The 115,343-nt window shown below is 38.8% G+C and carries 116 protein-coding genes (2 of these 116 running past the window's edge); 42 read left to right on the top strand and 74 right to left on the bottom strand.

Features of this window, described 5'->3' with window-relative positions; translation table 11 throughout:
• From EJ994_RS15735 to EJ994_RS15680, 12 genes are all read right to left on the bottom strand, one after another.
• On the bottom strand, positions 1-1,878 hold the 5' portion of the coding sequence (locus tag EJ994_RS15735) for an ABC transporter permease (RefSeq protein ID WP_126593355.1). Its footprint begins 483 nt before the window's first position; 1,878 of the gene's 2,361 nt are visible here — the first part of the coding sequence; it begins with the start codon at positions 1,876-1,878; its stop codon lies beyond the left edge, outside the window.
• Positions 1,879-1,927: 49 nt separating this feature from the next.
• Complete coding sequence (locus EJ994_RS15730; protein WP_126593354.1) at positions 1,928-4,309, bottom strand: ABC transporter permease; 2,382 nt, start codon at positions 4,307-4,309, stop codon at positions 1,928-1,930.
• Positions 4,310-4,319: 10 nt separating this feature from the next.
• Complete coding sequence (locus EJ994_RS15725) at positions 4,320-5,330, bottom strand: ABC transporter permease (protein ID WP_126593353.1); 1,011 nt, start codon at positions 5,328-5,330, stop codon at positions 4,320-4,322.
• On the bottom strand, positions 5,258-6,721 hold the full coding sequence (locus tag EJ994_RS15720; protein ID WP_126593352.1) for an ABC transporter permease: 1,464 nt from the start codon (positions 6,719-6,721) through the stop codon (positions 5,258-5,260). Before EJ994_RS15720 ends, EJ994_RS15725 begins: the two co-directional genes overlap by 73 nt.
• Before the next feature lie 10 nt (positions 6,722-6,731).
• The gene (locus EJ994_RS15715) at positions 6,732-9,131 is read right to left on the bottom strand and encodes an ABC transporter permease (protein WP_126593351.1); all 2,400 of its coding nucleotides are present in this window, start codon (positions 9,129-9,131) and stop codon (positions 6,732-6,734) included.
• Between the two features lie 235 nt (positions 9,132-9,366).
• The gene (locus tag EJ994_RS15710) at positions 9,367-11,796 is read right to left on the bottom strand and encodes an FtsX-like permease family protein (RefSeq protein ID WP_126593350.1); all 2,430 of its coding nucleotides are present in this window, start codon (positions 11,794-11,796) and stop codon (positions 9,367-9,369) included.
• 49 nt (positions 11,797-11,845) lie between these two features.
• Positions 11,846-14,245 (bottom strand): ABC transporter permease, encoded by a 2,400-nt coding sequence (locus EJ994_RS15705; protein WP_126593349.1) that lies wholly within the window; start codon positions 14,243-14,245, stop codon positions 11,846-11,848.
• Positions 14,246-14,269: 24 nt separating this feature from the next.
• Positions 14,270-16,702 (bottom strand): ABC transporter permease, encoded by a 2,433-nt coding sequence (locus EJ994_RS15700; RefSeq protein WP_126593348.1) that lies wholly within the window; start codon positions 16,700-16,702, stop codon positions 14,270-14,272.
• A 23-nt stretch (positions 16,703-16,725) separates the two neighbouring features.
• Complete coding sequence (locus EJ994_RS15695) at positions 16,726-19,104, bottom strand: ABC transporter permease (RefSeq protein ID WP_126593347.1); 2,379 nt, start codon at positions 19,102-19,104, stop codon at positions 16,726-16,728.
• Positions 19,105-19,235: 131 nt separating this feature from the next.
• The gene (locus EJ994_RS15690) at positions 19,236-19,931 is read right to left on the bottom strand and encodes an ABC transporter ATP-binding protein (RefSeq protein ID WP_126593346.1); all 696 of its coding nucleotides are present in this window, start codon (positions 19,929-19,931) and stop codon (positions 19,236-19,238) included.
• A 141-nt stretch (positions 19,932-20,072) separates the two neighbouring features.
• Complete coding sequence (locus EJ994_RS15685) at positions 20,073-21,323, bottom strand: efflux RND transporter periplasmic adaptor subunit (protein ID WP_126593345.1); 1,251 nt, start codon at positions 21,321-21,323, stop codon at positions 20,073-20,075.
• 56 nt (positions 21,324-21,379) lie between these two features.
• A complete protein-coding gene (locus EJ994_RS15680; RefSeq protein WP_126593344.1) occupies positions 21,380-22,726 on the bottom strand; it encodes a TolC family protein in 1,347 nt (448 codons plus the stop codon).
• 203 nt (positions 22,727-22,929) lie between these two features.
• On the opposite strand from EJ994_RS15680, the gene EJ994_RS15675 reads away from it, so the two are divergent.
• Positions 22,930-24,294, top strand: a complete 1,365-nt coding sequence (locus tag EJ994_RS15675; RefSeq protein ID WP_126593343.1) for a sigma-54-dependent transcriptional regulator — start codon at positions 22,930-22,932, stop codon at positions 24,292-24,294.
• Positions 24,294-25,643: a sensor histidine kinase gene (locus EJ994_RS15670; RefSeq protein WP_126593342.1), complete on the top strand. Its 1,350-nt coding sequence runs from the start codon at positions 24,294-24,296 to the stop codon at positions 25,641-25,643. The genes EJ994_RS15675 and EJ994_RS15670 overlap by 1 nt, the downstream gene beginning before the upstream one ends.
• A gap of 15 nt (positions 25,644-25,658) precedes the next feature.
• On the opposite strand, the gene EJ994_RS15665 is transcribed toward EJ994_RS15670, so the two are convergent.
• The 5 genes from EJ994_RS15665 to EJ994_RS15645 are packed head-to-tail and all read right to left on the bottom strand — an operon-like array spanning position 25,659 to position 29,108.
• Positions 25,659-25,994: an MGMT family protein gene (locus EJ994_RS15665; RefSeq protein WP_126593341.1), complete on the bottom strand. Its 336-nt coding sequence runs from the start codon at positions 25,992-25,994 to the stop codon at positions 25,659-25,661.
• A 7-nt stretch (positions 25,995-26,001) separates the two neighbouring features.
• Complete coding sequence (locus EJ994_RS15660; RefSeq protein WP_126593340.1) at positions 26,002-26,634, bottom strand: LysE family transporter; 633 nt, start codon at positions 26,632-26,634, stop codon at positions 26,002-26,004.
• A gap of 4 nt (positions 26,635-26,638) precedes the next feature.
• Entirely contained in the window at positions 26,639-27,307 is a 669-nt protein-coding gene (gene trmB / locus EJ994_RS15655; RefSeq protein ID WP_126593339.1) for a tRNA (guanosine(46)-N7)-methyltransferase TrmB, read from the bottom strand.
• Between the two features lie 50 nt (positions 27,308-27,357).
• A complete protein-coding gene (locus EJ994_RS15650) occupies positions 27,358-28,422 on the bottom strand; it encodes a sensor histidine kinase (RefSeq protein WP_126593338.1) in 1,065 nt (354 codons plus the stop codon).
• Positions 28,422-29,108: a response regulator transcription factor gene (locus EJ994_RS15645; RefSeq protein ID WP_099572357.1), complete on the bottom strand. Its 687-nt coding sequence runs from the start codon at positions 29,106-29,108 to the stop codon at positions 28,422-28,424. The genes EJ994_RS15650 and EJ994_RS15645 overlap by 1 nt, the downstream gene beginning before the upstream one ends.
• A 182-nt stretch (positions 29,109-29,290) precedes the next feature.
• Here EJ994_RS15645 and EJ994_RS15640 point away from each other — a divergent pair, with 182 nt between their 5' ends.
• The 5 genes from EJ994_RS15640 (at position 29,291) to EJ994_RS15620 (ending at position 35,474) form a co-directional block, all read left to right on the top strand.
• Entirely contained in the window at positions 29,291-32,113 is a 2,823-nt protein-coding gene (locus EJ994_RS15640; protein WP_126593337.1) for a TonB-dependent receptor, read from the top strand.
• A gap of 31 nt (positions 32,114-32,144) precedes the next feature.
• Positions 32,145-33,347 (top strand): multidrug transporter, encoded by a 1,203-nt coding sequence (locus tag EJ994_RS15635; RefSeq protein ID WP_126593336.1) that lies wholly within the window; start codon positions 32,145-32,147, stop codon positions 33,345-33,347.
• 147 nt (positions 33,348-33,494) lie between these two features.
• The gene (locus EJ994_RS15630) at positions 33,495-33,803 is read left to right on the top strand and encodes a T9SS type A sorting domain-containing protein (RefSeq protein ID WP_099572360.1); all 309 of its coding nucleotides are present in this window, start codon (positions 33,495-33,497) and stop codon (positions 33,801-33,803) included.
• A gap of 271 nt (positions 33,804-34,074) precedes the next feature.
• Positions 34,075-34,398, top strand: coding sequence for a T9SS type A sorting domain-containing protein (locus EJ994_RS15625; protein WP_099572361.1), 324 nt, complete (start codon positions 34,075-34,077; stop codon positions 34,396-34,398).
• A gap of 98 nt (positions 34,399-34,496) precedes the next feature.
• Positions 34,497-35,474 carry an acyl transferase gene (locus EJ994_RS15620; protein ID WP_126593335.1) on the top strand — a complete coding sequence of 326 codons (978 nt, stop codon included), beginning with the start codon at positions 34,497-34,499 and terminating at the stop codon, positions 35,472-35,474.
• Here EJ994_RS15620 and EJ994_RS15615 read toward each other — a convergent pair.
• The 4 genes from EJ994_RS15615 to tyrS all read right to left on the bottom strand — a co-directional run bounded on the left by EJ994_RS15615 (position 35,471) and on the right by tyrS (position 38,313).
• Positions 35,471-35,920, bottom strand: coding sequence for a hypothetical protein (locus EJ994_RS15615; protein ID WP_126593334.1), 450 nt, complete (start codon positions 35,918-35,920; stop codon positions 35,471-35,473). The genes EJ994_RS15620 and EJ994_RS15615 overlap by 4 nt on opposite strands.
• Before the next feature lie 72 nt (positions 35,921-35,992).
• Positions 35,993-36,526 carry a hypothetical protein gene (locus tag EJ994_RS15610; protein ID WP_126593333.1) on the bottom strand — a complete coding sequence of 178 codons (534 nt, stop codon included), beginning with the start codon at positions 36,524-36,526 and terminating at the stop codon, positions 35,993-35,995.
• A 74-nt stretch (positions 36,527-36,600) separates the two neighbouring features.
• Positions 36,601-36,996: a hypothetical protein gene (locus tag EJ994_RS15605; RefSeq protein ID WP_126593332.1), complete on the bottom strand. Its 396-nt coding sequence runs from the start codon at positions 36,994-36,996 to the stop codon at positions 36,601-36,603.
• An 18-nt stretch (positions 36,997-37,014) separates the two neighbouring features.
• The gene (gene tyrS / locus EJ994_RS15600; protein ID WP_126593331.1) at positions 37,015-38,313 is read right to left on the bottom strand and encodes a tyrosine--tRNA ligase; all 1,299 of its coding nucleotides are present in this window, start codon (positions 38,311-38,313) and stop codon (positions 37,015-37,017) included.
• Positions 38,314-38,415: 102 nt separating this feature from the next.
• On the opposite strand from tyrS, the gene EJ994_RS15595 reads away from it, so the two are divergent.
• Positions 38,416-39,423, top strand: coding sequence for an SDR family oxidoreductase (locus EJ994_RS15595; protein ID WP_126593330.1), 1,008 nt, complete (start codon positions 38,416-38,418; stop codon positions 39,421-39,423).
• Positions 39,424-39,531: 108 nt separating this feature from the next.
• Here EJ994_RS15595 and EJ994_RS15590 read toward each other — a convergent pair whose 3' ends face one another.
• Genes EJ994_RS15590 through EJ994_RS15580 form a run of 3 tightly spaced genes read right to left on the bottom strand, consistent with a single transcriptional unit; the run spans position 39,532 to position 42,004 of the window.
• Positions 39,532-39,939: a DUF4296 domain-containing protein gene (locus tag EJ994_RS15590; RefSeq protein WP_126593329.1), complete on the bottom strand. Its 408-nt coding sequence runs from the start codon at positions 39,937-39,939 to the stop codon at positions 39,532-39,534.
• Positions 39,936-41,273, bottom strand: coding sequence for a dihydroorotase (locus tag EJ994_RS15585; protein WP_126593328.1), 1,338 nt, complete (start codon positions 41,271-41,273; stop codon positions 39,936-39,938). The genes EJ994_RS15590 and EJ994_RS15585 overlap by 4 nt, the downstream gene beginning before the upstream one ends.
• A gap of 2 nt (positions 41,274-41,275) precedes the next feature.
• A complete protein-coding gene (locus EJ994_RS15580) occupies positions 41,276-42,004 on the bottom strand; it encodes a polyprenol monophosphomannose synthase (protein ID WP_126593327.1) in 729 nt (242 codons plus the stop codon).
• A 119-nt stretch (positions 42,005-42,123) separates the two neighbouring features.
• Here EJ994_RS15580 and EJ994_RS15575 point away from each other — a divergent pair, with 119 nt between their 5' ends.
• From EJ994_RS15575 to EJ994_RS15565, 3 genes are read left to right on the top strand one after another with little or no spacing between them, the layout of a single operon-like run.
• Complete coding sequence (locus tag EJ994_RS15575; protein ID WP_126593326.1) at positions 42,124-43,797, top strand: ArnT family glycosyltransferase; 1,674 nt, start codon at positions 42,124-42,126, stop codon at positions 43,795-43,797.
• Positions 43,797-44,450, top strand: coding sequence for a DUF4271 domain-containing protein (locus EJ994_RS15570; RefSeq protein ID WP_126593325.1), 654 nt, complete (start codon positions 43,797-43,799; stop codon positions 44,448-44,450). The genes EJ994_RS15575 and EJ994_RS15570 overlap by 1 nt, the downstream gene beginning before the upstream one ends.
• An 8-nt stretch (positions 44,451-44,458) precedes the next feature.
• Entirely contained in the window at positions 44,459-45,202 is a 744-nt protein-coding gene (locus EJ994_RS15565; protein WP_099572373.1) for a uroporphyrinogen-III synthase, read from the top strand.
• Between the two features lie 56 nt (positions 45,203-45,258).
• Here EJ994_RS15565 and pckA read toward each other — a convergent pair whose 3' ends face one another.
• The 3 genes from pckA to EJ994_RS15550 form a co-directional block, all read right to left on the bottom strand.
• Entirely contained in the window at positions 45,259-46,875 is a 1,617-nt protein-coding gene (pckA, locus tag EJ994_RS15560; protein ID WP_126593324.1) for a phosphoenolpyruvate carboxykinase (ATP), read from the bottom strand.
• Positions 46,876-47,143: 268 nt separating this feature from the next.
• Entirely contained in the window at positions 47,144-48,613 is a 1,470-nt protein-coding gene (locus tag EJ994_RS15555) for an SLC13 family permease (RefSeq protein WP_126593323.1), read from the bottom strand.
• The gene (locus EJ994_RS15550; RefSeq protein WP_126593322.1) at positions 48,606-49,010 is read right to left on the bottom strand and encodes a DUF423 domain-containing protein; all 405 of its coding nucleotides are present in this window, start codon (positions 49,008-49,010) and stop codon (positions 48,606-48,608) included. Before EJ994_RS15550 ends, EJ994_RS15555 begins: the two co-directional genes overlap by 8 nt.
• 82 nt (positions 49,011-49,092) lie before the next feature.
• On the opposite strand from EJ994_RS15550, the gene EJ994_RS15545 reads away from it, so the two are divergent.
• The 3 genes from EJ994_RS15545 (at position 49,093) to EJ994_RS15535 (ending at position 51,968) form a co-directional block, all read left to right on the top strand.
• Positions 49,093-50,466, top strand: a complete 1,374-nt coding sequence (locus EJ994_RS15545; RefSeq protein ID WP_126593321.1) for a saccharopine dehydrogenase family protein — start codon at positions 49,093-49,095, stop codon at positions 50,464-50,466.
• Positions 50,467-50,544: 78 nt separating this feature from the next.
• Complete coding sequence (locus EJ994_RS15540) at positions 50,545-51,015, top strand: Lrp/AsnC ligand binding domain-containing protein (RefSeq protein WP_099572378.1); 471 nt, start codon at positions 50,545-50,547, stop codon at positions 51,013-51,015.
• A 14-nt stretch (positions 51,016-51,029) separates the two neighbouring features.
• Positions 51,030-51,968 carry a lipid A-modifier LpxR family protein gene (locus EJ994_RS15535; protein ID WP_126593320.1) on the top strand — a complete coding sequence of 313 codons (939 nt, stop codon included), beginning with the start codon at positions 51,030-51,032 and terminating at the stop codon, positions 51,966-51,968.
• Between the two features lie 56 nt (positions 51,969-52,024).
• Here EJ994_RS15535 and EJ994_RS15530 read toward each other — a convergent pair whose 3' ends face one another.
• The 4 genes from EJ994_RS15530 to leuS all read right to left on the bottom strand — a co-directional run bounded on the left by EJ994_RS15530 (position 52,025) and on the right by leuS (position 57,265).
• Positions 52,025-52,720, bottom strand: coding sequence for a zinc metallopeptidase (locus EJ994_RS15530; RefSeq protein ID WP_126593319.1), 696 nt, complete (start codon positions 52,718-52,720; stop codon positions 52,025-52,027).
• A gap of 145 nt (positions 52,721-52,865) precedes the next feature.
• Positions 52,866-53,966, bottom strand: a complete 1,101-nt coding sequence (gene ald / locus EJ994_RS15525; protein WP_099572383.1) for an alanine dehydrogenase — start codon at positions 53,964-53,966, stop codon at positions 52,866-52,868.
• Between the two features lie 141 nt (positions 53,967-54,107).
• Complete coding sequence (locus EJ994_RS15520) at positions 54,108-54,362, bottom strand: SemiSWEET family sugar transporter (protein ID WP_099572384.1); 255 nt, start codon at positions 54,360-54,362, stop codon at positions 54,108-54,110.
• Positions 54,363-54,382: 20 nt separating this feature from the next.
• Positions 54,383-57,265: a leucine--tRNA ligase gene (gene leuS / locus EJ994_RS15515; RefSeq protein WP_126593318.1), complete on the bottom strand. Its 2,883-nt coding sequence runs from the start codon at positions 57,263-57,265 to the stop codon at positions 54,383-54,385.
• Between the two features lie 191 nt (positions 57,266-57,456).
• Here leuS and EJ994_RS15510 point away from each other — a divergent pair, with 191 nt between their 5' ends.
• The 7 genes from EJ994_RS15510 to EJ994_RS15485 all read left to right on the top strand — a co-directional run bounded on the left by EJ994_RS15510 (position 57,457) and on the right by EJ994_RS15485 (position 63,022).
• The gene (locus EJ994_RS15510; protein ID WP_126593317.1) at positions 57,457-59,334 is read left to right on the top strand and encodes a T9SS type B sorting domain-containing protein; all 1,878 of its coding nucleotides are present in this window, start codon (positions 57,457-57,459) and stop codon (positions 59,332-59,334) included.
• Positions 59,335-59,401: 67 nt separating this feature from the next.
• Positions 59,402-60,280 carry a cell division protein FtsX gene (locus tag EJ994_RS15505; protein ID WP_126593316.1) on the top strand — a complete coding sequence of 293 codons (879 nt, stop codon included), beginning with the start codon at positions 59,402-59,404 and terminating at the stop codon, positions 60,278-60,280.
• Positions 60,281-60,289: 9 nt separating this feature from the next.
• On the top strand, positions 60,290-60,553 hold the full coding sequence (locus tag EJ994_RS15500; protein WP_126593315.1) for a DUF3098 domain-containing protein: 264 nt from the start codon (positions 60,290-60,292) through the stop codon (positions 60,551-60,553).
• Positions 60,554-61,351 carry an undecaprenyl-diphosphate phosphatase gene (locus EJ994_RS15495; protein ID WP_126593314.1) on the top strand — a complete coding sequence of 266 codons (798 nt, stop codon included), beginning with the start codon at positions 60,554-60,556 and terminating at the stop codon, positions 61,349-61,351. It abuts the gene before it with no gap.
• Between the two features lie 12 nt (positions 61,352-61,363).
• Positions 61,364-61,522, top strand: coding sequence for a hypothetical protein (locus EJ994_RS17490; protein WP_164721487.1), 159 nt, complete (start codon positions 61,364-61,366; stop codon positions 61,520-61,522).
• Complete coding sequence (gene truB / locus EJ994_RS15490) at positions 61,519-62,217, top strand: tRNA pseudouridine(55) synthase TruB (protein ID WP_126593313.1); 699 nt, start codon at positions 61,519-61,521, stop codon at positions 62,215-62,217. Before EJ994_RS17490 ends, truB begins: the two co-directional genes overlap by 4 nt.
• Before the next feature lie 73 nt (positions 62,218-62,290).
• Positions 62,291-63,022, top strand: coding sequence for a hypothetical protein (locus tag EJ994_RS15485; protein ID WP_126593312.1), 732 nt, complete (start codon positions 62,291-62,293; stop codon positions 63,020-63,022).
• Here EJ994_RS15485 and EJ994_RS15480 read toward each other — a convergent pair.
• The 9 genes from EJ994_RS15480 to EJ994_RS15440 form a co-directional block, all read right to left on the bottom strand.
• The gene (locus EJ994_RS15480) at positions 63,005-63,628 is read right to left on the bottom strand and encodes a thioredoxin family protein (protein WP_241240804.1); all 624 of its coding nucleotides are present in this window, start codon (positions 63,626-63,628) and stop codon (positions 63,005-63,007) included. The genes EJ994_RS15485 and EJ994_RS15480 overlap by 18 nt on opposite strands.
• A 167-nt stretch (positions 63,629-63,795) precedes the next feature.
• Positions 63,796-64,161: a hypothetical protein gene (locus EJ994_RS15475; protein ID WP_126593311.1), complete on the bottom strand. Its 366-nt coding sequence runs from the start codon at positions 64,159-64,161 to the stop codon at positions 63,796-63,798.
• Positions 64,162-64,191: 30 nt separating this feature from the next.
• Complete coding sequence (locus EJ994_RS15470) at positions 64,192-64,551, bottom strand: hypothetical protein (RefSeq protein ID WP_126593310.1); 360 nt, start codon at positions 64,549-64,551, stop codon at positions 64,192-64,194.
• 256 nt (positions 64,552-64,807) lie between these two features.
• The gene (locus EJ994_RS15465) at positions 64,808-65,974 is read right to left on the bottom strand and encodes an esterase-like activity of phytase family protein (RefSeq protein ID WP_164721486.1); all 1,167 of its coding nucleotides are present in this window, start codon (positions 65,972-65,974) and stop codon (positions 64,808-64,810) included.
• Positions 65,975-66,036: 62 nt separating this feature from the next.
• The gene (locus EJ994_RS15460; protein WP_126593308.1) at positions 66,037-66,921 is read right to left on the bottom strand and encodes a YitT family protein; all 885 of its coding nucleotides are present in this window, start codon (positions 66,919-66,921) and stop codon (positions 66,037-66,039) included.
• 12 nt (positions 66,922-66,933) lie between these two features.
• Entirely contained in the window at positions 66,934-68,337 is a 1,404-nt protein-coding gene (locus tag EJ994_RS15455) for a TolC family protein (protein WP_126593307.1), read from the bottom strand.
• Positions 68,338-68,339: 2 nt separating this feature from the next.
• On the bottom strand, positions 68,340-69,692 hold the full coding sequence (locus tag EJ994_RS15450) for an HlyD family secretion protein (protein WP_126593306.1): 1,353 nt from the start codon (positions 69,690-69,692) through the stop codon (positions 68,340-68,342).
• A gap of 5 nt (positions 69,693-69,697) precedes the next feature.
• Complete coding sequence (locus EJ994_RS15445; protein ID WP_126593305.1) at positions 69,698-71,365, bottom strand: peptidase domain-containing ABC transporter; 1,668 nt, start codon at positions 71,363-71,365, stop codon at positions 69,698-69,700.
• 6 nt (positions 71,366-71,371) lie between these two features.
• A complete protein-coding gene (locus EJ994_RS15440; protein WP_126593304.1) occupies positions 71,372-72,046 on the bottom strand; it encodes a TetR/AcrR family transcriptional regulator in 675 nt (224 codons plus the stop codon).
• Positions 72,047-72,175: 129 nt separating this feature from the next.
• On the opposite strand from EJ994_RS15440, the gene EJ994_RS15435 reads away from it, so the two are divergent.
• Both EJ994_RS15435 and cutA read left to right on the top strand, forming a co-directional pair.
• A complete protein-coding gene (locus EJ994_RS15435) occupies positions 72,176-72,541 on the top strand; it encodes a hypothetical protein (RefSeq protein WP_126593303.1) in 366 nt (121 codons plus the stop codon).
• Between the two features lie 105 nt (positions 72,542-72,646).
• Positions 72,647-72,964 carry a divalent cation tolerance protein CutA gene (gene cutA / locus EJ994_RS15430; protein WP_126593302.1) on the top strand — a complete coding sequence of 106 codons (318 nt, stop codon included), beginning with the start codon at positions 72,647-72,649 and terminating at the stop codon, positions 72,962-72,964.
• Between the two features lie 15 nt (positions 72,965-72,979).
• Here cutA and EJ994_RS15425 read toward each other — a convergent pair whose 3' ends face one another.
• Positions 72,980-73,900 (bottom strand): LysR family transcriptional regulator, encoded by a 921-nt coding sequence (locus EJ994_RS15425; protein ID WP_126593301.1) that lies wholly within the window; start codon positions 73,898-73,900, stop codon positions 72,980-72,982.
• Between the two features lie 105 nt (positions 73,901-74,005).
• Here EJ994_RS15425 and EJ994_RS15420 point away from each other — a divergent pair, with 105 nt between their 5' ends.
• The 7 genes from EJ994_RS15420 (at position 74,006) to EJ994_RS15395 (ending at position 77,676) form a co-directional block, all read left to right on the top strand.
• A complete protein-coding gene (locus EJ994_RS15420; RefSeq protein WP_126593300.1) occupies positions 74,006-74,314 on the top strand; it encodes a hypothetical protein in 309 nt (102 codons plus the stop codon).
• A gap of 28 nt (positions 74,315-74,342) precedes the next feature.
• Positions 74,343-74,507 carry a hypothetical protein gene (locus tag EJ994_RS17485; RefSeq protein ID WP_164721485.1) on the top strand — a complete coding sequence of 55 codons (165 nt, stop codon included), beginning with the start codon at positions 74,343-74,345 and terminating at the stop codon, positions 74,505-74,507.
• 10 nt (positions 74,508-74,517) lie between these two features.
• Positions 74,518-74,811, top strand: a complete 294-nt coding sequence (locus EJ994_RS15415) for a hypothetical protein (protein ID WP_126593299.1) — start codon at positions 74,518-74,520, stop codon at positions 74,809-74,811.
• A gap of 29 nt (positions 74,812-74,840) precedes the next feature.
• Entirely contained in the window at positions 74,841-75,803 is a 963-nt protein-coding gene (locus tag EJ994_RS15410; RefSeq protein ID WP_126593298.1) for a sodium-dependent bicarbonate transport family permease, read from the top strand.
• 36 nt (positions 75,804-75,839) lie between these two features.
• Positions 75,840-76,403: a DNA-3-methyladenine glycosylase I gene (locus tag EJ994_RS15405; RefSeq protein ID WP_126593297.1), complete on the top strand. Its 564-nt coding sequence runs from the start codon at positions 75,840-75,842 to the stop codon at positions 76,401-76,403.
• 69 nt (positions 76,404-76,472) lie between these two features.
• Positions 76,473-77,000, top strand: coding sequence for a hypothetical protein (locus EJ994_RS15400; protein WP_241240803.1), 528 nt, complete (start codon positions 76,473-76,475; stop codon positions 76,998-77,000).
• Positions 76,987-77,676, top strand: coding sequence for a DUF2490 domain-containing protein (locus tag EJ994_RS15395; RefSeq protein ID WP_126593295.1), 690 nt, complete (start codon positions 76,987-76,989; stop codon positions 77,674-77,676). Before EJ994_RS15400 ends, EJ994_RS15395 begins: the two co-directional genes overlap by 14 nt.
• On the opposite strand, the gene aat is transcribed toward EJ994_RS15395, so the two are convergent.
• On the bottom strand, positions 77,659-78,330 hold the full coding sequence (aat, locus tag EJ994_RS15390; RefSeq protein WP_126593749.1) for a leucyl/phenylalanyl-tRNA--protein transferase: 672 nt from the start codon (positions 78,328-78,330) through the stop codon (positions 77,659-77,661). The genes EJ994_RS15395 and aat overlap by 18 nt on opposite strands.
• A 133-nt stretch (positions 78,331-78,463) precedes the next feature.
• On the bottom strand, positions 78,464-78,841 hold the full coding sequence (locus EJ994_RS15385; protein WP_126593294.1) for a DUF3127 domain-containing protein: 378 nt from the start codon (positions 78,839-78,841) through the stop codon (positions 78,464-78,466).
• Positions 78,842-78,969: 128 nt separating this feature from the next.
• On the opposite strand from EJ994_RS15385, the gene EJ994_RS15380 reads away from it, so the two are divergent.
• Together EJ994_RS15380 and EJ994_RS15375 are read left to right on the top strand one after the other, a co-directional pair.
• Positions 78,970-80,118, top strand: a complete 1,149-nt coding sequence (locus EJ994_RS15380) for a sensor histidine kinase (protein WP_126593293.1) — start codon at positions 78,970-78,972, stop codon at positions 80,116-80,118.
• Between the two features lie 2 nt (positions 80,119-80,120).
• Positions 80,121-80,477: a hypothetical protein gene (locus tag EJ994_RS15375; protein ID WP_126593292.1), complete on the top strand. Its 357-nt coding sequence runs from the start codon at positions 80,121-80,123 to the stop codon at positions 80,475-80,477.
• On the opposite strand, the gene EJ994_RS15370 is transcribed toward EJ994_RS15375, so the two are convergent.
• Both EJ994_RS15370 and greA read right to left on the bottom strand, forming a co-directional pair.
• A complete protein-coding gene (locus tag EJ994_RS15370; RefSeq protein WP_126593291.1) occupies positions 80,464-80,856 on the bottom strand; it encodes an HIT family protein in 393 nt (130 codons plus the stop codon). The genes EJ994_RS15375 and EJ994_RS15370 overlap by 14 nt on opposite strands.
• A gap of 74 nt (positions 80,857-80,930) precedes the next feature.
• Positions 80,931-81,407: a transcription elongation factor GreA gene (gene greA / locus EJ994_RS15365; protein ID WP_126593290.1), complete on the bottom strand. Its 477-nt coding sequence runs from the start codon at positions 81,405-81,407 to the stop codon at positions 80,931-80,933.
• 133 nt (positions 81,408-81,540) lie between these two features.
• Between greA and EJ994_RS15360 the strand changes: the two genes are divergently transcribed.
• Positions 81,541-81,978, top strand: a complete 438-nt coding sequence (locus tag EJ994_RS15360) for a hypothetical protein (RefSeq protein WP_164721484.1) — start codon at positions 81,541-81,543, stop codon at positions 81,976-81,978.
• Between the two features lie 16 nt (positions 81,979-81,994).
• Here the strand turns inward: EJ994_RS15360 and EJ994_RS15355 are convergent, their stop codons facing one another.
• From EJ994_RS15355 to EJ994_RS15335, 5 genes are all read right to left on the bottom strand, one after another.
• Complete coding sequence (locus EJ994_RS15355; protein WP_126593289.1) at positions 81,995-83,101, bottom strand: PAS domain-containing protein; 1,107 nt, start codon at positions 83,099-83,101, stop codon at positions 81,995-81,997.
• An 87-nt stretch (positions 83,102-83,188) separates the two neighbouring features.
• On the bottom strand, positions 83,189-84,082 hold the full coding sequence (locus tag EJ994_RS15350) for an ABC transporter substrate-binding protein (protein ID WP_126593288.1): 894 nt from the start codon (positions 84,080-84,082) through the stop codon (positions 83,189-83,191).
• Between the two features lie 26 nt (positions 84,083-84,108).
• Positions 84,109-84,699 (bottom strand): nicotinamide riboside transporter PnuC, encoded by a 591-nt coding sequence (gene pnuC, locus EJ994_RS15345; RefSeq protein ID WP_126593287.1) that lies wholly within the window; start codon positions 84,697-84,699, stop codon positions 84,109-84,111.
• Positions 84,700-85,485: a 2OG-Fe(II) oxygenase family protein gene (locus tag EJ994_RS15340; RefSeq protein WP_126593286.1), complete on the bottom strand. Its 786-nt coding sequence runs from the start codon at positions 85,483-85,485 to the stop codon at positions 84,700-84,702.
• 8 nt (positions 85,486-85,493) lie between these two features.
• Positions 85,494-87,668, bottom strand: coding sequence for a TonB-dependent receptor (locus EJ994_RS15335; RefSeq protein ID WP_126593285.1), 2,175 nt, complete (start codon positions 87,666-87,668; stop codon positions 85,494-85,496).
• A gap of 343 nt (positions 87,669-88,011) precedes the next feature.
• Here EJ994_RS15335 and EJ994_RS15330 point away from each other — a divergent pair, with 343 nt between their 5' ends.
• Positions 88,012-90,477, top strand: a complete 2,466-nt coding sequence (locus EJ994_RS15330; RefSeq protein ID WP_126593284.1) for an ATP-binding protein — start codon at positions 88,012-88,014, stop codon at positions 90,475-90,477.
• On the opposite strand, the gene EJ994_RS15325 is transcribed toward EJ994_RS15330, so the two are convergent.
• From EJ994_RS15325 to EJ994_RS15265, 14 genes are all read right to left on the bottom strand, one after another.
• Positions 90,452-91,813: a sigma-54-dependent transcriptional regulator gene (locus EJ994_RS15325; RefSeq protein WP_126593283.1), complete on the bottom strand. Its 1,362-nt coding sequence runs from the start codon at positions 91,811-91,813 to the stop codon at positions 90,452-90,454. The genes EJ994_RS15330 and EJ994_RS15325 overlap by 26 nt on opposite strands.
• A gap of 113 nt (positions 91,814-91,926) precedes the next feature.
• Positions 91,927-92,322 carry a hypothetical protein gene (locus EJ994_RS15320; protein WP_126593282.1) on the bottom strand — a complete coding sequence of 132 codons (396 nt, stop codon included), beginning with the start codon at positions 92,320-92,322 and terminating at the stop codon, positions 91,927-91,929.
• A 136-nt stretch (positions 92,323-92,458) separates the two neighbouring features.
• A complete protein-coding gene (locus tag EJ994_RS15315) occupies positions 92,459-92,959 on the bottom strand; it encodes a hypothetical protein (protein WP_126593281.1) in 501 nt (166 codons plus the stop codon).
• Positions 92,960-93,082: 123 nt separating this feature from the next.
• The gene (locus EJ994_RS17760) at positions 93,083-93,286 is read right to left on the bottom strand and encodes an Hsp20/alpha crystallin family protein (RefSeq protein WP_317128090.1); all 204 of its coding nucleotides are present in this window, start codon (positions 93,284-93,286) and stop codon (positions 93,083-93,085) included.
• Between the two features lie 46 nt (positions 93,287-93,332).
• Positions 93,333-93,560, bottom strand: coding sequence for a hypothetical protein (locus tag EJ994_RS17755; RefSeq protein WP_317128089.1), 228 nt, complete (start codon positions 93,558-93,560; stop codon positions 93,333-93,335).
• A 330-nt stretch (positions 93,561-93,890) separates the two neighbouring features.
• The gene (locus EJ994_RS15305; protein ID WP_126593280.1) at positions 93,891-94,199 is read right to left on the bottom strand and encodes a hypothetical protein; all 309 of its coding nucleotides are present in this window, start codon (positions 94,197-94,199) and stop codon (positions 93,891-93,893) included.
• A 309-nt stretch (positions 94,200-94,508) separates the two neighbouring features.
• Complete coding sequence (locus EJ994_RS15300; protein ID WP_126593279.1) at positions 94,509-94,700, bottom strand: hypothetical protein; 192 nt, start codon at positions 94,698-94,700, stop codon at positions 94,509-94,511.
• Positions 94,701-94,913: 213 nt separating this feature from the next.
• Positions 94,914-95,219, bottom strand: coding sequence for a hypothetical protein (locus EJ994_RS15295; protein ID WP_126593278.1), 306 nt, complete (start codon positions 95,217-95,219; stop codon positions 94,914-94,916).
• Positions 95,220-95,377: 158 nt separating this feature from the next.
• Positions 95,378-95,677, bottom strand: coding sequence for a hypothetical protein (locus EJ994_RS15290; RefSeq protein ID WP_126593277.1), 300 nt, complete (start codon positions 95,675-95,677; stop codon positions 95,378-95,380).
• A gap of 195 nt (positions 95,678-95,872) precedes the next feature.
• On the bottom strand, positions 95,873-97,411 hold the full coding sequence (locus EJ994_RS15285; RefSeq protein ID WP_126593276.1) for a DUF4301 family protein: 1,539 nt from the start codon (positions 97,409-97,411) through the stop codon (positions 95,873-95,875).
• Positions 97,408-97,971, bottom strand: a complete 564-nt coding sequence (locus tag EJ994_RS15280; RefSeq protein ID WP_126593275.1) for an AAA family ATPase — start codon at positions 97,969-97,971, stop codon at positions 97,408-97,410. Before EJ994_RS15280 ends, EJ994_RS15285 begins: the two co-directional genes overlap by 4 nt.
• Entirely contained in the window at positions 97,932-98,564 is a 633-nt protein-coding gene (gene pnuC, locus EJ994_RS15275; RefSeq protein WP_126593274.1) for a nicotinamide riboside transporter PnuC, read from the bottom strand. Before pnuC (EJ994_RS15275) ends, EJ994_RS15280 begins: the two co-directional genes overlap by 40 nt.
• The gene (locus EJ994_RS15270) at positions 98,548-98,808 is read right to left on the bottom strand and encodes a thiamine-binding protein (RefSeq protein WP_126593273.1); all 261 of its coding nucleotides are present in this window, start codon (positions 98,806-98,808) and stop codon (positions 98,548-98,550) included. The genes pnuC (EJ994_RS15275) and EJ994_RS15270 overlap by 17 nt, the downstream gene beginning before the upstream one ends.
• A gap of 52 nt (positions 98,809-98,860) precedes the next feature.
• Positions 98,861-99,496: a 4'-phosphopantetheinyl transferase family protein gene (locus tag EJ994_RS15265; RefSeq protein ID WP_126593272.1), complete on the bottom strand. Its 636-nt coding sequence runs from the start codon at positions 99,494-99,496 to the stop codon at positions 98,861-98,863.
• Between the two features lie 82 nt (positions 99,497-99,578).
• Here EJ994_RS15265 and ahcY point away from each other — a divergent pair, with 82 nt between their 5' ends.
• From ahcY to EJ994_RS15250, 3 genes are all read left to right on the top strand, one after another.
• Complete coding sequence (ahcY, locus tag EJ994_RS15260; RefSeq protein WP_099572468.1) at positions 99,579-100,895, top strand: adenosylhomocysteinase; 1,317 nt, start codon at positions 99,579-99,581, stop codon at positions 100,893-100,895.
• A 116-nt stretch (positions 100,896-101,011) separates the two neighbouring features.
• Positions 101,012-102,115 carry an SDR family oxidoreductase gene (locus EJ994_RS15255; protein WP_126593271.1) on the top strand — a complete coding sequence of 368 codons (1,104 nt, stop codon included), beginning with the start codon at positions 101,012-101,014 and terminating at the stop codon, positions 102,113-102,115.
• 98 nt (positions 102,116-102,213) lie between these two features.
• Positions 102,214-102,735, top strand: a complete 522-nt coding sequence (locus EJ994_RS15250) for a 5' nucleotidase, NT5C type (RefSeq protein WP_126593270.1) — start codon at positions 102,214-102,216, stop codon at positions 102,733-102,735.
• Between the two features lie 62 nt (positions 102,736-102,797).
• On the opposite strand, the gene rpmA is transcribed toward EJ994_RS15250, so the two are convergent.
• From rpmA to EJ994_RS15235, 3 genes are all read right to left on the bottom strand, one after another.
• The gene (rpmA, locus tag EJ994_RS15245) at positions 102,798-103,058 is read right to left on the bottom strand and encodes a 50S ribosomal protein L27 (RefSeq protein ID WP_099572434.1); all 261 of its coding nucleotides are present in this window, start codon (positions 103,056-103,058) and stop codon (positions 102,798-102,800) included.
• A 63-nt stretch (positions 103,059-103,121) separates the two neighbouring features.
• Positions 103,122-103,805: a 50S ribosomal protein L21 gene (rplU, locus tag EJ994_RS15240; protein ID WP_126593269.1), complete on the bottom strand. Its 684-nt coding sequence runs from the start codon at positions 103,803-103,805 to the stop codon at positions 103,122-103,124.
• Between the two features lie 98 nt (positions 103,806-103,903).
• Complete coding sequence (locus EJ994_RS15235) at positions 103,904-104,359, bottom strand: DUF4199 domain-containing protein (protein WP_126593268.1); 456 nt, start codon at positions 104,357-104,359, stop codon at positions 103,904-103,906.
• A gap of 181 nt (positions 104,360-104,540) precedes the next feature.
• Here EJ994_RS15235 and EJ994_RS15230 point away from each other — a divergent pair, with 181 nt between their 5' ends.
• A complete protein-coding gene (locus EJ994_RS15230; RefSeq protein WP_126593267.1) occupies positions 104,541-105,863 on the top strand; it encodes a M16 family metallopeptidase in 1,323 nt (440 codons plus the stop codon).
• A 7-nt stretch (positions 105,864-105,870) separates the two neighbouring features.
• Complete coding sequence (locus EJ994_RS15225) at positions 105,871-107,943, top strand: M16 family metallopeptidase (RefSeq protein ID WP_126593266.1); 2,073 nt, start codon at positions 105,871-105,873, stop codon at positions 107,941-107,943.
• Between the two features lie 166 nt (positions 107,944-108,109).
• Here EJ994_RS15225 and EJ994_RS15220 read toward each other — a convergent pair whose 3' ends face one another.
• Positions 108,110-108,853, bottom strand: coding sequence for a head GIN domain-containing protein (locus EJ994_RS15220; RefSeq protein WP_126593265.1), 744 nt, complete (start codon positions 108,851-108,853; stop codon positions 108,110-108,112).
• Between the two features lie 95 nt (positions 108,854-108,948).
• Entirely contained in the window at positions 108,949-109,836 is an 888-nt protein-coding gene (locus EJ994_RS15215) for a DMT family transporter (protein ID WP_126593264.1), read from the bottom strand.
• Positions 109,837-110,047: 211 nt separating this feature from the next.
• On the opposite strand from EJ994_RS15215, the gene EJ994_RS15210 reads away from it, so the two are divergent.
• Both EJ994_RS15210 and EJ994_RS15205 read left to right on the top strand, forming a co-directional pair.
• The gene (locus EJ994_RS15210; protein ID WP_164721483.1) at positions 110,048-110,356 is read left to right on the top strand and encodes a heavy-metal-associated domain-containing protein; all 309 of its coding nucleotides are present in this window, start codon (positions 110,048-110,050) and stop codon (positions 110,354-110,356) included.
• A 5-nt stretch (positions 110,357-110,361) separates the two neighbouring features.
• Positions 110,362-110,781: a hypothetical protein gene (locus tag EJ994_RS15205; protein WP_126593262.1), complete on the top strand. Its 420-nt coding sequence runs from the start codon at positions 110,362-110,364 to the stop codon at positions 110,779-110,781.
• Between the two features lie 12 nt (positions 110,782-110,793).
• Here the strand turns inward: EJ994_RS15205 and EJ994_RS15200 are convergent, their stop codons facing one another.
• From EJ994_RS15200 to mutY, 5 genes are read right to left on the bottom strand one after another with little or no spacing between them, the layout of a single operon-like run.
• Positions 110,794-111,741, bottom strand: coding sequence for a pyridoxal-phosphate dependent enzyme (locus tag EJ994_RS15200; RefSeq protein ID WP_126593261.1), 948 nt, complete (start codon positions 111,739-111,741; stop codon positions 110,794-110,796).
• A gap of 11 nt (positions 111,742-111,752) precedes the next feature.
• A complete protein-coding gene (gene gldD / locus EJ994_RS15195; protein ID WP_126593260.1) occupies positions 111,753-112,310 on the bottom strand; it encodes a gliding motility lipoprotein GldD in 558 nt (185 codons plus the stop codon).
• Positions 112,300-113,628 (bottom strand): gliding motility-associated protein GldE, encoded by a 1,329-nt coding sequence (locus EJ994_RS15190; RefSeq protein WP_410504159.1) that lies wholly within the window; start codon positions 113,626-113,628, stop codon positions 112,300-112,302. The genes gldD and EJ994_RS15190 overlap by 11 nt, the downstream gene beginning before the upstream one ends.
• A 21-nt stretch (positions 113,629-113,649) precedes the next feature.
• Positions 113,650-114,126, bottom strand: coding sequence for a single-stranded DNA-binding protein (locus EJ994_RS15185; RefSeq protein ID WP_126593259.1), 477 nt, complete (start codon positions 114,124-114,126; stop codon positions 113,650-113,652).
• Between the two features lie 25 nt (positions 114,127-114,151).
• A complete protein-coding gene (gene mutY, locus EJ994_RS15180; RefSeq protein WP_126593258.1) occupies positions 114,152-115,201 on the bottom strand; it encodes an A/G-specific adenine glycosylase in 1,050 nt (349 codons plus the stop codon).
• 127 nt (positions 115,202-115,328) lie between these two features.
• On the opposite strand from mutY, the gene EJ994_RS15175 reads away from it, so the two are divergent.
• Positions 115,329-115,343, top strand: the beginning of a protein-coding gene (locus tag EJ994_RS15175; RefSeq protein WP_099572450.1) for an HU family DNA-binding protein. 276 nt of this gene lie beyond the right edge of the window; 15 of the gene's 291 nt are visible here — the first part of the coding sequence; its start codon is at positions 115,329-115,331; the stop codon falls past the right edge of the window.

Below are 115,343 nucleotides of genomic sequence, written 5' to 3'. Positions count from 1 at the left end.
CCCAAGATTTTGACTAGTATTATGCCGTGCGTTTAGTTTTAAATGGATAAAGTTGGTCCATTCTCCGTTACCATGAATAATTACAGGTTCTATGTCTTGAAACGGAGAGGTAAACACAAAATCCTTAACTACGCCTATGATGCGCCAATCCATTCCCATATCCTTCACTATGTGACCTATGGGGTCCTCAAAACCCATATGTATGGCAGCGGTCTCATTAATTATCATCGCCGTGCTATCGGATGGGTAAAGGGTATGGTTCAAATCTCTCCCCGCAAGCACTTCCAATCCTAAGGTCTTCGCAATAGCCTCACCGGCCGTAAACCGTAGAATTAATGTTTTATCCTCTAAATCCTTGCCCTGCCACTCCATATCCCAAGAATTGCTCCAGTTTTCGGTAACCGGCGAAACGGTGCGTGTAACCGAGGTAACGGCACCTGAAGCAAGTAATTCATTCTTAATCCCCTGATATTTTTGTTTTACATCACCCTCCATATAGGTATAGATAAGATTATCCTTGCTATATCCCATTTGTCTATTCTGAACTTTGTTCAGTTGTTGCTTAACAATCAGCGTAGCGGTAATAAAGACAATGGCTGCAGCAAATTGTACTACGACCAATACTTTTCTAGCACTAAATTTAGAATTCAACTTTTGAAAAGTTCCTTTTAAAACCGAAATAGGTTTAAAGGCGGATAAATATAAAGCAGGATAACTACCCGCCAAGATACCCGTAAAGAGAATAATGGCAAGAGCCGAGCCCCAGAACAAAGGGTCTGCATAATCTATACGCGCCTCTATATGCAGTAACTCGTTAAATTTAGGCAACACTAGTAATAAAAGCACAAATGCCAATAGTGCACTTACCGTGGAAAGTAATACGGACTCACCGATGAACTGACTTATAAGCCCTCCTCTTTGGGCACCTATAACCTTGCGTATGCCTACTTCCTTAGCACGTTTTTCGCTTCGTGCCGTACTTAAATTCATAAAATTTATACAGGCAATCAGAAGAATGATGATAGCGATTATACTAAATACCCTGATGACTCCTATCCTACCGCCCTTTTCTTCTCCATTCTCGAATTCGCCGTAGAGATAGTTCCTAAAGAAAGGATATGGGTAGGTTACCATATCTGCGGCATCCTTGTCATGAATTTTTCGCAGGTTACTAATTTTCTGAGAAAAAGAGGCAAAGTTCGCATTTTCCTTAAGCATAATATAGGTAGCAATAGAGTTATTACCCCAGTGCTTGTCATCATGGCCAATCTGTTTCAAATAGGACCAAGGAATCAAAAACTTAAAATGGAATTCACTGTTCTCGGGTAAGTCTTTCAATACCCCTGTAACCTTAAATACATTGTCATTATCAATTTTAACGACCTGGCCCATTGGGTCTTTATCCCCAAAAAGTTCTTTGGCAAAAGTTTCCGTTACCACAACAACATTTACATCTTCAAATACCGTCTCATTGGTTCCATTTACCAATGGGAAACTAAACATATACAAAAAGTCCTTATCTACAATTGTACCTGTTGCCTTTAAACGCTTATCTCCGACCGAAAACAAATAAGTATCATCATAATTATATCTGGAAACGCGCTCTACCTCAGGAAAGTCTTTTTTAATGGTAGGTCCCATAATTTTTGGCGTAGAATTCCAGGTCCATATTTCACCATCAACGGGGTATTTGTTATAGACTTGATAAATACGGTCACCACGTTCGTGAAATTTATCAAAACTTAACTCATAATCTATCCATAATACAATTAATGCGGTAGCAGCAAGACCTATAGAGAGTCCTGCAATATTCAATGCCGAAAACCCTCGATTTCTAAGAAGATTTCTCCAGGCAATTTTTAGATAGTTTTTTAACATGATTGGTCGTTTTTTGATGCTTCGACATCGCTCAGCACAGGTTGATGACTTACTCGGTTCGTAAACTTGTCACAGGATTAACTCTCGCCGCTTTATAACTATGCCAACTAACAGTAAATATGGTTATAGCCATAACTGTTCCTCCTGCAAGCAAGAACATTCCTATCTCTATATCTATTTTATATGCGAATACCTCTAGCCATTTGCTTGCCGCGAAATAAGCAATCGGAGTAGCCAACACAAAGGCAAGGAGCAACCATTTTAGAAAATCGGTATTTAGCATCACCAGTATTTCAGAAATCGTGGCCCCGTTCACCTTTCTAATCCCAATTTCCTTAACCCTTCTTTGTGCTACCATTAACGAGAGTCCCAATACGCCCATAGCACAAATAAAAACAGCTGTTAACGCAAATATTAAAATCAGATTTTTCTGTAGCCGTTCTGTCTTGTACACCTCTTTGTAGAGACTACTTACCTGATAATAGGTCAAGGGATATTTTGGAAACAACTCGTTCCACGTAGTTTTAATCGATGCTACGGCCTCTGCACGAGCGGTTGGTTCATAGGATATCACTATATTCTCTAACCAACTGTTCTCCCTTTTGAATAATACTAAAGGCTCTACCTTGGTCTGAAGTCCGGAAAGGTGAAAATCTTCAACAACTCCTATAATTTTTCCTTTTGGCATGGTTACACCCTCCACAGGGGATATCAAAGCGAAATCCTCCCCGATTATGGCATTCGCATCTTGATAGCCCAAATAGCTTAGGGCGGTCTTATTAATCAAGTACTCCCCGTTACCGTCTTGATCAACACTATTTTGGTTGAAATTCTTACCGCCTAGAAATGAAAGTCCGAATACATCGGCAAAAGAATTATCGCATGAAAATACGCCTATGTATTCCGCTTCCTTATTGGGGACGTTTTGCATCTCAAAAGAGAACATATCGTTTGTTTCCCCTCCCGGAGGTGCCATCATTGCAGAAACGGATGCCACTGCACTTTGCTTTAAAAGTTGATTTTTAAAGAGACCAAAATCTTTTTGCACTTCAGAATGCACGTACGGAATACATACCACATTATCCTCTTTGGCCGCCATGGAATTGTCCAGAGCGTAGTTCGTTTGGCGAGAAATAACGATTACCCCGACCAATAAAAACATGGCTAGGCCAAATTGAGCGATTAAAAGTACTTTATGCGTGCCTAGCGCGCCATCTGCTTTGATACGGGTACCTAAGGAAGCATTTTGAAAACGTTGCTTGAAAGCAGGTTGCATTCCTGCGATAATACCTAAGAGCGAAAAAACCACTACAACTCCCAGAACAAACCACTCGTTGCCTTGAAAAAGGTCAATTTGGTAGCGCTCTAGTACCATACTATTTAACCGAAAGGAAATCACAGAAACAATAAGGAGCGAAAGAAAAATAATGAGCGCACTTTCCAATAAAAAGTAACGCGACATTACTCTTTTGGAAGATCCCAATATTTTTTGCAATGCTAGAAATTTAGTAAGATAACCAGCCATACCTATATTTAGACTGGTAAAATTACTTAGGGATATAAAGAGCAAGATCAAAGCGGCAATACTTAACAACCAAATATTAGTCATATTACCGTTGGGTTCTATTTCCCGTAATAAATTAGATTTTAGATGAATTTCCTTGATATTGGTAATGTGCGCCTTATATTTTTCCGCCTCAGTTTCCGCTATACCATAGATTTCGTTTAATTTGGTAGATAGCTTACCATCAAGTCCAACAGCACTCGCTTTGTCCTTCAGTAACAAATAAACATAGGTCCAACCGTTCATGGCATCTTCGCCGGGCATCACCAACAAATCGGGATGAAGGTGACTTTCCTTTACAAAATCTTCCATAACACCCGTTACGGTAAAAGTTGTCTTAATGGAATTATAATGACCTGGTGGCAAGGAGATAATTTTTCCCATTGGATTTTCATCACCGAATACTTTTTGGGCCAGTGATCGGGATATGACGGCCCCGCCGATTTCCTTTAGCGCAGTTTCTTTGTTACCTTCTTTGAAATCAATATTAAAAATTCTAAAAAAAGTATCGTCTACCGCAAAAGCCTGATCAATAGCGTAGTGCTGCTCATCCTTTAGAATGAGTCTATCCCTTAAGGGCATTAATCTCACGTGATCCTCAATCTCCGGAAGCTGTTCCATAAGTTGGGGAACGCTTTTGGCATCAGTGAACCTTGCAAAGTGATTACCTTTTAGAATGCCAGGATTCGTAGTAGTGAACCTGTAGGTACGTTCCGTACGGGTATGCGCTAAATCATAGCTTAATTCGCTCTTAATGAATAGTACAATGAATAGTACACCACACGATCCTAGTGAGAGTCCAACAATTTTAATACTGTTAAGAACAGGTCTCTTTCTAATATTCCTTAGCGCATATTTTATCAGCATTCTATACGTTTTATTCTGTTCTCAAACTTTTTACGGGATTCTTCTTCGCTGCATTAAGTGCTACAGTACCTACCAAAATAGACGTTCCTAAGAATGCTGCCAGACCAACTATTAAGAATGCTAGATGCTGAATCTCTATCCTATACGCAAAATTAGAAAGCCATTGCTTACTTCCATAGTAGGCAATGGGCCAACTAATGAGTAGAGCTATTGTTATATAGAGTACATACTCTCTTACCGATGATTTAATGATATGAAATTCAGAAGCACCGAGCACTTTTCGTATCCCTATCTCTTTGGTTCTGGCTATTACCAAAAATACCGTAATACCTATAATACCTATTGCAGCAAGCACTATCGCTAAAATATTCATCCAAAAAATAAGGTTTACCGTTTGCTTGTCCTGTGTATAGAGACTTGAAATATTTTGACTCAAAAATTCAATCTCTAGAGGCAATACATCTCCAATACTTTCATAAACAGAAGCTATCTTATCAGTGACTAAATCCGTTTTCTCAGAATCGAAAGAAATTATACTCACCCCAGCCATACGAACGTTTGGAGAAAGTGTTATGAAGTAAGGTTCTACTTGCTCTCGTAAAGAAAAAATATTTACATCTTCAAATATTCCATCAATTACAAAGGGGAATCCCACCTGTCCCTCCTCCGAGGTATATTCAGGTTCTGTGATTACGGTGGTGCCTATAAGTTCTTCAACGGAAACATTTTTAACATTAGCGAATTTTTCTGCTGCAGTTCTATTAATAATTGTTTTTCTACCAGTTACTTCAACACTACCTATACTGGTTTCTATTCCGTATGCCTTTAAAGCTTCATAGTCTAGATAGAGTTGATTGGCATCGTCAAAAACTTCTTCTATTCCTTTTAGTTTGTACGTTGTCTGGTTGAAAGTGCCTATTCCAAAAGAGGAACCATTGCCCACGTGGTCTATCCAAGGAACTTGTCTAAGACGTTCTTGAAAAATATTCTGTTTTTCGGATGACGTATACGCATATAGCACCCCTTCTTTTTATAGCCTACATCCTTATTCTCAATAAAATCCATTTGCTGGATAACAAAATAAGATACCGAGGTAATAGAAATCAATATTACAAACTGACTTACTACCAGATACTTGCGAATGGAAAAATGCTCAAAGCGATTGTCCTTTAATTTTTGATTGAATAAACTTAAAGCATTCTTGGTAGAGAGAAATAGCGCCGGGGCTATACTCGCCAATACTCCCAGAACAATTGCCAGGCCAACTATTAAAAAAAACGTTTGAGGGTTCTGCCAGAGACTAGCACTTAAATTTACACCCATTAAGGAGTTGAACGAAGGCACTATCAATGCAAGCAATAGAGCCAAAATAGGTACGGCCAATAGCGCTAATAACACTCCTTCCAATATAAATTGTCTCGCTACGGCGAAGCTCTTTGCTCCCATGGCCTTTTTGATTCCTATTGACTTCCCTTGTTTGGATTTAATGGCCAAAGTAAAATTGGCATAATTGAACAGCGTAATTATAAGTATAAAGACCGCAAAGCCCCCGATTAGATATATGAACGAATAATTTCCGGGCGTTTTCAGTTCATACAAAATATTGGACTTTAGATGAATATCCTCCAAGGGTTGTAAAAAATGTTCTTTATAAAGAGGATCCTTAACCACGGATGGGTTTATCTTAGCCATCGCCTGATTCATTCTTAGTTCCACCTCGTCATACGAAATGTTGTCGGCAACGCCCATATATACCCTACTGCCCCAATAATCAATTCTTGGATTACTTAAGGCCAAGGTGAAGTCGAAATGAGAATTCATAGGCACGTCCTCGATAACCGCGGCCACTTTGTAATTTTCTTGCCCTATATTGATAACCTGACCTATAATTTCGGACGAGTTATTCATTACACCACCAAATATTTTAAAGGCGGTAGATTTGGTCAATAGTACTTTATTAAAATCCTTGCCGAAATCGGTAAAACTCCCCATTAGTGGTGACCACGTAAAAAGTGAAGCGAATTCCAGCGGCGTGTTAGTTGTTAAAAATCCTTTTTCCTGCACCCTTTTATCTCCCCATTCTATAAATTCAAGATTGTCCGAGGTTATGAACTGTGCTACATTTTCTACACCGGGAATTTTTTTTAAACCGGTTACCACATTGAGTTGTTTATCATCGGCTCCGTTTTCAAAACCTAAAATACTATAATCCTGAGAGCGGTAGGTCCAACCCACGCGGTAAATATTTTCGGAATTTTCATGAAATTCATCATAACTATTTTCAAAACCGATGTATCCAATTGCCACGAAAGCGACAAAAAGTCCGCCTACGAGACTTAATAAATTAAAAGTTGTGAAAAACCGATTTCTCAAAAATCCTCTGAATGCTATCTTTAACCCTGTACTTATCATAATCTATGTCTTATTCCGTTCTTAGGCTTTTTACAGGGTTTTGTTTGGCAGCCTTAATGGCTTGAAAGCTAACCGTTAATACCGTTACTCCCATAGCACCCACCATGGCCAATGCGAATATCCACCATTTTAAAATTACCCGATATGGATACTCTTGTAGCCAACCGTTCATGATGTAATAAGCTACGGGAACCGCAATGAAACAAGAGATAATAACTAGCTTTAAAAAGTCTTTTGAAAGCATATTCCATACATTGAAGACCGATGCTCCAAGGACTTTTCTAACTCCTATCTCTTTGGTGCGCTGTTCGGCAACAAAAGAAGTAAGTCCAAATAGTCCAAGACAACTAATGAGTATGGCCAGCGCAGTAAAAATTCCTGACAAACGACCAATACGTTCCTCCGATGCAAACTTTTCGCCATACTGATCATCTATAAAATCATATTCAAAAGGTATATCAGGAAAATGCTCTTTAAATACTCGCTCAACCGTAGCTATATTCTCCGAGGCACTTGATGTAGGATTCAATCTAAGGTTATAGTAGCTTGAATTATCATAACGGTCATATACGTAAACTCCTTGTTTTACTGGTTCATAGGGAGACTGTGTAATCATATCTTGGACCACACCAATTATTTTTAATGGAGGATTAGGGTCTTCTATATCATCATCCTTTAAAAACTTACCTACCGGGTTTTCCATTCCTAAATATTTTTTGGCCGTTTCATTGATTAGTACGCCCAAGGAATCCGAAGCAAAATCACGAGAAAAATCTCTTCCCTCTACAATCTTTAGTCCTAAAGATTTAGCATATTCCGGGGATACTTCGGTCCAGGCCAAATCCTCTTGAAAACCTTCTGGCTTACCTTCCCAGGTAAAGCCACCTCTATTAGACCAAATTTGCGTCGTAGGACTGCTTGAAGATGACATAGCCACAACTGCATTGGAATTAAGGAATTCACTTTGCATTAAATCATACTTCCCATTAAAATCCTGACTAAAAGTAGGTACCTGTATGATACCTTCCTTGTCATAACCAACTGGTCTATTTTTCGCATGATTTATTTGTTGCATTACAATGACCGTACCTATTATGAAGGCAACGGAAACGGTAAATTGCACGACCACTAAAATCTTTCTTGGTAAACCAGCATACCTGCCTACCTTAAAAGTTCCTTTTAATACATCTACCGGTCTAAATGATGATAAATAAAGTGCCGGGTAGCTCCCTGCCAATAAAGCTGTGAACAGAATGAAGAGTATAGAAATTATCCAAAAAGTTGGGTTCAACCACGGAAATATAATTTCCTTACGCGCTAATTCGTTAAACCCGTTAAGAGATATCAACACGATTACCAACGCTAAAAAGTAGGCAAAAACAACTACCAAAAACGATTCGCTTAAAAACTGATAAATTAGTTGTCCACGTTGTGATCCAATAGATTTTCGAATACCTACTTCTTTACTTCTCTTCTCTGAACGTGCAGTACTCAAATTCATAAAATTGATACAAGCCAAAAGCAATACAAATGCACCGATTATCCCGAAAAGCCATACGTACTTTATTCTACCTCCGGTCTGTTTCCCATTCTCAAAGTTGCTACGTAAGTGCCAATCTTTCATAGGAAAAAGAAAAATTTGAGGATTAAACTCGGCAGTATCCTCATTCAAGTCTTTTTTCACATTTCGAATAGCCATACTTACGTTCTCCATATTGGCGTTATCCGCTAACTGACCAAACATTTGAAACGAGTTATTACCCCAGTTATCCTCTGCATTTCTCACCCATTCCGTAGTAGCTAAATATTGTTCCCAAGGAATAACATAGTCTGTATCATTAAAGGAATTATTTACAGGTATATCCTTATAAACACTACTTACCATCAAATCATATTGATTACTTACCTTAAGCACTTTTCCTATTGGCTCTTCTTCACCGAATAAAGCTTTAGCCGTTGATTCAGAAAGCATAATAGAGTTTATCTCTCTCAAACCATCCTTTTCCCCTTTGATAATTTGCAAATCAAATAATTCTGGAAATTCTCTCTGGGCATAATTTCCGGCTCGGGAAAGATTGGTTTCTTTATATTTTAAATAGCGATCATTGGTCCAAGTGACCATTATTAAATGCTTAAAGTTATCTGCATATCCTTCACGTAAAGCTTTTTCTAAAGGTCTTGGAATGGCAGGTCCGGTTCCCGTAGTGCCGTTGAAGGTCTGCGACTGAAAAACCTGTGCTATTTTGTCTTTATCCTGAAAATAACTATTGTAAGTGAGCTCATCTTGCACCCACAACCCTATAATAAGTGTTACGGCCATTCCTAAAGCCAGACCACCGACATTTATCGCGGAATACGCTTTGTTCTTGATTAGATTTCTCCAAGCAATTTTTAGATAGTTCTTAAACATGATTGTTCGTTTTTTGATTGGTTATCAAACGATAACATATCATTAAATTCTATTTTCATGCCAAACATTCAACATGTTGAAAATCATTTAATTACATAAAATCAATTTTTTTAACTGTAAAATATTTGGACATTATATGTACAATATATTTACAAAGACTATTCTTGTAGGAAACTGTTACAAGTTCGTTTAATGGTAAAAACAAGACTATTAGCATGTGTATAACCAATAATTGTTATTCTGTTCGCAAGCTCTTTACCGGGTTGGCCAAGGCAGATTTAAGTGATTGGAAACCTACCGTACAGAAGGTAATCACCAAAGCGAAACCACCTGCTAAAAGGAATACCCACCATTGTATTTCTATACGATAGGTGAAATCTTCCAACCAATGTTGCATCCCGTAATAAGCCAATGGAGATGCTATTAAGAAAGCAATGCCAACTAGCTTTATAAAGTCTTTGGTTAATAATTGCACTACAGAATGAATACTGGCACCTAGTACTTTTCTAATCCCTATTTCCTTTTTCTTCTGCTCCGCTACAAACGACACCAAACCGAATAAACCCAAACAGCTTATAAGAATCGCTAGAATGGTAAAGACCACTGAAATTTGCCCCAAACGCTTTTCCTCATCGTAGAGTTTTTCAACTTCTTTATCTACAAATCTATAATCAAAAGGGACGTTTCTTACCGTAGCTTTCCACTGTTTTTCTAGACTTGACAATAATTGTTGGTAATCTTTAGTTTGAGTTTTCACAAACAGCCAGTTCGGTTCATTTTCCTTATATAAGAATAGCGGTGCTATTTCATTTTTCAAGGAGGCAAAATGATAATCTTTTACTACGCCTACAATGCGCATTTCAAAGGTTTCATCTCCAAAGCTTTGCACCAGTCTTGCGCTTAGAGCGTCCTCCTCCTTAATGTCAAAAATCTTTAATGTGGCTTCATTTACAATAATTTGATCCGTTGTATCGGCTACGGTGAAATCCCTCCCTTTCAATAAGGGAATATTCATTGTTTCAAAATAACCCTCGCTTATTCCCTGTCGTTTAACCACCGTATTATTTTCTCGATTTCCTCCCGGCAAATACAGTCCATTATCATTTAAAATTACTTCGGACGGGGCATAATTTCCGCTGGATACATTTAGGACTCCTGGGATATTCAAGAAAGAAGTTTTTAGAGATTCGAACTTGCTGGAAGCTTCATCTGTGCCAATTCTTAAGGCTAACAGGTTTTCCTTTTGAAAGCCCAAATCCTTGTTCTGTGCAAAACGAAACTGCTGCGTTACGATAATCACGGTAGCCACTAAACTTATGGAAACTACAAATTGAAATACGACCAGTGCTTTGCGAAAAGTCCCGTTACCAGATTGTAAAATTGTAGCGCTTTTTAACGCTTTAATCGGTTTTATAGATGACAATATTATTGCTGGATAAATACCGGAAATTAGTCCTGTAAATACCCCTAATCCTAATAATATTAGGCCAATACTCCAATTCATTAAGTCCCCATGTCCCAAACTGGCGTTCGTAAGTTCGTTTACCAAAGGGAGTAGAAGAATGGTAATAGGAATACTAATAAGCATCGCAAATAAGGACAATAACAAAGATTCGCCTAAAAACTGACGCATTAAACTATTTTTTCCAGCACCCACTACTTTGCGTACTCCTATTTCCTTTGCTCGTTTACTTGCCCGTGCCGTGCTTAAGTTTATAAAATTAATACAGGCAACCAGTTGAATAAAGAAGGCTAGCGTTAGTAAGAAATAAAGGTATTTGATATTGGATACTTCATGAATTTGATTATCTCTTCCTGAGGAATATAAATGAATATCTGAAACAGGCTGAAGTATTTGAATCTTGTTATCCATTCCTGCATCCTTAAGGTCTTTGGCTCCTCTTTCCTGAATAAATCCAGGTAATTTATTCTGTAACCCAGCCGCATTACTATTAGATTGTAGTTTTACGTAGCTATACACAAAATTGTTAGTTGCAAAACTTTGAAAATTTTGAACAAAAGTTCCCATACCAGGGGTACTCATGCTTACAATGTAGTTTGGGTCTAAGTGTGATTTTTCATAGGATTCATCAAAAACACCTTTTACAGTTAAGGTTTGAGCGTTTGCACCACTACCCCATGTAACTGCTTTACCTAAAGCTTTTTGAGTGCCGAACAGTTTATTCGCCAAGTAGGAAGAGAGCACCAAGGCATTGGGCTCATTCAAGGCAGTTTCTTGTCTGCCTTCAACAAATTTATAGTTGAACACTTTAAAAAAGGTAGAATCTGCCATATAAACCCGTGGTTCGTAATAAGCGTCTTCACTATCCGCAGCACCTATTAAATTACTAGAAAAAACATCCGTTAGTACTACTCGTGTGGCTTCCTGTACCTCTGGAAAATCTTCCTTTAAAGCAAACGCTATTGGTGGTGATGCCGCCGCAGTATTAAAAGACGCTTTTCCATCCCGTTCAATAATGGTTTCCACTCTGTAGACCGAGTCCGCATGCTCATGATGATCATCATAACCAAATTGTGAGAATACGTATAGCAAAATGGCCAAACAGCTAACAGTACCAACGGTTAGCCCTAATAAATTTATAATGGTCTGCTGCTTGTTTTTTAGCAGATTTCTCCACGCTATTTTTATGTTTTGTTTTAACATGATTATTCGTTTTTTGATGATTTATCCAAGCTTGGCCTAGATTGATGAATTATTCTGTTCGCAAACTTTTTACCGGATTTGCTCTTGCCGCTTTAATGGCATGAAAGCTTACCGTAGTTACAGCAATAGCAAGGGCAATGCCTCCCGATAACGCAAAAACCCACCAACTTATCTCTATTTGATATGCATATACGTTTAACCATTTACTCATAGCGTACCAAGAAAACGGAGTTGCAATTAAAATGGCAATCAATACCAATTTCATAAAATCCTTAGATAACAGTGTTACAATACTTGAAACCTCTGCGCCCAGAACTTTACGCACTCCTATTTCTTTTGTTCGTTGCACGGCACTATAGGTTGCTAAGCCCAAAAGACCTAAACAGGCAATTAGAATAGCCAAAAATGAAAAAATGGTAAATAGGTTTTTAAACTTAAAATCTGCCTCATATTGTGTATTGAACGATTCATCCAAGAAACTATAAAGAAAAGGGCGGTGAGGCGCAATTTCTGACCACTTGCGCTCAATTTTAGTTATGGCCTGTTGCATATTGGCAGATTTAATCTTTATAGACAGGTACTTTCCAAATTGCGAGTAACGCAAGGTTAAAGGCGCCACTTGTTGATGAAGGGATAAATAGTTGAAATCCTTAACCACACCAACTATTTTCCCCTCTCGTCCCCATTGCTCAAAACTTTTACCTATTATATCGGAAGGGTTTGCGTATCCAAAACTTCTTGCTGCAGACTCGTTCACCACCATCGCAGAAAGAGAGTCCGTAACAAACTCTCTGGAGTAGGGCCTTCCCGCCACTACTTCAATCTCATAATGAGGAATAAAATCAAAATCGATTTCATATAAAAAGGGCTCAAAGTGTTCCATTTTTCCTTCCGAGGTTTCTATTTCTGTTCCTGCAGCTGGAAAGTGACCGCCCGGTACCGTTCGCGAGCCAGCAACCGAAACCACTTCTGGTAGGCTCATGAACTCCCTTTTAATGGTTTCCATATTATCCAGTACCTGACCGTCCCAGTTGAAGTCAATCACTAGTTGCTGCTCTCTGTCGAACCCTAAATTTTTGTCCAACATAAAACCTAATTGAAAATACACGATTACCGTACTAGCAATCAGTGCAATAGAAAGACTGAATTGAAAAATGACCAAGCCCTTTCTAAGGCTGTTTCCTTTTTGGGAGGTCCTGAACACACCTTTTAGAACACTTGAAGGCTTAAAATTTGACAATATAAATGCTGGGTAGGAACCGGCCAAGATACCCGTTATCAAAGCCATTCCAAAATAGACCAATAATGTAGAACTGTTAAAAATCTCATGACTTAAGAATAGTTTTCCCGTAATTTGCCTCATGGCAGGGAGACAGATGACAACTAATGCCAACCCAATCAAGGAGGCTATAAATACCATAAGCATCGACTCTCCAAGAAATTGATACCGCAATCCTTGTTTGTCCGCTCCAATCACTTTTCTAACGCCAACCTCTTTTGCTCTTTCCAAAGAACGGGCTGTAGCCAAATTCATAAAATTAATACAAGCAATAATCAAAATAAATAGCCCTATTATGGCAAATATGTAGATATTGGATAGACTACCCGTTATTCCAGGTTGTCTTGCAGCTTCAGAATTTAGATAGGCATCTTTTAAAGGTTCAAAAGAAAGGTCATAGTAATATTCAGCATTCTCCGCCGGTCTATTTCTTTTTAAGAACTCTGGCATTTTAGCCTGAAAAGCCTGTTGGTCAAAGTTATCCGTAACCAAAAAATATGTATAAAAATCTACGTAACCCCATGCTTCAAAAATCTCAGGTCTTGTTTGGTAAAAAGAACTCATGGACATTAGCGCATCAAACGAAAAATGTGAATTGGCAGGAACATCCTTCATTACTCCTGTAACGGTATAAATACCGTCATTGGCTCTACCACCGTTACCATCCATGGTTTTACCGATAGGGTCTTCATTTCCAAAGTACTTTTTTGCAGTACTTTCCGTAAGTACTATAGAATAAGGGGCTTTCAATGCCGTTTCCGGATTACCAGCTAATAAAGGCCAACTAAATACCTTAAAGACTGTTTCATCTACATAAAAAGTATTTCCTTCCTGAAAAGTACGTTCATTATATTCCAATAGAACATCTGACCTTCCAGAAAACTGTACTTTTTCTATGACCTCGGAAAAATCTGCTTTTAATGCTGGCCCTACGGGAGCATTACCCCAAACCCATCTGTCCTCTAGATTATCCTCACTACCATGGTGAACTATCCTATAAATATTATCTGCTTTCTCGTGATACGTATCATAGGACAGTTCGTTTTTAATGAACATAGCTATAAGCAAGAAACAAGTCATTCCTATGGCAAGACCACCGATATTAATTGCAGAATACCCTTTGTTCTTACCTAGGTTCCTCCAAGCGATTTTTAGATAATTTTTAAACATAGTTTTTGTTTTTAATGATCGATGTTATTCCGTCCGCAAGCTTCTTACCGGGTTAGCTATTGCAGCTTTAATACTTTGATAGCTTACGGTAATAATCGCAATAGCAATGGCAAATGAACCGGCCAAGGCCAAAATCCACCAATTAATTTCGATTCGATATGAAAAATCTTCTAACCACTTATCCATCGCAAACCATCCAATCGGTAATGAAATTATAATTGCCACTCCAACAAGTTTTAAAAAGTCTAAGGTCAATCTATAGGATATTTGACTCACACTTGCCCCCAATACTTTTCTGACTCCAATTTCTTTGGTTCGCTTTTCGGCATTAAATGCGGCTAGACCAAATAAACCTAGACAGGCAATAAAAATAGAGAGTATGGTAAAGACCATAAATATCTTACCCAAGTTCTGTTCCGCTTTATAGGTTGCATCGAAAGACTCGTCCATAAAGCGATAGCTGAAAGGTTGGCCAGGAGCTATTTTATTCCATATATTTTCTATACTGGCTAAGGTGCTTGAGTAATTACCTGTTTTTAATTTTACCGCCATGGTTCCAGTTGATTTACCTAAAAACAATCCTAAAGCACCGATGCTTTCTCGCAACGATTCATAATGAAAGTCTTCGACCACTCCGATTACAGTGTAGAACACTTTCTCTTCTAAGTCAAGGTCACCGGTTATTCGAATGCCTAAGGCTTCTTCTGCTGTTACGCCCATAACAGGCAACATTGCTTCATTGATAATAACCCCGGTTGAATCAGTAGCATATTGTGGATTGAAATCACGCCCTACAACTAATTCCATATTTAGCGTTTTGAGGTAATCATGATCAACTTCCCAAACTTGCATCTGAATTGCGTTCTCTTGCTCCATGGCTCCTTCCCTGAACAAAGAACTATTGGAACGAGATGACGGTGTTGGTAGGTAATCACTCAATGATGCATACGCTACTTGACCCAGACCAGTAATTTCCTCTTTAAATGCTTGTACTTGGTTGCCTGCTGCATAGGTGTCATTTATAAGTAGAATTTGATCTTTGTTAAAACCAAGATCCTTTCCTTGTATGAATTTTAATTGCTGAAAAACAACCAAGGTGCTTACAATCAAGAAAACCGAAATGGCAAACTGAAAAACAACTAAGGAATTTCGGATTTTTCCACCTCCTACACTCTTTTGTCCGCTTCCTTTAAGCACCTTTACAGGCATAAACCGTGACATAAAAAAAGCTGGATAACTTCCTGACAAAAGCCCCAGTATGAGCGTAGTAAATAGAACTATTAACCAGAAAATAAAATTGGTATAGGGAATTGTAATCTCCTTCCCAGAAAGGTCATTGAAAAAAGGAAGCACAATCATTGCTATACTAAGAGCTATTATCAATGAGATAAAAGCAACCATTCCCGATTCGGTTAAAAATTGTCGAATCAGTTCGGTCTTATTTGAACCCAAGGTTTTTCGGATACCTACTTCTTTTGACCTTTTGAGGGAATGAGCTGTGGAGAGGTTCATAAAATTAACCGTTGCCAATATAATCAGAAACAACGCAATGAATGAAAGGATGTAAACATTCTGAATACTACTATTAGCACTTAACTCAGATTGCCGATTAGAATGTAAATGGATATCTGTCAATGGCATGATTTTATGTTCCCAATAATTACCCGATGCAGCAAATGATTCTGCCGTCATTCCTGGAAATATTTTTTGAACCCATGGAATCATATATCTCGTAAACATTTCTTGCAAAGGCTCATTAAAATCAGCAGCGTTAACACTAGGTATCAGTTTGACAAACGTGAAATAGTTCATACTTCCCCAATTACTTTCCCGTGAGTCTGCATAACCGGCCATGGCCATAAAAACACTATGCTCTCGCAACATAGAATTTTGAGGTAGGTCATCAATCACACCAGTTACGGTATACGTATCCGTATTGTTTAAGAGTAGGCTTTGACCAAGTGTATTTTGTACTCCAAAATGTTTCTCTGCCGCTGTTTTGGTCAATACCAATGTGTTCGGTTCCGTCAATGCAGTCTTAGCATCTCCCACAAGCAATTTCAAGCCAAAGAAATCAAAGAGAGTAGAATCCGCAAAAGTGACCCTTAACTCTTTGGTATTGGTCTTTGTACCACTTTTTCTAATGAGCGCGCTACCTCGGTCTCTTAATCTTAGGGTAGATTCCACTTGGGAAAAATCTCTTTGCATTGCTGCTGCCATTGGTGCCGAAGACTCAGAAGCTAAAATTTCAGCCCCTCCAAATTTCACGTCCGTATCTATCCGATAGATGCGGTCGGCATCTGCAAACATTTTATCAAAACTAAGTTCGTCATGGATAAACAATGAAATCAGTAATGCCCCTGCCATACCAATGGCTAGCCCAAAAGTATTCAAAAAGGTAAAAAAGGGCTGTTTCTTTAAACTCCTCCAAGCGATTTTCAAATAGTTCTTAAACATGATTGTTTGTTTTTTGATGATGATTATTCCGTCCGCAGGCTTTTTACAGGGTTGGCCATTGCAGCTTTTATGGCCTGAAAGCTTACCGTAAACAATGCGATACTAATGGCTACCACTCCAGCGATTGCAAAGACCCATAAATCAATAGTGACCTTGTAGGCATAACTTTCCAACCATTCACTCATAAACCACCACGCTAAAGGGATTGCAATAAAAAGGGCAATCAGCACCAGACGCATAAAGTCCTTTGATAGTAACCGAACAATACCGGAAACACTAGACCCCAACACCTTTCTTACCCCAATTTCCTTTTTTCGTTGCTCTGCCGTGTATGCTGCCAGACCGAAGAGACCCAAACATGAAATAATAATGGCTAGAATAGCAAATATCTTGGCCAGATCCCCAACCAATTCTTCGTTTCTGAACCTAGAATTAAAGAGGTCGTTTTCAAAACGATATTCAAATGGAAATGCAGGGTTATATTTTTTTAAAACATTCTTGATAGCTGCCAGCGCATCTCTTCGAGATGATTTGGGTTTTATGTTAACATACATGGTATTGGCAAAATTTGAATAATTGAAAAACATTACTGGACCCGTTTTTCCATTGCCGTATATGTCACCATAAAGGTAGTCGTTTACGATACCAATCACATTGTATTCAGTATTGCCGCGTGTGATAGTTTTACCAAGAACACTGCCGTCTCCCATCATTTTTGCGAAGGATCGGGTTATAATCACGTTTGTGCTATCTACGGCATTATCATTGTTAAAACCATGCCCTTCCAATAAATTCAGCCCAACGGTATCAAAATAATTTGGACTTACATATCTGAATCTGACAAGCACATCCTCAGTGTCCTGTCCGCCTTGCCAAGTAAGCCCCGGACCATTATTTCCACTCGAAAGCATATTTGTATTGGTCAATGCTACATCCTTTACAGTACCTGTAGCAATCATATCCTGTTTGATAGGGAGAAACTTATCAATCATATTCCCGGTAACAGGCACATTTAATAAATTTCCTTTATCGTAGCCAACATCTCTGGCTCTAACGTGCTGTATTTGCTGATAGATGATCGTACTGCAAATAATAAAAACTATAGAAACGGCAAACTGGGCAACCACAAGACCTTTTCTAATAATCGTTGCGCTGCCTTGACCTCTGTCGACCCCCTTTAGCACATGGGCCGGTCTGAAGGAGGAAAGATATAATGCAGGATACCAGCCCGCCAAAATAGCGCAGATCAACGTAATACTTAAAAGAGATAGTATATGAATAGGTTCAAACAGTCTCAGTTGAATCTGTTTTTCTACTAAGGTATTAAACGATGGGAGTAAAACAATCAAAAATATAATACTCAAGAAGGCAGAAATACCTGCCATAATGATGGCCTCTGTCATAAACTGACCTACCAATCTTTTTTTGCTTGAACCCAATACTTTTCTAACCCCAACTTCATTGGCGCGTTTCCCACTTCGAGCTGTTGAGAGGTTCATAAAATTGATACAGGCAATCAATAGAATGATTAAAGCGATGAAGGCCAGCGACCTTACCAAAGTAATCTTGCCTCCAACAATTTTGCCTTCTTTAAACTCGGAACGTAGATGCCAATTCTTAATGGAATGTAAAAACGCTTCATTTGGAACTTCCGTAGCATATTCTATTTTGGAAGCTATCATTTTCCTGACCTTGCTATCTACTGTTTTAAAGTCGGTATTTGGAGTAAGTTCTACGAAAGTATCAGCAAAATTTCCACCATATTGTTGGGCCCAAGCCATATTTTCTTGTCCTAATTGGAAACGCTGAAAGGGTATAAGCCAATCAAATCTATAGGTAATCGTACTTGGTAAATCTTGTATGATGCCCGTTACGGTAAAGGAAAACTCATTATTCAATTGTAGTACTTTATTCAAGACGTTTTTATCGGTGCCGAAAAGTGCTATTGCGGTTTTCTGTGTCAACACAATTCCGTCCGGTCTGGAAAGAGCTGTCTTCATTTCTCCCTCCAAAAAATTTAAACTAAAGATTTCTAAAAAATCCGGTTGCACATACCTTCCAAATCTATTGATTCCCGTTTCCCCGTTGGTGAGCAACATCTCCTCCCCAAATGTTGCGGCAGATTTTGCAATTCCGGGCACTTCTTCTTTTAAATCTTTGGCAAGCGGTCCAGGGGTAACGTTATAAGTATATACTTCCCCTTCAAAAGTTTGGTTGGTGGGCACGTAATAGACCAGATCCTGTTTTGGGAAAACACTATCAAAATTTATCTCGTCCTCTACCCAAAGTAATATCAAACAGGCACAGGTAATGCCTATGGATAGCCCAAAGATGTTCAGCGCACTAAATCCTTTGTTTCTCCAAAGGTTTCTGAATGCGATTTTTAGATAGTTTTTAATCATAATTATTGTATTAGGGTTCTTCAACTGTGCTTGGCACGGATGAATTGATGATTTTGATTGATACTTATTAAAAAATATTGATTGATGAATAAACTCCTTCCCTTAACCTGTAGATGCAACTTTTTGGCTGATTAGACCATTGCCCCTATAGCTCTATTCTGACTCTCCGTCACAATTTGACCGTCAAATAAATTCACTACTCTGTGAGCGTAATGTGAATCCCTATCGGAGTGTGTTACCATTACAATAGTTGTCCCTTCCTGATTTAGCTCGGTCAACAGGTTCATTACCTCGATACCATTTTTTGAATCTAGATTACCCGTTGGCTCATCTGCCAATATCAATTTTGGATTGGTCACCACCGCTCTGGAAATAGCTACACGTTGTTGTTGACCACCAGATAATTGTTGTGGAAAATGCTTTTCCCTATGCGCTATTTTCATACGTTCCAACACCTTCATTACCTTCTCCTTACGCTCTGCCTTACCCATTTTTAAATAAATAAGTGGTAACTCTACATTTTCATATACTGTTAATTCATCGATAAGGTTAAAGCTCTGGAATACAAATCCTAGATTGCCTTTACGTAGTTGTGTTCGTTGACTTTCCTTTAGACCGCCAACTTCATTGCCCGCAAAGTTGTAGCTACCTTCAGTAGGGTTGTCCAACATTCCGATAATATTCAATAAGGTAGATTTACCACACCCTGATGGTCCCATAATGGCTACGAACTCACCATCTTCTACCTTTAGATTTACATTGTTCAAAGCCAAGGTTTCTACTTCCTCGGTTCTGAAACTCTTTTTTAAATTTTGGATTGTTATCATTTTTCGATTATTTGCTTATTTGATTTCTATTTTATCCTTTTATTATATACTTTATTTACTTGAACCTTTCCTGATTGGGGTTTATTGATATACTTCAAAAACACCGCTCAATCCCTCCTTATTTATAGGGAAGAAAAAGTTTTACTTCAGTACTATTCTTTCTGCCTCCCCAAAGCTATCATAGTTGCTAGTAATTACCTTTTCACCGGCATCAAGTCCTTCTAAAACTTCATAATATCTAGAGTTCTGCTTTCCGATTCTAATGGGACGTTTTATAGCTTCATCCCCGTCTGGTCCTACGACAAAAATCCACTGACCACCAGTACTCTGAAAGAAGCTCCCCTTGGGTAATAACAAAGCATCGCTAGATTCTCCTAACTGAAGTTTTATATTATAGCTTTGCCCAGCTCTAATAGTCTCTGGCTTATCTCCTGTAAATACCAAGTCTACTCTAAACCTACCGTTACGTACTTCTGGGTATACTTTTCTTAACCGCAAAGGGTAGTCCGTTCCGTTACGCTCCAAGACAGCTACTAAATCTCGCTGAACGCGATCGATATAATGCTCGTCTATATCTGCCTCAATCTTATAATCTGTTAGTACGTTTATTTGTCCTATTCTTTGGCCTTGTGAAATATTCTGACCTATCTCTGCATCCAAAAATCCTAACTGACCGTCTGACGGCGCCCTTACGTTTAAGTGGTCTAAACGCTGGTATACCATTCCTAAAGTTTTCTGCATACGGGCTAAATCTGCATCGAGACCTGTCAAAGATGTTTTTCTCAACTCATCATCTTGTTCTGTCTGTAGTTTAACAATATCATATTGTTTCTGGGAAAGCTCATAATTTTCCTTTGATAATTGATAAACCTCCTTAGAGATTAATTCTTCTTTATACAACGCACTGTTCTGCTCATAATTCCGCTTTAAGCGTTGCAAATCCGTACTAGCGGTGGCCAGAGATCTACGACCTTCTACCTGGCGCGAATCAAAGGTTAATTTAGTAGAACGCAAATCATTTTGTTTTAAGGCCAAGTTACTTTCACTTGCCAGTATTTGCTCATAGAGGTTCATGTTCTCCAACTTCAGGATTATATCACCCTTTTTAACCGTAGCACCCTCTTCAATTAGTTTTTCCGTTACACGACCACCTTCGTAAGCATCCATATATATCGTAGCAATCGGCGCAACATTTCCATTAATTGTAATGTAATCGTCAAACTTACCCTGAGACACATCGGCAATGGAGAGTTTATCTTTTTCTGTTCTGAATGTGGAAACCGAATTTGCAAAAAGGAGTTGATACCCCACAAAAAGCACCAATATACAAATACCGATGTACCCATAATGTTTTGGACGTAACCCTTTCTTCTTTTCTATTTTAATATCCATCTTAATTATTATTCTTTTGGTTTCAATTCCCCAAAAAGGAAATCCTATTTATGTTTCTAGTTTATATTAAATACCGGAAGGCCGCGGTAAAAGTCTAAAGTACTTTTATTTATTGCCGACCGTAAGGTTACTTGTAAATTTTCGTTCTGGGCACTGGCAAAAAGATTTTTTGCGGTCAATAATTCTATTCCATTGATCATTCCGTTTTCAAAGCGCTTTTGGGCAACGGTAAAAGCCATCCGTTGGGCCTCTACATTCTGATCACTCTGCCCTTTCTCTACCAAGAGTGCATTATGTTCTTGTACCAGTTCTTGAATGGTCTGAAAAAGTACTTGTTCTTGAACTTCTAAATTATTTTCTTGTCTTAATCTTTCAATCTTTGCTTGTTTAACCCTAGATCTAGCGGACCATCCATTACTAATCGGTACATTAAGGCTCAGTCCATAAAATCTGGAAAAATTATCCCTGAACTGTTCCCGAAAAGGCAGTGTATTTCCTAAACTATCTCTAAAGGTTTCAAAATAGCCCGTTCCCATACCAGCAAACAACGATAAAGAAGGGTATAGTCTTCCTCTGGTAACACCAACTTGTTTTTTTGCCGCCTGCGCCCTTAATTCCTGTGCTTTTATCAATGGCAGGAATTCGCGCGCCTTAGCATAAATGGTATCGGATTCCATTTCTGAAGAGACGGTATCCCCATCACTGATTTTTAAGTCCGCAACAATTTCAATATCCGAAGTATTTTCCAAGTTCATTTCTTGAATCAATGCCAGTTTCGCTGCGGCCAATTGGTTCGTGCTCTGCGTAAGGTTTAACTCGTCTGACAATAAAGAGGACTTGGCCTCATACATATCCGCACCGGCCATGAGACCTAATTCTATTTGTTTCTCTACCAGTTTAAAGTTCGTTTTTGATACGTTTACCTGTTCCGTGGCAATTGCTACTAAACCTTCAAAGAACCGAATATTGTTAAATGCTTGCATTACTCTAAAAGCCAAAAGATATCGTTGTTGTGTGCGCTCTTCCTTAGCCGCCTGGTACAAGAATTTGGAAGCCTTAATTGAATTTAATTTTTGAAAGCCTTGAAATAAATCGATGTTGGACTGGATGGAATAGTTGTTGGAGAAGAAATCCTGTACTACAAAAGTTCCCGTATTAGGATCTTCCGCCCTACCCGAATTCACCTGATAATTGGATCCTGCATTCAGTACCGGCAAAAGATTACGTATAGATTGCTTGTAGTCTTCTTTGTTAGCGTCATTAGTATATTGAAAATCTTTTAACAAAAGGTTGTGCTCCAATGCATGGTCTATACATTCCTCTAAAGTCCAGCTTGTCTGAGCCACACTTTTCAGTACTATGGCTAAGAAGAAAAACAGTGTTATTTTAATTTTAATGTTCATATTACTATTGGTATGCCAAAAGCTTTGCTATATATGTGCCATAAATTTATTGTTATGATTATCAGCTACTTAAGATTCTGTTTAAAAGCATAAACTACTTTGAGTGTAAAATAGTTTTACAGATATTGTCAAATTTTTGGACAGGTGTATCCTAGTTGTTAATTTCAATTTGTAGCTTTATCCTATCTAATAAAGGTACTTACATGATTGACGCAAAGATTCTGGTCATTGACGATAACAAGAGTGTGTTAAGCGCATTGGAAATTCTTTTGCAATTTGAGTACAAAAGTGTTCAAACCATATCCAATCCCAATCAAATTTCTTCTTTCCCAAATTTTAGTGATTTGGATATCATATTGTTGGATATGAATTTTTCCGCAGGTGTAAATACCGGTAACGAGGGACTCTATTGGCTGCGCGAAATCAAAAAGAAATCTCCTTTTATTTCCGTAATAATGATGACCGCCTATGGCGCCATAGATTTGGCGGTGGAAGCCCTAAAGGAAGGTGCATCCGATTTTATTTTAAAGCCTTGGAACAACGAGAGGCTTTTAGCCACCGTTAAATCTGCCTATGAACTCAGAAAATCAAAGAAAGAGCTAAGCCAACTTAAACAAAAGGAGACGAACCTAAAACAGGTAATTAATCAAAAGAAAAACCATATTGTAGGCGATAGCAAAGCGCTCAACGCCGTTTTAAAATTAGTGCAGAAAGTCGCCAAGACGGATGTAAACGTATTGGTTACAGGTGAAAATGGCACGGGAAAAGAGCTTATTGCCAGAGAATTACACCAATCCTCAGCTAGAAACGACGAAGTCTTTATTTCCGTAGATATGGGCTCTATTTCTGAAAATTTATTTGAAAGTGAGTTGTTCGGTCATGTCAAAGGTTCCTTTACAGATGCAAAAGAGGACCGTGCCGGTAAGTTTGAAGCTGCCAACGGAGGCACCCTCTTTTTAGATGAAATAGGGAATCTGTCCTTACAGACCCAAGCAAAATTATTATCTGCCATACAGAACAGGGTCATTGTCCGTGTTGGGTCTAACAAACCAATAGGGGTGAATATTAGGTTAATCTGTGCCACAAATTGTAATCTGGATAAAATGGTTGTAGATGGTCTTTTTAGGGAAGACTTACTTTACCGTATTAATACTATTCGCGTTAACGTACCACCCTTGCGGGAAAGAGAGGAAGATATACTTGTATTGGCAGACTTCTATCTTACCAAATTTATAAACAAATATCGTAAGCAAGGGCTTAAGATAAACCAGGCCGCACAAGAAAAATTAATGGCCTACAAATGGCCGGGTAACGTAAGGGAACTATTGCACACCATGGAGCGAGCCGTAATCCTTTCTGAAGGAAACGTGTTAAAACCAACGGATTTTTTGTTGGAGGTGAATGACAGTGGCCAGATGGAAAACCAACCCAATACCTTGGAGGAAATGGAGCTACTCATGATCACCAATGCGCTTCATCAAAATAATGGAAACTATAGTGCTGCTGCCGAACAGCTTGGTATTTCTAGGCAGACACTCTACAACAAACTTAAAAAATCAAGTAAATAATGGTAAGTAGAAACATTTATTTACAGCTGGTTTTTCGTATCATTTTCATTGTTCTAGTAGTTATTGTGACTACCTATTTTTTCTTTAACCGGCAATATATAGCCGGTGCCATAGGACTTCTGGTTTTAATTGGACTTACCTACGGGCTCATCAACTATGTAAACCAAACCAATCGTAAAATAGCCTATTTTTTTGATGCTATCAAAAATGAAGATTTCACCCTTCGTTTTCCTGAAAAATTAAGTGTTAAATCATTAGAAGAATTAAACCACAGCCTTAACATGTTAAACAGCATGATACAGGACATCCATCTGAAAAAACAGGCGCAAGAACAGTACTATCAAGAAATATTACGACAGGCTGATATAGGCATATTCACCATAAATCCTAAAGGCCATATTCTTTACGCAAATCCTACAGTACAGGATTTACTTAATTACAGACCCTTAAACCATGTGAAACAATTGAACCAGGTGGACCATGAACTGTACGGACTCTTTAAAGATTTGAAGCCTTTTGACAATACTACTTTTTCTTTAGGAAATGAACGAGGTAAAAGGGAGCTTAGTTTAAAATGCACCCCTATAACTATTGAGGAGCAGCAATTACTATTAGTGGTTGCGCATGATATCAATAAAGAACTCGATGAAAAGGAAACCGATTCCTGGGTTAAACTAATACGTGTGCTGACCCATGAAATAATGAATACCATAACGCCTATTACATCCATATCAGAATCTATATTGCACTATTTTAAAAAAGGAAAAGAACTTACTTCACCCGGAGCTTTCAATATTGAACAAATTAACAATACCGCAAAGGGCTTGGAGGTTATAAAGGAGCAGGGTAAAGATTTAATGAGTTTTGTACAGAGCTATAGAACTTTTTTAAGTGTTCCGGAACCGGACCGTAGTCTTATTCCAGCGGATAAATTATTGGAACGCGTTAAAGTCTTGTTAGACGAGCAGGCCGAAACTTTAGAAGTAGCCATTGAAATTATTGTAGCTCCTGAAAACTTAGAACTTTACATAGATCAGAAACAAATAACGCAAGTTTTGTTGAATTTAGGAAAGAACGCAAAACAATCATTAGAAGGTCAAGAAAATGGAATCATCAGATTTAAGGCAGGAATAGATACCCTTAATAAAAAATACATTCAAGTATGGGATAACGGGCCTGGAATACCGCCCGAGTTGATGGATGAAATTTTTGTTCCTTTCTTTACCACAAAAAATACTGGAACTGGCATTGGCTTAAGCCTCTCCAAACAGATCATGAGACTTCATGGTGGTAGGATACGAGTTGTATCTAACGACAACAATACTTTATTTACCCTGACCTTTGATTGATTTGAAAACTTAGCCTTATCCCAACTCTTTCCACGGGTCCCAAAAGTACTTTTCTAGATTTTGTATTTGATTTTCTATGACCTCTACTCCTTCACTTTCTAGGAGTTGTTGCATGAGATTGGTTCCTTCAAAGTGATGTTTCCCCGTAAGTAGGCCGGCTTTGTTCACCACTCTGTGTGCCGGAACATGTTCCATATTACCAGCACCGTTCATTGCCCAACCTACCATTCTAGCACTGCGAGCGGCACCCAAGTATTTTGCTATCGCACCATAGGAGGTAACTCTCCCATACGGTATCTGTTCGGCAACCTCATACACTTTTTCAAAAAAATTCTTATTGTCGGCCTTCATAATGCTTTTAACTTTGGTTGAACAGCCTTATACTGGTAATCACCATCAAAACAATCATCAGCACACTTAAAATATAATTACTGTTTTTAGAGAATCTATTTGTTTTACGCTCCATCTTGTTAAAATAAAAAGCATAGAGATACATGGCCAAAAAAGTGCCCCCACCAGCAGCCAAAATAAATACAACCTCATCTATAACGCTATAATCCATAAAACCTTGGGCGTGAAAAATAGTATTCAGACCACTATAAAATGGTATGGTAAGCAAGTTAATGGCCGCTAAAAAAAGCCCTTTTGAAAAGCTATTCCGCTTTTTACTTGCTACTATCTCTAAAGGTTGACTATCTAATTTTTTTGCTTTGACAAAAAAGAACACGGCCAAAACTGCAAATACTACAAGTGCTATTTTAAGCAGCATTCCTATTACATCTGGATTTCGCATTAAAAATCTTGCGATTCTAACCGCTAGATAGGTCTGTAACATGACCATAATAGCTACGCCCAAGCCAAAAATTACACCATTGGCCTTTCCCTTCTCTACACTGGTCTTAGCTGCATTCATATTTAACAACCCAGGAGGTAGGGATGCAAAGAATGCGGCACCAAAAGTGAATACCAGTAAAATTCCAAGTTGCTGCATAGTACTAGTTTATCCTAAATTGGATATAGGTAATGGCTTTCCCTTTCTCAAGGTACTGATTTTCATAGAATGTTTGTATCTCCAAAACTTCCTTTGGGCTACCTTCATTCTTATAAACATCATGATTGGCATAAATAATTTCATGACGCAGACCATGTAACAGCCCTAAGGTATAACCGTGCATAAACTCGCTGTCGGTTTTTAGATGAACCAGACCATTGGGCTGCAAAATTTTCTCATACTTGTTCAGAAACACCTCATTGGTCATTCGATGTTTGGTACGCTTATATTTGATTTGGGGGTCCGGAAACGTTATCCAGATTTCGGAAACCTCATCTTTGGTGAAGAGTAAATCCAATAGCTCTATTTGCGTTCGTAGGAATGCCACATTGTTCAACCCTTCCTCCAGAGCTGTTTTTGCTCCTCTCCAAAAACGAGCACCCTTAATGTCAATTCCGATAAAATTCTTATTTGGATTTTGTTTGGCAAGACCAACGGTGTATTCCCCTTTTCCGCAACCCAATTCTAGTACAATAGGATTTGAGTTGCCAAAATGTTCTTCCCATTTTCCCTTTAACGCAAAACCTTCTTGAACTTCTTCCCTTGTTGGTTGAACAACGTTTTTAAAGGTATCGTTTTCCTTAAATCTTTTAAGCTTATTCTTGCTTCCCACTGTATTCCGCTATAAAAGCACAAAGCTAAGAAAATTACAAGGGTAGCAGCTTATTCTACGTTTGTATTTTCCATGGTGCTCTTCTCCAATGTAAATGAGAACTCCGAGCCAACGTCCGGAGCACTTTCCACGTATATTTTCTCTCCGTGTGCCTCAATAACGTGTTTAACTATAGCAAGTCCCAAGCCAGAGCCGCCCTCACGCCTACTTCCACTTTGGTCCACTCTGTAGAAACGCTCAAAAAGCCTTGGGATATGCTGCTTGGGAATCCCTTCCCCGTTATCCGTTACCCTAATGATTACCTTGTTCTTTATTAAGTTCTCTACACTTACCTCGGTAGTACCATTATCATTACCGTATTTTATAGAGTTCACCAAAAGATTGGTGAGTACCTGCTGTATTTTCTCCATATCGGCATTGACCATTATCGGGTCATCATATGCGCTGTCAAAGGTTAAGATTATATTCTTCTTGGCTGCCTTCATTTCTAGAAGTTCAAAAACACTTTGAATTAAATCTATAACATTGAAATCTTGTCTTTCTAGATTTAGGTCGCCCACCTCTAACTTTGTTATCAGGTCTAAATCTTTTACGATATAAATGAGTCTATCTACCGCTTTATTGGCTCGTGTAATATACTTTTTACGAATACTTTTATCGTCCATAGCACCATCTAAAAGGGTTTCTAAATAGCCCTGTACCGTAAATAGTGGGGTTTTAAGCTCGTGCGAAACATTACCTAAAAAATCCTTTCTATATTCTTCCCTAATCTTAAGAGTATCGATTTCGATTTTTTTATCCTGTGCGAATTTTTCTATTTCTGCCGTTAATGTCCTCATGTCCGTAGTAATAGGGTCAGAAGCAAGGGAAGTTGATTCCAGTAGCGCCACATCATCGTAGATTTTTTTTATCCTTTTATAGATGAATTTTTCTATTCTATACTGAAGTGCGAAAAAAGAGATTAGAAATATGGTGAGGGAATTGAAGATTAGAAACAACCAGTTCAATCCTCCAAAATACCTAGAAACCAATCCGAAAATAAGCGTAAAAACTAGTGTGATATAGATAGCGCTCCTAAAAGCGAAACGATATGACCTTTTTGACTTAATCGCCATTAGAGCACAAACTTATAACCTACGCCCTTTATCGTTTTAAAATGTTCTTCCCCAATTTTTTCCCTGAGTTTGCGAATATGAACATCTATTGTGCGACCGCCGACTACCACTTCATTGCCCCACACCTTATCCAATATTACCTCTCTTTTAAAAACTTTACTCGGTTTTGAAGTGAGTAGGGCCAAAAGTTCAAATTCTTTTCTAGGTAATATAATTTCCTTGCCTCCTTTGATGATCTTATATTCCTCCCTGTTAATTACGATATCGCCTACAGTTTTAATGTCTTCCTGCGTATCATCTTCCTTTAAACGTCTTCTAAGGAGTGCATTTACCTTACTTACTAAAACTTTAGGCTTAATGGGCTTTGTAATATAGTCGTCTGCACCGGCATCGAATCCTGCCACTTGTGAATAATCCTCACCGCGAGCCGTTAAAAAAGTGATTATGGCATTTTCCAACCCATTGGTCTTTCGCATGATCTCACAAGCCTCAATCCCGTCCATCTCCGGCATCATTACATCCAAGATAATTAGGTGCGGAAGCTTCTTTTTGGCCTTAGCTACTCCGTCCGCTCCATTCTTAGCGGTAAATACCTCATAACCCTCGGCAGACAAGTTGTAACTAACTATCTCAAGAATATCCGGTTCGTCATCTACTAAAAGTATTTTAATGTCCTTCTTTTTCATTGGTTTCAGTAAGGTTGTTTTACCAAAAGTAAAGATAATACACATACCTACTTATGGCTTAACATTGATTTAATATAGTAACAATTAGGTAACACTAAAAAAATAAAGGTTTAACATGGTAGTAACCCCACTTTTACAAGAGGCGTCTTTCTTTGCCTCGGATTTTAGAACCACTATATTCGATGAAGAAATTATTACTTTTAGTGTTGTTATTAGGCTTATTCAATGCTGCCGCGCAGGATACGGGAAGTATTGTAGGAAAGCTAATCGACAAAGAGGTCAATGATGAGCCGTTAGCTTTCGCTAACGTATTGATCAAGGGTACAACAAAAGGAACTACCTCCGATTTTGACGGATTATACGAAATCGCCAACCTAGAACCAGGAACCTACACCGTAGTTTATAGTTACCTAGGATATGAAACTGTAGAAATCCCCGCTGTTGAAGTTGTCGCGGGAAAGGTTTCAACGATAAATGTTCCCATGAGCGCCTCAGCCGGGGTTTCTTTAGATGAAGTTGTAGTTACCGTTTCCTCTAGAAAAGATTCCGAGGTAGCACTTTTGTTACAACAAAAAAATGCTACGGTAATGCAGGAAGCCATTAGCGCAGAGGCCTTGACCCTAAAGGGAATAGACGATGCCGCAGCGGCGGTTTCTCAAATTTCGGGTATCTCAAAACAAGAAGGCTCTAGTAATGTTTACGTCCGTGGACTTGGAGATCGTTACCAGAACACTACGATGAACGGTTTGTCCTTACCCTCTAATGATGTCAATAAAAAGAATATAGACCTGAATCTATTTTCATCTAGCATTATTGAAAATGTTTCTGTGAGCAAGGCGTACAACTCCTCTTTTTATGGAGATTTTGCCGCTGGAAACGTCAATATTGACTCTAAAGAATATACAGGAGACGGGTATTTAGAAGTGGCTTTAGGTAGCGGAATCAATTCCAACGCCATTGGTGAAGACTTTTTACAAAGTGAAGGCACTAGCTTTTTTGGCTTTTACAACAGATATAATAACAACCCTTTTGCGGTAATCCTATCACATGGAATAGACCCCGAAAGCATGGCTGCCCCTATTAATATTAACGGGGCTATTGAAGGTGGTTACTCTATCAATTTAAGCGAAGAATCCAGACTTAGTTTCTTTGGAACAGCGAGCTTTAGCAATGGTTATGAATTTTTAGAAGGACCCGCCAGGGATTTTACCAATGTATTAAAGTTTGATTTCCCTAACACGGAAGAATATGCATATAATACCACGACTACTGCTCTTGGTAACATCGTTTACAAAATAAACAACGAGCACAAACTAAAATATAGTTCCCTGTTCATAAACAGTGCTACTGATGCAGTTAGTTTCTTTGGGTCGCAAGGTCAGGGTTTTAATCGTGATGGTATTACTTCGGATGACGGATTCTTCATTTCCAACATCCAATTTAATCAAGATATGATTTTTGTAAACCAGATTACAGGGCAGCATCGATTTGATGAAAAATGGATTTTAGACTGGGGTAGCGGATATAACAAAGTCTTTTCCGACGAACCGGATAGAAAACGAATTACTTTGGAAAATTATCAATTTGCACTGGATAACGACCCAACCACGAATCCCGTTTTCTTTACGAACACCGCTTTTGAGAATCAACGTTTCTTTCAAAGTATTGAAGACGACGAACTCAATAGTTTTATCAACCTAACCAATGTTATCTCTGAAAAATTCACCTTAAAATTTGGTTACAACGGTAGAACCAAGGAAAGAAATTTCAGCAGTATACGCTACGGATATAGAGTTTTTGACCGTACAACACCTGTAACGGATGTCAATGATTTCGATTCTTTTTTCACCATTGAAAATAGTAGCCTTGGAACTGCAGAAGGTGCCCTTTATGAAATAAGGAACCTTAACCCTATTAATAACGACATTGGCGCAGTTAACAGACCTGGTCTACCGGATAACACCTATCAGGGTAATTTGGATATACACGCAGGATTCTTAACCGCTGAATGGAGCGTAAACGATAAGTTTTTGGTTGTACCCGGAATACGGGCAGAATCCGTAAGCCAGAACATAACATATGATGTGATTAACCTTCCTCCTTCGGACCCCGGATTTAGAGATATCTATGAGAATATCTTTCTACCTAGTTTAAACCTGCGCTATAAATTAACGGAGAACTCCAATCTAAGGTTTGGATTTAGTAATACGGTATCCTTTCCCGAATTTAAGGAGGTTGCTCCCTTTGTTTACGAAGGTGTTACGCAGCGTTTTGGTGGTAATCCGGATTTGTTCGGAGGAAAGAACGGAGATGGTGTTAACTTTTCTGATATCTATAACTTTGACCTTAAGTACGAGTGGTTCATGGAGCGTGGTGAGCTGATTTCTTTAGCTGCATTTGGAAAACTCATAAACGACCCGGTAAACCTAGTCATTGCCGCAGATGCTACGGGAACACAACGTCTTTTCCGTACCGGAGAACAAGCGCAGGTAATCGGGTTTGAGGTAGAGGCTAGAAAAAACTTGATTACTGACGAAGATGAAAAAGCGATATTGTCTTTAGGTCTAAATGCGGCGTATACCTATACCAACCAAGACCTGAGAAATATAGAAGCAGGGGATGAAAATACTTTTGGGACCACCTTTGACCGTGATTCTGATGCACTGCAAGGAGCATCGCCCTTCATTATAAATACAGATTTAAATTATAGCCCGTCTTTTGAAAATTACAACCCAAAGGCAACTCTCGTTTTCTCCTATTTTTCTGACCGGATAGCTGCGCTCGGGGCAGGTTCTTTAGGAAATATTGTAGAAAAAGCGGTTCCGACCCTAAATTTCATTTGGAAAAACCCGATTGGTGAACATTTTGAAGCTAATCTAAGTGCCACCAACTTATTAAATCCGGATATCTCACTAGTTAGGGAAAATACGGGCAATGGTGATATCGCTATCAGGGAATACAATCTTGGAATCAACGTAGGATTAACTCTTAAATATAAATTTTAAAACTCCATAATTACATTTTAAACACAAAACAATGAAAAATAAACTTTTAGTACTTGGTATAGTAGCATCACTATTCTTATCCTGTGAACGTGATGACACGGCAGATATCGTGATTACAGATAATAGCGTTACAACGATCAATAATACAACGGGAGAAGAGAACGGTAACGAGGAAGAAACGGTAGTATTAACACCAGCTTCCGGTTCTATAACCGAGAACTTAACTTTAGAAGCGAGCAAAGAATATATTCTTAACGGTGCTACAATCGTAGCTTCTGGCGCGGTACTTACCATAGAGCCTGGAACGATCATTAAGGCAGAGGCAGGTCCTAACGTGTACTTAGCCGTAGAACAGGGTGCACAAATCATAGCCAACGGAACGGCTTCTAATCCCATTATTTTTACCTCTAATTCCACTACGCCCGCAGCTGGCGATTGGGGAGGTATCATTCTTTTAGGCAGAGCTCCTGTTAACTCGGTTACGGGAACTTCCACAGCAACATCAGAAATTGGAAATTTGCCATACGGAGGTAATATCGCCGATGATAACTCTGGTGTTCTACGCTATGTGCGTGTACAGTACTCCGGTGGTGCTGCGGATGGTCAATCAGAAAACAATGGTTTTTCCTTCTACGGTGTAGGTAACGGAACTACTATAGAATACATACAAGCCTTTGAAGGTGCTGATGACGGAGTAGAATTTTTTGGAGGTACTGTAAATGCTAGCTTCGTTGCCGTAGTTAATGCGGAAGATGATTCCATAGATTGGACGGAAGGCTATAACGGAACTATCACGGATGCCTATGTTTTACAAGGAAACGGTATTGGTGATGAAGCTTTTGAATGCGATGGGTTCAATACGGATTTCACAAATGCTTCAGGAGCTTTTTCCAATCCTACGGTGAACAATGTAACCATCGAAAGTGAAAGTGGTGCTAACGATAGCACAAGAGGATTTTTACTTAGAGCGGGCACACAAGGTACTTTTAGCAATATTCTGATTATCGGGAAAAACACTGGTATTTCCGTAGATGACGATGAGGCTTCTACACCTACCTCTAGTGGTATTGCAGACGGTACATTAAGTTTTACCGATGTTACATTTACAGATGTTAGCGCAAATACCGCTATAGACGGCACTGCAACAGAAGCTGAGCTGGTAAGCGGTATAGGAAATGGAACAGGTACCAATGTTTCTTCTTGGGGAGCAGGATGGACAGCAGGGATTAACTAAAAAATACACCTTGAGAATTATTAAAAAGCCTACATTTTGTAGGCTTTTTTACATTTCATCGAAAAATTTGAATAAAGCTCTTATTCTATTGACGTTCAGGGGCTATAATTCCTATATTTGTGGCATAGCATTTGTAACCAGCTATATATGAAGCACCTTTACCTTATAATTTTCTTCTTATTTATATCCTTTAGTTACGGTCAGAGTACCGGAAGTACAGGGGATATTGAAGGTTTTCACATGTACCCAAACCCGGTTACTAGTGGAAAGGTCTATATTTCTACTGCTGAAAACAATCCCAAGGAAATTTTAATATATGATGTTCTCGGAACCTTGGTTTTAAAGACAACTATTCTTGGAAAAGAACTAAGACTTACAGATTTGGACGCCGGAGTGTATGTGCTAAGGGTATTCGAAAAAGACAAAATGGCTACACGTAAACTTGTCATTAAGTAAATGACCTACGGGCCAATCGTATTGGACTTGAGAAGGAAAGTCAATACTTATTTTGAGGTAATCATCAGAACATTAAAAATCTAGATTATCGTATAAATAATTAGCTTCACTGCATTAATCTCTTTTTTAAAACATCGATTATCCGTCAAAAAAATCGACCAATTACCTAGTCTATTTTATTGACCTACAAATTATTAGCTTTCACAACATTTTTGTGCAATTCATCTAGCATAGGATTACTTTTACCGTGTTGATCCCAAATCAATACCAAATGAAAATAATCTACATTATCCTCTTTATTGGTTTTTCCCTTACCGCGTCTGGTCAAGACTCGATTGATTTCCGAAATCTAAGGAATGACGAAATTACCGGATTTAAGCTTTATCCAAATCCTGCTACTGCAGATGTGGTATACGTGACAACAGAACGCAATAATACCAAAGAGATAAAAGTATATGACGTTTTTGGAGAATTGGTCTTAACCGATCGGATTTCTAATAAAGCCTTGAACATTTCACGTCTTGCACCAGGAGTTTATGTAGTACAGGTCACGGAAAACGAGAAGTCTATAAACCGAAAGCTGGTTGTAAAATAAAGAAGCTTAATTATCGGTTTTAAAACAGTAAGATTCCATATTAAATTCTAACATTGATTTCGTTCCCTTCAGTACCTTTGCTATTCTAGGCATTGCTGATGAATCATAAGAATATTTTTAAGATTAAAACGGAGGACGAATTTTTATCGACTGCACTCTCCGTATTTCACCATCAATATGCTAATAATTCCGTTTACAGAGCGTTTTGCCAACATTTAAACGTATTGCCTAAAAAGGTTACGACCTTACATCAAATTCCTTTTTTACCCATTCAATTTTTTAAGGAAAAACAAATACTAAGCACGACTGAGTCCCCACAAATAACCTTTACGAGTAGCGGCACCACGGGCACCTCAACTAGCAAACATTTCGTTACCGATATCAATCTTTATACCCAGAGTTATTATTGTGCCTTTCAGCAATTTTATGGATCTCCGGAGGACTATTGTATTCTAGCGCTGCTGCCCTCCTATTTAGAGAGAGAAGGCTCATCGTTGATATATATGGTGAATGATCTTATTGAAAAATCCAATCACCCCAAAAGCGGCTTTTTCCTCAATGATTTTGAAAATCTCAAAGATACTTTAGAAGGGTTAAAAGTTGCTAAAACAAAAACACTTTTAATAGGGGTCTCCTTTGCCCTTCTAGATTTCTCCGAACAGTATCATCTAGAACTTAAAGAAACCATTATCATGGAGACCGGCGGCATGAAAGGACGTCGAAAAGAAATGATAAGACCGGAACTTCATGAAAAGCTAAAATTTGGGTTTGGGGTAGACCAAATTCATTCAGAATACGGTATGACCGAATTACTCTCACAGGCCTACTCTACGGGCAAGGGAATTTTTGCATGTCCGCCATGGATGAAAGTACTCTCCAGGGATACTGAAGACGCCCTGACCATTAACGGATTTAAGAAAACAGGGGGACTAAATATTATAGATTTGGCCAATATAAATTCTTGCTCCTTTATCGCCACTCAAGATTTAGGAAAAACCTATGCTGATGGTACTTTTGAAATTCTTGGCCGTTTTGACCATTCCGATATAAGGGGATGCAATTTAATGGCGCTTTAGTCTTTCACAAGCACATAGTCCAAGCCTGGTCCATCACAAGCCTGCCATGTGTTAGAGAGAGCAATTGAGGAGCGGAATACCAGAACCTCGGTTCTATCGCCATTGCAGCTTCCTATTAAGTTTTCACCACTAGCATAGGTGAGCTCTAGATAGTCTGCCTCATCATTACCATACTCCATTAAAACGAATGTTCCCGTAGCTTCAAAAACAGCACCCGCTGTTTCTCTTCTCTTAAGGAAAGAGCCGTCCGGATTAAACACGTAAAATTCTTGCCATTCCATATTTTCTCCCGTCGTTTCAGCGTTTTCAAAACTTCCGGACATACGTACCAATTGCCATTTTTGTGCCGTATAAAGCACATCTATCTCACCAGTTTCCAAGTCCTCAGAATTGGAACACGTGAAAAGGCAGATACTTAAGAGAATACTTAGTAGGCTATTTCTCATAAAGAAGACTATTGCAATTTAAACTAAGATGCGGAATGGCAGGATTAGTTGCGTTGTCTATGAATAATACCTCTAAAGCCCTAAGATTTTTGCATCTACGAAAAACATAGAATTCACTTCTAGTTCATGATCTGTGCTAAGTAGTTCGTCCGTAACGGTGTTCAGACGAAGGCTAAACTTGTCGGACTTAATATAATCCTTAAGGTCTATATCCGAAGTATCTAGGTTTAACCTTGTTCCGGTGTTATCTGAAACCTCCGCCAGTGACGCAATTTGAATCTCATCTAGACCGTCTGCAGAAATGAAAACTGAAATTGACTCCAAAAAACTAAAATCGGCCCCATCCGGAGAAATAATGACCAACTCTAATTGTGTTAATTTTATTTCCTCTATGAGGTCTTTTCTTGTATCGTTAATCTCAAATTCTGATTCCGAATTCGTCTCCGTTTCTGGAGTAAAAACATCAAAAGGCAAGTCTACACCGGTTGAAGAAGGAATGGTGGCCCTTTGGCTGTATTCTATATCAAATTTGGTGAGCTCGTCTAGTTTATCACAACTATAAAATGTTATGACAATAAATAAAGTGAAAAGTGTATGGCGCAACATATAAACAGTTTTATAGTACACTAACGCCAGAAAGCCCTGATTATTGAATATAAAAGGGTTTAATCAGCACTCGTTCATCTTCTAAAAGAATACGTGACCTCATCATCGGAGAGATTAGGGTTGTCCTCGAAAACCAATTGGAGCGACGAAGTGCCTTTAACGGTAAATGTGTAGGCTTCGTCGTCGGAAAACTGTAACCGGCTTTCTTCACCACTATAAGCGTACGTTCCTGATTCTTTAAAATAGGTGTCGCGACCAGAATTCTCAACAGTGACTTTATTGGCATCGGTATCAAAAATTAGTCTTGTGGTGGAGAAATCGGTGCCCTCCTCAAAAAAACAGAAACAAGTTATGTTAGTCAATACCCATTCCCCTGCTAGAGCATCGTCTTCCGGGTCGCCAACCTCATCATTAGAGCACGAAAACGAAATACACAGTATACCCATTAAAACCAACCATTTCTTCATCATATACAATTTAAGTTATTATTACGAGGCTACTACGAGCACAAAGTAACTCTTTTTACCACGCTGAAGCAACACATATTTACCGTCAATTAGATCGTTCTTCTTGATTAAAAAATCCTCTTTGACCTTTTCCTTGTTTACCGATATTGAATTTTGTTTGAGCTCTCTCCTCGCTTCGCCATTAGAGGCCAAAAAACCTGTCTTAGCGGCGAGAGCAGCGATCATATCCATACCATCTTCCAAATCGGCCGCAGAAACCTCTGCTTGCGGAACACCTTCAAAAACGTCTAAAAACGTTTTCTCGTTCAACCCCTTTAAGTCTTCCGATGTAGATTTTCCAAAAAGAATGGCACTTGCTTTTATGGCATTGTCCAAATCTTCTTGGGAATGGACCATCACCGTAATTTCCTCGGCCAGTTTCTTTTGAAGCAATCTTAAATGGGGCGCTTCCTGATGCTTTGAGATGAGTTCTTCAATATCAGTTTTAGAAATAAACGTGAAGATCTTTATATACTTTTCAGCATCTGCATCAGAGGTATTTAACCAATATTGATAGAACTTATATGGCGATGTACGGTCTGCGTCTAGCCACACATTACCACTTTCAGTCTTACCAAACTTGGTTCCATCTGCTTTTGTAATTAAGGGGCATGTTAACGCATAGCCTTTTCCGCCCCCAATTCTTCTAATCAGCTCTGTTCCCGTAGTAATATTTCCCCATTGATCACTACCTCCCATTTGTAGGGTGCAGTTGTGTTCTTTGTAAAGATGTAAAAAATCATATCCTTGGACCAGTTGATAGGTAAACTCCGTAAAGGACATTCCCTCTTTAGCCTCCGCGGATAGCCTCTTTTTTACAGAGTCTTTGGACATCATATAATTTACCGTAATATGCTTACCAACATCGCGGATAAAATCGAGAAAGGAGAAATCTTTCATCCAATCGTAGTTGTTCACTAAAACTGCGGCGTTGGGCGCATCACTTTCAAAATCCAGAAAACGAGATAACTGCTCCTTTAGCGCTGCTTGATTATGTCTAAGGGTCTCCTCGTCCAAAAGATTTCGCTCGGCCGACTTCCCGGAAGGGTCACCAATCATGCCCGTAGCTCCCCCGATTAATGCATAAGGTTTATGACCCGCCAATTGAAAGTGTCGCAACATCATAACACCCACCAAATGACCTATATGTAAAGAATCTGCAGTGGGGTCAATACCAACATAGGCAGACTGCATGCCCTCCATAAGATAGTTCTCCGTTCCGGGCATCGCATCATGCAACATTCCCCTCCATTCCAATTCCTTGACAAAATTTGAAGCCATTCTTTTTCAATATATATGAATTACAAATATAAAAGGAAAAATGCTGTCGCTCTTACTGAACACTTCAAGAATTTATCCAGTAGTAATGCATAACTTTGGCTTATGATTCTCGTTACCGGCGGTACTGGATTGGTGGGTGCACATCTACTTTATAGATTAACGTCATCAAATAAAAACGTTAGGGCCATATATAGGTCAGATGCTACATTGGAACGGGTTAAGAAGACCTTCTCCTATTACACTGATATTCCAGAACTTCTCTTTGATAAAATTGAATGGGTAAAAGCAGATATTTTAGACCTACCGTCCATGGAACTGGCATTTAAAGAAATAGATCAGGTCTACCATGCCGCCGCCCTAATTTCATTTAACCCGAGAGACTATAAATTATTGCGCAAAGTTAATGTCGAAGGCACCGCTAATGTTGTAAATCTTTGTATTGCATATCGCGTAAAAAAACTCTGCTATGTGAGTACCATAGGGGCAATAGGAAGAAGCACACCTGGTCTTGTATCCAACGAAGAAAACGAATGGACGGAACAACATACCAATGTCTATGCCCTGAGCAAATATGATGCCGAGTTGGAGGTCTGGCGCGGTTCTCAAGAAAATTTACCGGTAGTTATTGTAAACCCTGGCGTAATTCTAGGTCCCGGCCATTGGGAAAGTGGTAGCGGGAAGTTATTCTCCACCGCATTTAAAGGGTACTCCTATTTTCCACCCGGTGGTACAGGTTTCGTGACAGTTTTTGATGTAGTAAAATCGATGTTAGAACTAATGGATTCTTCAATTGTTAATGAACGTTTTATACTTGTAGGGGAAAATCTTAGTTATCAGGAAATCCTAATCCGTTTAGCCAAAGAATTCGGGCGACCAAAGCCAACAAAACAATTGCAGGTTTGGCAACTACAAATAGGAAGAATTGTTGACTGGTTAAAGGCCCTAATTACGGGAAGTGAAAGAAAAATTACAAAAAATACCATCTACTCCCTACTACATCAGGAAACCTACAGTAACGAAAAAATTAAGCGAACATTAGAGTTCAAATTTGATTCCCTTAACGATACGATTGAATTGAGTTGTCAAAAATATATTGAGGAACAGTCTTAGTATGCGTAGGTAGTTGAACATCTTTTTGCTGTAGTAAATGACCTCGGGTAAAGCTCCAGAGCCATTAGAAGCAGAGCCAACATTTATTTGGACGCAAGCTTCGGAACATCATAAATCTTGATTATCCAGTAAATCCTTTTCTTCCCGTTGCAGGAGTTTTAGACTATCGTTACGCTCTTTTAATTCCTTTAACCGTTGTTTCTCCTCTTCCAGTAAACTTTCTACCTCTTTATAAATACCTTCATATTCCAATGGTATGGATGCGTAGTATCTATCGCTATCTACGAACCTAGTGCTATCAACATTATATTTGTCAAAGACATAGGTGGTAGGATCTATACCATTTTCTTTCAATTTTCCGATATTGGTACTTTTAGCGGCATTTACGATGGCCATGTCCTTTAATATAAGTACCATCTGATCCCTAGCGATTAAATTCTCTGGTTGCTCTATTAATTTCTCGCCGCAGGAAACAAGAAAGACAATACTCGCGAATAACATTACCCGTTTCATCATAATCTGTTAAATGTAAGTCTCTTCGCATTACGTTCTTCTGAAAAAACACCTTTTTCGTAGGCCAAATGACCATTGACCAAAGTGTGGGTAACCTTAGATTTAAATGAAGTTCCTTCAAAAGGAGACCATCCGCATTTGTAAGCTATATTTTCTTTGGTCACTTTCCACGATTCTTGTAAGTCTACTACGGCGAGGTCGGCGAAATAACCCTCTTTAACGTAACCTCTTTTATCAATTTGAAATAATATGGCAGGATTATGACACATTTTCTGAACAATCGTCTCCAAGCTAATCTTACCTTCTAAATGTTTTTCTAGCATAGCGGGTAATGCGTGTTGTACTAAAGGACCGCCGCTAGGAGCTTTGGTGTATACATTATCTTTTTCTTCCATGGTATGCGGAGCATGGTCCGTAGCAACTACATCAATCCTATCGTCCAAGAGTGCCTCCCAGAGCATATCCCTATCTTGGGCAGTTTTTACAGCGGGATTCCACTTTATCAATGTTCCTTTGTTTTCATAATCGTTATCGGAAAACCAAAGGTGATGAATACAAACCTCTGCCGTAATCTTTTTATCACGCAGGGGAATATCATTTCTGAACAATGCCGTCTCTTTTCCCGTAGACAAGTGAAAAACATGGAGTCGTGCCCCTGTTTTCTCCGCAAGGGCAATAGCCCTAGAAGATGATAAGTAACAGGCCTCTTCACTCCTAATCAAAGGATGATATTTTACAGGTATATCCTCTCCATATTCTGCCTTGTATTGCTCTAAATTTTGTCGCACGGTGGTTTCATCCTCACAATGCACGGAAATGACCATATCCGTATTTCTAAAAATACTTTCAATGACTTTTTCATTATCTACAAGCATATTTCCCGTAGACGAACCTAAAAATAATTTTATTCCTGAGCAGGAATTTTTATCCAACCGCTTCAACTCTTCCAGATTGTCGTTCGTGCCGCCGAACAAAAAAGAATAATTGGCAAAGGAACTTCTAGACGCTGTAGCAAACTTAGCTTCTAAAGCATCAATACTTGTAGATTGCGGATTGGTATTGGGTTGTTCCATAAAAGTAGTAATACCGCCAGCTACGGCCGCTCTACTTTCTGTGGCTATATTTCCTTTATGGGTTAATCCCGGTTCTCGGAAATGTACCTGGTCATCGATTACACCAGGCAGAATATGTTTACCTTGTACATCTATAACTTTTGCAGAAGTATCGGAAATGTCCCTTGCAATTTTTAAAATTATATCCCCATCAACCAGAACATCTAGCTCCTGAATTGCACCTTCATTGACAACTTTTCCATTTTTCAAAAGTATTCTTCCCATACTTAAAATCTATTTTTCTGAAACAAACTCCTTAATTTCATTGACAAGACTCCCCAAATGGCCTCACTGATTATGGAAGAACTCATTTTGGATTTCCCCAATACACGGTCCTTAAATATAATGGAAACCTCCTCTATCCTGTAGTTTTTTAGATACGCCCTAAATTTCATTTCTATTTGAAATGCGTAACCAACAAAACGCACGGAGTCCAAATTAATATGCTCTAATACATGTCTCTTATAACAAACAAAACCCGCTGTTGGATCATGTACCCGCATCCCCGTAATCATCTTTACATAAAAGGATGCGCCGTAGGATAACAACACGCGATATAATGGCCAGTTTACAACATTTACTCCTTTTTTATATCTAGACCCTACCGCAACATCAGCGCCATTTTCACAGGCTTTCAACAAGCGAAGTAAATCCGTTGGATTATGTGAAAAATCGGCATCCATTTCAAAAATATAGTCGTACCGCTTCGCTATTGCCCACTTAAAACCATGTATGTAGGCCGTTCCCAAACCAGCTTTCTCCGTTCTTGTCTCTAAAAACAAGCGGCCCTTAAATTCCTCCTGTAAACCTATTACACATGCTCCGGTCTTATCTGGAGAATTATCATCTACCACCAAAACATGAAACTGTTTCGGTAATTGAAACACCGCTCTAATGATAGCCTCAATGTTTTCAATTTCGTTGTATGTCGGAATTATTACAATACTGTTAGACATAAAAAAATAACGTATATCAACAAAAGTACTACTTTAATGGTGGTGGTAAAATGCCTTCGCCGGCTTTATGATATTTTTAAAAAAATGAATTCGTAATTTTGCACCTTCAACAACCATCAATGTTTAAGAAAATACCCAAACCATTTTATTATTTTCTTTCAGTTTTTCTGTTACTCAACCTAGTTCAATCCTATTTTACGGAACTCATCTTTGATGAATCTTACTACTGGTATTATAGTCAGAACATGGCCTGGGGGTACTTTGACCACCCTCCTATGGTAGCACTCCTCATTAAAATAAGCAGTCTTTTTTTTGATGGAGAACTGGGCGTACGTTTTATGAGCTGCCTTCTTTCCGCCGCAAACCTAATCGTTCTTTGGTTGCTGATAGACCACCCTAAGAAGAAAGACTACGTTGTTCATTTCTTTGTACTAACGTTCTCCATGACGCTGCTTAACGCGTACGGATTTTTCACTCTACCAGATACGCCGTTGCTATTCTTTACATCATGCTTTTTATTGATCTATAAAAAGTTCATTGAAAAGCCTTCCTTAGGGCTGTCCGTCCTATTAGGCATTGTCATGGCCTGTTTAATGTACAGTAAATACCATGCCGTATTGGTCATCTTATTTGTGTTATTATCCAACTTTAAGCTTCTAAAAAACAGATTTGCCTGGTATGCCGTAATCGTGGCCTTACTATGCTATATGCCTCATTTCTATTGGCTATATGACAATAACTTGGTTTCCATTAAATATCACCTCTATGAACGCCCTAATGGCGCCTATAGTTTTGAGAAATATACATTGGGTTATTTTGTAAATCTCGTTGCTATTTTTGGGTTGACTTTCCCCTTTATCTATTATGCTTTATTCAAGACCAAAGCAAGTTCCCTGTTCAACAAAGCGCTGTTATTTTTAACGTATGGAGTTCTTATTTTCTTTTTCATTTCCAGTTTTAACAGGAGAATACAAACGCAATGGATAATTATTATTTGTATTCCAATGGTTATTATAACGTTTAATTATATGCTAGTCAACAGAACTTCTATGCGATGGATCTATAGACTGGGTTTGGCCAATGTGGTCGTTATTCTGTATTTGCGAGTGGGCCTAGTCCACCAACCTTTACTCTTTAATGTTTTCTATGAAAGCCACGGGAATAAAGATTGGGTAAAACAGATTAAAGATGAGGTTGGAGATATGCCCGTGGTTTTCGAAAATTCCTATCGAAGGGCACCTATGTACGCCTTTTATTCTGGCGGAAACACTTCCTTTTCCTTGAATAACGTACAGTACCGCAAAAATCAATATTCCATAGAAGATACGGAAGAAGAGGTCAGGAATAGAGAGGTGCTTTACGTTTCAAAATATATTACCGACGGAACTTTTGACTACACCAAAACTGATGGTAGTGTATTTCACGCCAATTACATTGAAAATTTCAATTCCTATCGCAAATTAGAATGTATCGTAGAGACGAGTGAAGAAAAAGTAAGTGTCGGGCAGGAGATATCGCTAAAAGTCTATAATCCCTATGAATTTGACATTAAGCTTAACACCTTAAAATTTGCAGCGGCCTACCTGGACAATTATAAAAAAACGCAACATGTAATTCCTATTTTGGTTTCTCCAATGGATTCCACTACGACCGTCTTAATTTCAAAGGACACTACAAATTTCACTACAATACTTCCCAAAACTAAAAAAGATAGTCTTGGCTATGTGAGAATCGTAATATCAGAGAACGGCCTATACTTTGGTCTTAACGGTAAACCCATACCTTTGCAGTAATGGAACCTATACTTAGAGCGGCAAATTCTGAAGATTGGATTACCATAATTCTTTTTGGTAGCCTTCTCTTTGTGTTGGCCGCTAAAACTATGTTCTATTCCCGTTTTCTAAATTTTATGATTTTACCTTTCAATAACAAGTACATTTTTATGTACAATAAAAAGGAAAAGCTATACAACTGGTTCCATATATTGTTCACCATTTTTCAGGTTATCAATACGTCTCTGTTTTTATTCTTGGCATGGAAAAGCTATGAAAAGCCAGAATCAAATAACTATCCCTTTATTTTTCCAATCATTTTATTGGTGTTTTTTCTTTTTTTGACGGTAAAGGTATTATTGCAACTTACCAATGGTTTCATATTCGGTTCTCAAAAGACTTTTTCGGAAATTATTTTTAAAAAGCTCTCGTATTTAAATTATTCGGGATTAATCCTATTTATTGCCAATATCGTTTTAAGCTTCGTTTATGTAGATTCCAAAACAATTGTGGTATTGGCCTTAATTTTATTCTTAGGAGTTAACATAATAGGTTGGGTTACAGTTTTAAAGAATCACCAAAAATTGATAACTTCCTACTTTTTCTATTTTATTTTGTACCTTTGCGCACTCGAAATTGCACCCTTAGTAATTATGGGAAGCTTCCTTAAATAGTGCACTATATGAAAGTAAAGACAATTTTGGTCTCTCAGCCCGAGCCGAAAATGGAAAATTCTCCCTATTCCAAACTTATCGACAAGGAAAAAGTAAAGGTGGATTTTAGACCATTCATTCACGTAGAAGGTGTTGATGCCAAGAACGTAAGGCAGCAAAAAATTGACCTTAAGGATTACAGCGCCATTATACTTACCAGCAGAAATGCGGTGGATCATTTTTTTAGAATAGCTGAAGAGATGCGCTTTAAGGTTCCGGATAGTATGAAGTATTTTTGCCAGTCGGAAGCTGTTGCCTATTACCTTCAGAAATATGTGGTGTACAGAAAACGTAAGATTTATGTTGGAAAACGTTTATTCTCTGAACTGGTTCCGTTGATTAAAAAATATAAGGACGAAAAGTTCTTTTTGCCATCCTCGGATGTTCTAAAACCTGCAGTTCCGGAAACATTGGACACCTTAGGAATCTCATGGCAACGTGGTATTTTCTATAAAACAGTAATTAGTGACCTCTCGGATTTAAGGGATGTTTATTATGATGTATTGGTATTCTTTAGTCCATCCGGAATAGAATCCCTTCTTCACAATTTCCCGGATTTTGAACAAAACGACACAAGAATAGCCGTGTTTGGAAACTCCACGGTAGACGCAGCCACAGATGCTGGACTCAGAATAGATATAAAAGCACCGACGCCAGAAACACCTTCCATGACCATGGCCTTGCAAAAATATATCACGAGTGTAAATAAGTAAGATAGAAGTAATCATAAAAAAGCCCGGTCATTTATTTGACCGGGCTTTTTTAGTGATTAAAAGGCATATCGCTGCGGACCTCCTCTTCTTATTTCCTCGCTTGCATAGGACTCGAACTTTTTAAAATTCTCCCTAAATGCGTTTGATAGTTTAAAGGCTGTAGTATAATATTTTTCGTCATTGTTCCAAGTAGCCCTGGGACTCAACACGCTCGTTGGTACCCCTGGACATTCCCTTGGTTGTGCCACTCCAAAAACGGAATGGATGTGATAGTTGTCATAGGAATACAGGCCTAATTGTCCGCTCAAGGCCGCACTTATCATAGCCCTAGTGTATTTTAACTTCATTCGTGTTCCCACCCCGTAAGGTCCGCCTGTCCAACCCGTATTAACGAGCCAAACATCAACACCGGATTCTTTCATTTTCTTGCTAAGCATCTCCGCATATTTGGTAGGATGTAAAGGCATAAAAGGCGCTCCAAAACAGGCCGAAAAGGAAGGCACCGGCTCAACAACGCCAGCTTCAGTGCCTGCAACTTTAGCGGTATACCCAGATATAAAGTGATAAGCCGCTTGGCTAGGTGTTAGTTTAGATATTGGAGGTAGTACACCAAAGGCATCGGCAGTCAAGAAAAATATATTCTTAACATTCTCACCAATGGAAGGCTCTTGGATATTATCGATATGATGTATGGGATAACTTACCCTTGTGTTTTGCGTTATGGACGTATCCGCGAAATCTACGTTACCATTATTGTCCAAGACCACATTTTCCAATATTGCCCCTGGTTTTATGGCCCCATAAATTTCAGGCTCCTGCTCCTTTGAAAGGTTGATTACCTTGGCGTAACAACCGCCTTCAAAATTAAAAACGGTATTGGCATTTGTCCAACCATGTTCATCATCTCCTATTAGTTTTCTGTTTGGGTCAGTAGATAAGGTAGTTTTACCGGTTCCCGACAAACCAAAGAATATGGCCGTATCTCCATCAACACCAACATTAGAGGAGCAATGCATGGGTAGCGTATTCTTATAAACGGGCAATATAAAGTTCAAAGCGGAAAAAATGCCTTTTTTAATTTCTCCCGTGTATCCCGTACCACCTATTAAGGCAATTTTTTTTGTGAAGTTTAAAATGGCAAAGTTATGCTGACGCGTTCCGTCTTCATCAGCATCGGCCATAAATCCAGGTGCATTGATGACCGTCCATTCCGGATCAAAGTCATGTAGTTCTTCTTCCGTAGGCCTAAGAAACATGTTATAGGCAAACATATTTGACCAGGGATACTCGTTAATCACCCTGATATTTAATAGATATTCAGGGTCTGCACAGGCATAACTATCCCTAACAAATAACTCTTTTTCGTTAAGATAAGCAATGACCTTATCATATAGCTTATCAAACTTATCGGTATCAAAAGGAATGTTGACCGGTCCCCACCAAATTTTATCTTCTGTAATTTTATCCTTTACGATAAAGCGATCCATAGGAGACCTACCTGTAAATTCTCCGGTGTTAACGGCCAAGGTGCCATTAGCGGTTTCAGTCCCCATATCCTTATCCACAGTTATCTTCTGAAGATCTATGGGATCTAATTGATAATGCACATTACGATGCGTAATTCCATAATCATTCAACGAAAACGTTTTCGTATTCTGGTCTATTGCACTCATAAAAATAAAATTTAGTTTGTGCAAAGCTATATAATTAATATACCAAGCGCCTTAATTTTAGGTTTTATTAGCCAATATACACGTTGAATTGTTATATCCTTACCGTATGGATATATCTCTTAAAATTTTAGACGGATTATCAGGAAATCCATTATTTTATTTTAATGAAATTGAAAATTCTTTAGCATTTTACTAATGCATAATTTACGATTATGATAAAAATCACTATTTTTTTTTAATAGTTTGATATATAATAGACCTAAATCTGCTATTTTTTTAAGCTATTCGGAAACCCTTCAATAACAAAGTCCCACAGTACCGGGAGGGCGAAATAAACAAATAAGGTAAGTATAAGAATGGATATTATATTCATAAAAAGACCTTTTTTGACCATGTCCGGGATGCGCAAATACCCCGATCCGAATACCACGGCATTGGGTGGTGTTGCTACAGGCAACATAAAGGCACAGGATGCTGCCACGGCTGCTCCCACCATTAATGCAAAGGGGTGTACATTTATCGTTAGTGCCATGGGCGCAAGAACGGGCAGCAACATAGCCGTTGTAGCCAAATTTGAGGTAATCTCGGTTAAAAAATTAACCGCGGCAATCAATACCAATATCAATACTATAATGGATAGCCCGGACAAGGATGTCATTTGGCTTCCTATCCACACGGCCAGACCGCTCACCTCAAAACCCTTGGCCAAGGCCATTCCGCCACCGAACAGTAAAATAATCCCCCAAGGCATTTGTACCGCTTCTTCCCAATTGATCAATTGTTCTTTTCTATTTCTGGCAGGTATTAGGAATAGCACTATGGCAAAACAGATTGCAATTATGGTATCGTCCAATCCTGGTAAAAACTGTTGCAAAAGAAAGGACCTTGTAATCCAACAAAAAGCGGTGAACGCAAAAATAAAACCAACTGATTTTTCCTCATAGCTAATTTTTCCCAGAAGCTGTAATTGTCTTTTAATCTCTTCTTTACCGCCAGGGAACTCCGTTTGTTTAAAAGAAAATGCATATCGGGTAAGGTATTTCCAACAGATAAAGAGGAGTATGATAGAAATGGGAAGCCCAAATGTAAACCACTGCATAAAGGTAATTTCATAACCGTACGTATCCAAAACAACACCGGCCAGGACCAAATTAGGTGGCGTACCAATCAAGGTAGCGACCCCACCGATAGAAGCGCTGTAAGCTATACCAAGCATCAAGGCTTTTCCGAATATGAGGTTCTCATCTTCTATGGTATCTGGATTGTCCCTTAACTGTTTAATTATTGCAATTCCTATGGGCAACATCATAACCGCGGTGGCGGTATTGGAAATCCACATGGACAGAAATGCCGTTGCCATCATAAAACCCAGTATAATTTTACGAATGTCCGAGCCAATAAAATTTATAATGTTCAGCGCAATACGTTTATGAAGGTTCCATTTCTCGATGGCTATGGCGATAATAAATCCTCCCATATAAAGGAAGACATACTTATGGCCAAAAGAGCCAGAAGTGGTCGGTAAATCCAAACCTCCCGATAACGGAAACAATACTAAAGGTAACAAAGCGGTGACCGCAATTGGTATGGCTTCGGTAATCCACCAAATGGCAATCCAAATCGTAGTAGCCAATACGGCGTTCGCCTCTTTTGATAAATCTTCTGGATGAAAAAATGATAATATCAGAAAAAATGAAATAGGCCCTAAAACTAGGCCCAGCAGTCTTGTTCTATTCATTTTGGAGCGTATTGGACTTCATTTTCAAGAAATTATAGGCCAAGATTCCCCATGCCATTATCTGAAGTGTTCCTCCTATCGGAGTTAAAAAACCAATCTTCTTAAAATCAAAATCAACCAATTCGTTTATGGCTAAAAGATATAACGAGAAAGAGAACAATATAATCCCAGAAACAATTAAATAGAAAACTATACGCCTTATATTACGAGCCAAACCGGGTAAAACACCCAAAATAAAAAGTAAAAACACATGGTACATTTGGTAGCGCACCCCGGTTTCAAATGTTTCAATAGCATCAGCAGTTATGAGCTTTTCCAAACCGTGGGCCCCAAAAGCCCCAAGGATAATAGTCAACATTCCTAGAAGACAGGCTATTCCAAAAATTGTTTTGTTCATAACTTAACAGATGTGTTTTTTTATAAATGTAACAATTTGATATCTTAGTTCATCGTTATTAAAACAAAAGTAAGCAATACTCATGTCGAGAAAAATTTTGGTTGTAGGTGCAGGAAAGTCCACCTCTTATTTATTGGATTACTTTCTAGAAAAATCAGAAGAAGAGCAGTTGCATCTTACGATAGGTGATTTAAATCCAAAGGCCATCCCGGAACATATCAGTTCCCATAATAATTGTTCGGCCATTACATTAGATGTTTTCAATGACGAGGACAGGGCCAAGGCCATACAAGAAGCGGATATCATTGTATCTATGCTCCCCGCGAGATTTCACATAAAGGTGGCTAAAGATTGTGTACACTTCAAAAAGCATTTGGTGACCGCATCCTATGTGAGTGAAGAAATAAAAGCTTTGGATGAAAAGGTCAAAGAACATGGCCTCGTTTTCATGAACGAAATAGGTCTGGACCCTGGCATAGATCATATGAGTGCCATGCAGGTCATTGACCGCATACGCATGGAAGGTGGCAAAATAGTGCTGTTCGAATCATTTACCGGTGGTCTGGTAGCTACTGAGAGCGACAACAACTTATGGAATTATAAATTTACCTGGAACCCTAGAAACGTTGTCTTAGCCGGACAAGGTGGAACGGCACAGTTTATTCAAGAAGGTACCTATAAATATATTCCGTACCACAAACTCTTTAGACGTACCGAGTTTTTTAAAATTGAAGGATATGGAACCTTTGAAGGGTATGCCAACAGGGATTCCTTAAATTATAGGGATGCCTACGGCCTGCAAGATGCCCTGACCATCTATAGGGGAACTATGAGACGTGTAGGGTTTTCAAAAGCTTGGAACATGTTCGTACAACTTGGAATGACAGATGATAGTTATACCGTAAAGGACTCCAAAAATATGAGCTACCGAGAATTCGTAAATCTTTTTCTACCCTATTCCCCGACGGATTCCGTGGAACTGAAACTACGTCATTATTTAAAAATCGACCAGGATGATATTATGTGGGGAAAGCTACTGGAGCTTAACTTATTCGATGCCAATAAAAAGATAGCCCTTAAAAATGCTACCCCCGCCCAGATGCTCCAGAAAATTCTGGAAGATAGCTGGACGCTAGAAGAAGACGACAAAGATATGATCGTCATGTACCATAAATTTGGCTACGAGCTAGGAGGTAAAAAGAAACAAATTGATGCGAATATGGCGGTAATCGGCAAAAACCAGACCCATACGGCCATGGCAAAAACAGTGGGTTTGCCCGTCGCCATTGCAACATTGCTCATTCTTAATAAAAAAATTAGTACTCCCGGAGTTCAGATTCCGATAACCAAAGAAGTGTACGACCCCATATTGAAAGAGCTGGAACATTATGGCATTCGATTTAAGGAGTTTGATGTTCCCTATGTTGGCTATAATCCTGATGTCGTGGACCAGTAATAGGAAATCAGTTTCTTAAGGCAATCTATCATTTTCGTATTTAATTTCTACATTTGAGCTTAATTTGAAAGCAGAAGTATGAAGTTGAATAACACTAATGTTAAGATTGATGGAATAGACAAAAAAATCCTAAGGTTTCTAATGAGCGACGCCCGTAAACCCGTTTTGGAAATCGCCCGAAGTATCGGAATTTCCGGAGCAGCTATTCATCAACGTCTTCGCAAATTGGAAGCTTCCGGACTGTTGGCGGGTTCTAAATTTATCATCAATCCTAAAATTATTGGATATACTACTATGGCCTATATCGGTATTTATCTGGATAAAGCCATGAGCAATCCCGTTGCCGTAAAACAATTAGAAAAAATACCCGAAGTATTGGAATGCCACTACACCACTGGAAATTGGTCCATCCTCATTAAAATACTTTGTAAGGATAACGAACACCTAATGCATGTATTGAACAAAGAGATACAGCAAATAGAAGGTGTATCCAGAACGGAAACTTTTATCTCTTTAGCCCAACAGATTGATAGGCAGATCACTATTTGACGACTTATGGGGTAATGTTAAACAACTCAATCCTGTTTTGGAGTTTATGTATTTGGTGTGTACTTGCCCCCGAAGCTATCATATCTCAAGGTCTTGCAGATAATTCTGGCCCTAGTCACCAAATAGAATTTAGACATGATAATGATTTTTTATTTTTAACGGACAGGTATTATTCCTCAGGACTTTTTATAACCTATCGCACCCTTTTGAATAAGGGATTTTTAAAAAAAGGTGAAGAACAACTGTCATTTAGCCTAAGTCAAGAAGTATATACTCCCTCTCAAACCCAAGCTACAAATCCAGAAGTTTTTGATATACCCTACGCAGGGTTTTCGGGCCTGACCGCTTCATGGTCTGTAGCAAAAGAAAACGAACTAATATCAGCAAGTGTATTACTGGGTGTAGCAGGGCCTAATTCTGGGGCAGGTGGTTTTCAAAGATGGTTTCATAATGTGGTGGATATCTCCGAATCTCCTTTATGGATAGATGAACTACCGAATAGTTTTCATGCAAATCTATACTTTTCGCAGATTAAGGAATGGAATATCTCTTCAGCGCCCTTAGGCATTCTTTTTGCCTTTAAGTCAAATCTTGCCTTAGGCACTCGCGATATATACATAGAACCCGAAGGAATATTTTATTTTGGAAAAAGAAATGAACTTCCCCAAAGCATTGCTTATGACAGGATAAGATCCGTAGATAGGGAAATATATGTAGGATTTCGGTTTTCGTATCGGCAGGTTTTTCATAATGGCCTTCTAGAAGGCAACCTGATTAACAATAACGCGGCCTTCACAACGCCTGCCACAAATTCCGTATTGAGACTTGGTTTAGATTTTAACAATCGGTTCAAGCGGAGCGACGTTAAATTCGGTATTCGCTACAATACCGCAGAAAGCCCTTTGGCCAAAGCACATAAATACATTATACTCGCCTACGGTTATCGTTTTTAACAAAAAAAAGCCTATTTATTCAAATAGGCCTTTCTTTAATCTATACGTTCAAAAATTTAATCTCTTCCACCAAAAACCTGTAGACCCCAATAGACCAAAGTGGCCAGGGATCCAATAGCCGCAACTAAATAGGTTCTAGCAGCCCATTTCAAAGCGTCCTCAGATCCTTTATATTCCGCCTGCGTAACAATATTCTTATTCTTTAACCAAGCAAGCGCCCTATTACTAGCATCATATTCTACGGGTAGTGTGATAAAGCTGAACAAGGTAGCGAAACTCATCATCACCAATCCGGCGACCGCTACCCAATATCCAAGTCCAACGCCAGCGGCCGCTCCAAGTGCCAAACCACCAAAAACTATCCAGGTAGACATGCTGGATGTTACGCTTACTATAGGAACCAACTTGGAACGCATTCCCAGCCACTCATAGGCCGTAGCATGCTGTACGGCATGACCTACTTCATGCGCAGCTACCGCAGCGGCAGATGCATTTCTTTGGTTATAAACACCCTCGCTCAAGTTTACCGTTTTGTTCTTTGGATTGTAATGGTCCGTTAACATCCCAGGCGTAGAAACCACTTTTACATCTCTAATACCGTGATCATCCAACATCTTCTGAGCAATTTCTGCTCCACTCATCCCATTTTGTAAATGAACCTTTGAATAGTGCTTGAACTTGCTTTTTAAGCGACTGCTCACCAACCAGCTCACCAAAGCGATTGCACCTATCAAAATATAATATCCCATCATAACTTTTCAATTTTAAAACTTATTAAATATACTAAAGATTCCGGCTTCTAAACGAAATCTAATCATGGAAAAGCAAAAACCCCGCCAAACCCTTTTAATTAAACAAAGGGCCTGGCGAGGCTATTTTTACTGACAAAATGTACGGTTAGGCAAAAGCCTCTTCCCAGCCAAATGCTTCAATTATCTCATTATAAACTACTTTTCCCGAAACGATGTTCAACCCTTTATGAAGACTTGCATCTTTTTCACAGGCTGCCTCCCAGCCTAAATTGGCAAGTTTTAAGGCATAAGGCAAGGTAACATTGGTTAAGGCCACGGTAGAGGTATACGGCACGGCACCTGGCATATTTGCCACAGAATAATGTACTACATCATCTATGATATACACAGGGTCCTCATGTGTCGTGGGTTTCGTCGTTTCTACGCATCCGCCTTGGTCCACGGCAACATCTACGATAACCGTTCCCGGACGCATTTCCTTAAGCATATCCCGAGTAATCAGGTTAGGCGCTTTGGCTCCTTTTAACAAAACTCCTCCGATAATAAGGTCATGACTTTTAATATGTTTTCTGATATTATATTCATTGGAAAACTCCGTAACTACATGTGGCGGCATTACATCATTGGCATACCTGAGTCTTTTCATATTAATATCCATGATGGTTACGTGAGCACCTAGACCAGCTGCCATTTTAGCAGCTTGTATCCCCACTACGCCCGCTCCTAAGACCAAAACCCTACCTGGAGCAACTCCTGGCACACCTCCTAAAAGCACCCCTCTGCCCTTTACCGGTTTCTCTAGGTATTTTGCGCCCTGCTGAATGGCCATTCTACCGGCCACCTCGGACATTGGTGTTAATAGCGGTAAAGTTCCTTCCTCATCTTCAACAGTTTCGTAAGCAATGCAAATCGCTTTTTGTTTGATCATGGCTTTCGTCAAAGGCTCACTAGAAGCAAAATGGAAATAAGTGAACAGTAGCTGACCTTCTTTAATCAAATTATATTCCTCTGCTATAGGTTCCTTGACCTTTACGATCATTTCGCTCATGGCGTAGACCTCAGCAATAGTATCCAATATTAACGCTCCCGCCTGTTGGTAATCTTGATCAAAAAAACCACTGCCTTCGCCTGCGGTGGATTGTACATAAACCGTGTGGTTATTTTTAACCAGTTCAAAAACACCGGCCGGCGTCATACCAACCCTGCTTTCATTATTCTTAATCTCTTTAGGAATACCAACAATCATTGTTACATGTTTTAAATTAAGTCGCTAAGTTGTGACAATTAAAACAATACTGAAAGAATTTTTCGATAAAATGCAGGGGTTGTTGGTTATAAATTAATCTTTTTGAATATACACCCCCTATTTTTTAGGGGGTGGGGGATATTATTTATAAATTAATTTCATTAATACCATACATATCAGCAAAACTGCAGTAATGGTGTTGGCTAAAATGATGGGTAAACTTTCTATGAAAAATCCGTAGGTTAACCAAAGTAATGACCCCGTTAACAGCACAGCATACATACTTAAGGAAATATCCTTGGTGGATTTTTCTTTCCAGGTTTTATACACTTGTGGGATAAAGGCGGCGGTGGTCAATGTGGCCGCAACTAGACCTAGAATTTCAATATAATCCATTCTTCCTGTTTCGCTTTTGGCTAACCTACGATATTTACAATTTTCCCCGGAACTACAATTACCTTTTTGGGTGTTCTGCCCTGCAACTGTTCCTGTGTTTTTTTATGTGCCATGACCCTGGCCTCTATCTCTTCCTTGCTCAAGTCTAAAGGCAGTTCTAGCTTAAAGCGCATTTTTCCGTTGAAGGATATAGGGTATTCTTTAGCGCTTTCCACTAAATAACTCGCTTCAAATTTTGGGAAAGGCGCCGTGGCGATAGATTCCGAATGTCCTAACTTTTCCCAAAGCTCCTCGGCAATATGAGGCGCATAGGGCGAAACCAGAATAGCCAACGGTTCTAAAATAGCACGACTCGTACACTTCTGACTAGAAAGCTCATTAACACATATCATAAAAGTAGATACGGAGGTATTGAAACTAAAGTGCTCTATATCTTCTTCTACCTTTTTAATGGTTTTGTGGAGGGTTTTCAAAGCCTTTCCTAGCCTCTCCGAAGGAGGAGAATCGTTAACGTGAAATGAATTATCCGGACCTTGATGATACAAACGCCACATTTTCTTCAGGAAAGAGTGTGTTCCCGTAATACCTGCCGTATTCCACGGTTTGGATTGCTCCAAAGGCCCCAAGAACATCTCGTACAAACGCAAACTATCCGCCCCATATTCCTCACAAATAGCATCGGGATTTACAACATTGTATTTGGACTTGGACATTTTTTCGACTTCGCGACCCACGACGTATTTTCCATCCTCTAAGATGAATTCTGCATTTTCATAATCGGGTTGCCATTTTTTAAAAGCCTCAATATCTAATTCATCCGAAGAATTCACTAGCGAAACATCTGCATGAATAGGAATAACATTTCTACCTTTTGATTTTCCTTTAGAATAGACCTTATTAGACTCCATTTCTTTATAAATAAAAGCACTCGTTCCCGTAATCATACCTTGATTTATAAGTTTTCTGGCGAACTCATCTTTGGGCACCAAACCTTTATCAAACATAAACTTCTGCCAAAAACGGGCATACAATAAATGTCCTGTAGCATGCTCGCTACCCCCAATATATAAATCTACGTCTTGCCAGTAATTAATGGCCTCTTCAGAGAAAATAGCTTCCGTGTTGTGCGGATCCATATATCTGTTAAAGTACTGCGAACTCCCTGCCCAACCGGGCATGGTATTCAGTTCAAGAGGGCCTCCCTTGATCTCGGTACTTCGACTACGCTCAGCATCCAAGATGGCTTTGTTGAACGCTTCTTCCGAAACTACTTTTCCTTCATCGCCATATTGTAGCCAGTGCCACTCTTTTGCATTTCCTAAAGGGGGTTCACCGGTTTCAGTAGGTAAATATTTATCGACCTCAGGAAGTTCCAAAGGCAAGAATTTTTCGTCCAACATCTGTGGCATGCCATCCGCATCATAATACACCGGAAAAGGTTCTCCCCAATACCGCTGCCTGCTAAATACCGCATCCCGCAGACGGTAATTTATTTTACCTTCTCCTTGGCCTAAGGTCTCCAGCGTCTGTATGGCAATTTTAGAGGCTTCTTTATATCCCAATCCGTCTAAAAAGTCAGAATTAGTAATAACCGTTTTTTCTTTATCGGCAAAGGCTTCTTCAGAAATATCTACCCCCTCGAAAATATTAGGGATTGGAATATTAAAATGTTTGGCGAAATCATAATCCCGCTGGTCTCCACAAGGAACGGACATCACCGCACCGGTTCCATACCCTGCTAGGACATAATCCCCGATCCAGATTGGTATGGCCTCCTTGGTAAACGGATGCTCTGCATAGGCACCTGTAAATGCGCCGGTAATGGTTTTTACATCTGCCATACGATCGCGCTCAGAGCGTTTTGCCGTTGCCTCAACATAAGCTTCCACCTCTGCTTTTTGCTCGTCTGTCGTGATCTTCGCCACCAACTCGTGCTCTGGAGCCAAAGTCATGAAAGAAACACCAAAAATAGTATCCGGGCGGGTCGTAAAGACCTCAATCCCTCCTTTGGAGGAAGACGGGGGTAGAATGGAGAAGATTACCGAAGCACCTTGCGAACGACCTATCCAGTTTGTCTGGGAATCCTTAAGTGGCTGTGGCCAATCAATTTTCTCCAAACCATCCAACAAACGTTGGGCATACGCCGAGATACGCATGCTCCATTGGGTCATTTTTTTCCGGATAACCGGGTGACCACCTCGTTCGGAAACTCCATTTACTATTTCATCGTTCGCTAACACCGTTCCCAATGCCGGACACCAGTTCACTTCGCTCTCCGCTAAATAGGTTAATCTATATTGCAGTAATAACTGTTGTTTCTCTTTGTTAGCATATCCTTTCCAATCCGAAGCCGAGAATGGCGCTACATCATCATCACAGACCGCATGTACCCCAGCATTGCCATCAGCCTCAAAAATCGCAATCAAAGTAGTGATATCTTCCGCCTTATCGGAATCTAGATTGTACCAAGAATTGAACAATTGTATAAAAATCCACTGTGTCCATTTATAATAACTAGGGTCAGAAGTACGCACCTCGCGGCTCCAATCAAACGAAAAACCTAATTGATCTAACTGCCTTCTATAGGTCTTTATATTGGCTTCCGTGGTAATTGCCGGATGTTGACCCGTTTGTATAGCGTATTGTTCCGCAGGCAGACCAAAAGAATCATATCCCTGTGGATGCAGGACATTGAAACCTTTATGCCTCTTGTAACGCGCATAAATATCACTGGCAATATACCCTAAAGGATGCCCTACATGCAATCCAGCTCCTGAAGGATAAGGAAACATATCCAACACATAAAACTTTTCCTTTTCAGAATTGTTTTCTGCTTTAAAGGTCTCATTTTTGGCCCAATAATCCTGCCACTTTTGCTCTATTTTATTGAAATCGTACATCATAAAATACTTGTAAAAAATAAAGGATCATGCTTTCAATGCAGTGTACCACATCTTTTACATATCCTTCCCTTAATTCTCGCAAAAATAGGTGTATTCGACGAAAGTTAAAAAGATAATGCCGATTTACACCACTCTAGCCCTTAACCCTTTAAAAACAGGTAGGTTTACACAAAAGACTTATATTTATAATCGTGAAAATCCGGTCCTTCAAATCTTTCGTATGCATCCTTTTTATTCTTTGTGGTATAACAACAGAACTCAGCGCGCAATTAGGTTTCTGTGGTGGTAGTTCTGGCGACCCTATATTCTCGGAAGATTTTGGTTCTGGTCTAACCAACGGTCCAGCATTACCTGCTGGAACAACCACATACAATTATGCCGACTTTACACCAAACGATGGGGACTATACGATATCTAGTACTACCAATTATTTTGATTGGTTCAGCGTACAAGACCATACCCCTGGCGACAACAATGGCAAATCGTTTATCGTAAACGCAAGTTTTACCGCTGGTGAGTTTTACAGAAGAGAGGTTTCCGGACTATGTGAAAATACTACTTATGAATTCTCCTCTTGGCTTATAAACCTACAAAGACAAACTGGATGTGAAGGAAATGGAATCCCTGTAAATGTAAGATTTCAAATCTGGGATGAAACGGATACCAATTTGCTAGCGCAAGGAGATACCGGTGATATTCCGAACAGAACTACCCCATTGTGGGAACAATATGCCCTCGTCTTTAAAACACTTCCCGGCCAAACTTCGGTGATTCTAAAAATGCGAAACAATAGTAATGGTGGATGTGGTAATGATTTGGCCATTGACGATATAGTATTTATATCTTGCGGTGATACCGTTTCCGTGGCCAATGACCAAGAGGAAAGTGCTATCATTTTATGCGAAGATCAAGGTTCTGTAACCACCACGCTAACCGCTACACCCGACTTCTCCATTTTTACGTCTCATGCCTATCAGTGGCAAGAAAGTCCTGATTTGTTAACGTGGACTGATATATCTGGTGCTACAGCTAATAATTACACCGCAACAGGTGTAAATAGCACTACCTTCTTCAGGGCTAAAATTGCAGAAGACCCCATTAATGTGAACAACGATCTTTGTAATATTTTGTCTGACGTGTTTGAACTTCGGATACTCCCCATACCACTTGATGCCGTAAGCGAAGGCGATATAATTCGTTGTGAAAATGAGGATACACCTTTAACCGTAACTGTTCCCGGAGACTTGATCGTTAATTGGTACGATGCGCCGATTGGGGGCACACTACTTTTAGAGAATAGTACTAGTTTTTCTCCTTCGCAGGCAGGCACTTACTACGCAGAGGTAAATTCCCCGATCATAACATGCCCATCTACGAATAGAACTGCCGTTTCCTTGACCATAAACCCAGTTCCACAAGTTGAGGACGAGACTGTTCGTTTTTGCGAAGATGGCTCCGCAACACTTTCTGCAGATTTGGATAATGCCACCTACGTATGGAACACTGGAGAAAACACAAAGGAGATTGTCGTTGCTACGCCAGGTGAATACAGTGTTTTGGTGACGGACACCAATGGCTGTTCCAACACCAAGTTCATCCTTCTAGAACAGATAGACCTTCCTGTGATACAAACTATCATCTCTGACGGTCCATCTATAATAATAACTACGGCCAACCAGGGAGATTTCGAGTATTCCATAGATAATATTAGTTATCAAAGCACCCCGATATTTGATGCGCTACCAGGAGGCAGATACACTATTTACGCTAGGGGAAGAGAAGATTGTGGTGTGGTAACACAAGATTTTATCCATTTGGTCATTCCTAAATTTTTTACTCCGAACGGTGATAACATCAATGATGTGTTTCAAATCCAAGGGGTTGAGTTTTTTAATAGCAGTAGCCTTTTCATATTTAATCGATTTGGAAAACTGATTAGAAGTACAAATGAAAATAATCTAAGTTGGGACGGGACTTTTCAAGGCCAAAATTTACCTGCCACCACGTATTGGTACCGACTTAAGATTGAGGATTCCGAGTTCAAGGGAGCTTTTATGCTTAAGCGTTGAACGGTATATTCTAGAGTTCTCGCTCATTTCACATTACTTTGCTATTTTTACAATTCGATTACTAGCTATGAGTACTTCTTTTGAAAATTATCAAAGGCGAAAGCTTATTTCATCCTATTTCTCTGTAGTACTGAGTATTGCTTTGGTACTTTTTCTTTTAGGGATATTAGGTCTTTTAGTGCTCAACACTAAAAAGATGGCCGATCGGTCTAAAGAACAGATTACGATTTCAGTTTTTTTAAAGGAAGACGCTAAAGAAATCGAAGTTGAACAACTTCGGAAAACCTTAGCCATGTCCGATTATACGAAATCAGCAACCTATGTATCCAAAGAGGAAGCTGCGGAACAACATAGCCAAGAAATCGGGGAAGACTTTGTAGACTATCTAGGTTACAATCCGCTTAAAAACTCCATTGATGTAAAATTGAACGCTGACTTTGTTACTGCTGAAAAAGTTACGGAAATAGCGGATGAACTTTCCGAAAAAAGTTATGTCGATGAAGTAAGTTATGATAAGGTACTTGTGAGCATGGTAGCCAAAAGTGTTGAGAAAATCGGGTTTTGGATATTGGTGGCGAGTGGCATTTTTACCTTTATAGCGGTACTCCTCATCAACAGTTCCATACGCCTATCTATATACTCTAAACGCTTTATCATTAAAACGATGCAAATGGTGGGCGCTACAAAAACCTTTATAAGAAGGCCCTTTATTTGGCAAAACATAAAACTAGGTATGCTTGGTGCTTTATTAGCGCTTATTGCCATAGGAGGTGTGGTTTATTACGTTAATACTAATTTTCAGGATTTAGGCCTTTTGGAAGAACCGTCCATACTGATAATTTTATTGGTCGGTGTTTTTCTTTTAGGCATCCTTATCTCCCTTATAAGTACCTATTTCGCTACACAGCGTTTTTTAAATTTAAGAACGGACGAATTATATTACTAAATTTGCTTCATGGGTAAAAAGAATAAAATTGAGCAAGCACCTAAACAGGAGTTTATTTTTCAAAAGAAAAACTACTTGTTCATGTTCATTGGTTTGGCCTGTATTGCCTTAGGTTTTATTTTGATGAGTGGCGGGGGAACGGACGACCCCAATGTCTTTAATCCTGAGATATACAACTTTAGAAGAATAAGACTAGCACCTACATTAGTACTCATTGGTCTAGGAATCGAGGTGTACGCAATTTTGTTGAATCCTCACAAAAAGAAAAACTAATTGGATACCCTAGATGCTATTATCCTTGGTATAATACAGGGATTAACAGAATTTCTTCCTGTTTCCTCTAGTGGCCATTTAGAACTTGGCAAGGCTATTTTAGGTGATAATTCCGTTCCCGAAGAGAGCTTACTTTTTACGGTTGTACTTCACTTTGCTACCGCTTTGAGCACCATTGTAGTTTTTAGAAAAGATGTTTGGGAAATCTTAAGAGGATTGTTTCAATTTCAATGGAACGAAGAAGGTCAATTCTCCCTTAAAATTATTATTTCCATGCTACCCGCTGTTTTAGTCGGACTCTTTTTTGAAGAGCAACTAGAGGCCTTTTTTGGCGGTAACGTGCGTTTTGTGGGTTTTATGCTGTTGGTTACTGCTGTACTTCTTTATTTTGCCGATAAAGCTAAGGATACCGAAAAGAAGGTAAGCTTCAAAAATGCCTTCATCGTTGGTATATCACAAGCTATAGCTATGCTTCCCGGTATTTCCCGTAGCGGCGCTACCATATCAACTTCCGTTTTATTGGGGGTAGATAAGTCCAAGGCCGCCCGTTTTTCATTTTTAATGGTGGTTCCGTTAATTTTTGGAAAAATCGCCAAGGACCTCTTTAGCGGCGACCTGACCTTTAGCGGAGACAATAATTTAGCCATGGGTGCCGGATTTATTGCTGCGTTCGTCGCGGGACTAGCAGCCTGTACGTGGATGATTAAATTAGTGCGTAAAAGCAAGCTGACTTATTTTGCGATTTACTGTCTTGTTGTTGGCCTAATCGCCATTGTTTACGGCTACAGTTCTACCTAATAAATAACTTCTATGAGTTTAGTGATTGGTCCTTGGCAAGTTTTAATAGTACTTTTAGTTGCACTGATATTTCCTATCGGCCTTTTTGTTTTGGCCTATTTTATTGGAAAAAAAGCTGGATACCATAAAGCTATGAAAGAAAAAAATTTGACCAGAGAAGAAAAAATTTGAAAACCAAGGAAGATTTTTTAAACGGTCAAGTACTTCTTATAGACAAGCCCTTAGGCTGGTCTTCTTTCCAAGCCGTGAACAAACTGAAATGGGCCATTCGTAAAAAATTTCAGCTAAAAAAAATCAAAATTGGCCACGCCGGAACCTTAGACCCTTTAGCAACTGGGCTTCTTATTATCTGCGCGGGGAAATTCACGAAACGGATACCTGAATTCCAAGGTTTGGTAAAAGAGTATACCGGTACAATTACATTGGGAGCAAGCACACCCTCCTATGATTTGGAAACAGAATTGGATAAAACCTACCCAACGGCCCACATAACCGAAGCATTAATCCGCATAACTACGGAGCAATTTCTGGGCGACATACAACAGGCACCACCCATATTCTCAGCCCTAAAAAAGGATGGCAAACGTTTATACGAATATGCCAGAGCAGGAGAAGAAATTGAAATTAAAAAGCGCGCCGTACGTATTTTGGAGTTTGAAATAACAGCGGTAACGCTTCCTGCAATTGATTTTAGAATTGTTTGTAGCAAAGGCACATACATTCGCTCTATTGCCCATGATTTTGGACTTGCTTTAGGTTCTGGCGGATATTTATCCGCCTTAAGAAGAACCAAAATAGGAGATTATAACGTAGATATAGCCCTAGACCCTGAGGTCTTTGAACAACAACTGTTGGGAAAAGCATAGAGAATTTATGCTATGGCTTAGTTTCTTTGGAAGCTATACCATACTAATTTCCACAAAAAAAGGTTATATAAACATGAATTTAAATAGACAACAACTATCGCTAATCATTACCATGTTCTCCATGGCGATTATCGTATTGGTGCTCTATAACATTCATTTAGGTGCAGAGGAAGAGCAAGAAGACGATTATGTCGTTGAAATGCTTTTGGAAGAGGAGCTATTGGAAGAACTCACCGAAGAAGAAGAAAAACTACTAGAGGAAATTTCAAAGGCCGAAACCATTAAGAGCCATATGGCTTTTAATGAAACTGCAAAACCCAGTTACGGTAATCCAGAGCCATTGAAAACCCTTGATGAAATTTTGGAGGAGAAAGCTGCGATGAGCGATGGAGAGCAAACGGACGAGTTTATTTCAGATTCCGAGTATGCCGCCAGAGTAAAAGAACTTGCCCAAAAGAGAGAGGAAAAGAAACAGCTTCTTGGAGAAAAAGAAGCTCAAAAACAAGAGTTCACCAATAATCTAGCAGCGAAAAGAACCTCTATCTCCTATTCTCTGGTAGAACGAAACAGTTATAAGTTGCCGCCGCCTATTTACACCTGCATTGAGGGAGGTAAGGTTGTTATCAACATTAAAGTGGATAAATACGGAAATGTAACCGAGGCAGACTTCAATGAAAAAAGCTCCGGTACCTCTAACGGTTGCTTGGTAGATAATGCTATTACCTATGCACTAAGAGCAAAGTTCAGTGCTTCGGACAAAACTACTCAAAAAGGAACGATTACGTACCTATTCCAAAGGAAGTAGCAACAACAGGTCGGCCAAAATACTTTGTCCTTTGTCCCTGTTGTACCAAACTTGAATATCCTGTTTAAATTCAGGTTTTATCATACCGTGTACCGCTTTGTGGTCTTCCACTAATTTAGTAGCATTAGCCGACCTTGGGCCCCAGTCCGCTACCACTTCATTGCTTACATCATCTCGTACGATGAGTTTGGGAATGGACATTCCGCCGTTGGTCAAGAACTGATTCATTAAATCCGTATTTTCATCACGCAGCACAACCCGTAATTCAATATTTGGATTAAGTTCCGCTATCTTATTCATTACCGGTAATGCCGGAGACGCATCACCACACCAGCTCTCCGTAAGAACCGTCCAGGTCATTTTTTTTGAAACTGCGGTAATCTTAGAGACCGCCTCCTCACTAAATCTCAAGGTTTTGTCCCAACGTTTCATGCGCCTGTCGTTAAGTTGGGTATAATTGGCCAATGCTTCTGTTTGTACAGGGCCGGTTGACTTTCCTTCCGCTGCTAATTTTTCTACTAAGTTCCTGTATTCTTCATAAGAATAACTATTACCCAAAGCGGTAACCAGCGTATCTTCCTTTCGTATCATAGTATTAATGCTCATCCTGTTACAATCTTAATGACCTCTTAAGTTATTATGCGTCAATCGTTAAAAGTCGCTATTGCTCTTATAAGTAGTAATTATTCATAAACCTTACAGCACTTTTCGGAGAAGACCGTAAAAACTAAATATATTAAAAAAGCCCTAACCTAGGTTAGGGCTTTTAAAAGCTAATTTGAACAAGAATAGGGGTTGAATCCTTTTGGTAAGTATTTATCCGTACTAAAACCTAGGTCTATATTTTCTTCTGGCTCCTCAACCGTAATCTCCTCCAAATCGATTATCATTCCTTGATATGGATCAAAATTGTCCGGCAGATAGAAATAGGTATCATAACCCAAGTCTACCTCTTCTTCCTCTATCTCTATTAAATCCAATGCATAGCTATCTTCAGTAGCTAATTGTGACTTTTGCATCAATTGCTCTGCTGAGCAACTGTTCATGGGAACGGTATTCTCCGAAGATGAACCTTCTCCCGGTTTCGCGCTAAGGCTATACGTACACAGTAATCCAAATACTATTGCAACTGACTTCATTTTATTGATCATACTTTTATATTTATCTATTTATACTACTAACTCTTTTCTTAAATAAGCATTTTTTAAATCTGCATAAACTCTCGAAATTTTATCGGTAAAAACCTCTCCTTTTCTTTCCAATACGGCGAAAAAACTGCCATCCTTCATTTTTAGAATACTGATGACCACTACTTCCATTCCTTTAAAATTCAATAACTTCTTTAGGTTCTCTACCTTATGATCATCAAAGTTTAACGAAGTATAGATGTATTGATAGTACTTATTGGAAGGGTCCCCAATTTTTAAATTTTGACCCGGCCTCATATGCTGCCATTCCAACACTTCTACTTTTGATTCCTTTTCCTCGACATTGAACTCAGGATAAAATACTGGTCTTCTCTTTTTCATGCTTTTCTATTTCTCCAATATTGGATAGCTTATTTCACATGACAAAAATACAACGTAAAAATTATTTTAATAGTATTAATCCGTTAAATAACAGTTAATATATTATATTTCAATAGTTTTACTATTATTTTATAATGAAAACATAGGTTAACAGACTAAAAATCTCTTTCGGAAGCGAATAGTTTCATCTAAAAATTAACACTATTTATGACTATTTTATTGCAATGAGATGCAAAACCGAGCTTCAATTGTTAGATTATTCGCGAAGTTCTAAAAGTATAAACTGATTCAATTGCTTATAAAGTCTACTAAAATTGTTATCGGATACCACAACGATCGATTTGTTTCCGTTGGAGAAATTTGGACCAAAGGTTATTCCTTCAATATTATCCACTATTCCATTAGTCAATTGTGGTCGTAGGGTATCAAAATCTAAAAGTAGCTTCTTTTTCACCATCGTTATATCGGCCTCTTTAAGCGTTGTAATGGCGCTAACATCGGTTGCCCTTCTCGCGTCTACATCGTAGATTTTTACTATATTTCCACCATCCGTATATCCGGCAGAGAAGGAACGTTCCAAGGCCAAGAATTTATTCTCCTCATATTCCAATAACTCTACCAAGCCATTCAATTCAAAGGAAAAACCGTTTATCGCTGGCCTTGCTACTGGGTCCAACGGATAAGCAAACTCTTTTCCAAACTCTCCCGTAACTTTATCAATATAAGCTAATCTAATCGGGGCTCCTAGATTGGTCGTTGGCGGTTCCCCATCTTCCTTTAACGGCAATTCCATGCTCACCCAGTATCCTTTTTTGTCCGAACTTAGTGACAATCCTTCGAAAACGCCATTTTGCCTAGGTCCGTTCTCTTCTTCCTCTGATGCGCTGTACTTTAAAGGCAAGCTCATTGCTTTTATGAAATCGCCTTCTAATGACGACGTACGTACGAAGGGATTTATTTTGGCCCCGATATTCCCCTCGCTAGACCACACGAACTTATCACCATCTATCCGAATGGATTCTGAATCTACGGTTTCCAACCCAAAGTCTCGCCCCAAGGTATCCTTTAACGTAATTACGCTTGTAATTTCCAAAGAACTGAACCCATCTATATCGTAAGCTACATTAAGGGTATAGTATCTTGGTCTCTTGGAATCATCGCTAATGACCACCCACTTCCCATTCTCATAATCAATACCGGATAATCCGCCCACTATTGTATTCCCGAATTCCTGACCATCCGGAAGTACAAACTCATCAATAAATTTTACCGTGCTTGATTGGTGTTGTGCTTCGTTATCCTCCGTGGAACGCTCGGTTGTCAATACTTGGCCTTCGGTGAGGTTTTCTTCTTGGGTACAAGAGCCGATGAAAAAAGTCTGTACAAGCGTTATAGCTATAAGGTAGGTACTGTTTATCTGCATTATCATGAATTTCTCAGCATGTAGAACAATATATGTCTTCTAAATCCTTTGATTCAAAGTTATTAAATAGACCTCTTTTTAATCATTCCCCCTCTGGTATCATTTATTTTACTCATTACCACGAATGCCTTAGGGTCTATTTTAGTAATCTCAATATTTAACCTGCGTATTTCCAGTCTTGTAATCACAGTAAAGATAACGTCATACTCTTTATGGACCCCATGCCTTCCATAGCCTCCCTTGGCCTTGTAAATCGTTAAACCGCGACCTAATTTATCAATGATCATGGCTCTTATCTCCTCGTTTTTATCGGATATAATCGTTACCCCGGTATATTCTTCAATTCCTTCTATCACAAAATCCAGCGTTTTTGAAGCCGCTAGATACGTTAACATAGAGTATAGTGCCGTTTCTATAGATAGTAGATAAGCAGCTGCCAAGAATACCAAAATGTTGATGAGGATTATAATATCGCCGATTGTAGTTCCTAGCTTTCGACTTAGAAATATTGCCAAAACCTCGGTTCCGTCGAGTACACTTCCTCCTCTCACGGACAGTCCGATTCCCGCGCCCAGAAAAAATCCGCCGAAAACGGCAACCAATAATTTATCCTGTGTTATTTCTGGAAAATCAATGGTAAGCAACACTAGTGCCAAACCAAGTATAGCCAGTGCTGTTTTTACCGCAAACAACTTCCCGATTACCTTGTAACCCAGTATTACGAATGGAATATTTACTAATAAAATCAGTAAATACAGTGGAACATCCGAAGTTTCGGCGATTAGTAAGGATATTCCGGTAGCACCACCATCAATGAATTTGTTGGGCAAAAGAAAGCTCTCCAAGGCGAACGCCGCTGAAAAGATTCCTAGAACAATGAAAAATGAATCCTTTAACCATAGCTTATAGTCATTCTTTGAACTGCTATTGGATGCCTCATTTTTCATTAACGTTTCGTATTATAGATTCTCTGGATTAACCGCTAGGCTTTTGAATAATTTTGCTTTTGCCGAATAGAATTTATTTTGAACCGAATTCTGTTTTAAAACAGCATCTATCAACTTACTTTCCCTTGAATTGATCAAGAACAGCGAACTTTCTCCAAAACTAAACTTTCTTTCTTCCGCAGAGAGCATCGTTTGGTAATTAGAAACGATATCATAAATCAGAACATTTTGGGTTTCAAAAGACTCTAATTCATTATAGATTGCCAATACTTTATTGCGTATCTCAATTTGTGCATTGTCCAACTCAAACTGTGCATCGTTCAATTTAAGTTTAGCCAATCTTAAATCCCCTCTTTCTTTACGTAGAAAGAGTGGGAATTGAAACGCTAAACCTCCTTTATACTCCTCCGTAACAAAGGAATTGAGCACATCTGGGCTTTCTGTTAGAAAGTTATATTCTACATCTATTTTTGGGAGTAATTTGTTCGTTTTTAATTGTTTGTCTACCCGGAGTCCGTCAATCTTAAATCCTAATGATTTTATCTTAGGATGATTCTCTACCGTAAAACTATCCAAGGGCTTGCCAAGAATTTCCAACGTATAGTCTATATCCGCGGCCAAATCCGTATCTGGGAATACGTTGGGTTGTAGTTCTAAAGGTATATTATCATTTCCCCATAGAAAATTAGATAATTCTAAAGATTTATTACGAAACCTAACATTGGCCTGCTCTAATTCCAAGGCCCTGTTCTGAACAGCGATTTTAGCTTCTACCGTATCTATTGCGGCCTTATCGCCAGCTTCGGCACTTTTTTTGATTCCTTCGAAACGAATTTCTGCATTACTCAGAAAATTAGTAAACACTTCCCTGTCCAAATAAGCTTGTAGCCAATCAAAATAGGCCAAAGAAGCATCAAAAAGTATTTGGTTTACCAATAAATCACGATCGGCCTTGGTCTGTTCCCTGAAAAACTTTGCCTTCTTTAGGGTAGCCATACGCTCATTTATCCACAACCCTCTAGCAAGGGACATTGATATACCCGCACTGTACAGACCATTATCCGGAACGGTCTCTGTTTGACTGATAAAATCACCTTGATTCTGTTCAAAATTACCTTTCAATTCTATACCGTACCAAGTTGGTATTTTGAAGGTGGCGTTTAGTCTATCCCAATATTCACTTCCCTTGAACTCCTTGCGCTCATAACCTGCCTCTATCTTTGGGTCAAAGCCTCCACGTGCTTTCATTAAATTTGCCTGACCAATACTCAGGGTTAGACCTGCCTGTTTGGCAATTGGATGGAACTTTTTTACATAGCCCAGATATTCATTGAACTCCAATTCTAAAGAATCCTGTACTTGGGCATGGGCCACGAAGAAAAATCCAAAAAATAAACAAACAATATATTTTTGCATCCTTATTTCTTTACTGGTTTACCTTGCGCTCCCTCGGGCTGATAATAATTTGGAGGGAAACCGTTTAACTGTCTCCATATTTCATACCAGATGGGCACATCTTCCAGAAGTGCAATCGTGTCCGCACCAGAACCCGCTCTTAGCTCTGCCGGCCACTCATGATCGTCCGGATCTGGCGCCAATAAAATTCTATATTTTCCATTATCACTAATAAAGGTTTCAATGGCCACCACAACACCCCCATACGTACCGTAAGAAACGTTGGGCCAACCGCTAAAAACTATTGCAGGCCAACCATCAAACTGAATACGGACTTTTTCACCCAGATGCATCAAGGGTAAATCCAAGGGCCTTACAAAGGTTTCCACGGCCATATCAATATCCGCGGGCATAATACCTACAAGGGACTCCCCTTCTTTGAAGGTTTGACCTATACCCCCTTGAATGGCCTTGTTAATGAAGCCGTTCTGTGGCGCTCGCACGTAATACATATCGTTCCGCATGGAATAGTTGGTAAACTCGTTCTCTAGTTTTGTTACTTGCGCCTCAGAATCGAACTGGCTGGACTGCGCGGTGAACATATCACTCTCCGCTTTTGAAATTTTATTAGTGTATTCATTCTGTACACGATTTATTTCTACTCTTGCATTGATTACCTCGTTCCTTGCGGCGAGTAATTTATTCTGCTGAGAGATTAGCTTTGCCTGAGTTTCCTGAAGTTTCAGTCGTTTTTCTTCTACATCCGTCACGGCTTTAAGGCCTTCGCTCTGCAATTGTTGCGTTCGGTTAAACTGCCTTTCTGCAATTCTGATATTGGTCTCAGCCGCTTCCAGATCAATACTATCGCTCTGAACTTTTAGTTTAGACTGCAGCAATTTGTTGCGGGCTTGCTCCAACTTCAATGCCCGCTCATTGGACAAAGCCGACATTTGGTTACGTAGCGCTTTTACCTTTCCTTCATAGGAGACTACGGATGCCGATTTTGCCCTTATTTGGTCTCCTGTACGGGAAACCAAGTTAGGGTCAAAATATTCATTTTTAATCTCAGAAATAAAGAGGATGGTATCTCCTTTCTTTACATAGTCCCCTTCTTGTACGTACCATTTTTCAATCCTACCCGGTATGGGTGATTGTATGGTCTGTGGTCGTTGGTCCGGCTTCAAGGTAGTTAAGTATCCCTTACCGGTCACGTTCTGTGTCCATGGAAGAAAAAAAAGAATTAATATCATGATCCCAAAGCCTTTCAGGAACCTATTAAAGTACTTGTAATACCTTTGATGAAAAACCCTGTTGGTGGATTGATAGCCTTTTAAATCTACTCGCTTGGCTAAGCTATTTTTAGATATGTTCAACATCTTCTCTACTTTTCGCTAATTAATTTTCCTGCATTTAAGGTCAAGATTCGACCGCACCTTTTCACCCAATTTGGATTTTGACTTACAACGATCAAAGCCCAAGGATGTGCAACATCAATAAGAAAATCCATGATTCTTGTGGCCTCCTTAGAATCAAATTGGTCAAGAGGGTCCTTTAGAATTAATAGTCTCGGCTTTCTAACAATACTTCTAGCTAAAACTATCTTTTTAGCAATGGTGCTTGATATTTGTTTCCCTTCTGGATAAATAACAGTTTTTAGTCCTAACTTCTGTTCTTTGACAAATTGTTTTAAACCAGATTTTTCAATGGCCCAACGAATGTCCTCTTTCGGAATTTCCTTATCTCCAAAAGTGATATTGTCTAAGAGCGTACCTTCAAAAGGAGATTCTTCGGTAAGTGACTGCCCCAATTGAGCCCTGTAGTAATTTAGATGCAGACCTTTTAGGGAAATATTATTAACGTATATGGTGCCTTCCGTTGGCTCAACAATACCCGCTATTAATCGCAGTAATGTCGATTTTCCCGAGCCATTGGGTCCACTTAAAAGCACCCTATCCTTTGACTTTATCAAAATAGAAAGATCATCAATAATTTTCTTTTCGGAATTTGGAATGTGATAACTTACGTTACTTAACTCTAGGCTAAATTTATCATCATGTAAGAAAGGAGATTCCCCATCCTGTGGCTCCAATTCTTTATCTACTACCTGTCCCAACTTTTCCAAAGAGGTAAGGACATCATAAAAAGATTCTAGACCTAAAATAAGTTTCTCTACCGATGCAATTACCAATAGTATAATAATTTCCGCCGCTACAAATTGTCCAATATTCATTTCTTGATTCAAAACCAATAGACCACCGATTAGTAAAAGACCAGCCGTTACCAAGATCTTAAAACCGATCATCTGAATAAATTGCAATACTAGAATCCTAAAATGACTTTCCCTAGAAACCAAGTATTTATCTACAAGGGTATCTGTCTTGTCCAAGGCGTGCGATGTTCTACCAGAGAGTTTAAAACTAACGATAGAACGCGCAATCTCCTGTATCCAATGTGCTACCTTATATTTACTTTTAGATTCCGCCAAACTTGTTTCAAGGCCTTTCTGTACCGTAAATTTAAAAACCACATAGATGAGAACGATCAACAAAATACCGTAGATGATGAAGAAGGGATGGTAAAACGACAGCAAGAGCAGACCAAAAATAATCTGTAAAAGTGCTGCCGGAAAATCTATCAACAACTTGGGTAAACCTTTTTGCACATTTAAGATATCAAAAAACCTGTTTGCCAGTTCTGGCGGATAATTATCACGTAATTCGCTCATCTTTATCTTGGGAAAACGGTAAGAGAATTCAAACGATGCCCTTGTAAAAATTTTCTGCTGTACGTTTTCTATGATTCGTATCTGCATCAATTGCAGTACGCCTACAAAAGCAACTCCCAAGGTCACCAATACAACCAGTACTATCCAAGAAGTACTCACTTGGGCTCCTTGTATTAAATTTATGATGGCCTGGATACCTAGAGGTAGGGACAAACTAACGATTCCCGCAAAAATTGCATAGTAAAAGACTTGAAAAACGTCTCTCTTGTCCAGACGTAGCATGCCTATGAGACGCTGCCAAGCGGTTAAAATATTTTTTGACATTCCTTTTTAGGATTTAAGTGATGAGAACACTAGGTTTAAGAAGTATTGTTTTTGATCGTCATTTTCACGGAAATCCGTCAAAGAACTAAAGTGATCCCTAAGAAAGTGCTGGTGCAAAGAACCCTCTAAAAGCGTACTTGCCAAGCTTGAAGGATAAGGATATTCGGAATCCACACCATGTATCATTTTGCTAAGACGGTTCACCAACCTTTTGTAGATTACAAAATAACCCTCTTTATTTTCCGTATCCACTTCTTTGGTCAAATAAGATTTGGAGTATTCGTTAATCACGATTTTATTTAAAAGTACCTCGTTAATATGTGAAAAAGAGGTGTCCTCAACTGTTGTTTTGGTCACGATCTCAATAGCCTTCCGTAATTTTTCCTCAGGGTCGGCGATACCATTGGTCGCAAAAACCAATTGATACTCCAACCATCCCCAATACCAAGAGGTAAGATACAACAGCAATTTATGCTTGTTTTCAAAATACCTATAAATAGAGCTTTCATTGGATCCTATTTTAGTCCCTAATTTTTTGAAAGTAAAACTCTCAAAACCCATTTTGCTAATCATTAGGATACTATTCTCAACAATGCGCTTGCCCAAATCGGATGATTCCGGGTCTTTTAAAAAAATCTTCTCGTTAATTCTTATTTTAACAGATTGTAATAAATGTTCCATCAATCGCTATTTTGATTCCAAACAAATATAATAGTATTGCTATTATATTATAATAGTTTAACTAATATTTAACGATAGTGCTGCATTTATGAGCTTCCTAATTTCTTATATTGAATAAAATTTTTTGATATGAAGAAAACTCTACTATTGATACTTATCGTATTATCTCCACTATTTGGCCAGGCTCAAGAAATGTTCTATATACAGTTTGAGGATAATGAGGTCAATAGACGGTCTGCTACTGAACAGGTTAACTTGACGAAGAAACAGAACGGCGCTGCCATTATTATAGGTGGTTTAAACAATTGGGACGGGGGCGGAAATTATATCAATGTCTTTGGTACTAAATTTATTATCGACAGTTTAGATTTAAATTCTGATGGAACTAGAAGGGCGGTCCTCAGAAGAGAGGACGGTGAAAACTTTTTTAACCATTTAACCACTATCAATGCCAAGTTGACACCTGTAGGCAAGCCCATTGAGGAGACACGCTAAAGTATTTATTTAACGTATAAATTTTTGTTCTTCACACCGGTCATATTAGGATAGTTCTTCGCTAGATATCCTTTATAATATGACCGGTGTTTTAAAATAAACATTATGATACTAGCACACATCATTGCCAAGGATAGAAACCAAGCGCTTAAAATCATAAATCTATTGATGGACCAAAAATTACTTTTACAGGCCGTAGTATCTGAAAAAACGGTATACGAGAAAAAAAATGCTCAGGGCCAACTTGTAAGTTCAAAACAGACCCTAATCATAGGTAAGACCAAAGCACTTCTATTTAAAACTATCAACGATGTCCTAAAAACAAACTTTAAAACCAACATGCCCATGTTGTATTCCGTTCCTATTGTTTATATGGACGAGGAGCTCGCTTCGCTCATTAGGGAAAACACAGCCAAAGTCTAATTGGCCTTCAGTTCTTTAAATATTTTCGAACCAATCGAAATGTTCTGCTATAATATCCTCTTTTTCTTCCTTTACGTATGCTAAGAAGGCATTGGCGGCAGGAGAAAGGTTCTTTGATTGTAACCACACCAAATTCCATGTAGTAATTATAGGCAGACCTGAAACTTCTATAATCTGTAAATCACCGTTACGTAATTCATTCTTAATTCCTATTAAAGGCATAATAGAATATCCTAAACCTGCTATTACAGCTTGCTTAACGGCTTCATTTGATGTTAATTCTATTTTCTTTGATGTAGGTAGATTGTTCTTCCTTATAAATTCTTCCATTGCACCCCTCGTGGCGGACCCTTGTTCTCTATAAATCAATGGAAGGTCCTTGAAAATCTTATTTTTATTCTTAGAATTAAAGCTGCGTTTCATATCCCCCACCAAAAAGAGTTTATTGGTCATCAGGGCTATCTTATCCATTTTCAAATGCGTAGGCAATACGGAAACCAACGCAAAATCCACTTCATTCAATTCCAGTGCCTTAACCACTTTAGATTTATTGGTTACATCCATTAAAAGCTCTACCCCCTCATTACCCTTTATAAAATTTGAAAGGAAATAGGGCATTACGTATTTACCCGTGGAGACTATCGAAATCTTTAACCTCCCCGACAAATTACCTTCGTACGATGATGATTTATAATTAATCGCATAGACTTGGTCCAAAATCTTTTCGGCCGCCTCGGCAATTTCCCTTCCAAAATCCGTAATATATAGTTTTCTCCCTACCACCTCTGTCAATGGTATGGAGAATTGATCTTGAAAATTTCTTAACTGAATAGATACCGCAGGCTGCGTTAAAAATAATTCTTCCGCTGCCTTTGTAATACTTTGTTTTTCTGACACTTTGAGAAAAACCTGAAGTTGATGTAAGGTATAATTCATAAATAATATTAATGTTTGATATAATAAATATAAATAAAAATTTATGGATTATTATTTTGAACTTTGTGCCGACTTAAAGAATAAGTTAAACTAAAAATTCAAATCATGAAAGCAACAGCAGAAAACGTAAGACCTAAAACTATGCAAAAAATAAATTTAGTGGATGGAAATTTCACTGTATCCGAAGCCTCTGATGTAGTTTTGGCCCTACTTAATGAGAAAATAAACTTTCACAAGCTACAACGACTTTCTTTATGTGAAGGGCATTCTGAAGCTAATACTAAATATCCGGATGAGCGCATCACCGAATTAGAACATGAAAAATCCATTGCAAAAGATTTCTTTGCACAAGCAAGAGCAGAAGGATTAACGCTTAAGATAGACGGCGTACTTAAAATATCAGTGAACAAATAGCCATAAACAACTTTCAAAAAAGAATCTTATGTCACTTAAAAAAGCACACTTATATCTTGGTCTTGGCTTTGTAGCCATCGCCGGTTTTCTTATTACCTCATATACAAACGATAATCTATTCATGGACCGTCTGCTCGTTGCCTTGGGTATTATCTCCTGTATCCTTGTAGTTAAAGCGCTAGGTAATTCTTAAAAGAGAACCATTGAAGCCAGACCAAACCATAAATCTTGTAAAGGGTACGTTTGCGCCCGCTGAAGCGGCGGATGTACTCTTTTCGCTCATAAGCGATAAAATAAAGTTTCATCATCTACAAATTCTTAGTCTTCAAAATGGAGTAGATACCAATACGGAATGGTCAGAACAGCGCATAGCGTCACTCAAAAAATCTAAAAACAGTGTAAAAGACCTTATTCTAAGAGCTAGGAACGAAGGTTATAAACTCCAAATTGATGGAGACATTTCCATCAAACTCATAGCTATCAATGAGAAGGCCTAAAACCTCCTTTTTAAATAATCAACTTACTTATGGATTTACATTTGTTGCTTGACAACCTGACCAACCCTGCCTTACTTTTTTTCTTTCTCGGTATTTTGGCGGTGTCCTTAAAGAGCGATTTGGAAATACCCGCCAATTCGTCAAAATTCATATCCCTTTACCTCATGTTCTCTATTGGATTTAAAGGTGGGATGGAACTTTCACATAGCAATCTGGATCTAGAAATACTGTGGTCATTATTGTTCGGAGTCTTCTTGGCGCTATTTGTTCCGGTATTCAGTTATTTTATCCTTCGGAGAAAATTCAGTGTTGCCAACTCCGGGGCTATAGCGGCCGCTTACGGTTCGGTGAGCGCCGTTACCTTCGTAACCGCTGTTTCCTTCTTGGAGATAGAACAGATACCGTTCGGGGGTCACATGGTAGCCGTTATGGCACTTATGGAAGCGCCCTCCATCATTATTGGCGTGCTGTTAATGTCGTATTTCCAAAAGGATAAAAAAAACCAGATAAGCTTAACGGGGGTGGTAAAACACTCTTTGACCAACGGAAGTGTACTCCTCATCCTAGGTAGCCTTGTGATTGGATTTTTAGCTAGTGATCAACAGGCGAGAGGTATTGAGCCCTTTACAACGGATATATTTAAAGGATTTTTAGCTGTATTTCTGCTAGATATGGGGATTACCAGTGGTAAAAAACTTAATGATTTTCTAAAGAAAGGTTGGTTCGCATTTCTATTCGCCATTATTATTCCTTTAATTAACGGTATTACTGTTGCCATCGTAAGTGCCGCTTTTACAGAAAGTGTTGGAAACCGTTTTCTCTTTGCGATATTGGCCGCAAGTGCCTCTTATATTGCCGTGCCCGCAGCGATGCGGCTAGCGGCACCAAAAGCCAATCCCAGTTTATATCTGCCCATGGCCCTTGCCATTACCTTTCCGTTTAACATAACATTAGGTATGCCGCTATACTTGTGGGTAGTGCAATCTTTTTAAAGTTGGCCCTATCCTTTAAATTACTAATTTAAGGGCATGGAAAAACACAAATGTGGCTGGTGTGTTGGCGATACGCTGTATGAAGATTATCATGATAAGGAGTGGGGTGTTCCGGTCAAGGATGATGCTACGCTATTTGAGTTTCTTGTTCTAGAGACTTTTCAGGCGGGTCTTAGCTGGATAACCATTTTGAGAAAAAGAGAAAACTTCAGAAAGGCCTTTGATAATTTTGATTATCAAAAAATTGCCTTGTACGACACCAAGAAAAAAGAAGAACTTTTACAGAACGCCGGTATTATCAGGAACAAACTTAAAGTAAACGCTACTATCTCCAATGCCATAGCCTTTATGGAAGTACAGAAAACTTTTGGAAGTTTCCATAAATATATTTGGGACTTTCTTGACCACAAACCAATGATAAACAAAATACAGAACTATAAAGAGGCCCCTGCGAATACTCCGCTTTCCGACCAAATTAGCAAGGATTTAAAAAAAAGAGGCTTTAAATTTGTTGGAAGCACCGTGGTCTACGCCTTTATGCAGGCAACGGGCATGGTTAACGATCATGAAATAAATTGCTTTAGGTATACCCAGGTCTAGATATTAGAAACTATGAAAAATAAATTATTCGGGCTGTCCCTCATCATAATTTGCTGTTGCTCTTTTACTATGTCACAGGATAAATATGAACGCGAATTCCGCATTCGAAAATCACAATTTCCAACCGCCGCCTTGGATGCGATGGAAAGTGAACTGCAAGAGGTGAAACGGCTCAAATTCTATAAAGAGACCGATAGCGCCAAAACCAGTTTTGAAGCGAAATTCAAAAAAGACAGACTCTGGTACAGTGTAGAATTTGACGAAAAAGGCCATCTGGAAGATATTGAGGTACTCATAAAGGAAGTAGATATCCCATCCGATGCTTTGGCCAAAATGATAACCTATTTTGAATCTCAATTCTCAAAATATCGAATCAAAAGAATACAGCAGCAATATCCTGCAAACCAAGAACAACTTAAAGAAACGTTTAGGAATGCCTTTCAAAATCTATTACTGCCCTCACTTAATTATGAACTTATTGTCGCCGGAAAAGTTGATAAAAACTACTTTGATTACGAAATCCTTTTTGATGCGGAAGGAAATTTCAAAAAGATAAGAAAGTCATTACCCCCTAACTACGACCATGTTCTTTACTAGGAAAAGCAGTATTCTATTTATTTGTTTTTGGACCGTTTTTCATACCGTAAAGGCACAGGATAATTGGACCGGCTATTGGCAACCTCAACTTGCCCTGAATTACAAAGTAACCGCAAATTACTCCCATAACTTTTCCTTAGCAAAACGCACCTATCTGTACCAGGATTCTGCATTGGATTTTGAAATAAGACAATTAGACTTTGTACATTTTTCTAAACTTAAGATTAGTGATAATCAAAGTCTGGGTTTAGGGTTCCAATATAGATTTCGTGAAAATTTTGAACAGGACAAAGAAAATGAACTGCGTATAACGCAGCAGTATAACATTACCCATAAAGCGAGAGTTCTAAGATTTGGGCATAGGTTAAGAACGGAACAACGCATTACGGCATCCGCTACCATACATAGGTTTAGATATAGATTTGCAATGGATTTACCCCTGCAGGGTGTTGAATTGGATATTGGCGAATCTTATTTAGTACTAACCACCGAGTCTCTACTGAGTGCAGGAAAAGCTACGCGACCGGAATATGACCAACGTATAACCGCACAATTGGGTTGGTTGATCAGTGAAAAAACCAAATTTCAACTTGGAGCGGAATACCAAGCGGAAAATTATAATGCGGTTACGGAAAATGTAGCGTTCTTAATCACAAATCTAGTTCTGTCCCTTTAGCCTACTCATAAACAAGCTTCGGGGTATTTCCCTAGCTCCCAAACTCGCCAGATGGTCGGTATATAGCTGACAGTCTATCAACTTATAATGCTGTTCCTGTAGTTCTTCCGCCAATTTTATAAATGCAAATTTAGAGGCGTTAGGCTTTAAGCTAAACATACTTTCTCCACAAAATATATGTCCCAAATCAATTCCGTACAAACCACCGACCAAATTATTTCCTTCCCAAACTTCATAAGATTTGGCGAAACCTTTTTGGTGTAGCTCCAGATAGGCCTTTTTCATTTCATCCGTTATCCAAGTACCTTCCTGGTCATTTCTGGGAACGGCGGAACACTGTTCAATAACCGTCTTAAATCTTTTGTTCTTTGTTAAACGAAACTGGTCTGAACGGATTACTTTTTGCATGCTTTTAGAGATTTTAACCTCTTCCGGATACAATACCATTCGCATCTTTGGGCTCCACCACATGATGAGCGAATCATCATTGAACCACGGAAAAATTCCACTTTGATATGCCAATAAAAGCCGTTCGGAGGACAAATCACCGCCTACCGCCAGAAGTCCTTCGGAATTGGCGTTCTCCACCGAAGGAAAGTACAAGCGCTCCGAAAGGAAATGAATTGGTCCCTCTGATGTTTCCTCTTCCACCATTTTTATTCTCAAATTAGGAAAAAGGTCTAGAAAGCAAAAAACTTGTTTAACTTTTTAAGTCGAACAAGTTTTAGTTTTTTTCCTTATGCGAGAGGTAAAACCTCTTCTGAACAGTTATTTTATACTGTAACCCTTAAAATGGAAGATCATCATGATCTTCTTCATTTAAATTATCAGCAGGCTCAAAAGCTTCCATCGGAGGAACAGGTGGCATTCCTTCCGGTTGTGATTGCTGCTGTAAGTTCTCTATACGCCAACCTTGGATGGAGTTAAAATATTTTACCTCGCCTTGTGGGTTTGTCCACTCTCTACCTCTTAGATTTATGCTGACCTTAACATCCTGACCAACAGCGTAACTGTTCAACAAATCACATTTGTCCTGAACAAATTCTACCATAATATGTTGCGGATACTGCTCATCGGTAGTTACTACTAATTCTCTTTTTCTGAAACCGTTGTTTCCAAAAGTCTTGGTCTCTCCGACCAACTTCACTTTTCCTTCTATTTCCATCTTAAACGCTCTTTTTACTGTAAAAATCAAAAATACGTAAAATGACACTACAATAAAACAATAGTCTATGAATACAACACAACAATTTTTTACAAATTAGGTTATCTTTAATAGTAGAAATCAAATGGATGCAATTTAATCCTAAGAGTAAAATTTCCAATATATTTTTATTAGTAGGCTCCTTCATCGTTGTGAGCCTTATCTTGCTGAATACCAATAGTTTTTTCAAGACCTTTAAGGAAGAAGAACGTCTAAAAATGGAGATTTGGGCCACTGCACAATCAGAATTCCTTCATTCTGCCGAGGACGTAGATTTGGGAAGTCTACATTTAAAGGTGTTCCAAAACAATACGTCTACCCCAATGATACTGATCAATAAAGATAGTACCATTAGGATAAATAATATTCCTGCCGAGAAAGCATCCGACTCCGTTTATATCCAAAAAAAATTAAGGCAATTTCAAAACGAGAACACTCCGGTATCCATCGACCAACAAGGCGAACATCTGGCCACGTTATATTACGGTAATTCCGAGGTATTGAACAAGTTAAAATATTATCCTATTGCCCTGCTATTAATTATCTTTCTGTTCGGAGCGGTCATCTATTTCCTGTTTAGAACAAACAAAGCCTCAGAACAGAATAAACTCTGGGCAGGAATGGCCAAGGAAACGGCACATCAGATCGGTACTCCGTTATCTTCACTATTAGGTTGGAACGAGTTATTGAAATCTGAACATATAAATCCTGATATCACCAAGGAAATAGCAAAGGACATCGCCCGATTGGAGACCATTACGGAACGCTTCTCCAAAATTGGTTCATTACCCAAACTTTACGAAAGTGATATTGTAGTGGAGACCAAGGCCGCATTCGAGTATTTAAAGAAAAGAAGTTCCAAGCTAATCCATTTCACCTTCAATTCTAGAATAGAATCGCAATCGGTCCTGATAAATAGTTCTTTGTATAATTGGACTATAGAAAATCTAGTTAAGAACGGTATTGATGCTATGCGAGGCAAAGGAAGTATCTCCATAGATATTGTTCCCGACGGAAAATTCGTGAATATTTTGGTTGCCGATACGGGACATGGAATACCTAAAAGCAATTTTACCAGTATCTTTAATCCGGGCGTAACGTCCAAACGACGAGGTTGGGGCCTGGGCCTATCACTGGTAAAAAGAATCATTGAAGAATATCATAACGGAAAAATAAAGGTACTTTCGTCAGGTAAAGAGGGTACCATAATGCAAATTTCCCTCAAAGCTCACAAGTAGTCATGGCAAAGGAAAAATTGATTGTTATAAAGGAAGCGGACCTTACCAACAATTGTCCCGAGTGTTTTAATCAGGACCTAAAACTTTCTTTTTATCAAAAACATACCTACGGACGTTTTTTTCATAAAACCACCAACGAGGTAAGTAACCAAATCGTTTGTCGTAAATGTAGCTCTATGATATATCCGGTTGCATGGACGGACGATATTGAACGTATGTTCAACTACTATCAAAAAACAGTGGTGCCCGAGAAAAAATCGAGCAAACCTACCTTTCTCTTTTACATATTGATTATTATAGTACTGATAATCATAGCTATAGGGGTGTATTTTTCCTTGGGAGGAACTATTCAAATTTAGCACTAATGTGTGCGGCTATGTCCTTAAATTCTTCTGGAGATAGACTAACCTTATGTTGAAAAGTGGCATCTTTCATTGTGGTCAAGGGAATTAAGTGTACGTGTACATGAGGCACCTCCAATCCAATAACGGACATCCCTACCCGCTTACAATCCAAGGTTTTTTGTAAGGCCAGACCTACCCTTCTGGAAAAAGCCATCAATGCGCCATACGTATCCTCGTCTAAGTCTAACAATTTATCTACCTCCTTTTTGGGTATACATAGCGTATGCCCCTTCGCATTAGGATTGATATCTAGAAAAGCCAGAAAATTATCGTCTTCGGCTATTTTGTAACAGGGTATTTCCCCATTGATGATTTTCGTGAATATGGTTGCCATGGCGGGTTGATTATATGAAACAAAAAATCCCGTTACGGGACATAACGGGATTAAATATAGTTATTAAAACGGCTCTATTCCCTAGTAATCTCAAGAATATCAAACTTCAAAGTTCCGTTTGGCACCGTTATTTCTGCCGTATCCCCAACACTCTTGCCTAAAAGACCTTTACCTATTGGAGAACTGACCGATATTTTTCCCGTTTTTAAATCCGCTTCACTTTCAGCCACCAATTTGTATTTTACTTCCATACCATTGGTCTGGTTCTTCAATTTTACAGTAGATAACACCAGTACTTTAGAGGTATCTAACTGTGATTCGTCTATTAATCTGGCATTGGCTAAAATTGCTTCCATTTTAGAAATCTTCATTTCTAACAGACCCTGTGCTTCCTTGGCCGCGTCGTACTCTGCATTTTCAGACAAATCTCCTTTATCACGAGCTTCCGCTATTGCCTGTGATGCTTTGGGCCGCTCTATATCTCTAAGATGATTCAGTTCATCTTTTAGCTTTTTTAAGCCCTCTACCGTGTAGTAAGATACGTTACTCATAATTTACTCGTTTAATAAATAAGAAAATCCTCTGCTTTACCCTAATAACGGGGCTTTTTTAGAGAGGATTTAACGCAAATATACATATTTTTTACGCAAATTTGTTCAAGTTTTAGTAAAACCATATCAGCATATGAGCCGTATTCTAGGGATTCTTTTAGTGGTATTGATAGTCTCCTGTTCCAATGAGCAGACCAACAGAAATCCGTTCTTGCAAGAAATAGGTTTTAGGTTCGATGCCAATTTAAATTTACCGCTCTATAGTCCCTTAACCAATACGGGAAGTGTTGTTCTGGTGCAGAGCACCGGTGTGGGCACTCGTGGTGTTTTTATCGTCAATGCAGGTTTTAATCAGTTTAGGGCCTTTGAGGCCAGTTGCCCCAATCATGCGCCAAATTCATGCTCCACTATGGTCCTAGACGGACAGGTAGCTACCTGTGAATGCGAGGAGTATCAATATAGCCTTTTTACCGGGCAACAGCTGAACAGACCGGACGATGGTAATCGTTACTACGATATGCTAGAATACAGGGCTACCTTTAACGGAAACACCGTAAGCATCTCTAACTAAATCTTAGGCAAGGACATTACTGCTGCGTTCCCATCCATTTATCGTAATAGCTGTCGTTAAGCATTTTAGTAAACTTATCCAATTCTTCCCCCACAGCTTTTAAATAGCCCGCATACATCTTTAAGGACTGCTCGTCCATGTCTTTCTCAATCTCTATTACAGAAATAATGCTCATTAAGGTAGTTATCGGTTTTCTAAGAACGTGGGAGATATCAAAAGACATTTGCTCTAAGGTTTTTATGTATTCTTTTTTACCGGAGATGTCTTGAAATGTACCGTACCACATCACTTTTCCGTCTTCTTTTTTAACAGGTTTCGCCATACCTTCATGCCAAGAAACATCCCCATTTTCTGATACGATTCTGAATTCTGCCTGCCACATCCTAAGGTTTACACAAGAATCTAGAATGGTCTGTTTTAGATAACTTAAATCATCTGGGTGAATTATCGTGTAAATCTCTTCTGGGTTCTTAAGGATTTTCTCATCATCTAAACTTGCATGCATCTTATTGATACCCTTACTCACGAATAGGAAATTCAACTTCCCTTGTGCATCTATTTCAAATTGTAAAAATATACTTGTGGATTGATTAGAGAAACGCTCCAAGGCCATTGTCCCCTTTTTAAGCGTGACCTCTTGCGAATAAATCGCCTTTTTAGACTCAAGATACTGCCCTACTTCTAAGGATAATAGTTTTAGAGCGTTTATTTTTCTAGGTGTTATTTGCCTCGGTTTTAAGTCCATTACGGAAAGAACTCCCAATACTTGGCCGTCTAAAGTGGTCAACGGTATGTTGACCAAAAAACGAGTGGATTTCTTTCCTATATCAAAAGAACTAATGTGAGTAAAGCGCACATCGAGTACGGCATCTTCCACGACCAATACCTTACTAGGATTTTTTATGGCATACGTACAAATATAATTTAGTGAGGCTATTTCATCAATAAATACTCCTTTTTTAGCCTTGAACCATTGCCTATCCTTATCAAAAAAAGAAATAGCGGCAATAGGTGTATCACAGAGCGTTGCGGCAATCTCTACGATATCGTCTAATTTCTTTTCCGAAGGTGTATCTAAAATTTGATATGCATAAAGCTCCTGTAACCTTTTAGATTCGCTCATAGAGGATTTTCATCACTGAGTTTATCTTAAAGATACTTAATCTATAAAGAAAATTCCTACTTTTTATTCAATTGAATTAAAAAAACTTTAAAAGACCACATCCTTATAGGATAAAGGTGCTTTTTCCAAACCCTTATTTTGAAGCCAAGATAAAAAGCTATTGACGTGCTCTTTTTCCATGATACCCCAATTATCCGAATTTCCGTAATAGGGGGAGGTGTACATTTGACTCGCTACCAAATCGATATTGTTATCTTCCTTTGCTACAAATGGCTTAATGCTTTCTATGGCGATTTCCGGCTCTTTCTGTGCAAATAAAAACCCTTTCTTAGTGGCCTTCAAAACTTTTGAATAGATTTCCTTCTGTTTATCCACCGTTTCCCTATTGGCCATAATTACAGGCGAATATCCATAAGGTATTCCATAGTCCGCCATTTTAAACAGGTTTAATTTAATCCCTTCTTGCTGTGCACGAATTCCTTCCCAATTGGTAAAAATCCAGGTAGCATCAGCCGTACCATTAAGGATGGTTTCCCAAATGCCCAACTTTTCCGGATAAGTAATCTTAAACGTACCGTTTCCGCCATCATTCTTTATCATTTGCCTTACTATCTCATCTTCATATCTGGCCTTGTAAGAAGCGTAAGTGCAACCATCCAAATCTTTAGGACCAAGAATTGCACTCTTTTCCAGAACAGCAATGGCACTTATATCCTCCTTAAAAATTGTGGCTAAGGCTACGGCATCAAAAGGTCGTTTTTTAGTTTTATAACTAACAATACTTTCTAGAGGGCAAAGTGCCAAATCTGCTTGACCAAGTTCCACTTTTTTGACGGGGGTTACCGAATAGTTATCACTATCCGGCGTTATTAGAGCTACTTCCAATCCTAAATCGGAGTAATACCCCTTCTCTTTTGCCACGTAAAAACCAGTATGGTTGGTATTCGCAGTCCAGTCCAATGCAATTTTAAGTTTTTTCATATTATTCCGTTTTTAAGTGAATATTGTCAGGGCTGCAGAACGGCATCCCTGTATTTTACTTTCCAATTCCAAAAACCATAAAAGGAGAAGGCAAAATATACTACGGTCAATAAAGTATATATGTTCAAGTCTTTTGTTAAATACAAATAAATAGTAGCTCCGTTGATTACTATCCAAAATAGCCACGCCGCTATGTACTTTTTAACTTCTAAATAACTGGCTACAAAACTGAAGCCCGTTGTAGTGGCATCGAAATAAGGGCTATCCGCATCTGTAAAATTCGAGAAGAACCAACCCAAGGAAATCGCACCTAAACTACCTAAAACAATGCTTACCAAAAGTGTTTTCTTAGGTATTTTAACAATCGTAACGGGTATATTCTGCTCGTACTTAGTAGTCCATAACCAAAACCCATAAACGCCAATAATAACATAGTAAACAAATAAGACCGCTTCTGAATATAGATTGTTCTGATAAAAGATAACAATACTTAATAAAGAGGAGGCTATGCCGAACAACCAGCATATTCTTTTTTCGTGTATCAAGAAATAAAGATAGGCCAAGCCGAATACCACCGCCATTATTTCTAGACTTAAAGCTATATTTTCGGTATTCACTTAAAACTGATTTAAGTACTGCTTATAATAGTCTTTTCCACTTCCTTTGAACGAACCGAACTGCATATTGGCCTGTGGTTTCGGCAAGGAAAAGAAGGCAAACGAAAATCGTTGCTCCATTCTATTTTCCGGGAGTACTACACCATGATTCAAAGCCTTAATTTTTCCATTGGACATTAGTTCCATTAAATGACCCGGAAAGAGCACTACCTCATCTATGCTGTCTAAAACAACCTTATCTCCAGAGGATTTCTCGTATGAAAAGCCAGACTCAAGTCCAAAGAGAAATATGGAAAACAAAGAAACATCGGTGTGGTATGAAAGTCGTTCTGAGAGTTCTATATTATGGACGCTATTCGTTAACTCCGGATAAAAATTACAGGACACCATGTGGCTAACGTGGTTCTCATAGAAAATATTAAACTTACTAAAACCTAGTCTCTTTAATATTTCTTTCTCCAATTCTCTGATCAAAAGCAACTGCTCCGGAAATTCTTGGCTTAAATATTGCTGAAAAGGTTGCGGGAAATTTTCTTGGTCACTTATATCAGAAAGCACAAAGGAGTGTAACAAATCGCTGTCATACTGGTTTAGACTGTCTGTCTGACCCATATAGGAATAGCCATCAAATGCAACCTCTAATTTCTTCTGGGAATACTTCATTCTTTTAGATAAGGGCAGCACTAAGAACCGTTGTAAAGCGGCTCTTAGCTTACTATCCTTTAAAGCAGGGATATTGGTAGTTATAAAACCATCCCTATGATGTAGTTTCAAATCCTGAAACATCCTTTCCCCTAAAAATTGACCGTTGCCCCAAGTAAAAAGTTTATTCCCGCCTGCGGATAAAATCCAGCACCTTCAATTGTGGTAATTACATTTGGGTCCGAGAAATCATCATCAAAAGTGAAGAAGTATCCGTTAGACTCAAACTTAGCATCAAATATGTTGTTTACCAGTCCGGAGAATACGATACTCTTTAAAAAACCATCACATTTTAACTCATACTGCACATTAAAATCTGTTTGGGAATAGGCATCTAATATAGATGTCTCCGAATCGATGTTGCCCATGTATTGCTCCCCTACATATTTAGATAAAAGGGATACTTGAAAAGTATCGGTAGGGCTATAGGTAAACATATTGCCAAAAATGATATTGGGCGAATATGCAATATTGGTATTCCCCAACTCCTGCAGCACACCATCTCGCTGAAAAACGAAATCCTGGTTCTTATTTGTGCTTAGGGCTATGTTGGGTTGTATGCTGAATTTATCATTGAATCTAATGGACGCATCAATCTCCAGTCCCAATCTATAACTGTCTCCTACGTTTTCCCGTAAGGGTGCGCCAACATCGTTTAATTCACCTGTTAGGACCAGTTGGTCTTTATAGTTCATGTAATAGATGTTGGTATTCAATTGTATGTCCGGAGATACATAACGCCACCCCAGTTCAAAATCGTTAAGCCTTTCTGGTCTTGGATTTCCGCTTTCGTAGTCGTTTCTATTAGGTTCGCGGTTAGCTACGGCATAGGAAAAATAGAAGTTGTTGTTCCGGTTTAAATCGAAGGTAACTCCTGCCTTGGGATTGAAAAAATTAAAGGTATCGTCTACCAGACCGGTATCTTCCCCGTTTGCACGGTACCCCACTCTTCTATATTGAAGATCTCCATACAGTGACCATTGCGTATTTAATTGGTAATTGGCCTTGGTGTACATGTTAAAATCTGTCTTGGTAGAGTTATCGTCGTAGTAACGATCCCTAATTTCACTATCGCTAGCAAAACGTGCCCAAATTACCTCCCCAAAATGATCTCCTTCATACTTGTTCCAACCGCCACCGATAATCAGGTTTAGTTTGTCCTTAACATAGTTTGCGGAGAACACCGTGCCATAGAAATCATTATCCAGCCATCGTCTGCGAATTAAATCGGTCGTATTTACTACCTCACCATTAACGGTTAACGGCTCAAAACCATAGGTCTCGAAATCGTCATCTTCCCGGAATTGCTCAAAAAAGCCTCTCCCACGAGTGTAATGTAGGGCCACGTTAGTACTCCAAGTATCGGATATTTGTTCATTCCATAACAACTGTGCATGATCCTGTTTGTAATTATCTACCTCGTTATCATAGAATTGTGTATTTCCATTTTCGTCCGTATATATACCTGCCGGATTAAAAGTTCGATCACTTTCCAATGTTGCTGCGTCTATACCGAACCAAGATTGATAGGTAATCTCATGCCCACCGAACAATAAGGCCTTGATGAGGGTGTTATCATCCTTATAAGCTCCTTGCAGAAAGTAGGAATCCATATCGGCACGTGCCCGATCTATGTATCCATCCGAGTTTATTTGTGATAAACGTCCGGAAATCTCTATATGATCGTTCAATAATCCGGTGCTGAATTTTATGTTACTCCGCAGGGTATTGAAACTTCCTACGGAAGATGAAATTTGCGCATAGGCTTCTTCCGAAAAACCATCTGTCAATAAATTCAAACTTGCACCAAAGGCTCCCGCCCCGTTAGTAGAGGTACCTACCCCACGTTGCAACTGCAAACTCTCCGTAGAGGAAGCAAAGTCTGGCATATTTACCCAGAACGTGCCTTGAGATTCGGCATCGTTATACGGTATGCCGTTAATGGTTACGTTTACCCTCGTGGCATCACTACCACGTACCCGTATACCGGTATACCCTATTCCCGCTCCTGCATCGGAGGTGGTGACCACAGATGGTAGAAAGTTCATCAAAATAGGAATATCTTGACCTAAATTTCGAGGTTTAATATCCTCCTTTGTTAAGTTGGAAAACGTTACGGGAGATTCCTTGGTTACCCTAATAGCGGAAACGAAGACCTCGTCTAGCACTACTTTTTTACCTTCTATGGAATCCGCTGGTTGTTGTTGGGCCTGTGAGGCCATTGTTAGGCCGAATATGGCCAATGTTGTGAAAATAGTGTACTTCATTCGTAAAATAGTTTACGAATAAAAGGGGCTATTATTCTAAGTTAAAATTAAATTTTTAGTTGCCTTCCAAAACTTTTTTGGCGCAACCGTGCGTTACCTAATAGCGATTATCGCTTCCCTTGGCGGCATTACCCGCCCAGGTTCTTTGGGTATAATCTCAGCTTTATCCTGAACTCCGTTCAGGACCAGCCTGATTTTTGTTCGGGACTTAGCACCCCTTTGAGATGATACAAATGTAAGACAGCATTTTCATCTTTCATACCATAGAATGAAAAAAAATCGCTCCTAAACAATTAACATATGCTAAAGGCTTAGCGGGCCTCATAAAACGTACATAGTATATATGAGCGGATTCAGCACTAAGCTTACTCAAAAAATTATAATCAGTTATTTGCTGCTGGTGATACTTGCCGTTATCGCTTCTTCTTACGTGTACTCTGAAATTAGTGATTACCTCGCTACAGAATCTACCACGGAAAACGATGTTAAACTGCTTAAGACAAATACGTTCGTATCACAATTATACGAAGCGGAAAGCCTATCTGAACTGGCACTTCAAACTCGAAAAAAGAGCGATTTCAATACCTATAAACAACATATTGAGACCCTATACAAAGACATTGATGAACTTAGAGGGTTGAGCACCCAAGAACAACAATTGATGCTATTGGACAGCCTACAGCTATTATTGGAGCAAAAGGTGCTTAACACAAACGTACTTAGAAAGCTTAAGACCCAAGACCAGACCAGCGCAGCTATTGATATGGCCTTGGAACAATTTGAACAAATGGAAGCCAACCTAGGCGTTATCACTGCTGAGGGTTTAGCTCCAAATCTGGAAGAATTATCTCCTAAAGCTCAAGAAGCCATCGAAAAAGTAGCCCACTACCTAAACAGCAATATCCCAACCGATGAATCCAACGAGGATAAAGCAAGACGAGCCGATAGTGTCTTAAACGTTTCAAGGTCTTTGTTGCGAGAGGTGAAAGAAGAGAACATGCTTAACCTCCAAGCTTTGACCAAGCAAGAACGCACTATCAACAGAACCAATTTGGAACTCTCGCAACAGTTAGGCTATATTCTAGCTTCCTTTGAAAAGGAAATTTTGGTAAATAGCATCAACGATACAATCAAAAAGGAAACCGCCCTTAAAAGGAGTATTCGGTTAGCAAGCGGTGCAGCCCTCCTAGGGTTTTTAGTTGTGGTGGTTTTTATTTTTATTCTCAATAGAGATTTTTGGAAGGCCAATCTTTACCGTAAAAAATTAGAAAAGGAAAAAAAATTCACGGACGTCTTACTGAAAAGCAGGGAACGTTTAATCCGCACTGTGAGTCATGATGTCCGCACTCCTCTCAACACTATTTCAGGTTACACGACACTATTGGAAGATTCAAAAATTTCACAACAACAGCAGAACTATATTAGTAACATAAAATCGGCAACAGGCTATATGACCAACCTGGTCAATGACCTGTTGGATTTTTCGCAATTGGATGCGGAAAAAATGAAGCCCGAAAAAATTGACTTCAACCTTGCTGACCTATTGACCGAAACAGCTCAGCATATCGCAACGGCCCATGCCAACGAAGACATTTCCTTGACTCTAAAGATTGAGAATACCCTAGAACGACCTATTGTCAACGACCCGGTTAGAATACGACAGATTATCGCAAACCTTATCGGTAATGCCTTTAAATTTACCTTGGTCGGAGAAATTTTGGTAAAAGCAAATATCATCGACACTCTAGAACCCAATCTGGTTCAAATTTCCATTTCCGACACCGGGGTCGGTATTTCAAAAGAACAACAAGAGGTTATTTTCAACGAATTTGAGCAAGCACCGGACCATAGAGGCAAAAATTACCATGGTTATGGTCTAGGTCTGTCCATAGCCAAAAAACTAACCCAACTTTTAGGAGGTTCTCTAACACTAGAAAGTGAAGTAGGAAAAGGTAGTGTTTTCACCCTAAAGTTTCCGCTCGTTTTTGGACAGGAAGAACAAAAAAATGTAACCAAGGCACCACCTATTGCCCTTCAAAAACCATTGCGAATACTTATTATAGATGACGATACGGCCTTTCTTCATCTATTAGGGGAAATGTTACGTAGCGAGAACATTACGCCAATACTCTATAGCGATTTTAACCTTGTTCCCATGGCAGATGCCGACCTAGCCTATGACCTGGTATTGACCGATATTGAAATGCCTAAGGTCTCCGGTTTTGATATTGTAAAGCAATTGCCCGAAGGAAAGTATGACCATTATAAAAATCAGCCCATCCTAGCTATGACAGGGAGGAAAGATTTGAAAAAAGAAGTTTTCACCTCCAAAGGATTCCTTACGGTGTTAAGAAAACCTTTCTCTAAATCGGAACTTTTGCAGGAGCTGGGAATTTTGAACCTAGTTGACAAGATGGTTCACCATGGAGTTTCAGCAAGTCTTAAGGGAAATGGTCTTTATCATACAGGTTTGCTAGAATCCTTTCTCGGGGATGATGGTATGGCCATTCAGCAACTTTTGGAAACGTTCCGAAAAGACACCATTGAAAATCAGAAATCCTTAAAAATCGCATTTTTAAACAAAAGTGCGACAACCCTTAGCTCAGCAGCCCATAGAATGTTGCCCATGTTTCGTCAACTTCAAATTACAGAGGCCATTCCAATTTTAGAAGTATTAGAGGAGATTCCCTTAGATTATGATAACTGGAAAAATATAAAAATCGATTTTGATAAGCTGCATAGGTTCCTAGATAAACTACTGGAAACCCTAGAGAATGACATGACTAAATCTCCAGTTTATAATGGCTAATTCTATTATATAGAGTTTTTCTGGTTATCCTAAGCATCTTAGCCGCTTTGGACTTATTATAATTAGTACGTTTTAGAGCTTTTAATATTTGTTCTTTTTCAAATTCTTCCTTGGACAGGTCCCTATTCGCATCGTTTTCTAACCCCTTGCTCAATTCTTGGGGCAAAACATTTGGTTCTATTCTCTCCCCTTGAGAAAGTAATACGGCCCGTTTTATGACATTTTGAAGCTCTCTAATATTTCCCGGCCAATTATAGTTTCTAAAAATATCCCAAGCTTCTTCAGAAAATCCCAAGATATGCTTATTCAGTTCCAGGTTGGATACTTCTAAAAAATGATTGGCAAAGACGGGTAAGTCTCCTTCCCTTTCTGTTAATGCAGGAATACGAAAAGAAAACTCATTTAATCTATGGTACAAATCGTCTCGAAAAGTGCCTTTTGCAACACCCTTTTGTAAATCTTCATTGGTTGCGGAAATTACCCGTACGTCTACCTTGATCTCCTTGTTGCTCCCAATGCGTTTTATTTTACGTTCCTGTAACGCCCTTAAAAGCTGTATCTGATTTTCATAGGATAAATTCCCTACTTCATCCAAAAAAAGAGTTCCTCCATTGGCCGCTTCAAAACTTCCTATCTTATCTGAAATAGCACCCGTAAAACTACCTTTTAGATGACCAAAAAATTCACTGGCTGCCAACTCCTTAGGTATAGCGCCGCAATCTAACGCAATAAAAGCTTTATCTTTTCTTTTACTATTTGCATGAATAGCCTTTGCAGAAACCTCCTTCCCCGTTCCGCTTTCTCCTACTATTAAAACCGACATATCGGTTGGAGCCACCAAAGAAATATAGTTATTCAGCTCTTGGGCTGCATCACTTATAAACTTTAGCTTCCCTTTTGAAGAACCTGTTTTTAAGATTGAGGATGATCCCTGTTTTGGGGATGATTGTTCATTATGCATGTGCTTCTCCTTATCCTCGGATTCAGACATCTTTAATGCCTTGTCAATACTATTAAGAAGCTGATCTGGTGCAAAGGGTTTGGCAATATAATCGAAAGCCCCCTTCCTCATCGCATGTACTGCGGTAGTTACCTCCGCATAGCCTGTCATTACTATAACTTGGGTTTTCCCCCTTATTTGAGAGAAAAGCTGCAACCCATCATATGCTGGAAGTCTTAAGTCTGCAAGGACTACATCGTAAGGGTGGTTCTTTAATCTTTCCTCGCCATCTAGACCTGTGTGACTGACATGTACCTGAAAATTTTTTCTTGTTAGGAACTTCTGGAGCATTTGTGCGAAGGAGATATCATCTTCAATAATTAAGATTTTGGGCATGGGGCAATCGTATGTGTTCCCTATATCTACGTAAAAAAAGCAGAAAACAGCTACCTCTCTTTCAAAAAACAGCCTATTAAGAGCAGTGTAAAAATTAGTCTAGCGCCTCACTATCAATTAATACCTCCATTATCCTGTGCAATTAAGTTTTCTTTGTATGCCCTTGGTTTAGGTATGGGTTGAATTTTTAGTTTAATCCTTAGGTACTCCTGTAAACGATAGGATTCTAGAACATCGGCCATATCAGAAGATTCCTGACTTGACAACCGCTTTAGTAGATTATACTTTGCTTTGGCAGATAGGCTGTTATCTGATTTCACAGCCTGTTTTTTAACCAAATATTTTGCAACGGTAGATTTAAATTCCAATGTTTGATCTACCCCCATTACCAAACGCGGTTGATATTCAGCCGTAATTTCTGTGGCTTCTTTACGTATATTCCTATCTATCTTCAGCGCATATAAGGTTTGCCCATGTGAAAACGATGTGTTACACAGGAAAAATAACATAAACATAAATTTGAATTTGAGTATCTGCAAAAAAAATATTTTCATTGTAAAAATTACTTTATCACCAATTAATTACTATCAAAATCTTATTTGAACAAAAAGGCAAATTATTGTGCTAACGCATTTTAGCTAACCCTTATTGACGTAGAGAATCTTTCTTCGATTCTGGCCTCACCAAAGGTTGGTAACGTTCTAGGAATTGTCTTTGAACAGCCATCATTCGCTCATGCATTTGGTCTAGATTCATAAAATCCCTGCCAAAATCGTTCTCAAAAAAATCATTGTTAAAAAAGCGTTTTGTAAATAGAGAGTCTTCCGTAAATAGTTTTCCGTAACCTTCCTTGTCAAAATCGAATTGTGAAAAATTTCTATAGAAACGAGATTGCAAGGACTTTAAAGTGCTGTCGCGATTAAAAGTTGCTAACTCATCTAAATCATTACCGGAGGACCAAGAATAAATGGAATCATAACGTATCATATTTCCCTCCTCGTCAAATTCCTTATTCACCTCCCAGTTACCTTCTGGTTCTTCCATCCCAATTTTCTCTTTCTTTTTCAGTTCTTTCTTGTTGCTTTCTTGGCTATTGCACCCTATAGTCATAAGTGCTACAAACAACGTTATAACAAACTTTTTCATCTTCTAAAGTTTTAGGTTTAACATCCTCATATTTTCCTGTCTTTATAATAATGGAAAGGGCATCAATTAAAAAAAGTGGAAATAGCAAAAGGAGGTCAGCGGTGCAGACCTCCTTCAATTTAACTAAGAGATTTTAATACTTCTCGCAGGCTTCTGTTTTGCCTCCTCCTTTTTGGGAAGGTGAATGCTCAACACGCCGTCTGTATATTCTGCTTTAATTTTGTCATCACTTACCGTTTCCGGCAATGAGAAAGAACGTTTAAAAGAAGCATATCCAAACTCTCTACGTGTATAACTCACCTCTTGATTTCCATCGCTCTCTTCCATCTCCGTAGAAATAGATAATAATTGGTTGTCTAGCTCAATATGAAAATCAGATTTTTTTTAGACCTGGCACGGCCATATCTACAAAGTAAGCATCTGCAGTTTCCCTGATATTTACCTTAGGCATGGTTAGGCCAGTATTAAAATTTGATGTAAAAACTGAGGGTAAGTCCCTATTGAACACTTCATCGATCCATGAAGACCATGTGGGTAAAGTAAGGCTATTCGAATTTCCATTTGCCTTACTTCCATTTCTTGTCGTTGTTAGATTACTCATAACTACAATAAATTTTAGGTTAAACAATAATTCAAATATTCTTTCTTTTTAAAAACAAATTAAATGCCAAAATAGTTATTGCCCACCAGTGACAGCTATCCTTTAAAATAATTTAAGAATTCTATGAAAAGAGTATTAAAAAAATGCAAAATAAAATGCCAGTCTGACATTTACAAAACCGGGCCTAATGACATTTTTTCAGAAATAGTGTTAACTATGTGCATTAGTTACGTTTCACAATGTTTTGTGCCCACTTCAGAAAATAGAAAAAGGTAGCACAAGGCTACCTCTTTCTGACCAAACCAACTTGATACAAACAAGTTTTACGATTTACATATCCAACCAATTCCCATACTCGTCCGCATACAAGGTACCCGAAGTACCATCCTCCAAAGAAACTTCTAACTTATATTGTTTACTCTCATTAACGTAGGCTTTGTTTATGGTAGATATAGGGTAATTTTTGCTTACTGCTTCAGTCACCGCCGTAGGTAATTCAGTAACATCAATTTCTGAGAAATCCTGATTTATAATTTCAATATTTTCTGCCTCAGCTGATACTTTCACTTCCTGAGCATTCTGTGCCATTACTGAAATACTGGCCATTGCGAACAATCCTATTAAAAACGACTTCTTCATGTTTCTTTTTTTTTAAGTTTTACTTCTATTCTATTTCAATTTTATAAAAGAAATAATAATGCCATAAGTCGAATATATTTTAAGGCATTAACAGTCAGTTATTTACTTGAAAGTGAGCGAATCTTAATTGGGTAAAACTGTTTCCATTTGAAACCTTCTGTATAACTTTTACTCAAAAAAGAAAGGAGCCGCATAAGCGACTCCCTTCACAACCAACCAAAAAAACCGAACTTCTAAACTCATTATTTAAACATCTGCAGGTTAATTCTTCAAAAAAATCCTGCTTCAACTCAATGTCGGGGGGATGTTTTAATTGGTGGCACCTTCATAGTCAATGGTTAGTGTTTCCACAAAGGTTTCATCTATATGTTCTATTCTTTCCGCAACTACTTCATCTGTAACGGTAGTTATTTTATTGTCTTCATTTAAAACTATGGAAGACCCCACCCAAAAACAGATGGTAAAGATTCCCAATAAAAGTGATTTTGATATGTCTTCCATTTATATTTTTATTATTCTTTTTCCCAACAGATTCTTGCTATAACACACAAAGAAGTTACACAGACCACTGTTCCTACCGCTGCAAACACCATCGTTACCATTTTTCTTTTTCTTTTGTTCTACATCTTATAAGACACGCTTATATTCACGAAGTCACTTTTCGCCAAAAAAAAAGCTGCGTAAGGCAGCTTTTTTCATATTTTTTTAGCGTATTTACTTCTTTTTGAACCAATTACCGTAGGAATCTATATAAACGGTTCTTCTAGTGCCGCTCTTTAAAACCATAATAAGCTTAAATTCTCCTTTGGAATTTTTGTAAACGGCTCCGAGTTTAGAAGTAGGGTACTGTTTCAATAATTCTTCAACTACAGGAGGAGTTAGTTCTTTTGAGCTTACTTTTTTGAAGTCATCTGTGATAACAACGTAAGAATAATCATCCCCTAAATTTATAATATCCTTGGCTCCTGCATTAAAAATCGTTCCAATGGCAACAAGTGCTAGTATCGCGTATCTTTTCATTCTATAATTTTAATATGATTATTGTAATCTACCCTATTTACGGACGCTAGCGGCTTACAGATGTTTACATACCCAACTTTTATATTTTTTTAACTATCGGAAAATTAAAAAAGCTGCCGAAGCAGCTTTTAACTAAACTAACAAACTATAGAGAACAATTACATTTCTAACCAGTTGCCTTCTGCATCTGCATATAAGGCTGCTGTACTACCGTCTTCTTTAGCGATTTCTAATTTATACTGTCCCTCGCTATTAACGTAGGCCTTGTTTAAAGTAGCACTAGGAAAATCTGTAGTCAAAGCATCAATCACTGCCTGCGGAAGGTCGGAGGTAGCAATCTCCGTGAAATCTTGAATAATAAATTCTTCCATGAGCATATCCTGAACTTTTGGTGCCTCTGCGGCATTTACAACTATTCCTCCCAATACGATTGCGATGACATAAACTAACTTTTTCATTTTATCTATATTTTAAATTAAACATTCTTTCTTGGTATGCTAGGAAAATTATACCAAGAAAAATATATAGATATAACTATTTGAAAATTAGATTTTTACAAACTAAAGCTATTTAAAAAGGATGGGTAAAACTGTCTAGAAATAACAGAAGTGTGTAACGCATACACACTTCTGTTGTTCAAGAAATAAAGTTAATTAACCTTGATGTGAGGGCTTTAATAAGTCGTTTACCGTTTTTACCGGATTGAAGGTGACCAAAGGTACCTCTACAAAAATAGTGTTCCAGTATGCCATGGCTCCATTCCATAGACCAGGCAGCTCTAAGGCCTTTAACTCCTTACCATCTTTAGTTTTACTTGTTATAAAGCCTTGTTTGTGATCTACGAATTTTAAAAGGTCCAGTTTCTCCCCTTTCTGATTACGTACCCCGCAAACCAAATCTACAGGGTTAAAATGGGTGGAATTCTTTAAGATAGCAACCTGTTTTTGGTCGTCCATATCTATTTGGGCCGATTCTATAATTTGAAGCGATAATTCTCCCTGTGCATTCGTTATCCAAAACGGACCACCTCCGGGCTCACCTTCATTCTTTACCATACCACAGACCCTAATGGGGCGTTGCAACTTTTCTTGAAGAGCTTTTAATTGTTCTTCCTTTGTAAGACGATCATAATCGCCAGCGAATCTAGCATTAAGCTTGGACTCTAAAAATTGTTTTATTTCAGCACTTTGGTTCTCATCAACACCATCACCTTGTATTAATCTCATATAATCAAACGCCTTTTTCTGTGCATTTAGTAATACTCCCGCCAATATCTTTTTGCTTTGGGCCACGGCATCCGCATCGCGCATCACCGCTACATTATCTATGTTCTTGATGAAGATAATATCCTCATCTTGCTCGTTTAAGTTTTCAATCAAAGCGCCATGACCTCCAGGTCTAAACAAAACAGAGCCGTCATTGTTCCTAAATGGCTTGTTGTTCATATCTACGGCAATAGTATCGGTGGCCGATTTTTGGAATGAGTAACCCACAGTAAATGCCGTTCCCGTAGCTTCCGAAACCCTAGTCCCGACTTGCGAAAACTCTTCCTTGAACATTTCCTCATGCTGTTCAGAAATGGTAAAATGAAGTTTGGCATTGCCCTTGGAGGCGCCATAGAGTGCGCCCTCTTTTAAATGCTCTTCAAAAGGCGTTGCCGTATTGTTGTCATATTGATGAAAAGGCAGTAACCCCTTTGGATAAAAACCGTAATTAAGTGCATCTTCTCCCATCATTTCAGAAACGAATGCATATACCTCTTCACCTTTGGTAGCACTTTCTTGATTAAGCCTATCCTTGACTTTTTGGTAAAAAGGAAAGTTTTTAATCCCTTCAGCAAATACCTTAAGGTCCTTATCATTGGATCGCTCTAAGTATGCGTCAAAGGTTTCTTCCGTTGGATCGTAAGCATCCAGAAAATTGAATAAGGCTTTGAACATACGGGAGGCGGCACCGGAAGCCGGAACAAATTTTAATATGGAAAGGTTCTTGGCATTAGTTTCGTAACTACGAACCAAATCTTCTTCCTCTTCTTTGGTAAACCTATAAATACCATCACCGACTACCGCGGCGCGTTGTAAATTAACGAAGGGGATTCCTTCCTTAAATGTTTCAATCTGTGCGCTTACCTTCGTTTCGGATATCCCTTTAGACTTTAACTGTTCCTTATCTTTCTCCGTAAATTCCATCATTTCTCTAATAATTTATCTATGTGTGCTATGGCCGTTTTTAAACGCTCCTTTTTATTTCCCTTTAATATAATAAAATTACGCCCGTATTTCTCTAATGTATTTTTAAAATAAGAAAACATTTCTTCTCGCTCCTCAGGTTTATCCCGTAAATCATCTGCCTCCCAGGGAATATCTATGTAGGTTAAAAAATACAGGTCATATTTGTTCCGCAAGGCATGTTTTTCAAGAATAGGGTCACAATTACCAATATAATAGGCCTCCGAATATACTTTGGTCTCCAATAAATCTGTATCGCATATCAGAATTTCTGTAGCTTTTTTGGTCAGACTATTTTCCAATCGCATTTGCCCAGCAGCAATGGGCAACAAATCATGCGGTTCACAGGTCTTCCGCTCATTGTTCCATTTTCGCTGTAAGTACTCCCGTGCGTACTCTGGCACCCAGACTGTATTATAATGTCTGGCCAACTGCTCCGAAAGGGTCGTTTTTCCTGTTGATTCCGGCCCGAAAAGGACAACTTTTAAGAGGTCTGAAGGTTGTTGTTTATACTTTTCTTCCATGCGAGATAACCGTAAATAGCAATAATGGTAAATAAAAAGAACTGGAGCGATGTAAATATAAGTCCTTTGTACAAATACAGAGGAACAGATATGATATCTCCAATTATCCAATATATCCAGTTTTCTAACTTCTTCTTGGCCATGAGCCACATCCCTACAAAAAAGATAGCGGTCGTAAAGGTGTCTACGTATGCCGTCCAGTTATTGAACTTATCAAAAATCCAATAGATAACACAAACAAATAGGATCGTGGATACAAAGAGGGCAACCGACCATTTTTTTTCTTGCAGCGTAGTTCTTGTAACGGGTGTAAAATGACTGTCATCCACTTTCCTTGTCCAAACGTACCAGCCAAATACACTCATGGAAAAGTAGTAAGCGTTAATCAACATATCTCCCAATAAACCGAATACCAGAAGAATATAAACGAATATTCCCGTACTTATAATCCCTGTAGGGAATACAAGGATATTTTCTTGTTTGGAATACCATACGCTTAGAAAGCCAAAAAATACCCCGATCATCTCCAATACGATTAGATGTGATGGTGTATCTTGATACTGGGCAAAAATCCAATCAAAAAAGAGGCTCATAATCGCTTCTGTCAGATTTTACCAACTTCATGTACAATAAGCCTTTATCCATAAGTTCAAAGGCTATTTTTATTTCCTGATGTAAAACCTTCATTACAGCATCGTATTCGCCATAAACCTGGGTGCTCAGCGGATTCTCAAGGACGGTTAAGCCAGAATTCCTTAGTTTTTTAATAAAGTTGATAATGTGTTCTTCGAAATCATCCTGCAAGGGTGAGAATGTAAGCTCTACGGATATATTCATGGTTGTTCGTTTTTCGTTTTTCGTTTTTCGTTGTATAAATTATAGTGAGGTCTTATACCTCTCGCAGCGCATATACACAAGTAAACCCTTCAAACTCTAAAAAATTAATATTGTATTGCGATCGGTCTCCCTTATATAATATTTCTGCGCTGGTGCTCTCGTCCGAAAAAGAGAAATCGGAGACGTTTATATGATGTAAAAAACTGATTCCTTGTTGTCCGTAGATTTTATAAAGCGATTCCTTTGCCCCCCACACTATGGTCAACTTTCTAACTATGGCCGCAGTATTGGCCAAAGTCCTATATTCTTCAAACGGAGTGAATTTATGTGCTATCCTTAATATCTTATCACGTTGCATTTCAATATCAATACCCACTTCATCACTACTACTAATAATGATGCCCGTAAAATTATGGGAATGGGTTATTGAGATGTATTTGCCATCTTTTAAATGAGGTTTGCCCGCTTCATTATAAATTAAATCTTTGTCCACGTAATTGTACAAGACCAAGAGATGACGAATGCTCAAAAACGCTCTTCGGTGCATTTCAGATTTCATACCGTCATAACGAAGTTGGCAATTTTGACTCAAGAAGATACCCTTAGACAAATATTCTTCTGATTCTTCAACCTTCCAAATGGCAATGGAAGTATCCTTATTTACTGTTATAGTTTTGTAAAGCGGCATGGGATTCTTTGTCTATTTCGTACCTTTGCAGCGCAATAAAAAAGCTATACGCTTACAAACGAAAGTAAAAAGAAAAAAAGATATGAGCACCAAAACTATTCCATTTGTACCTTATAAAGTAAAGGATATTAGTCTAGCCGGATGGGGAAGAAAAGAAATTGATTTAGCAGAAGCTGAGATGCCGGGATTAATGGCATTACGGGAAGAATATAAGGACGAGCAACCCTTGAAGGGTGCACGTATAGCAGGTTGCCTGCATATGACCATACAAACGGCGGTCCTTATTGAAACTTTGGTAGCCCTAGGTGCGGAAGTTACATGGAGTTCTTGCAATATCTTCTCTACACAGGACCAGGCTGCCGCTGCCATTGCAGAAGCAGGCGTACCGGTCTATGCTTGGAAAGGAATGAACGAGGAAGAGTTTGATTGGTGTATAGAACAGACCTTATTTTTTGGGGAAGACCGCAAGCCCTTAAATATGATTTTGGATGACGGAGGTGATCTTACCAACATGGTGCTCGATAGATATCCAGAACTTGCTTCTGGAATCAACGGACTTTCCGAAGAGACAACTACTGGTGTACACCGCTTATATGAGCGTGTAAAAAATGGCACATTACCTATGCCTGCAATCAATGTAAATGATTCTGTAACCAAATCTAAGTTCGACAATAAGTATGGCTGTCGTGAAAGTGCGGTAGATGCCATTCGCAGAGCTACGGACACCATGTTAGCGGGTAAAAAAGTGGTCGTTGCAGGATATGGAGACGTTGGTAAAGGTACCGCGGCATCTTTTAAAGGAGCTGGTTCTATTGTTACCGTAACAGAAATTGACCCTATTTGTGCGCTGCAAGCATGTATGGACGGTTTTGAAGTAAAAAAGCTGGAAACCGTTATCGGCAATGCAGACATCGTAATTACCACTACGGGAAACAAAGATATTATCAGAGCTGAGCATTTCGAAGCCTTAAAGGACAAGGCCATCGTTTGTAATATTGGTCATTTTGACAATGAAATTGATATGGCGTGGTTGAACAACAATCATGGCAATACCAAAGATGAAATAAAACCACAAGTAGATAAGTACACTATTAATGGTAAGGATATTATTATTTTGGCCGAAGGCCGATTGGTAAATCTAGGCTGTGCGACGGGGCACCCTAGTTTTGTAATGAGTAACTCCTTTACTAACCAAACTTTGGCACAAATAGAATTGTGGAACCATAAGGACAAGTATGAAAACGATGTGTACATGCTGCCAAAACATTTGGATGAAAAAGTAGCGAAATTACACCTGTCGCGTTTGGGAGCGGAACTTACGGAACTAAAGAAAGACCAAGCAGATTATATTGGGGTAACCGTTGAGGGACCCTTTAAACCCGAGTATTACAGATACTAAGCCTTACGCTCGCATAGCTAATGCCATAAAAATTGTACAACCCTTACGCCTTTTCTTGAAAAGGACGTAAGGGTTTCTTTATTTAGTGCGATATTTACAGGCTCAACGGACTTGCTATGCAAATTTTACTTACCGGTGCCACGGGAACTTTAGGCTCCCAAATTTTGTTTTCCTTATTGGAGGAGAAGTTCACCAGCATTCAAAACATATACTTGCCCGTTAGAGATAAAAAATCGGTTTCTTCTAAAGAACGTATTCGCAAAATGCTACAAAGTGATTTTGCTCCTAAATTCATTAAGAACAACCTTACTGCTATACGGGCTAAAATCACGGTAGTGTCCGCAAAGGATATGCTATATCCTGAACGTTTTTTAAACGAAGAGCGAATTACCCATTTCATACATTCCGCTGGATTTGTTAACCTATCTACCTCGCCTGATGCGAAAGATGAGATTTTTAGAGAGAATTACGACTTTACAAAATCCATCTTTGAGGCCTATGCCAAGTATATAGACAAGTTCATTTATATAAGTACCGCTTTCTCCGCAGGAAATGTGGGGGGATTGCTAAAGAACGACTATCTGCAGACCGCTCCTACAGCACATAGAAACCATTACGAGGCCTCAAAATACGCATCAGAGAAGTACTTGACCCAAGCAGGAGCGGCGGCAGACATTCCTGTTCAAATTTTAAGACCGAGTGTACTTGGGGGCAATATTATGGATACGCCAAATTTCTTTATTTCTAAATATATGGTGTTTTATCTTTTCGCTAAGTTCTTTCATAGAAACACCTCTGCGGATACCGTTCGTATTACCGCGCACTCGGAAAGTGGTTTGAATATAATTCCAACGGATTATGCGGCCAAAGTTATCGTGGCCGTTTTAGATACCGCTATAGACCAACTGAACATCGTACATTCTAAAACAACACATATCACTAAGGGAATTACAAAAATCTTAGAGACGGTAGCTTTTGACAATTTTAGCATTACACAGAATTTAGTAAACACCACCTCTGGTTTTGAGTCTAAACTAGAACAGTTTTATTACGACACCATAGGCGTGCACTTAACGCCATACCTCACCTCCGAACCTTGTGAATGGGACACCACATTACTGCAACAAATATTGCCCATGCCAACTTATAATCTCAACGACTATTTAGGAGAAACCATCAAATTTGCCAAGATTAATGGTTTTAAAAATCAGCAGTGGTAGTACCCCAATAAGCTTGGCACTTTAATTTAAATTTATCTTTTGTGCAATCTCTTCTAATTTTTCAAGGTTTTACCGTTCTTCGTACTAAATAATAGGAAATGGTTGTATTTGTAGATATGGATGAGGTGCTAGCAGACACCTACGGGGCACATATAGAAATTTATAATACTGAATTTAATGGAAGCCTAACTTCAGAAAAATGTTCGGGAACCGAAGTATGGAAAATGGTTCCGGAAGCCCATCAAGAAAGTGTTCGCAAGCATGCGGCCAGGAGAGGTTTCTTCAGGGACTTAAAAGTAATTGAACAAAGCCAAGAAGTACTTCTAAGAATTTCTAAGGTACATGATGTATACATCGCATCTGCGGCAATGCAGTTCCCCAATTCACTGGAGGAGAAAAGCGACTGGTTAGATGAGCATTTTCCTTTTATACCCTGGCAGAACAGAATACTATGTGGCCACAAACACATTTTAAAAGGAGATGTCCTAATAGATGACCGTAGTTACAACCTTAAGAATTTTGATGGTAGGGGAATCCTTTTTACCTCACCTCATAATGTTAATACAGAAGGTTTAGAAAGAGCCGATTCTTGGTTGGAGCTTGGAGAGAAATTATTGTAACCGCAATAAAATTAAAAACCCCCACTATATAGTGAAGGTCTTAATTTTTAAGAAGTGGACTATTAAGCTTCGAAAGGCTCAATAGAAACAAAGGATTTACCTCCTGCTTTCTTTTCAAATTTTACCATACCATCTACACGCGCGTGTAATGTATGGTCTTTCCCGGCATATACGTTTTCACCAGGATTATGTCTTGTTCCTCGCTGTCTAACGATAATGTTACCAGCGATGGCAGCTTGGCCACCAAATATCTTAACACCTAAGCGTTTCGATTCCGATTCCCTACCGTTTTTAGAACTACCTACACCTTTTTTATGTGCCATTTTGTTACGGTTTTAAGTTCCCGCTCTTTGTCGGGATATAAGTTATACTTAAGCAGTGGACAATTATGCCTTACCGCCGTCTAATTCATCTTGCCATTTCTTCAGCTCGTCCCATTTACCTTCAGCAGCTAATTTAGCTTGTGCAGGCCATGTATCCGTTACATGATTGCCACGAACATCTGCTATAATTTCTGAGATTTTAGCCGGTTTTGCTTTTGCCAATTCAGCGAATGTTGAAATACCTGCAGCAATTAACGTCTCAGCTATTTTGGGTCCAATACCTTCAACCTTCTTCAAATCGTCCGCCTTAGCTTTAGTTGCTTTTGGCGTAGCGGCTTTTTTGGGAGCAGCCTCTTTCTTAGGGGCTACTGCTTTTGGCGCAGCCTCTTTTTTAGGAGCGGCCTTTTTGGGCTCTGATTTTACATTCTTTGCACCTTTCGCAACAATACTTTCTATTACGATTTCAGTCAATGACTGTCGGTGTCCGTTTTTCTTTCTGTAACCTTTACGTCTTTTCTTGTGAAAGACAATTACCTTGTCACCTCTTAGGTGCTTAATGACTTTGGCCTCAACAGCGGCTCCGTCTATAGCCGGGGCGCCAATGGTTACGTTCTTACCGTCATCTAAAAGAAGAACATTGTCAAAAGTTACCTTTTTCCCTTCTTCTGTTTGCAAACGGTGAACGTACACTTTTTGGTCTTTTGCAACTTTAAATTGCTGCCCTGCCATCTCTACAATTGCGTACATATTGTTAAAAATGTATAATTAAAACCTATTGGATTTTTTCCAAAGGCGGCTGCAAATATACTTCTTATTGATTAATCTACAAGGCTTTTTGTTAGAATTTACGCGCTTTTAGACTCTAAATTATTAGAAGATTTGAAAAGCTGCATAAATGACAGTGTTAATACTAAAGTGGTACTAAAGCCCATTACGGCAACGACCAAGAAAACAATGGCTTCAAAGCTCTCGTATTCCTTGGCCCATTTGGTAGAAAGTTCTTCTAGAAAACCAGGATTCAACTCGGTAGCATACAGTGCAAAGAACAAGGTAAAAATAAGTGTCGCCACACCCCCTGTTATCAACCCTGCCATAAATCCATTTCCGTAACTAAAAGAAGCTCCCTTTTTCAATTTGTAATATTTAATCGCTTCATAAATAGCGAATCCCGTTACCACAGCGTTAAAAAGGCTGTAAAAAACGTTGGTATGAACCCCCAAAAGAGAAAGTATTAAGAAATAGGCAATTAAACATCCGGAAGCGGCGATACCAAATCTAATGGGAAGCGCGTAATTTTTCATAGTCTAAGATTTTTGTTAGTCACTTTACAGTAAGTTAATAAATAAGCAGATAAAAAGTATCTAATTTCTTGTTAAATGAAAAAGCTTCTTTAATTAATCATCCCACAAAACCTTAAATTCGTGTAACAATTAAAACAAACTTCATACTTATGTGAAGTATGAAAATTAAACACTAGACAAAATGAAAAACAAACTACTCATGGCCTCGGCCATTTTATTTTCCTGTGTAGTAAGCATTGCCCAAGAGGTAAAGTACGAAGAGTACGAATTGGACAACGGCCTACATGTAATACTTCATAAAGATAATAGTGCTCCGGTAGTAACAACTGCCGTCATGTATCATGTGGGAGGTAAGGATAGAACAGAAGGCAGAACCGGATTCGCCCATTTTTTTGAACACTTATTGTTCGAAGGAACAGAAAACATAGAGAAAGGTAAATGGTTTGAAATTGTTTCATCCAACGGAGGTAAGAACAATGCGAACACCTCTCAGGACAGAACTTACTACTATGAAGTTTTTCCCTCCAATAACTTAAAACTAGGCCTTTGGATGGAAGCCGAACGCATGTTACATCCTATCATTGACCAGAAGGGTATCGATACCCAGCAAGAAGTTGTTAAAGAAGAGAAAAGACTTCGTTACGACAACTCGCCCTACGGTCAATTATTACCAGTACTTGGGGCAAACCTCTTCAAAAAGCACCCCTACAAGGACCCTAATATTGGGTATATGAAAGACTTGGATGCCGCTACGTTAGAAGATGTTGTTGCCTATAACAAGAAGTACTATGTTCCCAACAACGCTGCTTTAGTTGTTGCAGGTGATATTGATATCGCAGAAACTAAAAAAATTATCAACGACTATTTTGCACCAATCCCAAGAGGTGCCGATATCGTTAGAAATTTCCCTAAGGAAGACCCTATTACGGAAGAGGTTAGAGTAAAAGCTTACGACGCCAATATTCAAATCCCTGCGGCAGGTATTGCTTATAGAACACCAGGATTTGCTGAACGCGATGCTTATGTTCTTGATATGATATCTACCTATTTAAGCGATGGAAAAAGTTCAAAGCTTTACAAGAAGATGGTAGATGAGCAAAAGCAAGCTTTACAAGTAGGCGCTTTTAATATTCCACAAGAGGATTATAGTATGTATTTGGTTTTTGCCCTTCCTGTAGGTGAAACTTCATTGGAAACTTTAGTGGCGGAAATGGAAGAGGAAATCGCTAAAGTTAGAACAGAACTTATCTCTGAAAACGATTATCAGAAACTTCAAAATAAGTTTGAAAACCAATTCGTAAATTCAAATTCTAGCGTTGAAGGAATTGCCAATTCCCTTGCTAGATATCATGTGCTTTATGGTGATACCGAACTCATCAATAAAGAGATAGAAATTTACCGTTCTATAACTCGCCAAGAAATCATGGAAGTAGCGAAAAAACACCTGAATACCAATCAGCGTGTTCTTATAGATTATTTACCTGAAGAAAAACCTGCAAACTAAAATTGTAATGAGAAAACTATATATATTATTTATCGCGGCTTTGGCCACATTTGGAGTGCAAGCACAAGTAGATCGGTCCATAATGCCGAAACCTGGTCCTGCCCCAGAAATTAATTTAGCAGAACCAGAAAGTTTTGAACTAAGTAACGGCCTTAAAGTAATGGTTGTTGAAAACCATAAGTTACCAAGGGTATCCATACAACTCACCATTGACAACCCACCTATCCTAGAAGGAGACAAGGCAGGGGTATCTAGCTTAACAGGCAGTCTTCTCGGTCTGGGTTCAAAGAACATTAGCAAGGACGACTTCAATGAAGAAATAGATTTTTTAGGGGCGCGTTTAAGTTTTGGTTCGCAAAGTGCCTTTGCCAGTTCGTTATCCAAGTATTTCCCTAGAATGATGGAGCTTATGGCAGATGCCGCCATTAATCCCAACTTTACGCAAGAGGAATTTGAAAAGGAAAAAGCAAAATTGATTACCGGATTAAAAGCCGAGGAAAAGGATGTTTCTGCGATTGCAGGAAGGGTTCAAAGGGCATTAGCTTACGGCAAAGACCATCCTTACGGGGAATTTACTACGGAGGAAACCGTTAACAATGTAAAGTTGACCGATGTGCTTCAGTTCTATCGTAAGTACTTTGTGCCTGCAAATGCCTACCTCGTAGTTATTGGAGACGTAACCTTTGACCAGGTAAAGGAATTAACAGAGGAAAATTTTACCTCATGGACAAAGGCCGTACCACCATCCTTAAGTTTTTCGCAACCCAATGATGCACAGTACACCCAAATAAATTTTGTGGACATGCCCAACGCGGTACAATCCGAAATAGCGGTTCAAAATTTGGTAGAGCTGAAAATGAAAGATGATGATTATTTACCTGCATTGGTCGCTAATCAAATTCTTGGTGGCGGCGGAGAAGGACGCCTGTTTCTAAACTTAAGAGAGGATAAAGGCTATACATATGGTTCTTACTCGGCAATAGGCAATGATAAGTATGAAGTTTCTAGGTTTCGTGCCACAGCTAGTGTAAGGAACGTGGTTACCGATAGTTCCGTAGTGGAAATCCTCAAAGAAATTGACCAAATAGTTAATGAGCCCGTTACGGAAAAGGAATTGGCCAATACAAAGGCCAAGTACACCGGAAGGTTTGTTTTGGCCTTGGAACAGCCCCAAACCATTGCCAACTACGCACTGAATATTGAAAAGGAAGGACTGCCTAAGGATTTTTACAAGACTTATTTGGAACGTATAGACGACATAAGCATTGAAGACGTTCAAAACGCGGCAAAAAAATACTTTAGTACCAGTAACGCCAGGGTAGTGGTAGCGGGAAAAGGAAGTGAAGTTTTGGAGAACCTTGAAAAAGTCAGCGTAAACGGAAAAAAAATACCTGTTCTTTATTATGATAAAACAGGGAAGAAAACTGCAAAACCAGATTACAATGCTGAAATGCCAGAAGGATTAACAGCTACAGCCATCATTGAAAAATATGTTGATGCCATAGGGGGGAAATCAAAACTGGAGAGTGTTGAATCCTATGCAATGAGCGCAGCTGCCGAAATGCAGGGTATGAAACTGGAAATGGAAATGAAAAAAACTTCCAAAGACCAGTTTATGCAAGACGTAAAAATGATGGGTAATTCCGTAAGCAAGCAAGTTTTGGATGGCGATAAAGGATACGCTGTTGGTCAAGGACAACGTAAAGATTTGTCTCCCGAAGAAATTGAAAAAGTCAAAGCGGAATCAGCAACGTTCCCGGAGCTCAATTATTTGGCAGTAGGGGGCATAGCTCTAGACGGTATGGAAACCGTAGGTGACAAAAAAGCTTACAAAATAAAAGTTAACGACACTAAAACTGTTTATTACGACGCAGAAACCGGTTTAAAGTTGCAAGAAGTTACCATAGCCGAAATGCAAGGTCAGCAAGTAAAGCAGACTTTAATGTTCGATGACTATAAGGAAGTATCAGGCATTCTGTTTCCTTATAAAATTACGCAGAGCATGGGACCACAGAACATAGAATTCATAGTAACCGAGATAAAAGTGAACGACGGCGTGTCCCCAGCGGATTTCGAATAGAACAACCATTTACTCGATGATCGAGATTTATATGCTCGGGCGCTTGCGTTGAAATTAAATGTGATTTTCCTTTGAATGCCTCGCGGGGTTGCCCCGAGGTAGTTTACAGAACCAAAAAAAACCCGCTCAAATGAGCGGGTTTTTTTATAAACATGGGTAATAAACACTATCCAATCTTTCTAATTTCTACCTCTCCGATCACTATTCCCTTATCAACATCGGCATCTCCGGTATAATTTATCGTTGTTTCTCCATAACAAGTTACCTTTAACCTATCGGAAACGTTTACACGAAAATTACTCTCGCCATAAGCAGTTATTTTTGTCTCGCTATTTCCCATTTCAATTGCATTTACCTCGCTCTCGCCATACGCCCTGAACACTTGTCTCTTTACCTCTCCTTCTGCTATCTCCAAGTAACTTTCTCCGTAGATGGCAACGGTTAATTCCTCTAAATTAAGATGGTTAAAATAAACCTTCGACTCCCCATAAATGGATAACTTTAAATCTTCTTGCTCCATAACGCCCTTTACTTTAACAACTTCCTCTCCTCTAATAGACAAGTTCTTTAAGGTCTTGTACGTAATCTTCGCAGTTGCCATAGTACCATTATAAATAGATTTTTTTCCTTTCCATTGGTCGGTTGAAACACGTTCGGATTTGGTCACTGTTTTAGCCCCGTCCAGATATACCCGGAGCGTATTTCCTTCTACCTTGATATTAATCTTATCCAAAGCAACCTTAGCATTTTCAATACGAACGGATTCCTCTGAACCCCGTACCAATTCTACCTCTATATGGGGACTTATAATAACTTTTTCAAAGGCGTCTACTTTTACCGTTTTGGTTTGAGCAAAAGCTCCTAAGGCTAAGCAAAAAAGTGCTATAAATATTACATTTGATTTTTTCATGACTGTTCGTTTTCTTAAGATGATTTATTTTTGTTTTTGATTGGACTTCCCCTTAAAGACTGCATGAAACTTATTTTGTTACACCTTATTTAAAATTATGCAGTTTTCATTCGTTTTTTATTTACCAAATACACTCCGACCAAGATTAATAATGAAGCTCCCAGTTGCTTTATGCTGAAAGTTTCACCATCTACTATTCCCCAAAAAATTCCTACAATAGGGATAAGGTAGGTAACCGATACGGAAAATATGGGAGAAGAAATCTGAATTAACCTATTGAAGATAACCTTGGCAATACAGGTACTTATAACACATAGAATAACGATGTAGCCCAACGAACTCCAGAAAAAGCTCCCGTCTAGAACTTCATTATCCAGTGCTCCAGAAAAAGGCAATAGCACAAAACCGGGAATAAGGATACAGACAAAATTTCCGACAGCAATTCCCATGGGGCTGACCTCATGTAATTTACTCTTTATAATATTAGCATTGCAGGCATAACAAATAGTGGCTATGAGCACGAAACCTGCATACCAATAATTTTGGTCCGGATTTATACTACTCCCAAACAACACAAGCAAACTAGCCCCCAGTAAGCCGATTAAAACCCCAATGAACTGATTTCTGCTAAACGATATCCCAAATGCGAAAAGCCCAACGAACAAAGTAAATAATGGCACTAAAGAATTCAAAACTGCGGTTACACTACTATCTATTTCGGTTTCAGCAAACGCAAAGAGAAACATGGGGAAAAAGCTCCCTATAAAACCGGATAGTGCTAACCATTTCCAGTCCTTCTTTCGAATAGTTTTTAAAGAACCATATCCTATAATCAATAAAAGACATCCAGAAATAATAATCCGTAAGGCACCTAATTGAAGTGGAGTAAAACCCACCAAACCCTTTTTAATGAGTATATAGGAAGTTCCCCAAATAAGGGACAATACTATAAGATAAAGCCACTTTCGGTTTCTAATTTTCAAGTCTCGCAATTTTACTGCAAAAATGAGGTTTTTTAGTGAGTAAAAAAGAAAGCTTTTTTATTAACCGACTTCTTAGGACGTTTTCAATATTTGGTATCTTTACAATCTTGTCGGGAGGCAGTCTTAATATCCTAACCTGAAAAAAGATAAATTGTTCTCAAAGGATTTCTATACTATGAAGCTATTCTTATCTCTTATTTTATTTGTCATCATGTCCAATTCCATATTAGGACAAGACGTAGTAGAGAAAGACACGAACATTGAGAACGGCCAAATGATCAGCACTGCTATAGTTCGTATTGACGGTATGGCCTGCCAGAAAGGATGCGCGGATAAAATAGGCCTGAATTTACAAAACACCTCTGGGGTCATTGCTGCAGAGGTTAGTTATGAGAAAAAAGAGGCCCTTGTTAAGTTTAACCCTAAAGTGGTATCTATCGCGGAATTAGAAAGTGTTATTACCAGCACCAAGGTTAAAACTTATGTTTACACTATAAATTCCATCACCATAAAAGAATAAATAAGATGAAAAAATATCTCCTAATACTCGCCTGTGTCGCTTTTCTTCTATCCTGTAACGAGGAAAAAAAGAATGGAAAAGAGGAGTCTACACAGATGGAACATGTGATGGCCATTCACGATGAAGTAATGCCAAAAATGGGAAAACTTGGAAGTTTAGTAGGCAAATTAAAGCCCTTGGCAGATTCTCTCGGTGCCGAATCGCCAGAAGCAAAAACAATGCGCGAATTACAACGAGCCAATGAATCCATGATGGATTGGATGAAAGGTTTTGGAGACCGATTTGATTCTGAAGAAATCTTAGAGGGTAAAGCGCTTACTCCAGAAAAACAAAAATGGCTTAACGAGGAGGAAGAAAAAGTAAAAGCAGTTAAAGAACAAATCAATACTAGTATTGAAAAGGCGGAGAAACTGCTGGCCAACTAGGCTCTAAAGCATTTAAAACGGCAAATTGTTTAAATCTACATTTCCGCCAGATATAACGATGCCTACTTTTCCCCCTGAATACTTTTGGGGATTTTCGGACACTTCTCGTTTTAAAGCAGCGACGGTAACCGCACTAGACGGTTCAATGATGATTTTCATGCGCTCCCATACCAATCGCATAGCTAGTACTATCTCCTCTTCCGTAACCCTGACTATCTTCTTCACGTGCTCCTTTATAATAGGGAAATTATTGTCCCCCAAGGTAGTTTTGAGTCCGTCTGCAATGGTATTTACGCTATTATTACCCTCAATTTTTCCACTTTTAAGCGAGCGGTAAGCATCATCGGCCTCAAAAGGCTCACCTCCTAATATGGCACAATTCGTTCCAAAATGCTTCGCCGCAATAGCGGAACCGGCTATGAGTCCACCGCCACCCACCGGACAAAAAATAGCATTGATATCCGGAATTTGCTTTAAGAGTTCTAATGCGGCCGTCCCTTGCCCGATTATGACATTTTTATCATTTGATGGGTGTAAAAAAGAGGCTCCGGTATCTTTGCCAATCTTATCGGCCATGGCCTGTCTAGCTTCTAGCGTAGGAGCGCATTCGTAAATAATACCATCATATTCCTTTACTCCTATTTTCTTCACCTCAGGAGCAGAGGACGGCATTACAATATGGGCTTTGATATCTAAGTTTTTGGCTGCCAATGAAACCGCTTGTGCAAAATTTCCGGAAGAGTGGGTAACCACTCCATTTTTTCTTTGCGCATCGGTCAACTGCAAAATGGCATTCGTGGCACCTCTTATTTTATACGCTCCGGCCCTTTGAAAATTTTCGCATTTAAAATAAACCGATGTTCCTATTTCTTTATCAATCAATCTTGAAGTTAGGACAGGGGTATGATGTATGTACGGTATTATTCTTTCATGACAATCCAATACATCTTGCTTTTGCATGATTGAAGAATTTATTTTTTCCATCGTAATGTTTCCATAATCCGACGGATATCGTTTTGTAGATATGCCGCCGCAGGCAAAATAGAATCGTAGTTCGGTTTTGTATAAAAATACACAGAACCGGTTAAAAAGTGTTCTACACTATCCGTGACAAAGAATTGAGACTGTGATGCGGCGTTTCCCTGTACTTCAAACAATGCACCGTAAACCCCGGCTTCCGGATTTACATAAGGCTGTTCTACGATATTATCTGCTTTGGCAGCGTGTTCATAGCTTAAACGCTTAGCATCTATGATGAGCTTGTCTATATTGTTCGTCACTTTTTTATAACTGATGAAGATTGCACCCTTCATGTCAGGATACGTTAAGGTAAAGGCCTGGTCCTTATTCGCCTCCGCTTTTGACAACTGGTTGTACTGAAAGCTAAAATTTTCGGTTTCTAAACTAGCTGGTTGTCCTTGGGGATATTCTAACCGTATTTCTGCCTTAGGCTTTGGAATAGGTTCATTCTTGCAAGCACCTATGACACACATTGTGGTGATTATAGCAATGACATATCTACGCTTCATGTGGCAAAATAACTTTAATTTGCTTTAACCTCTTTTTATCCAGACTTTCTACAACAAACTTATAATTCTCAAAGACTACCTGTTCTCCCCTTTTAGGAAAACTCCCTGCTATTTCTAGAACAAAACCCGCAATGGTCTCAGATTCTCCCTTATTCTCCTCGAATGGTGTTTCGTCTTCCAGTTTAACAACCCTATAAAAATCCTTTAAAGCTGTTTTTCCTTCGAAGACGTAGTTAAAGTCGTCCAGCTTGGAAAAGATTAAATCCTCATCATCGAACTCATCGCTTATATCACCAACTATTTCTTCGATGATATCCTCTAGGGTAACGATTCCAGAGGTTCCACCATACTCATCTACCACTACGGCCAAATGGTTTTTCTTCTCTTGAAATTCGGACAGCAGATCATCCAACTTTTTATTCTCCGGAACAAAGTAAGGCTCGCGAATAAGGCTGGTCCAATTAAAGGATTTACGGTCTAAATAAGGAAGTAAATCTTTAACATAAAGTACTCCCAAGACATTATCTATATTATCCGAAAAAACTGGTATTCTGGAATATCCGTTCTTTTTAATCTCTTCCAAGACCTCCGGAAATTTCATTTGGTCGTTCAATGAAAAAATATCTATTCGGGGGCGCATTACCTGCTTGGTATCCGTATTCCCAAAGGAAACAATTCCCTGTAATATTTTTTGCTCTTCCTTGGTGGTATCTCCATCCGAGGTAAGTTCCAACGCTTGGGATAGATGATCTACGCTTAAACTAGATTTTTCCTTTCCAAGTTTATTATACAGAAATATGGTTCCTGCTCGCATTGGAAGGCTAAAAGGCGAAAATAAAAAATCTAAGGTTTTTAACGGGTAAGCCATAAAGTGGGAAAAGTCCATCCTGTTTCTGTTGGCGTAGATTTTGGGTAAAATCTCTCCAAACATTAAAATAAGAAAAGTGGCCGCCACCACCTCTAACAAAAAACGTAGGGAAACCACCCCAAAAAGCGAATAGTTTATATTTGAAAAAAGAGTGTCCCCAATAACATTGAATAATAACACCACGCCTATATTGATTGCATTATTGGCGATTAATATCGTTGCCAAAAGCTTTTTAGGACGCTCTAGAAGTTTGATCAGGATATTCCCTTTTGCCGTTTTTTGTTCTTGAATTTCGTTTACCTCCGTGGGAGAAAGCCCAAAAAGGGCAACTTCTGCTCCAGAAATCATGGCAGAACAGAGCAACAATAGTACAAGGACTCCAATATTAAGTGCAAAGGCACCGTCCATCACCATAAAATTTAAACTATAAAGTAAGGGGTCAGGGTCCAAAAGGTTACTGTTTACAAATATTTAAAAAGGTAGATCGTCTTCCTGTTCGGGTTGACTTACCGGTGCAGGTGAGCTCTGCTGCGCGCTAGGGTTAGCGTGCTGATCTGTTGGTTGAGCCGCTGGCTGTGAGGCTTGCCCTGCGTTATTGGCCATACTTTCCTTTTTGGTAGATAGAAAGGTAAATTCTTGCACGTGAACTTCAGTGGTATACCTCGTATTACCGTCCTCTCCTTGCCACTGTCTATTTTTTAATCTTCCTTCTACATATACCTTGTCTCCCTTGCTCAAATATTTCTCACATATTTCAGCCGCTTTGTTCCTCACCACAATATTATGCCAGTCCGTATTCGTAACACGTTCTCCAGTCTGCTTGCTTGTATAGGTCTCATTCGTGGCTATCGGGAACCTTCCAATGCTGCCCCCACCTTCAAAATAATGCATCTTTACTTCATCTCCCAGATGCCCTATCAGCATCACTTTATTCAATGTACCGCTCATAATTTTTGTCTAATAATCAAAAGTACTAAAATTTAAATGTTTTCATGAAATCCGCTATTAAAACAGGTACTGGAAATTTCTTTATTTCTGTAATAGAAATACCTTCTTCACTTCTTAGGTTTCCTTCTAATATCCAAAACTTAGTGTTCAGATGTTGATGAGATAATTTATGAACTACACTTTTGGTATTGAACAAAGTAATATTCACTTTTTCATTCAAATCCAATACTTGCTGGTATTCCTTTTCTATTTGTTCCAAATTTAATTCAGATTCAGATTCCAGCAGGGGAAACTCCCACAAATGCTGCCAAATCCCCTTTCCCTGTCGTTGTCTCAATATGGTTTGTGTATTCCCCTTTTTATCGTTCAGGATGGGAACCAAATAATTGAAATAACGATTTCTGACCTTTGTCTTTTTTAACTTAAGGGGTAACAAATCTACTTTTCCTTCTTTTAAAGCCACGCAACCATTATTTAACGGGCAGTGCAGGCAATACGGTTTTTTTGGTGCGCATTGTATTGCTCCAAATTCCATAATACCTTGGTTATAATCCCGAACATTACTTTCATGAAGCAACTCCTGCGCTAAGGATTTAAAATGTTTTACACCTTCCGTACTATTAATGGGTATATCAATACCAAAATATCTGGCCAATACTCTATACACGTTGCCATCTACAACGGCTTGACGTTCGTTAAAACATATAGAGGCAATTGCACTTGCGGTATAATCACCAACACCCTTTAATTTCAATAGTTCTTTATAGGTACTTGGGAATTTGCCCCCATAATCGGCTACCACCATTTTAGCCGTTGCATGAAGGTTCCTGGCCCTGGAATAATAGCCCAGTCCTTGCCAAAGTTTCAGTATTTGCGCTTCGGAGGCCTTGGCCATATCCTCTACGGTAGGAAAGGCTTCAATAAACTTCAAGTAATAGGGCGTACCCTGAGCTACCCTAGTTTGCTGAAGTATAATTTCGGAGAGCCATATATTATAAGGATTAATAGTACCTCGCCAAGGTAAATTGCGCTTATTTTGCTGGTACCAATCGAGGATTTTATCGGAAAATGACATTCACTTTAATACTAAGCGTTAAAAGTAGCAGTTTATATACTTAAAATTAGCCCTTTAGAAAGAAAGATTGAATTTAATTTATATATTTGCAACCCGAAAAAACATACAGAAAATCTAATATTGTAAGATGACGAAAGCGGAA

This window comes from Maribacter sp. MJ134 (assembly GCF_003970695.1).
GTDB lineage: Bacteria > Bacteroidota > Bacteroidia > Flavobacteriales > Flavobacteriaceae > Maribacter.
Note: the sequence above shows the minus strand (reverse complement) of the source record. Positions and strands in the feature narration are given on the sequence as shown.

What these genes read in the sequence shown, in the direction of transcription:
- EJ994_RS15540 (WP_099572378.1), top strand. Translation starts at nt 50,545, where the DNA reads ATGAAGTTGAATAACACTAATGTTAAGATTGATGGAATAGACAAAAAA.
- EJ994_RS15455 (WP_126593307.1), bottom strand. Translation starts at nt 68,337, where the DNA reads ATGCAAAAATATATTGTTTGTTTATTTTTTGGATTTTTCTTCGTGGCC.
- EJ994_RS15320 (WP_126593282.1), bottom strand. Translation starts at nt 92,322, where the DNA reads ATGTTATTTTTCCTGTGTAACACATCGTTTTCACATGGGCAAACCTTA.
- EJ994_RS15475 (WP_126593311.1), bottom strand. Translation starts at nt 64,161, where the DNA reads ATGAAGTCAGTTGCAATAGTATTTGGATTACTGTGTACGTATAGCCTT.
- EJ994_RS15665 (WP_126593341.1), bottom strand. Translation starts at nt 25,994, where the DNA reads ATGAAGGCCGACAATAAGAATTTTTTTGAAAAAGTGTATGAGGTTGCC.
- EJ994_RS15220 (WP_126593265.1), bottom strand. Translation starts at nt 108,853, where the DNA reads ATGAAAAAATCAAATGTAATATTTATAGCACTTTTTTGCTTAGCCTTA.
- EJ994_RS15470 (WP_126593310.1), bottom strand. Translation starts at nt 64,551, where the DNA reads ATGAAAAAGAGAAGACCAGTATTTTATCCTGAGTTCAATGTCGAGGAA.
- EJ994_RS15730 (WP_126593354.1), bottom strand. Translation starts at nt 4,309, where the DNA reads ATGCTGATAAAATATGCGCTAAGGAATATTAGAAAGAGACCTGTTCTT.
- pnuC (WP_126593274.1), bottom strand. Translation starts at nt 98,564, where the DNA reads ATGAGCCTCTTTTTTGATTGGATTTTTGCCCAGTATCAAGATACACCA.
- EJ994_RS15575 (WP_126593326.1), top strand. Translation starts at nt 42,124, where the DNA reads ATGTTTAAGAAAATACCCAAACCATTTTATTATTTTCTTTCAGTTTTT.
- EJ994_RS15405 (WP_126593297.1), top strand. Translation starts at nt 75,840, where the DNA reads ATGGAAAAACACAAATGTGGCTGGTGTGTTGGCGATACGCTGTATGAA.
- EJ994_RS15545 (WP_126593321.1), top strand. Translation starts at nt 49,093, where the DNA reads ATGTCGAGAAAAATTTTGGTTGTAGGTGCAGGAAAGTCCACCTCTTAT.
- EJ994_RS15335 (WP_126593285.1), bottom strand. Translation starts at nt 87,668, where the DNA reads ATGAAGTACACTATTTTCACAACATTGGCCATATTCGGCCTAACAATG.
- EJ994_RS17490 (WP_164721487.1), top strand. Translation starts at nt 61,364, where the DNA reads ATGAGTTTAGTGATTGGTCCTTGGCAAGTTTTAATAGTACTTTTAGTT.
- EJ994_RS15700 (WP_126593348.1), bottom strand. Translation starts at nt 16,702, where the DNA reads ATGTTTAAGAACTATTTGAAAATCGCTTGGAGGAGTTTAAAGAAACAG.
- EJ994_RS15695 (WP_126593347.1), bottom strand. Translation starts at nt 19,104, where the DNA reads ATGATTAAAAACTATCTAAAAATCGCATTCAGAAACCTTTGGAGAAAC.
- EJ994_RS15205 (WP_126593262.1), top strand. Translation starts at nt 110,362, where the DNA reads ATGAAAAAATATCTCCTAATACTCGCCTGTGTCGCTTTTCTTCTATCC.
- EJ994_RS15360 (WP_164721484.1), top strand. Translation starts at nt 81,541, where the DNA reads ATGAGCCGTATTCTAGGGATTCTTTTAGTGGTATTGATAGTCTCCTGT.
- leuS (WP_126593318.1), bottom strand. Translation starts at nt 57,265, where the DNA reads ATGATGTACGATTTCAATAAAATAGAGCAAAAGTGGCAGGATTATTGG.
- EJ994_RS15535 (WP_126593320.1), top strand. Translation starts at nt 51,030, where the DNA reads ATGTTAAACAACTCAATCCTGTTTTGGAGTTTATGTATTTGGTGTGTA.
- EJ994_RS15375 (WP_126593292.1), top strand. Translation starts at nt 80,121, where the DNA reads ATGGCAAAGGAAAAATTGATTGTTATAAAGGAAGCGGACCTTACCAAC.
- EJ994_RS15230 (WP_126593267.1), top strand. Translation starts at nt 104,541, where the DNA reads ATGAAAAACAAACTACTCATGGCCTCGGCCATTTTATTTTCCTGTGTA.
- EJ994_RS15645 (WP_099572357.1), bottom strand. Translation starts at nt 29,108, where the DNA reads ATGAAAAAGAAGGACATTAAAATACTTTTAGTAGATGACGAACCGGAT.
- EJ994_RS15670 (WP_126593342.1), top strand. Translation starts at nt 24,294, where the DNA reads ATGGTAAGTAGAAACATTTATTTACAGCTGGTTTTTCGTATCATTTTC.
- ald (WP_099572383.1), bottom strand. Translation starts at nt 53,966, where the DNA reads ATGATTGTTGGTATTCCTAAAGAGATTAAGAATAATGAAAGCAGGGTT.
- EJ994_RS15290 (WP_126593277.1), bottom strand. Translation starts at nt 95,677, where the DNA reads ATGAAAAAGTTAGTTTATGTCATCGCAATCGTATTGGGAGGAATAGTT.
- EJ994_RS15530 (WP_126593319.1), bottom strand. Translation starts at nt 52,720, where the DNA reads ATGATGGGATATTATATTTTGATAGGTGCAATCGCTTTGGTGAGCTGG.
- aat (WP_126593749.1), bottom strand. Translation starts at nt 78,330, where the DNA reads ATGGTGGAAGAGGAAACATCAGAGGGACCAATTCATTTCCTTTCGGAG.
- cutA (WP_126593302.1), top strand. Translation starts at nt 72,647, where the DNA reads ATGATACTAGCACACATCATTGCCAAGGATAGAAACCAAGCGCTTAAA.
- greA (WP_126593290.1), bottom strand. Translation starts at nt 81,407, where the DNA reads ATGAGTAACGTATCTTACTACACGGTAGAGGGCTTAAAAAAGCTAAAA.
- EJ994_RS15355 (WP_126593289.1), bottom strand. Translation starts at nt 83,101, where the DNA reads ATGAGCGAATCTAAAAGGTTACAGGAGCTTTATGCATATCAAATTTTA.
- EJ994_RS15420 (WP_126593300.1), top strand. Translation starts at nt 74,006, where the DNA reads ATGAAAGCAACAGCAGAAAACGTAAGACCTAAAACTATGCAAAAAATA.
- EJ994_RS15590 (WP_126593329.1), bottom strand. Translation starts at nt 39,939, where the DNA reads ATGATGAAACGGGTAATGTTATTCGCGAGTATTGTCTTTCTTGTTTCC.
- EJ994_RS15350 (WP_126593288.1), bottom strand. Translation starts at nt 84,082, where the DNA reads ATGAAAAAACTTAAAATTGCATTGGACTGGACTGCGAATACCAACCAT.
- EJ994_RS15465 (WP_164721486.1), bottom strand. Translation starts at nt 65,974, where the DNA reads ATGCAGATAAACAGTACCTACCTTATAGCTATAACGCTTGTACAGACT.
- EJ994_RS15440 (WP_126593304.1), bottom strand. Translation starts at nt 72,046, where the DNA reads ATGGAACATTTATTACAATCTGTTAAAATAAGAATTAACGAGAAGATT.
- EJ994_RS15295 (WP_126593278.1), bottom strand. Translation starts at nt 95,219, where the DNA reads ATGAAAAGATACGCGATACTAGCACTTGTTGCCATTGGAACGATTTTT.
- EJ994_RS15200 (WP_126593261.1), bottom strand. Translation starts at nt 111,741, where the DNA reads ATGCAAAAGCAAGATGTATTGGATTGTCATGAAAGAATAATACCGTAC.
- EJ994_RS15300 (WP_126593279.1), bottom strand. Translation starts at nt 94,700, where the DNA reads ATGGAAGACATATCAAAATCACTTTTATTGGGAATCTTTACCATCTGT.
- EJ994_RS15285 (WP_126593276.1), bottom strand. Translation starts at nt 97,411, where the DNA reads ATGATGGAATTTACGGAGAAAGATAAGGAACAGTTAAAGTCTAAAGGG.
- EJ994_RS15435 (WP_126593303.1), top strand. Translation starts at nt 72,176, where the DNA reads ATGAAGAAAACTCTACTATTGATACTTATCGTATTATCTCCACTATTT.
- EJ994_RS15680 (WP_126593344.1), bottom strand. Translation starts at nt 22,726, where the DNA reads ATGAACATTAAAATTAAAATAACACTGTTTTTCTTCTTAGCCATAGTA.
- EJ994_RS15705 (WP_126593349.1), bottom strand. Translation starts at nt 14,245, where the DNA reads ATGTTTAAAAATTATCTAAAAATCGCTTGGAGGAACCTAGGTAAGAAC.
- EJ994_RS15720 (WP_126593352.1), bottom strand. Translation starts at nt 6,721, where the DNA reads ATGATAAGTACAGGGTTAAAGATAGCATTCAGAGGATTTTTGAGAAAT.
- EJ994_RS15265 (WP_126593272.1), bottom strand. Translation starts at nt 99,496, where the DNA reads ATGCCGCTTTACAAAACTATAACAGTAAATAAGGATACTTCCATTGCC.
- pckA (WP_126593324.1), bottom strand. Translation starts at nt 46,875, where the DNA reads ATGAGTGCAATAGACCAGAATACGAAAACGTTTTCGTTGAATGATTAT.
- EJ994_RS15185 (WP_126593259.1), bottom strand. Translation starts at nt 114,126, where the DNA reads ATGAGCGGTACATTGAATAAAGTGATGCTGATAGGGCATCTGGGAGAT.
- EJ994_RS15500 (WP_126593315.1), top strand. Translation starts at nt 60,290, where the DNA reads ATGGGTAAAAAGAATAAAATTGAGCAAGCACCTAAACAGGAGTTTATT.
- EJ994_RS15480 (WP_241240804.1), bottom strand. Translation starts at nt 63,628, where the DNA reads ATGAGCATTAATACTATGATACGAAAGGAAGATACGCTGGTTACCGCT.
- EJ994_RS15280 (WP_126593275.1), bottom strand. Translation starts at nt 97,971, where the DNA reads ATGGAAGAAAAGTATAAACAACAACCTTCAGACCTCTTAAAAGTTGTC.
- EJ994_RS15690 (WP_126593346.1), bottom strand. Translation starts at nt 19,931, where the DNA reads ATGATAACAATCCAAAATTTAAAAAAGAGTTTCAGAACCGAGGAAGTA.
- EJ994_RS15660 (WP_126593340.1), bottom strand. Translation starts at nt 26,634, where the DNA reads ATGCAGCAACTTGGAATTTTACTGGTATTCACTTTTGGTGCCGCATTC.
- EJ994_RS15640 (WP_126593337.1), top strand. Translation starts at nt 29,291, where the DNA reads ATGAAGAAATTATTACTTTTAGTGTTGTTATTAGGCTTATTCAATGCT.
- EJ994_RS15250 (WP_126593270.1), top strand. Translation starts at nt 102,214, where the DNA reads ATGGTTGTATTTGTAGATATGGATGAGGTGCTAGCAGACACCTACGGG.
- EJ994_RS15445 (WP_126593305.1), bottom strand. Translation starts at nt 71,365, where the DNA reads ATGTCAAAAAATATTTTAACCGCTTGGCAGCGTCTCATAGGCATGCTA.
- EJ994_RS15650 (WP_126593338.1), bottom strand. Translation starts at nt 28,422, where the DNA reads ATGGCGATTAAGTCAAAAAGGTCATATCGTTTCGCTTTTAGGAGCGCT.
- EJ994_RS15630 (WP_099572360.1), top strand. Translation starts at nt 33,495, where the DNA reads ATGAAGCACCTTTACCTTATAATTTTCTTCTTATTTATATCCTTTAGT.
- EJ994_RS15325 (WP_126593283.1), bottom strand. Translation starts at nt 91,813, where the DNA reads ATGCCCAAAATCTTAATTATTGAAGATGATATCTCCTTCGCACAAATG.
- mutY (WP_126593258.1), bottom strand. Translation starts at nt 115,201, where the DNA reads ATGTCATTTTCCGATAAAATCCTCGATTGGTACCAGCAAAATAAGCGC.
- EJ994_RS15505 (WP_126593316.1), top strand. Translation starts at nt 59,402, where the DNA reads ATGAGTACTTCTTTTGAAAATTATCAAAGGCGAAAGCTTATTTCATCC.
- EJ994_RS15595 (WP_126593330.1), top strand. Translation starts at nt 38,416, where the DNA reads ATGATTCTCGTTACCGGCGGTACTGGATTGGTGGGTGCACATCTACTT.
- EJ994_RS15315 (WP_126593281.1), bottom strand. Translation starts at nt 92,959, where the DNA reads ATGAAAAAGTTTGTTATAACGTTGTTTGTAGCACTTATGACTATAGGG.
- EJ994_RS17485 (WP_164721485.1), top strand. Translation starts at nt 74,343, where the DNA reads ATGTCACTTAAAAAAGCACACTTATATCTTGGTCTTGGCTTTGTAGCC.
- EJ994_RS17755 (WP_317128089.1), bottom strand. Translation starts at nt 93,560, where the DNA reads ATGAGTAATCTAACAACGACAAGAAATGGAAGTAAGGCAAATGGAAAT.
- EJ994_RS15400 (WP_241240803.1), top strand. Translation starts at nt 76,473, where the DNA reads ATGTCACAGGATAAATATGAACGCGAATTCCGCATTCGAAAATCACAA.
- EJ994_RS15270 (WP_126593273.1), bottom strand. Translation starts at nt 98,808, where the DNA reads ATGAATATATCCGTAGAGCTTACATTCTCACCCTTGCAGGATGATTTC.
- EJ994_RS15485 (WP_126593312.1), top strand. Translation starts at nt 62,291, where the DNA reads ATGAATTTAAATAGACAACAACTATCGCTAATCATTACCATGTTCTCC.
- EJ994_RS15235 (WP_126593268.1), bottom strand. Translation starts at nt 104,359, where the DNA reads ATGAAAAATTACGCGCTTCCCATTAGATTTGGTATCGCCGCTTCCGGA.
- EJ994_RS15305 (WP_126593280.1), bottom strand. Translation starts at nt 94,199, where the DNA reads ATGAAGAAGTCGTTTTTAATAGGATTGTTCGCAATGGCCAGTATTTCA.
- EJ994_RS15605 (WP_126593332.1), bottom strand. Translation starts at nt 36,996, where the DNA reads ATGATGAAGAAATGGTTGGTTTTAATGGGTATACTGTGTATTTCGTTT.
- EJ994_RS15685 (WP_126593345.1), bottom strand. Translation starts at nt 21,323, where the DNA reads ATGGATATTAAAATAGAAAAGAAGAAAGGGTTACGTCCAAAACATTAT.
- EJ994_RS17760 (WP_317128090.1), bottom strand. Translation starts at nt 93,286, where the DNA reads ATGGAAGAGAGCGATGGAAATCAAGAGGTGAGTTATACACGTAGAGAG.
- rplU (WP_126593269.1), bottom strand. Translation starts at nt 103,805, where the DNA reads ATGTACGCAATTGTAGAGATGGCAGGGCAGCAATTTAAAGTTGCAAAA.
- EJ994_RS15620 (WP_126593335.1), top strand. Translation starts at nt 34,497, where the DNA reads ATGAATCATAAGAATATTTTTAAGATTAAAACGGAGGACGAATTTTTA.
- EJ994_RS15425 (WP_126593301.1), bottom strand. Translation starts at nt 73,900, where the DNA reads ATGAATTATACCTTACATCAACTTCAGGTTTTTCTCAAAGTGTCAGAA.
- EJ994_RS15570 (WP_126593325.1), top strand. Translation starts at nt 43,797, where the DNA reads ATGGAACCTATACTTAGAGCGGCAAATTCTGAAGATTGGATTACCATA.
- EJ994_RS15715 (WP_126593351.1), bottom strand. Translation starts at nt 9,131, where the DNA reads ATGTTTAAGAACTATCTAAAAATTGCTTGGAGAAATCTAATCAAGAAC.
- ahcY (WP_099572468.1), top strand. Translation starts at nt 99,579, where the DNA reads ATGAGCACCAAAACTATTCCATTTGTACCTTATAAAGTAAAGGATATT.
- EJ994_RS15210 (WP_164721483.1), top strand. Translation starts at nt 110,048, where the DNA reads ATGTCCAATTCCATATTAGGACAAGACGTAGTAGAGAAAGACACGAAC.
- gldD (WP_126593260.1), bottom strand. Translation starts at nt 112,310, where the DNA reads ATGAAGCGTAGATATGTCATTGCTATAATCACCACAATGTGTGTCATA.
- EJ994_RS15610 (WP_126593333.1), bottom strand. Translation starts at nt 36,526, where the DNA reads ATGTTGCGCCATACACTTTTCACTTTATTTATTGTCATAACATTTTAT.
- EJ994_RS15625 (WP_099572361.1), top strand. Translation starts at nt 34,075, where the DNA reads ATGAAAATAATCTACATTATCCTCTTTATTGGTTTTTCCCTTACCGCG.
- tyrS (WP_126593331.1), bottom strand. Translation starts at nt 38,313, where the DNA reads ATGGCTTCAAATTTTGTCAAGGAATTGGAATGGAGGGGAATGTTGCAT.
- EJ994_RS15340 (WP_126593286.1), bottom strand. Translation starts at nt 85,485, where the DNA reads ATGTTTCAGGATTTGAAACTACATCATAGGGATGGTTTTATAACTACC.
- EJ994_RS15380 (WP_126593293.1), top strand. Translation starts at nt 78,970, where the DNA reads ATGCAATTTAATCCTAAGAGTAAAATTTCCAATATATTTTTATTAGTA.
- EJ994_RS15450 (WP_126593306.1), bottom strand. Translation starts at nt 69,692, where the DNA reads ATGTTGAACATATCTAAAAATAGCTTAGCCAAGCGAGTAGATTTAAAA.
- rpmA (WP_099572434.1), bottom strand. Translation starts at nt 103,058, where the DNA reads ATGGCACATAAAAAAGGTGTAGGTAGTTCTAAAAACGGTAGGGAATCG.
- EJ994_RS15410 (WP_126593298.1), top strand. Translation starts at nt 74,841, where the DNA reads ATGGATTTACATTTGTTGCTTGACAACCTGACCAACCCTGCCTTACTT.
- EJ994_RS15710 (WP_126593350.1), bottom strand. Translation starts at nt 11,796, where the DNA reads ATGTTAAAACAAAACATAAAAATAGCGTGGAGAAATCTGCTAAAAAAC.
- EJ994_RS15555 (WP_126593323.1), bottom strand. Translation starts at nt 48,613, where the DNA reads ATGAATAGAACAAGACTGCTGGGCCTAGTTTTAGGGCCTATTTCATTT.
- EJ994_RS15580 (WP_126593327.1), bottom strand. Translation starts at nt 42,004, where the DNA reads ATGTCTAACAGTATTGTAATAATTCCGACATACAACGAAATTGAAAAC.
- EJ994_RS15565 (WP_099572373.1), top strand. Translation starts at nt 44,459, where the DNA reads ATGAAAGTAAAGACAATTTTGGTCTCTCAGCCCGAGCCGAAAATGGAA.
- EJ994_RS15255 (WP_126593271.1), top strand. Translation starts at nt 101,012, where the DNA reads ATGCAAATTTTACTTACCGGTGCCACGGGAACTTTAGGCTCCCAAATT.
- EJ994_RS15585 (WP_126593328.1), bottom strand. Translation starts at nt 41,273, where the DNA reads ATGGGAAGAATACTTTTGAAAAATGGAAAAGTTGTCAATGAAGGTGCA.
- EJ994_RS15385 (WP_126593294.1), bottom strand. Translation starts at nt 78,841, where the DNA reads ATGGAAATAGAAGGAAAAGTGAAGTTGGTCGGAGAGACCAAGACTTTT.
- EJ994_RS15460 (WP_126593308.1), bottom strand. Translation starts at nt 66,921, where the DNA reads ATGAAAAATGAGGCATCCAATAGCAGTTCAAAGAATGACTATAAGCTA.
- EJ994_RS15635 (WP_126593336.1), top strand. Translation starts at nt 32,145, where the DNA reads ATGAAAAATAAACTTTTAGTACTTGGTATAGTAGCATCACTATTCTTA.
- EJ994_RS15225 (WP_126593266.1), top strand. Translation starts at nt 105,871, where the DNA reads ATGAGAAAACTATATATATTATTTATCGCGGCTTTGGCCACATTTGGA.
- EJ994_RS15615 (WP_126593334.1), bottom strand. Translation starts at nt 35,920, where the DNA reads ATGAGAAATAGCCTACTAAGTATTCTCTTAAGTATCTGCCTTTTCACG.
- EJ994_RS15330 (WP_126593284.1), top strand. Translation starts at nt 88,012, where the DNA reads ATGAGCGGATTCAGCACTAAGCTTACTCAAAAAATTATAATCAGTTAT.
- EJ994_RS15550 (WP_126593322.1), bottom strand. Translation starts at nt 49,010, where the DNA reads ATGAACAAAACAATTTTTGGAATAGCCTGTCTTCTAGGAATGTTGACT.
- EJ994_RS15395 (WP_126593295.1), top strand. Translation starts at nt 76,987, where the DNA reads ATGTTCTTTACTAGGAAAAGCAGTATTCTATTTATTTGTTTTTGGACC.
- EJ994_RS15520 (WP_099572384.1), bottom strand. Translation starts at nt 54,362, where the DNA reads ATGGATTATATTGAAATTCTAGGTCTAGTTGCGGCCACATTGACCACC.
- EJ994_RS15370 (WP_126593291.1), bottom strand. Translation starts at nt 80,856, where the DNA reads ATGGCAACCATATTCACGAAAATCATCAATGGGGAAATACCCTGTTAC.
- EJ994_RS15675 (WP_126593343.1), top strand. Translation starts at nt 22,930, where the DNA reads ATGATTGACGCAAAGATTCTGGTCATTGACGATAACAAGAGTGTGTTA.